Source organism: Azospirillum canadense, from assembly GCF_025961225.1.
Taxonomy (GTDB): Bacteria; Pseudomonadota; Alphaproteobacteria; order Azospirillales; family Azospirillaceae; genus Azospirillum; species Azospirillum canadense.
Genome location: NZ_JAOQNG010000004.1, coordinates 155,001 through 264,427, shown reverse-complemented (window position 1 = coordinate 264,427; position 109,427 = coordinate 155,001). Strand labels below are relative to the sequence as shown.

General features: G+C 69.0%; 113 protein-coding genes (2 of these 113 cut by a window edge). 67 read left to right on the top strand and 46 right to left on the bottom strand.

Annotated features, from left to right (window positions below):
- On the top strand, positions 1 to 505 hold the 3' portion of the coding sequence (locus tag M2351_RS22745; protein ID WP_264658333.1) for a biotin transporter BioY. 50 nt of this gene lie to the left of the window's left edge; only the last 505 of its 555 coding nucleotides appear in the window; the start codon falls outside the window, past its left edge; its stop codon occupies positions 503 to 505.
- 23 nt (positions 506 to 528) lie between these two features.
- On the opposite strand, the gene M2351_RS22740 is transcribed toward M2351_RS22745, so the two are convergent.
- From M2351_RS22740 to M2351_RS22730, 3 genes are all read right to left on the bottom strand, one after another.
- The gene (locus M2351_RS22740; RefSeq protein WP_264658332.1) at positions 529 to 828 is read right to left on the bottom strand and encodes a hypothetical protein; all 300 of its coding nucleotides are present in this window, start codon (positions 826 to 828) and stop codon (positions 529 to 531) included.
- A 162-nt stretch (positions 829 to 990) separates the two neighbouring features.
- Positions 991 to 2,172: an HPP family protein gene (locus M2351_RS22735; RefSeq protein ID WP_264658331.1), complete on the bottom strand. Its 1,182-nt coding sequence runs from the start codon at positions 2,170 to 2,172 to the stop codon at positions 991 to 993.
- 174 nt (positions 2,173 to 2,346) lie between these two features.
- Positions 2,347 to 3,402: a YeiH family protein gene (locus M2351_RS22730; RefSeq protein ID WP_264658330.1), complete on the bottom strand. Its 1,056-nt coding sequence runs from the start codon at positions 3,400 to 3,402 to the stop codon at positions 2,347 to 2,349.
- Between the two features lie 120 nt (positions 3,403 to 3,522).
- On the opposite strand from M2351_RS22730, the gene M2351_RS22725 reads away from it, so the two are divergent.
- Complete coding sequence (locus M2351_RS22725) at positions 3,523 to 4,410, top strand: LysR substrate-binding domain-containing protein (RefSeq protein WP_264658329.1); 888 nt, start codon at positions 3,523 to 3,525, stop codon at positions 4,408 to 4,410.
- Positions 4,411 to 4,420: 10 nt separating this feature from the next.
- Here M2351_RS22725 and M2351_RS22720 read toward each other — a convergent pair whose 3' ends face one another.
- On the bottom strand, positions 4,421 to 4,645 hold the full coding sequence (locus M2351_RS22720; protein ID WP_264658328.1) for a hypothetical protein: 225 nt from the start codon (positions 4,643 to 4,645) through the stop codon (positions 4,421 to 4,423).
- Positions 4,646 to 4,817: 172 nt separating this feature from the next.
- Here M2351_RS22720 and M2351_RS22715 point away from each other — a divergent pair, with 172 nt between their 5' ends.
- Both M2351_RS22715 and M2351_RS22710 read left to right on the top strand, forming a co-directional pair.
- The gene (locus M2351_RS22715; protein WP_264658327.1) at positions 4,818 to 5,840 is read left to right on the top strand and encodes an AAA family ATPase; all 1,023 of its coding nucleotides are present in this window, start codon (positions 4,818 to 4,820) and stop codon (positions 5,838 to 5,840) included.
- Positions 5,830 to 6,687: a ParB/RepB/Spo0J family partition protein gene (locus M2351_RS22710; protein ID WP_264658326.1), complete on the top strand. Its 858-nt coding sequence runs from the start codon at positions 5,830 to 5,832 to the stop codon at positions 6,685 to 6,687. Before M2351_RS22715 ends, M2351_RS22710 begins: the two co-directional genes overlap by 11 nt.
- Positions 6,688 to 6,832: 145 nt before the next feature.
- Here the strand turns inward: M2351_RS22710 and M2351_RS22705 are convergent, their stop codons facing one another.
- Complete coding sequence (locus tag M2351_RS22705) at positions 6,833 to 7,558, bottom strand: endonuclease/exonuclease/phosphatase family protein (protein WP_264658325.1); 726 nt, start codon at positions 7,556 to 7,558, stop codon at positions 6,833 to 6,835.
- A gap of 129 nt (positions 7,559 to 7,687) precedes the next feature.
- Between M2351_RS22705 and M2351_RS22700 the strand changes: the two genes are divergently transcribed.
- Entirely contained in the window at positions 7,688 to 8,266 is a 579-nt protein-coding gene (locus tag M2351_RS22700; protein WP_264658324.1) for a hypothetical protein, read from the top strand.
- A gap of 21 nt (positions 8,267 to 8,287) precedes the next feature.
- Here M2351_RS22700 and M2351_RS22695 read toward each other — a convergent pair whose 3' ends face one another.
- The 9 genes from M2351_RS22695 to M2351_RS22655 form a co-directional block, all read right to left on the bottom strand.
- Positions 8,288 to 8,812, bottom strand: a complete 525-nt coding sequence (locus tag M2351_RS22695) for a flagellar protein FlgN (protein ID WP_264658323.1) — start codon at positions 8,810 to 8,812, stop codon at positions 8,288 to 8,290.
- Positions 8,809 to 9,126, bottom strand: coding sequence for a rod-binding protein (locus tag M2351_RS22690; RefSeq protein ID WP_264658322.1), 318 nt, complete (start codon positions 9,124 to 9,126; stop codon positions 8,809 to 8,811). The genes M2351_RS22695 and M2351_RS22690 overlap by 4 nt, the downstream gene beginning before the upstream one ends.
- 18 nt (positions 9,127 to 9,144) lie before the next feature.
- Complete coding sequence (locus M2351_RS22685) at positions 9,145 to 10,239, bottom strand: flagellar basal body P-ring protein FlgI (RefSeq protein WP_264658321.1); 1,095 nt, start codon at positions 10,237 to 10,239, stop codon at positions 9,145 to 9,147.
- A 65-nt stretch (positions 10,240 to 10,304) separates the two neighbouring features.
- Positions 10,305 to 11,408: a flagellin gene (locus M2351_RS22680; protein ID WP_264658320.1), complete on the bottom strand. Its 1,104-nt coding sequence runs from the start codon at positions 11,406 to 11,408 to the stop codon at positions 10,305 to 10,307.
- A gap of 4 nt (positions 11,409 to 11,412) precedes the next feature.
- Positions 11,413 to 12,810, bottom strand: coding sequence for a flagellar hook-associated protein FlgK (gene flgK / locus M2351_RS22675; RefSeq protein WP_264658319.1), 1,398 nt, complete (start codon positions 12,808 to 12,810; stop codon positions 11,413 to 11,415).
- Positions 12,811 to 12,835: 25 nt separating this feature from the next.
- Entirely contained in the window at positions 12,836 to 14,068 is a 1,233-nt protein-coding gene (locus tag M2351_RS22670; RefSeq protein ID WP_264658318.1) for a flagellar hook protein FlgE, read from the bottom strand.
- 201 nt (positions 14,069 to 14,269) lie between these two features.
- A complete protein-coding gene (locus tag M2351_RS22665; RefSeq protein ID WP_264658317.1) occupies positions 14,270 to 15,217 on the bottom strand; it encodes a flagellar motor protein MotB in 948 nt (315 codons plus the stop codon).
- 10 nt (positions 15,218 to 15,227) lie between these two features.
- Positions 15,228 to 16,115: a flagellar motor stator protein MotA gene (gene motA, locus M2351_RS22660; RefSeq protein ID WP_264658316.1), complete on the bottom strand. Its 888-nt coding sequence runs from the start codon at positions 16,113 to 16,115 to the stop codon at positions 15,228 to 15,230.
- Between the two features lie 57 nt (positions 16,116 to 16,172).
- On the bottom strand, positions 16,173 to 18,467 hold the full coding sequence (locus M2351_RS22655) for a hypothetical protein (protein ID WP_264658315.1): 2,295 nt from the start codon (positions 18,465 to 18,467) through the stop codon (positions 16,173 to 16,175).
- Between the two features lie 170 nt (positions 18,468 to 18,637).
- On the opposite strand from M2351_RS22655, the gene flgF reads away from it, so the two are divergent.
- The 11 genes from flgF to M2351_RS22600 all read left to right on the top strand — a co-directional run bounded on the left by flgF (position 18,638) and on the right by M2351_RS22600 (position 27,708).
- A complete protein-coding gene (gene flgF, locus M2351_RS22650; RefSeq protein ID WP_264658314.1) occupies positions 18,638 to 19,369 on the top strand; it encodes a flagellar basal-body rod protein FlgF in 732 nt (243 codons plus the stop codon).
- Between the two features lie 15 nt (positions 19,370 to 19,384).
- On the top strand, positions 19,385 to 20,170 hold the full coding sequence (flgG, locus tag M2351_RS22645) for a flagellar basal-body rod protein FlgG (RefSeq protein ID WP_209770712.1): 786 nt from the start codon (positions 19,385 to 19,387) through the stop codon (positions 20,168 to 20,170).
- Positions 20,171 to 20,175: 5 nt separating this feature from the next.
- Positions 20,176 to 20,889: a flagellar basal body P-ring formation chaperone FlgA gene (gene flgA / locus M2351_RS22640; RefSeq protein ID WP_264658313.1), complete on the top strand. Its 714-nt coding sequence runs from the start codon at positions 20,176 to 20,178 to the stop codon at positions 20,887 to 20,889.
- A 14-nt stretch (positions 20,890 to 20,903) separates the two neighbouring features.
- Positions 20,904 to 21,623, top strand: coding sequence for a flagellar basal body L-ring protein FlgH (flgH, locus tag M2351_RS22635; protein ID WP_264658312.1), 720 nt, complete (start codon positions 20,904 to 20,906; stop codon positions 21,621 to 21,623).
- A gap of 13 nt (positions 21,624 to 21,636) precedes the next feature.
- Positions 21,637 to 22,140 (top strand): hypothetical protein, encoded by a 504-nt coding sequence (locus M2351_RS22630; protein WP_264658311.1) that lies wholly within the window; start codon positions 21,637 to 21,639, stop codon positions 22,138 to 22,140.
- A gap of 270 nt (positions 22,141 to 22,410) precedes the next feature.
- Positions 22,411 to 22,581 carry a periplasmic nitrate reductase, NapE protein gene (locus M2351_RS22625; RefSeq protein WP_264658310.1) on the top strand — a complete coding sequence of 57 codons (171 nt, stop codon included), beginning with the start codon at positions 22,411 to 22,413 and terminating at the stop codon, positions 22,579 to 22,581.
- Positions 22,581 to 22,871 carry a chaperone NapD gene (locus M2351_RS22620; protein ID WP_264658309.1) on the top strand — a complete coding sequence of 97 codons (291 nt, stop codon included), beginning with the start codon at positions 22,581 to 22,583 and terminating at the stop codon, positions 22,869 to 22,871. The genes M2351_RS22625 and M2351_RS22620 overlap by 1 nt, the downstream gene beginning before the upstream one ends.
- A 58-nt stretch (positions 22,872 to 22,929) precedes the next feature.
- Positions 22,930 to 25,425 (top strand): nitrate reductase catalytic subunit NapA, encoded by a 2,496-nt coding sequence (napA, locus tag M2351_RS22615; RefSeq protein ID WP_264658308.1) that lies wholly within the window; start codon positions 22,930 to 22,932, stop codon positions 25,423 to 25,425.
- Between the two features lie 11 nt (positions 25,426 to 25,436).
- Positions 25,437 to 25,910 carry a nitrate reductase cytochrome c-type subunit gene (locus M2351_RS22610; protein WP_264658307.1) on the top strand — a complete coding sequence of 158 codons (474 nt, stop codon included), beginning with the start codon at positions 25,437 to 25,439 and terminating at the stop codon, positions 25,908 to 25,910.
- Positions 25,907 to 26,530 (top strand): NapC/NirT family cytochrome c, encoded by a 624-nt coding sequence (locus tag M2351_RS22605; protein WP_264658306.1) that lies wholly within the window; start codon positions 25,907 to 25,909, stop codon positions 26,528 to 26,530. The genes M2351_RS22610 and M2351_RS22605 overlap by 4 nt, the downstream gene beginning before the upstream one ends.
- 377 nt (positions 26,531 to 26,907) lie before the next feature.
- On the top strand, positions 26,908 to 27,708 hold the full coding sequence (locus M2351_RS22600) for a GH12 family glycosyl hydrolase domain-containing protein (RefSeq protein WP_264658305.1): 801 nt from the start codon (positions 26,908 to 26,910) through the stop codon (positions 27,706 to 27,708).
- Positions 27,709 to 27,716: 8 nt separating this feature from the next.
- Here M2351_RS22600 and M2351_RS22595 read toward each other — a convergent pair whose 3' ends face one another.
- Genes M2351_RS22595 through M2351_RS22570 form a run of 6 tightly spaced genes read right to left on the bottom strand, consistent with a single transcriptional unit; the run spans position 27,717 to position 32,680 of the window.
- The gene (locus M2351_RS22595; RefSeq protein ID WP_264658304.1) at positions 27,717 to 28,439 is read right to left on the bottom strand and encodes a flagellar hook assembly protein FlgD; all 723 of its coding nucleotides are present in this window, start codon (positions 28,437 to 28,439) and stop codon (positions 27,717 to 27,719) included.
- A 20-nt stretch (positions 28,440 to 28,459) separates the two neighbouring features.
- Positions 28,460 to 29,740: a flagellar hook-length control protein FliK gene (locus M2351_RS22590; protein WP_264658303.1), complete on the bottom strand. Its 1,281-nt coding sequence runs from the start codon at positions 29,738 to 29,740 to the stop codon at positions 28,460 to 28,462.
- A 4-nt stretch (positions 29,741 to 29,744) separates the two neighbouring features.
- A complete protein-coding gene (locus M2351_RS22585; protein ID WP_264658302.1) occupies positions 29,745 to 30,488 on the bottom strand; it encodes a MotE family protein in 744 nt (247 codons plus the stop codon).
- Between the two features lie 3 nt (positions 30,489 to 30,491).
- A complete protein-coding gene (locus M2351_RS22580; RefSeq protein WP_264658301.1) occupies positions 30,492 to 31,106 on the bottom strand; it encodes a DUF6468 domain-containing protein in 615 nt (204 codons plus the stop codon).
- Positions 31,087 to 32,142 carry a flagellar motor switch protein FliM gene (gene fliM, locus M2351_RS22575; protein ID WP_264658300.1) on the bottom strand — a complete coding sequence of 352 codons (1,056 nt, stop codon included), beginning with the start codon at positions 32,140 to 32,142 and terminating at the stop codon, positions 31,087 to 31,089. The genes M2351_RS22580 and fliM overlap by 20 nt, the downstream gene beginning before the upstream one ends.
- A 28-nt stretch (positions 32,143 to 32,170) precedes the next feature.
- On the bottom strand, positions 32,171 to 32,680 hold the full coding sequence (locus M2351_RS22570; RefSeq protein ID WP_264658694.1) for a flagellar basal body-associated FliL family protein: 510 nt from the start codon (positions 32,678 to 32,680) through the stop codon (positions 32,171 to 32,173).
- Positions 32,681 to 32,868: 188 nt separating this feature from the next.
- Here M2351_RS22570 and fliF point away from each other — a divergent pair, with 188 nt between their 5' ends.
- Genes fliF through M2351_RS22535 form a run of 7 tightly spaced genes read left to right on the top strand, consistent with a single transcriptional unit; the run spans position 32,869 to position 38,312 of the window.
- Positions 32,869 to 34,575 (top strand): flagellar basal-body MS-ring/collar protein FliF, encoded by a 1,707-nt coding sequence (fliF, locus tag M2351_RS22565; RefSeq protein ID WP_264658299.1) that lies wholly within the window; start codon positions 32,869 to 32,871, stop codon positions 34,573 to 34,575.
- Positions 34,575 to 35,291: a FliH/SctL family protein gene (locus tag M2351_RS22560; protein WP_264658298.1), complete on the top strand. Its 717-nt coding sequence runs from the start codon at positions 34,575 to 34,577 to the stop codon at positions 35,289 to 35,291. Before fliF ends, M2351_RS22560 begins: the two co-directional genes overlap by 1 nt.
- Positions 35,288 to 35,626 (top strand): flagellar motor switch protein FliN, encoded by a 339-nt coding sequence (gene fliN, locus M2351_RS22555; protein WP_264658297.1) that lies wholly within the window; start codon positions 35,288 to 35,290, stop codon positions 35,624 to 35,626. Before M2351_RS22560 ends, fliN begins: the two co-directional genes overlap by 4 nt.
- A gap of 11 nt (positions 35,627 to 35,637) precedes the next feature.
- Complete coding sequence (fliP, locus tag M2351_RS22550; RefSeq protein ID WP_264658296.1) at positions 35,638 to 36,402, top strand: flagellar type III secretion system pore protein FliP; 765 nt, start codon at positions 35,638 to 35,640, stop codon at positions 36,400 to 36,402.
- A gap of 2 nt (positions 36,403 to 36,404) precedes the next feature.
- Positions 36,405 to 36,656, top strand: coding sequence for a hypothetical protein (locus tag M2351_RS22545; protein WP_264658295.1), 252 nt, complete (start codon positions 36,405 to 36,407; stop codon positions 36,654 to 36,656).
- Positions 36,657 to 36,666: 10 nt separating this feature from the next.
- Complete coding sequence (locus M2351_RS22540; protein WP_264658294.1) at positions 36,667 to 37,695, top strand: flagellar motor switch protein FliG; 1,029 nt, start codon at positions 36,667 to 36,669, stop codon at positions 37,693 to 37,695.
- Entirely contained in the window at positions 37,695 to 38,312 is a 618-nt protein-coding gene (locus tag M2351_RS22535; RefSeq protein ID WP_264658293.1) for a hypothetical protein, read from the top strand. Before M2351_RS22540 ends, M2351_RS22535 begins: the two co-directional genes overlap by 1 nt.
- A 6-nt stretch (positions 38,313 to 38,318) precedes the next feature.
- Here M2351_RS22535 and M2351_RS22530 read toward each other — a convergent pair whose 3' ends face one another.
- The 3 genes from M2351_RS22530 to M2351_RS22520 form a co-directional block, all read right to left on the bottom strand.
- The gene (locus M2351_RS22530; protein ID WP_264658292.1) at positions 38,319 to 38,768 is read right to left on the bottom strand and encodes an EVE domain-containing protein; all 450 of its coding nucleotides are present in this window, start codon (positions 38,766 to 38,768) and stop codon (positions 38,319 to 38,321) included.
- A gap of 14 nt (positions 38,769 to 38,782) precedes the next feature.
- Positions 38,783 to 39,154 carry a VOC family protein gene (locus M2351_RS22525; protein ID WP_264658291.1) on the bottom strand — a complete coding sequence of 124 codons (372 nt, stop codon included), beginning with the start codon at positions 39,152 to 39,154 and terminating at the stop codon, positions 38,783 to 38,785.
- Between the two features lie 144 nt (positions 39,155 to 39,298).
- Positions 39,299 to 40,081, bottom strand: coding sequence for a response regulator transcription factor (locus M2351_RS22520; protein WP_264658290.1), 783 nt, complete (start codon positions 40,079 to 40,081; stop codon positions 39,299 to 39,301).
- Positions 40,082 to 40,445: 364 nt separating this feature from the next.
- On the opposite strand from M2351_RS22520, the gene M2351_RS22515 reads away from it, so the two are divergent.
- The gene (locus M2351_RS22515) at positions 40,446 to 41,282 is read left to right on the top strand and encodes a coiled-coil domain-containing protein (protein WP_264658289.1); all 837 of its coding nucleotides are present in this window, start codon (positions 40,446 to 40,448) and stop codon (positions 41,280 to 41,282) included.
- Between the two features lie 13 nt (positions 41,283 to 41,295).
- On the opposite strand, the gene M2351_RS22510 is transcribed toward M2351_RS22515, so the two are convergent.
- Positions 41,296 to 41,505 carry a hypothetical protein gene (locus M2351_RS22510; protein WP_264658288.1) on the bottom strand — a complete coding sequence of 70 codons (210 nt, stop codon included), beginning with the start codon at positions 41,503 to 41,505 and terminating at the stop codon, positions 41,296 to 41,298.
- Positions 41,506 to 41,701: 196 nt separating this feature from the next.
- Here M2351_RS22510 and M2351_RS22505 point away from each other — a divergent pair, with 196 nt between their 5' ends.
- A complete protein-coding gene (locus tag M2351_RS22505; RefSeq protein ID WP_264658287.1) occupies positions 41,702 to 42,718 on the top strand; it encodes an alpha/beta hydrolase family protein in 1,017 nt (338 codons plus the stop codon).
- Positions 42,719 to 42,740: 22 nt separating this feature from the next.
- On the opposite strand, the gene M2351_RS22500 is transcribed toward M2351_RS22505, so the two are convergent.
- The 4 genes from M2351_RS22500 to M2351_RS22485 form a co-directional block, all read right to left on the bottom strand.
- On the bottom strand, positions 42,741 to 44,381 hold the full coding sequence (locus tag M2351_RS22500) for an acyl-CoA dehydrogenase family protein (protein ID WP_264658286.1): 1,641 nt from the start codon (positions 44,379 to 44,381) through the stop codon (positions 42,741 to 42,743).
- Positions 44,382 to 44,383: 2 nt separating this feature from the next.
- A complete protein-coding gene (locus M2351_RS22495) occupies positions 44,384 to 45,601 on the bottom strand; it encodes a CoA transferase (protein WP_264658285.1) in 1,218 nt (405 codons plus the stop codon).
- 159 nt (positions 45,602 to 45,760) lie between these two features.
- Positions 45,761 to 46,759, bottom strand: coding sequence for a TRAP transporter substrate-binding protein (locus M2351_RS22490; RefSeq protein WP_264658284.1), 999 nt, complete (start codon positions 46,757 to 46,759; stop codon positions 45,761 to 45,763).
- Positions 46,760 to 46,790: 31 nt separating this feature from the next.
- Complete coding sequence (locus tag M2351_RS22485) at positions 46,791 to 47,768, bottom strand: LysR family transcriptional regulator (RefSeq protein ID WP_264658283.1); 978 nt, start codon at positions 47,766 to 47,768, stop codon at positions 46,791 to 46,793.
- 132 nt (positions 47,769 to 47,900) lie between these two features.
- On the opposite strand from M2351_RS22485, the gene M2351_RS22480 reads away from it, so the two are divergent.
- The 6 genes from M2351_RS22480 to M2351_RS22455 all read left to right on the top strand — a co-directional run bounded on the left by M2351_RS22480 (position 47,901) and on the right by M2351_RS22455 (position 53,515).
- A complete protein-coding gene (locus M2351_RS22480; RefSeq protein WP_264658282.1) occupies positions 47,901 to 49,070 on the top strand; it encodes an acyl-CoA dehydrogenase family protein in 1,170 nt (389 codons plus the stop codon).
- A 3-nt stretch (positions 49,071 to 49,073) separates the two neighbouring features.
- Positions 49,074 to 50,201, top strand: coding sequence for a CaiB/BaiF CoA transferase family protein (locus M2351_RS22475; RefSeq protein WP_264658281.1), 1,128 nt, complete (start codon positions 49,074 to 49,076; stop codon positions 50,199 to 50,201).
- Positions 50,198 to 51,034, top strand: a complete 837-nt coding sequence (locus M2351_RS22470) for an FAS1-like dehydratase domain-containing protein (RefSeq protein WP_264658280.1) — start codon at positions 50,198 to 50,200, stop codon at positions 51,032 to 51,034. Before M2351_RS22475 ends, M2351_RS22470 begins: the two co-directional genes overlap by 4 nt.
- Positions 51,034 to 51,729, top strand: a complete 696-nt coding sequence (locus tag M2351_RS22465; protein ID WP_264658279.1) for a class I SAM-dependent methyltransferase — start codon at positions 51,034 to 51,036, stop codon at positions 51,727 to 51,729. Before M2351_RS22470 ends, M2351_RS22465 begins: the two co-directional genes overlap by 1 nt.
- Positions 51,726 to 52,556: an itaconate degradation C-C-lyase RipC gene (ripC, locus tag M2351_RS22460; protein WP_264658278.1), complete on the top strand. Its 831-nt coding sequence runs from the start codon at positions 51,726 to 51,728 to the stop codon at positions 52,554 to 52,556. Before M2351_RS22465 ends, ripC begins: the two co-directional genes overlap by 4 nt.
- A 302-nt stretch (positions 52,557 to 52,858) precedes the next feature.
- A complete protein-coding gene (locus M2351_RS22455; RefSeq protein WP_264658277.1) occupies positions 52,859 to 53,515 on the top strand; it encodes a MarC family protein in 657 nt (218 codons plus the stop codon).
- A 7-nt stretch (positions 53,516 to 53,522) separates the two neighbouring features.
- Here the strand turns inward: M2351_RS22455 and M2351_RS22450 are convergent, their stop codons facing one another.
- On the bottom strand, positions 53,523 to 53,951 hold the full coding sequence (locus M2351_RS22450) for a hypothetical protein (protein WP_264658276.1): 429 nt from the start codon (positions 53,949 to 53,951) through the stop codon (positions 53,523 to 53,525).
- Positions 53,952 to 54,326: 375 nt separating this feature from the next.
- On the opposite strand from M2351_RS22450, the gene M2351_RS22445 reads away from it, so the two are divergent.
- From M2351_RS22445 to M2351_RS22430, 4 genes are all read left to right on the top strand, one after another.
- Positions 54,327 to 55,616, top strand: a complete 1,290-nt coding sequence (locus tag M2351_RS22445) for a PQQ-dependent sugar dehydrogenase (RefSeq protein ID WP_264658275.1) — start codon at positions 54,327 to 54,329, stop codon at positions 55,614 to 55,616.
- A gap of 16 nt (positions 55,617 to 55,632) precedes the next feature.
- Positions 55,633 to 55,968, top strand: a complete 336-nt coding sequence (locus M2351_RS22440) for a c-type cytochrome (RefSeq protein ID WP_264658274.1) — start codon at positions 55,633 to 55,635, stop codon at positions 55,966 to 55,968.
- Between the two features lie 39 nt (positions 55,969 to 56,007).
- Positions 56,008 to 56,088, top strand: coding sequence for a pyrroloquinoline quinone precursor peptide PqqA (pqqA, locus tag M2351_RS22435; protein ID WP_319801922.1), 81 nt, complete (start codon positions 56,008 to 56,010; stop codon positions 56,086 to 56,088).
- A gap of 137 nt (positions 56,089 to 56,225) precedes the next feature.
- Entirely contained in the window at positions 56,226 to 56,657 is a 432-nt protein-coding gene (locus M2351_RS22430; RefSeq protein ID WP_264658272.1) for a hypothetical protein, read from the top strand.
- Here the strand turns inward: M2351_RS22430 and M2351_RS22425 are convergent.
- Positions 56,632 to 58,314 carry a methyl-accepting chemotaxis protein gene (locus M2351_RS22425; RefSeq protein ID WP_264658271.1) on the bottom strand — a complete coding sequence of 561 codons (1,683 nt, stop codon included), beginning with the start codon at positions 58,312 to 58,314 and terminating at the stop codon, positions 56,632 to 56,634. The two genes, M2351_RS22430 and M2351_RS22425, sit on opposite strands and share 26 nt — an antisense overlap.
- 261 nt (positions 58,315 to 58,575) lie before the next feature.
- Between M2351_RS22425 and M2351_RS22420 the strand changes: the two genes are divergently transcribed.
- Positions 58,576 to 59,346: an MBL fold metallo-hydrolase gene (locus tag M2351_RS22420; RefSeq protein ID WP_264658270.1), complete on the top strand. Its 771-nt coding sequence runs from the start codon at positions 58,576 to 58,578 to the stop codon at positions 59,344 to 59,346.
- Between the two features lie 103 nt (positions 59,347 to 59,449).
- Here M2351_RS22420 and M2351_RS22415 read toward each other — a convergent pair whose 3' ends face one another.
- Complete coding sequence (locus tag M2351_RS22415) at positions 59,450 to 60,508, bottom strand: Glu/Leu/Phe/Val dehydrogenase dimerization domain-containing protein (RefSeq protein WP_264658269.1); 1,059 nt, start codon at positions 60,506 to 60,508, stop codon at positions 59,450 to 59,452.
- Between the two features lie 463 nt (positions 60,509 to 60,971).
- On the bottom strand, positions 60,972 to 61,565 hold the full coding sequence (locus M2351_RS22410) for a DUF2076 domain-containing protein (protein ID WP_264658268.1): 594 nt from the start codon (positions 61,563 to 61,565) through the stop codon (positions 60,972 to 60,974).
- A gap of 473 nt (positions 61,566 to 62,038) precedes the next feature.
- On the opposite strand from M2351_RS22410, the gene M2351_RS22405 reads away from it, so the two are divergent.
- A complete protein-coding gene (locus M2351_RS22405; protein ID WP_264658267.1) occupies positions 62,039 to 62,947 on the top strand; it encodes an alpha/beta fold hydrolase in 909 nt (302 codons plus the stop codon).
- On the opposite strand, the gene M2351_RS22400 is transcribed toward M2351_RS22405, so the two are convergent.
- Positions 62,948 to 63,931, bottom strand: a complete 984-nt coding sequence (locus M2351_RS22400; RefSeq protein ID WP_264658266.1) for a replication initiator protein A — start codon at positions 63,929 to 63,931, stop codon at positions 62,948 to 62,950.
- Positions 63,932 to 64,914: 983 nt separating this feature from the next.
- Between M2351_RS22400 and M2351_RS22395 the strand changes: the two genes are divergently transcribed.
- The 3 genes from M2351_RS22395 to M2351_RS22385 all read left to right on the top strand — a co-directional run bounded on the left by M2351_RS22395 (position 64,915) and on the right by M2351_RS22385 (position 68,005).
- Positions 64,915 to 65,763 (top strand): hypothetical protein, encoded by an 849-nt coding sequence (locus tag M2351_RS22395; RefSeq protein WP_264658265.1) that lies wholly within the window; start codon positions 64,915 to 64,917, stop codon positions 65,761 to 65,763.
- A 639-nt stretch (positions 65,764 to 66,402) separates the two neighbouring features.
- Positions 66,403 to 67,293, top strand: a complete 891-nt coding sequence (locus tag M2351_RS22390) for an AEC family transporter (RefSeq protein ID WP_264658264.1) — start codon at positions 66,403 to 66,405, stop codon at positions 67,291 to 67,293.
- Positions 67,294 to 67,393: 100 nt separating this feature from the next.
- On the top strand, positions 67,394 to 68,005 hold the full coding sequence (locus M2351_RS22385; protein WP_264658263.1) for a hypothetical protein: 612 nt from the start codon (positions 67,394 to 67,396) through the stop codon (positions 68,003 to 68,005).
- Between the two features lie 24 nt (positions 68,006 to 68,029).
- Here M2351_RS22385 and M2351_RS22380 read toward each other — a convergent pair whose 3' ends face one another.
- The 3 genes from M2351_RS22380 to M2351_RS22370 are packed head-to-tail and all read right to left on the bottom strand — an operon-like array spanning position 68,030 to position 73,101.
- Complete coding sequence (locus M2351_RS22380; RefSeq protein WP_264658262.1) at positions 68,030 to 71,107, bottom strand: MexW/MexI family multidrug efflux RND transporter permease subunit; 3,078 nt, start codon at positions 71,105 to 71,107, stop codon at positions 68,030 to 68,032.
- 13 nt (positions 71,108 to 71,120) lie between these two features.
- Positions 71,121 to 72,365, bottom strand: coding sequence for an efflux RND transporter periplasmic adaptor subunit (locus M2351_RS22375; RefSeq protein WP_264658261.1), 1,245 nt, complete (start codon positions 72,363 to 72,365; stop codon positions 71,121 to 71,123).
- Entirely contained in the window at positions 72,355 to 73,101 is a 747-nt protein-coding gene (locus M2351_RS22370) for a TetR/AcrR family transcriptional regulator (RefSeq protein ID WP_264658260.1), read from the bottom strand. The genes M2351_RS22375 and M2351_RS22370 overlap by 11 nt, the downstream gene beginning before the upstream one ends.
- A 479-nt stretch (positions 73,102 to 73,580) precedes the next feature.
- Between M2351_RS22370 and M2351_RS22365 the strand changes: the two genes are divergently transcribed.
- The 3 genes from M2351_RS22365 (at position 73,581) to M2351_RS22355 (ending at position 77,105) form a co-directional block, all read left to right on the top strand.
- Entirely contained in the window at positions 73,581 to 74,666 is a 1,086-nt protein-coding gene (locus M2351_RS22365) for a cytochrome-c peroxidase (RefSeq protein WP_264658259.1), read from the top strand.
- 47 nt (positions 74,667 to 74,713) lie between these two features.
- Positions 74,714 to 75,052: a cupredoxin domain-containing protein gene (locus M2351_RS22360; RefSeq protein ID WP_264658258.1), complete on the top strand. Its 339-nt coding sequence runs from the start codon at positions 74,714 to 74,716 to the stop codon at positions 75,050 to 75,052.
- Positions 75,053 to 75,113: 61 nt separating this feature from the next.
- Positions 75,114 to 77,105, top strand: a complete 1,992-nt coding sequence (locus M2351_RS22355; protein WP_264658257.1) for a methyl-accepting chemotaxis protein — start codon at positions 75,114 to 75,116, stop codon at positions 77,103 to 77,105.
- A gap of 6 nt (positions 77,106 to 77,111) precedes the next feature.
- Here the strand turns inward: M2351_RS22355 and M2351_RS22350 are convergent, their stop codons facing one another.
- On the bottom strand, positions 77,112 to 78,044 hold the full coding sequence (locus tag M2351_RS22350) for a LysR family transcriptional regulator (RefSeq protein ID WP_264658256.1): 933 nt from the start codon (positions 78,042 to 78,044) through the stop codon (positions 77,112 to 77,114).
- 308 nt (positions 78,045 to 78,352) lie between these two features.
- Between M2351_RS22350 and M2351_RS22345 the strand changes: the two genes are divergently transcribed.
- The 4 genes from M2351_RS22345 to M2351_RS22330 all read left to right on the top strand — a co-directional run bounded on the left by M2351_RS22345 (position 78,353) and on the right by M2351_RS22330 (position 84,403).
- Positions 78,353 to 79,063, top strand: coding sequence for a hypothetical protein (locus M2351_RS22345; RefSeq protein WP_264658255.1), 711 nt, complete (start codon positions 78,353 to 78,355; stop codon positions 79,061 to 79,063).
- 331 nt (positions 79,064 to 79,394) lie between these two features.
- Positions 79,395 to 79,718, top strand: a complete 324-nt coding sequence (locus M2351_RS22340; RefSeq protein ID WP_264658254.1) for a hypothetical protein — start codon at positions 79,395 to 79,397, stop codon at positions 79,716 to 79,718.
- Between the two features lie 302 nt (positions 79,719 to 80,020).
- Positions 80,021 to 81,208, top strand: a complete 1,188-nt coding sequence (locus M2351_RS22335; RefSeq protein ID WP_264658253.1) for an efflux RND transporter periplasmic adaptor subunit — start codon at positions 80,021 to 80,023, stop codon at positions 81,206 to 81,208.
- Between the two features lie 12 nt (positions 81,209 to 81,220).
- Positions 81,221 to 84,403 (top strand): efflux RND transporter permease subunit, encoded by a 3,183-nt coding sequence (locus tag M2351_RS22330; protein ID WP_264658252.1) that lies wholly within the window; start codon positions 81,221 to 81,223, stop codon positions 84,401 to 84,403.
- Between the two features lie 414 nt (positions 84,404 to 84,817).
- Here M2351_RS22330 and M2351_RS22325 read toward each other — a convergent pair whose 3' ends face one another.
- Together M2351_RS22325 and M2351_RS22320 are read right to left on the bottom strand one after the other, a co-directional pair.
- Positions 84,818 to 85,858: a hypothetical protein gene (locus M2351_RS22325; RefSeq protein WP_264658251.1), complete on the bottom strand. Its 1,041-nt coding sequence runs from the start codon at positions 85,856 to 85,858 to the stop codon at positions 84,818 to 84,820.
- 103 nt (positions 85,859 to 85,961) lie between these two features.
- Positions 85,962 to 86,441: a tetratricopeptide repeat protein gene (locus M2351_RS22320; protein WP_264658250.1), complete on the bottom strand. Its 480-nt coding sequence runs from the start codon at positions 86,439 to 86,441 to the stop codon at positions 85,962 to 85,964.
- 368 nt (positions 86,442 to 86,809) lie between these two features.
- Between M2351_RS22320 and M2351_RS22315 the strand changes: the two genes are divergently transcribed.
- The 6 genes from M2351_RS22315 to M2351_RS22285 all read left to right on the top strand — a co-directional run bounded on the left by M2351_RS22315 (position 86,810) and on the right by M2351_RS22285 (position 91,130).
- Positions 86,810 to 87,586 (top strand): response regulator transcription factor, encoded by a 777-nt coding sequence (locus M2351_RS22315; RefSeq protein WP_264658249.1) that lies wholly within the window; start codon positions 86,810 to 86,812, stop codon positions 87,584 to 87,586.
- A gap of 225 nt (positions 87,587 to 87,811) precedes the next feature.
- The gene (locus tag M2351_RS44985; protein WP_319801913.1) at positions 87,812 to 89,056 is read left to right on the top strand and encodes a flagellin N-terminal helical domain-containing protein; all 1,245 of its coding nucleotides are present in this window, start codon (positions 87,812 to 87,814) and stop codon (positions 89,054 to 89,056) included.
- Positions 89,057 to 89,155: 99 nt separating this feature from the next.
- Positions 89,156 to 89,545, top strand: coding sequence for a flagellar biosynthesis regulator FlaF (locus M2351_RS22300; protein WP_264658248.1), 390 nt, complete (start codon positions 89,156 to 89,158; stop codon positions 89,543 to 89,545).
- The gene (locus M2351_RS22295) at positions 89,535 to 89,963 is read left to right on the top strand and encodes a flagellar biosynthesis repressor FlbT (RefSeq protein WP_264658247.1); all 429 of its coding nucleotides are present in this window, start codon (positions 89,535 to 89,537) and stop codon (positions 89,961 to 89,963) included. Before M2351_RS22300 ends, M2351_RS22295 begins: the two co-directional genes overlap by 11 nt.
- 4 nt (positions 89,964 to 89,967) lie before the next feature.
- Entirely contained in the window at positions 89,968 to 90,333 is a 366-nt protein-coding gene (locus tag M2351_RS22290; RefSeq protein WP_264658246.1) for a hypothetical protein, read from the top strand.
- Entirely contained in the window at positions 90,330 to 91,130 is an 801-nt protein-coding gene (locus tag M2351_RS22285) for a DUF1217 domain-containing protein (RefSeq protein ID WP_264658245.1), read from the top strand. The genes M2351_RS22290 and M2351_RS22285 overlap by 4 nt, the downstream gene beginning before the upstream one ends.
- Positions 91,131 to 91,136: 6 nt before the next feature.
- On the opposite strand, the gene M2351_RS22280 is transcribed toward M2351_RS22285, so the two are convergent.
- Positions 91,137 to 91,709 carry a GNAT family N-acetyltransferase gene (locus tag M2351_RS22280; RefSeq protein ID WP_264658244.1) on the bottom strand — a complete coding sequence of 191 codons (573 nt, stop codon included), beginning with the start codon at positions 91,707 to 91,709 and terminating at the stop codon, positions 91,137 to 91,139.
- A 113-nt stretch (positions 91,710 to 91,822) separates the two neighbouring features.
- Here M2351_RS22280 and M2351_RS22275 point away from each other — a divergent pair, with 113 nt between their 5' ends.
- Positions 91,823 to 92,719, top strand: a complete 897-nt coding sequence (locus M2351_RS22275; protein ID WP_264658243.1) for a LysR family transcriptional regulator — start codon at positions 91,823 to 91,825, stop codon at positions 92,717 to 92,719.
- A gap of 10 nt (positions 92,720 to 92,729) precedes the next feature.
- On the opposite strand, the gene M2351_RS22270 is transcribed toward M2351_RS22275, so the two are convergent.
- The 3 genes from M2351_RS22270 to M2351_RS45225 all read right to left on the bottom strand — a co-directional run bounded on the left by M2351_RS22270 (position 92,730) and on the right by M2351_RS45225 (position 95,196).
- On the bottom strand, positions 92,730 to 93,317 hold the full coding sequence (locus tag M2351_RS22270; protein WP_264658242.1) for a hypothetical protein: 588 nt from the start codon (positions 93,315 to 93,317) through the stop codon (positions 92,730 to 92,732).
- On the bottom strand, positions 93,314 to 94,651 hold the full coding sequence (fliI, locus tag M2351_RS22265; protein ID WP_264658241.1) for a flagellar protein export ATPase FliI: 1,338 nt from the start codon (positions 94,649 to 94,651) through the stop codon (positions 93,314 to 93,316). Before fliI ends, M2351_RS22270 begins: the two co-directional genes overlap by 4 nt.
- Before the next feature lie 329 nt (positions 94,652 to 94,980).
- Positions 94,981 to 95,196 carry a hypothetical protein gene (locus M2351_RS45225; protein ID WP_406567427.1) on the bottom strand — a complete coding sequence of 72 codons (216 nt, stop codon included), beginning with the start codon at positions 95,194 to 95,196 and terminating at the stop codon, positions 94,981 to 94,983.
- On the opposite strand from M2351_RS45225, the gene flgC reads away from it, so the two are divergent.
- The 10 genes from flgC to M2351_RS22210 all read left to right on the top strand — a co-directional run bounded on the left by flgC (position 95,195) and on the right by M2351_RS22210 (position 105,336).
- A complete protein-coding gene (gene flgC, locus M2351_RS22255) occupies positions 95,195 to 95,626 on the top strand; it encodes a flagellar basal body rod protein FlgC (protein WP_209773769.1) in 432 nt (143 codons plus the stop codon). The genes M2351_RS45225 and flgC overlap by 2 nt on opposite strands.
- An 11-nt stretch (positions 95,627 to 95,637) precedes the next feature.
- Positions 95,638 to 95,988: a flagellar hook-basal body complex protein FliE gene (locus tag M2351_RS22250; protein ID WP_264658240.1), complete on the top strand. Its 351-nt coding sequence runs from the start codon at positions 95,638 to 95,640 to the stop codon at positions 95,986 to 95,988.
- A 197-nt stretch (positions 95,989 to 96,185) separates the two neighbouring features.
- Entirely contained in the window at positions 96,186 to 96,452 is a 267-nt protein-coding gene (gene fliQ, locus M2351_RS22245; protein WP_264658239.1) for a flagellar biosynthesis protein FliQ, read from the top strand.
- A gap of 5 nt (positions 96,453 to 96,457) precedes the next feature.
- The gene (locus M2351_RS22240; protein ID WP_264658238.1) at positions 96,458 to 97,219 is read left to right on the top strand and encodes a lysozyme family protein; all 762 of its coding nucleotides are present in this window, start codon (positions 96,458 to 96,460) and stop codon (positions 97,217 to 97,219) included.
- Positions 97,220 to 97,291: 72 nt separating this feature from the next.
- Complete coding sequence (flhA, locus tag M2351_RS22235) at positions 97,292 to 99,385, top strand: flagellar biosynthesis protein FlhA (RefSeq protein WP_264658237.1); 2,094 nt, start codon at positions 97,292 to 97,294, stop codon at positions 99,383 to 99,385.
- A gap of 2 nt (positions 99,386 to 99,387) precedes the next feature.
- Positions 99,388 to 100,146 (top strand): flagellar biosynthetic protein FliR, encoded by a 759-nt coding sequence (locus tag M2351_RS22230; protein WP_264658236.1) that lies wholly within the window; start codon positions 99,388 to 99,390, stop codon positions 100,144 to 100,146.
- Positions 100,147 to 100,307: 161 nt separating this feature from the next.
- Positions 100,308 to 101,393, top strand: a complete 1,086-nt coding sequence (gene flhB / locus M2351_RS22225) for a flagellar biosynthesis protein FlhB (protein ID WP_264658235.1) — start codon at positions 100,308 to 100,310, stop codon at positions 101,391 to 101,393.
- Between the two features lie 116 nt (positions 101,394 to 101,509).
- Positions 101,510 to 102,049, top strand: coding sequence for a hypothetical protein (locus M2351_RS22220; RefSeq protein ID WP_264658234.1), 540 nt, complete (start codon positions 101,510 to 101,512; stop codon positions 102,047 to 102,049).
- A 140-nt stretch (positions 102,050 to 102,189) separates the two neighbouring features.
- Positions 102,190 to 103,272, top strand: a complete 1,083-nt coding sequence (locus M2351_RS22215) for a TRAP transporter substrate-binding protein (RefSeq protein WP_264658233.1) — start codon at positions 102,190 to 102,192, stop codon at positions 103,270 to 103,272.
- Between the two features lie 3 nt (positions 103,273 to 103,275).
- The gene (locus tag M2351_RS22210) at positions 103,276 to 105,336 is read left to right on the top strand and encodes an ATP-binding protein (protein WP_264658232.1); all 2,061 of its coding nucleotides are present in this window, start codon (positions 103,276 to 103,278) and stop codon (positions 105,334 to 105,336) included.
- A gap of 200 nt (positions 105,337 to 105,536) precedes the next feature.
- Here the strand turns inward: M2351_RS22210 and M2351_RS22205 are convergent, their stop codons facing one another.
- Together M2351_RS22205 and M2351_RS22200 are read right to left on the bottom strand one after the other, a co-directional pair.
- Positions 105,537 to 105,878 carry a hypothetical protein gene (locus M2351_RS22205; protein WP_264658231.1) on the bottom strand — a complete coding sequence of 114 codons (342 nt, stop codon included), beginning with the start codon at positions 105,876 to 105,878 and terminating at the stop codon, positions 105,537 to 105,539.
- Between the two features lie 110 nt (positions 105,879 to 105,988).
- Positions 105,989 to 106,462 (bottom strand): MarR family winged helix-turn-helix transcriptional regulator, encoded by a 474-nt coding sequence (locus M2351_RS22200; protein WP_264658230.1) that lies wholly within the window; start codon positions 106,460 to 106,462, stop codon positions 105,989 to 105,991.
- Between the two features lie 246 nt (positions 106,463 to 106,708).
- Between M2351_RS22200 and M2351_RS22195 the strand changes: the two genes are divergently transcribed.
- Positions 106,709 to 107,086 carry a hypothetical protein gene (locus tag M2351_RS22195; protein WP_264658229.1) on the top strand — a complete coding sequence of 126 codons (378 nt, stop codon included), beginning with the start codon at positions 106,709 to 106,711 and terminating at the stop codon, positions 107,084 to 107,086.
- An 81-nt stretch (positions 107,087 to 107,167) separates the two neighbouring features.
- On the opposite strand, the gene M2351_RS22190 is transcribed toward M2351_RS22195, so the two are convergent.
- Positions 107,168 to 108,055 (bottom strand): transglycosylase SLT domain-containing protein, encoded by an 888-nt coding sequence (locus tag M2351_RS22190; protein ID WP_264658228.1) that lies wholly within the window; start codon positions 108,053 to 108,055, stop codon positions 107,168 to 107,170.
- 466 nt (positions 108,056 to 108,521) lie between these two features.
- Between M2351_RS22190 and M2351_RS22185 the strand changes: the two genes are divergently transcribed.
- Complete coding sequence (locus M2351_RS22185; protein ID WP_264658227.1) at positions 108,522 to 108,749, top strand: hypothetical protein; 228 nt, start codon at positions 108,522 to 108,524, stop codon at positions 108,747 to 108,749.
- Between the two features lie 144 nt (positions 108,750 to 108,893).
- A protein-coding gene (locus tag M2351_RS22180) for a proteasome-type protease (RefSeq protein ID WP_264658226.1) crosses the window boundary here: on the top strand, positions 108,894 to 109,427 show its 5' portion. The gene runs 201 nt beyond the window's last position; the window shows 534 of its 735 coding nt (coding positions 1-534); the start codon lies at positions 108,894 to 108,896; its stop codon lies off the right edge, out of view.

Genomic DNA, 109,427 nt, shown 5'->3' with positions numbered 1-109,427 from the left:
CATCGTCGCGGTGCTCGGCCTCGTGCCGCCGATCCCGGTGGGCTTCCTGCCCGTGCCGATCACGGCGCAGCTGATGGGCGTCATGCTGGCCGGCGCGGTGCTGGGCGCCCGGCTGGGCGGGCTGGCGCTTGTGCTGTTCCTGCTGCTGGTCGCGGCCGGGCTGCCGCTGCTGTCCGGTGGGCGCGGCGGCTTCGGCGTCTTTCTGGGGCCGACCGGCGGCTTCGCCATCGGCTTCGCGCTGGCGGCCTTCGTCGTCGGCTGGCTGGCGGAGCGTCTGCCGCGCCGGGGCAGCCTGCCGTCGCTGTTCGTCGCCTGCGCGCTGGGCGGGATCGGCGCCGACTACGCGCTGGGCATCCCCTGGCTGTCGGTGGTCAGCGGCCTGCCGCTGGAGAAGGCGGCGCTGGGATCGCTGACCTTCATTCCCGGCGACCTGATCAAGGCGGGCGTCGCCGCCTTCGCCGCCGCCACCGTGAAGCGCGCCTACCCGCTGGCCACCGCACACTGACGGCGCGTCCTGACGGCGCGCGGTCACGGCACGCCGCCCCGCCCTCCCGGCTTGCCTGGGTTCGGCCGCGCCGGCGCCTGCGCGGGCGGTTTCTGGGGCGGTGTCTGGGGCGGCGTCTGCGGCGTTGATGGCCTCGACAAAGCGTCCAGCCGGCGCCGCGCCTGTTCCGCCTCGTCACGGATCCGCCGCGCGCGGGCGCTGGCGGCATCCGCGGCGTCGGACAGGGCGGCGATCCGGTCCTTCCGTTGCCGGCTGATCGCGTCCAGATAGAGACGCCACGCCGACAGCTTCCTCACCAGATCCTCGGGTGATTCCGTTGTCATGCGACGTCCAACAGGTCAGGCGACCCTTGTTGCACGCGCGATTTGGCGGTGGCCCATTGCGGGCTTGAAGCCAAAAAAATACGGGCCCATCATGCGGATGGGCCCGGTTTCCCGCGGAATGGGCGGCCCCTCAGCGATAGGGACGCCCCTCCCGGAAGCGTATCAGCGGTTCGGTATCATCGACAGGGCGGCACCCTTCTGCGCCTCTTCCGACCGGGCTAGGGCAGCGCGCGCCAGGACCATCAGCAGGTCGGTCTGCGTGACGACGCCCAGCAGCGTGCCGTTGCGGTCGACGATCATCACCTCGTGGGTGCGCCCGTCCGACAGCGGGCCGAGCAGGCGGAAGGCTGGCGTTTCCGGCCGTTCGAAGACCGCCGGTTCCATGACGTCGGCGACGCGCGCGCCCGGCTTGACGAGCTGCTCGTGCCCGACCGCGCCGACCACCGTGCCGCGCGCGTCCACGACCGGCAGCGTGCGGATGGCGTGCTCGACCAGCTTGGCGCGGGCGACGTCCGGGCGGGCGTCGGCGGACACGGTGATCACGTCCCGCGACATCACCTCCGAACAGGCGATGTGGGCGTTCAGCCGTTCCAGCGCGACGCGCTCGGCCTTCAGCAGCAGGTCCTTCAGGTCGTCCGGGTTGACGTCGAACGCCTCGCCGAAGCCCTGGATCGCCTCCTCCACGTCGGTCGGCGTCACCCCACCGCGCGCCGGTGCCGGCACGTCGTTCGTCCGATGCACGTTGGTGGGCTTGGCGGCCGGGCGGTGCGGGTAGGAATGGCCGGAGAAGCGGTGGAACACCCAGCCGGCCGTGACCAGCAGGATTGAGTTGACCGCCACCGGGAACAGGGCGAAGCCCAACCCGGCCGACGCCACCGCCGGCCCGCCGAGCACCGCGGTCAGGGCAGCGGCCCCGCCGGGCGGGTGCAGGCAGCGCGTCATGGACATGGTCGCGATCGCCAGTGCGACGGCGAGCGCGCCGGCCAGCATCGGGTCAGGCACCAGCGCCGACACCAGGATGCCGACGATGGCCGACAGCGTGTTGCCGCCGATGATCGGCCAGGGCTGCGCCAGCGGGCTGGTGGGCACCGCGAACAGCAGGACCGCCGAGGCCCCCATCGGCGCGATCAGCACCGGCACGCTGACCGAGCTGCTGAGCGCGAAATGGCAGAGAAGCCCGGTGGCCGCGATGCCCAGCAGGGCGCCGCAGCAGGCGATGATCCGGTCCCGCAGGTTGGCGCCGGGAAGGATCGGGTTGAACAGGGCGATGCGACGGCGATTGCGGTGCTTTTTTGATAGGACGACCACCAGGCTGCGCAGGATCGACCGCTTTTCTTTGGGCATTCGTCTCGCTCTCCCAGGACATTCCGCCAGATCTCGGCGATCAACGGGCGCGAAGCTAAAACCTCAACCTAAGTTGAGGTCAAGGCATAAAATGTATTCTATGCACATTTTTTGCCCAATTCACACATTTAATGAGCAAAATAAGCGCCCTTCCCTGCCCCTTCAGCCGCCTCATCAACCGATATTCAACAGATCGATCAGGCCGACGCCGATCGCGCCGAGGGCGAGCAGCGACAGGACGACCGCCGCCGTGACCCGCAGCCCGGCCCGCGCCACCATGCGGACGTCCACCCCCAGCCCCAGCGCCGCCATCGACAGCACGGTCAGCACGCCCGATGCCGCTGCCATGGGGGCCAGCAGCGCCTGCGGCACCAGCCCCGCCGCCCGCAGGCCGGCCAGCCCCAGGAAGCCCAGGATGAACCAGGGAACGAGGTGATGGGCCCGCAGGCGGTTCCCCGCCCCCTCGCCCGCCTTCCGCTCCCCCTGCGGCCGGCGGGCGGCGAGCAGCGCCAGGGTGAAGACGACCGGCCCCAGCATCAGCACGCGCACCAGCTTGACCAGCGTCCCCACCTGCACGCTGACCGCGGCGACCGGCGCCGTGGCCGCCAGCACCTGCGGCACCGCGTAGACCGTCAGCCCGGCCAGCACCCCATACTCCATCGGGTTGAGCCCGAGCAGCGGGACGAGCAGCGGCAGCCCCAGCACCACCAGCACGCCCAGCACCGCCGTGAAGGCGATGGACGCTGCGACGTCGTCGCTGTGCGCGCCGATCACCGGCGCGGTGGCCGCGATGGCCGAGTTGCCGCAGATCGAGTTCCCGCAGGCGACCAGCACCGCCATCCGCTTCGGCAGGCCGAGCAGCCGCCCGATCCCGTAGCTTGCGGTTAGCGCGGCGGCGACCACCCCGCCGATCCCCAGAAGCAGCCCCGGCCCGGCCGCCAGGATGGTCTTCGGGTCGATGGAGGCCCCCAGCAGCATGACCGCCACCTCCAGCAGGGTCTTGGCGCTGGTGTGAATGCCGGGCGTCCAGCGTGGGCCGGGCCGCCAAGCGGTGCGCAGCGCCGTGCCGATCAGGATGGCGAGCACCAGCGGCTCCAGCCACGCCTGCCCGAACAGCCGGATCTCAACGCCCGCCGCCATCGTCGCCAGCAGGGAGACGGCCCCGCACAGCGCCACGCCGGGCAGCAGCGGGCGAAGGATGGCGGGAACGCGTGCAAGGGCGGGGTACATCGTGGACCTCCGGTTCGGATGTCTACGAATCTGTTCTCCGCCGACCGATCGATCCAACGCATTGTGCTGCTCGAATCGTTCGCTAAAATCGAACGATTGGTAGAGCCGGGGAAGCGGTCCATGACGCTGGAGCAGTTGCGCATCTTTGTGGCGGTGGCGGAGCAGCAGCACGTGACGCGCGCTGCCGGCGTGCTGCACCTGACGCAGTCGGCGGTCAGCGCCGCCATCGCCAACCTGGAGGCCCGGCACGCCGTCCAGCTGTTCAACCGGGTGGGGCGCCGGATCGAACTGACCGAGGCCGGAACCCTGTTCCTGGACGAGGCGAGGGCGGTGCTGGCCCGCGCGGAGGCGGCGGAGCGCCTGCTGGCCGACCTGTCGGCGCTGCGCCGCGGCCGGGTCACGGTGCACGCCAGCCAGACCATCATCGGCTATTGGCTGCCGGAACGGCTGGTCGCCTTCCGCGCCCGCCACCCGGACGTGGACGTCGGTGTTGCGGCCGGAAATACGGCGCAGGTCGCCCAGGCCGTCCTGGACGGCGCCGCCGACCTCGGTTTGGTGGAAGGGGAGGTGGACGACCCGCTGCTGGCTCAAGTCCCCCTGCCCGGCGACCGGATGGCCCTGGTGGTGGCGGACGGGCATCCCTGGCACGGCCGCGCGCGGTTGGAGGCCGAGGAACTGCCCGCCTCCCCCTGGGTCCTGCGGGAGGTCGGGTCCGGCACGCGCTCCGCCTTCGAGGAGGCGTTGCGCCGGCAGGGCGTTTCCCCGGACCGGCTTCCCGTCGTGCTGGAACTGCCGTCGAACGAGGCGGTGCTGTCCGCGGTGACGGCGGGGGCGGGGGCGACGGTGATCTCCGAACTGGTGGCGGCCAGCGCGCTGGCATCCGGGCGCCTGCACCGCATCGCCTTCCCGCTGCCCGACCGCCCCTTCCACCTGCTCCACCACAAGCAAAGGCATATGAGCCACGCGGCGCGCGCCTTCTGCGAACGGCTGCGGCCGCCCTGCCCCTAAAAATTCTGAATCAGAACATTGTCAGCTGCACGGTCCCGTCGGCGCGGGCGTGACGGTCGGCGGCGTGCAGCGCCGCGTCCTGCGCGCCGTCCTGGGAGTTCGCCACGCCGACCACGATGCGCTCGCCGGCCACCGACACGGCCCAGGTCCAACGGGCGTCAGCGCGCCACGTCACGACCAGCTCACAACCATGGGCTTGGCACACCAGCTGCCGCACCGACCAGTTCGCCGCCATCGTCGCATTCCTCGCCTGCCCCGCCCCCTGTTATGCACCCGACCGGCCCTGCCCCGCCAGTCCCCGATAAAGAAGCGGGCATTTTTCACCAAGGCGCGCGGTAGTCACCCGTTGCGGTGGTTGGGACGACTTGATAGCTTCCGCGACGACTCATGAAGTCGACGAGGGGGCAATGACCGGCGAAGATTTGAAGGCGTTGCGTGAGAAGCGCGGACTCACGCAGACGCAGATGGCCGCGTTCGTCAACGAACTGACCGGGCGCAAATACGACAAGCAGCGGCTGAGCAAGTGGGAGACGGGCAAGGAGGCCCTGCCCCGCGACGTGCTGGGCCGCCTGCTGCTGCTGTCGCTGGAACAGCCCCCGACGGAACCGCCGCGGCGCGGCACGGTGATCGCCGTCGGCCTGCAGAAGGGCGGCACGGCGAAGACCGCCACCTCCATCAACGTCGCCTTCATGCTGGCCCGATCGGGCAACCGCGTGCTGCTGGTGGACGCCGACCCGCAGGGCAACGCCACGGTGCATGTCGGCGTGCCGCAGGCCGACGTGGTGACGCTGACCGAGGCGGGCCGCGTGCTCTACCACGCGCTGATGGGCAAGGCGAAGCTGGCCGACGTCATCCGCCCGACGGGCGTGGAGGGGTTGGACGTCGTGCCCTCCAGCATCGCGCTGGCCAGCGCCGACACGGAGCTGCCGGGCAACCTGACCAACGCGCAGACCGCGATGGCGGAGATGCTGGACACGGTGCGCGGCGGTTACGACTTCATCCTGATCGACTGCGCGCCGAACCTGGGGGCGGTGACCATCAACGCCCTGACCGCCGCCGACTACGTCCTGATCCCCTGCCAGGCGGAGCCGCACGCCATCCTGGGCGTGAACGCCTTCCTGGACACGGTTGCGCGCATCCAGCGCCGGCTGAACCCGGGGCTCCAGGTGCTGGGCGTGCTGCCCACCATGCTGAACCCGCGCCAGACGCAGGACCGTTCCTCGCTGGAGGACATCGGGCGGCTGTGGGGCACCGACTACCGGGTGTTCCCGCCGGTGCCGCGCGCGACGATTTACGCGCAGGCCGCCGGGGCCAACGTTATCACGCTGGACGCCGACATCGGCGCGCCGGGCGTGGAAAGCTACGCCGCCATCGCCGGTGCGCTGCTGAAGGCGGCCGGCCGCATCCGGGAGGCCGCCGATGCCGCCTAAGAAGCTGACGCGCCAGACCGCCGCCGCCGTGTTGCAGGTGAAGAACGCCGCCCCGGCGCTGGAGACCGACCGCATGTTCGGCCTGACGGGCACCCTGCCCCGCCTGATCGAGGCCGACGTCGCCAACATCCGCACCAACCCGGACCAGCCGCGCACCGTCTTCGACGAGGCCGCACTCGCCTCGCTGGCCGAGTCCATCGAGCGCCACGGGCTCCAGCAGCCGGTGCTGGTCCAGGAGACGGCGGAGAAGGGCGTCTACCGGCTGGTCGCCGGCGAACGGCGCCTGCGCGCCCACCAGAGGCTCGGCCGCCCGACCATCGCCGCGATCATCACCAAGGGGAAGGCGGAGGAGATCGCGCTGATCGAGAACGTCCAGCGCGTGGACCTGGACGCCATCGATCTCGCCCGCGGCCTGTCCCAGCTGATCGACGCCCACGGCTACGCCCAGGCCGAGGTCGCCGCCGCCATTGGCGTGTCGGAGGCTGAGGTGTCGAAGCGGCTGAAGGTGCTGGACCTGCCCGGCGACATCCTGACCGAATACCGGGAGAACCCCGACGCCGTGTCCCGCTCCGCCCTGGTGGAGCTGGCCTTCGTCGGCGACGAAGCGGAGGTGCGTCGCCTGTGGAAGTCGGCCCGCACCGGCGGCCTGACGGTGCAGTCGGTCCGTGCCGCGCGGGCGAGCAAGGACCCGGCCTCCCCGGAGCCGCTGCGCGTGCTCGGCAAGGCGATCAACCGCATCGACAAGGACCTGAGCGCCATCGGATCGGTCAGCGGCGCCCTGCAAAAGGAACACCGCGACCTGCTCCGCGACCTGCGCGGCCGCATCGACGCCCTGCTGGGCGAGTGACTTTGGTCGACTGCCTCTGGTCGATTGACTTGGGCTTTCGATCTCGAAAGCGCGCTTAGGTTTCAGGAATTCTCACCTCCAGCAACCAAGGCGCGCTTTCGAAGTCGAAACCAAAACACCCCTGCCCGCCCTGCGACCCTGCTCGTCAGAAGCCCGGAATGGCCACGTCGGCCATGATCGCGTAATGGGCGTCGCTGACATAGTTCCCGATCAGGGGAGGTTCCACGGCTGCCACCGTCCGGTTGGTCAGGATGAAGTCGACATTGTTGTAGACGGCGTCCCATCGTGGGAAGCGCGAGGCTGCCAACGCCGCCGCCTTGACGTTGAAGTCGCCGGCGATCACCGAATCCGCGGCCAGCGGGACATAGGTGTTGTGAAGGCCGACGATCGCCGGATCGGCCCAGGCGCCGGTCTCGTTGTGCCAATCGGCGAAATTGAACTGCACCGTCGGGTCCCCTGTGCGCTGGAAAACGCAGCCGACCGGGGGACGCCCTTGGCTCTGTCCCTCCGTAATCTTGAAATTCGCCGCATTGATGAAGGGCATGTCTCCACGTGCGGCGATGCCGACCGGGGCAACGCGGGTCGGGTTGTAGAGCACGGCGTAGCCGTCGCCCAGCTTGTTCGTCGCGGGCGCCAGGCCCGGCGGGTAGGCCGGATACTCGCCGGCGGCCCGCAGATAATTGTAGCCGGTTCCGTTCACCACGTTTGGCAGGTTCCCCATCATCGCAATGGGAACTTCCTGAAAGGAGATGATGTCCACGCGCGGGGCGAGGCCCCAGCAATAGGCCGCGAAATTCGTCATCCGGGTCTGCGGCTGCACGCCGTTGATGGCCCCGTGGTAGACGTTCCAGCTTGCGACACGCAATGCCATGGTTCGAATCCTTCGTGCTGATTGAGTGTTCATCGGCCGGTCGCGCCGGGCAAAGCGCGGCCGATGCGGAGCAGGGGCACTCGCTCCGGCCGCCTCGCCAGCGTCATTTCCAGCGCTTTCAAAGACCGCTTGGAAACACCCGTTTCCACATCGATCCCAATCCACGGCGTTTTTGGTGGATCTTATTCCACCAGAACGCCGCCGATCGCAAATGATAACAAGACAAAACCTGCGAACGCCTCGAATATAAGTGGAGTCATCGCACGCGCTCAGGCGTATTTACTTGACCAACCCTTTGACACATTGAAGCAAACGGCCACACCGATTGTTGGCAGGACCGCAACGGCGCTGAGGCGGATGCCGGTCACCAAATACGTTTCCTCGGCCGAAAGCCGTACCTCGATGTGGAAAAATCGGAACGCAGACGGAGCTGTTGCTGCCGTGCATCACTGCCTGAAATTTCGCGCCGACGCTGTCGCGATCACAAGCCAAACAACCGTCCAGTACGTATCTTATATGCACCGCAGCAAGCGCGTTGGCGCAGCAAAGGCGTTCGGACTGTTCGGGCCTGGAGGGGATATGAAGTCGCTCTTTTCCTCGATTCAGCGCGACTGGGCTTCGTGGAGCCCGGCCGAACGCGTGGCCGCAGTCGGCATCCTCACACTGGCTCCGATCGCCGCCGCATTGGCGCTGTTCCTGGCGCGCTGACGCCCGCCGAACCTTAGGCCGTCACAGCTCCGCGTTCAGCCCCGCGGCCGACAGCTCGACCGGCCGCACCGCCTGTCCGGTCGGTGCATAGAGCCCGTCGCTCGCCGCCTTCTCCAGCGCGGACAGCAGGCTGCGGTTGATCGCCAGCACCGCCCGGCGCATCGCCACCAGCCCGGCGGCGTTGGCGTTGATGGCGCGGTCCAGCCGCTCCACCCGGTCCAGGATCATCGCGCGCAGGTCGTCGGTCAGGCGCAAGGGGGCCGCGTTCGCCTCGGCCATGATGCCGTCCAGCCGGTCGGCCATGGCCTGCTTGCGCCGGGCAAAGCCCTCCAGCCCGTCCAGCGCGCCGGCAGCGATGGCCGCCGTCTCTTCCTCCAGCAGCGCGGTCAGCTCGGCCACCGCGTCCAGGAAGGCGGTCATGACCACGGCGGTCGGGCCGTCGGCGAGCGTGGGCGCTTCCGGTTCCGCCACGACGTCCGGCACAGGTGCTTCCGGCTTGGCGTCCGGGGCGAACTCGCGGATCAGGTCCTTGAAACGGCGGCTCATGCCCCGGCACCCTCGTTCTGTTGCGCGTAGAGCCGCGCCACGTCGGCCTGCACCATGCGGCCAATGCCCAGCGTGCCGGCCTCAGCAATCGCCTTGCCGTATTCCTGGAGCATGAAGCTGCGCCACGTCCGCTCGCCCTGGCCACCGCCGAAGGCGCTGCCTGCGTCGACGCCCGCGAACATGGACTCCAGCATCTGGCCGACCATCATCGCCTCGAAATCCTTGGCAGCGCGCTGCGCCGGGTCGGGTGTCTTGCCGGTGCCTGCGGTCCGCACTGAAGCGGGAGCAGGGGAGGGGAGGGCGGTCACGTCCATGGCGCTGTTGTCCTGTCCTCAGATGATTTCCAGATCGGCGTGCAGGGCGCCCGCCGCCTTGATGGCCTGGAGGATGGCGACCATGTCGCGCGGCCCCACGCCCAGCGCGTTCAGCCCGTTGACAAGCTGCTGGAGGCTGACGTTGCCGCCGATGGTGACGAACTGGCGGCCGTTGCCCTCCTGCACCTGCACGTCGGTGCGCGGCACGACGACGGTCTGCCCGTCGGAGAAGGGCTGCGGCTGCGAAACCTGCGGCGTCTCCACCACGCGGACGGTCAGGTTGCCCTGGGTGATGGCGACCTTGCTGATGCGCACATCGTCGCCAATGACGACCGTGCCGCTGCGCTCGTCCACCACAACGCGGGCGACGCCATCCGGGCGGACGGTCAGCAGCTCGATGTCGCCGATCAACCGGGCGACAGCGCCCGTGTAGCGTGGCGGGATGCGCACGTCCACGGTGGTGGCGTCCAGCACGCGGGCGTTGCCGTTGCCCAGCCGGACGTTCACCGCGTCGGCGATGCGGTTGGCGGTGGTGAAGTCCGGGTTGCGCAGCGCCATGCGCACGCCGGCGACCTCGTCCAGCGCGAACTTCAGCTCCCGCTCCACGATCGCGCCATTGGCGACGCGGGCGCTGGTCGGCACACCCTTGGTCACGTTGGCCGCACTCCCGCCGACCGAGAAGCCGCTGACCGACAGCGCCCCTTGCGCCACGGCGTAGGCCTGCCCGTCCGCACCCAGCAGCGGCGTGACCAGCAACGTGCCGCCCAGCAGGCTGGTGGCGTCGCCCAGCGCCGACACGGTGATGTCGATGGTCGTCCCCTGGCGCGCGAAGGGGGGCAGGGAGGCGGTGACCATCACCGCCGCGGCGTTGCGGGTGCGCAGAACCTCGTCGCGGGTGTTGATGCCCAGCCGCTCCAGCATGCCCTTCAGGCTCTGCTCCGTGAAGGGCGTGTTGATCAGCCGGTCGCCCGTGCCGTTCAGCCCGACCACGAGGCCATAGCCGATCAGCTGGTTGCGGCGCACGCCGTCGAAGGCCACGAGGTCCTTCACCCGCGTCTGCGCCGCCGCAGGCAGGGCAGGGCCCAGAACGGCAAGCGCAAGGCCAGCGGCCATCAGGACGGCACGGGTCGTACAGCGTAGGGGCGAGCGGTCAATCGGCACGGGCGTTCTGCCTTGGCCTAGAGGTAATTGGACAGGTGCATCCGGGAAATGCGGGCGGTCGCGGCGGAGGTCGCCTCGATCTGCGCCTCCAGCTGGTTCAGCCGGACGCTGCTCTCCGCCGGGTCCACGCCTTCCAGGGCGTCGATCTGGTCGTTCAGGATCTTCAGCTGGGCCGCGTGACGTTCGGCGATCTCGTCGACCTGCTGGCGCTGGCTGCCCAGCTGCGCGGTGGCGTTGCGCACCCCGTCCAGCCCGGCGGAGACCTTGCCGACCGCCGCCTGCATGTAGGGCTGGTAGGCGTCCTGCGGCAGCTTGCTGGTGTCGACGCTGGTCAGCATGTACAGCCCCTGCAACAGGTCGCGCATGGCCGGGTCGTTGGCCTGGACGCCGTAGGGAATGTCGGTCGTGCGGTCCGGCCGGCCCGACAAACGCGGCGTCGCCGCTCCGCCCGGCTGCATCGCCGTTGCCCCCACGTAGAAGCCGCCCTCGAAACCCTGCGTCAGCGGCGGGGGAGGGGGCAGGGCGGGGTCGCGCACCGCGAACAGGTCGCCCAGCGTCGCCACCACCGCGGCCGTATCAGCCGCCGTCTGGGGCGCGCTGGCCCCGCCGCTCGCCGCGCTGATGGCGTCCTGCACGATGCTCATCGGCGCCGGCAGGCCGGAGGCGTCGCCCTGCACCGCGCGCATCGGCGGGGTCTTCACCTCCACGCCGCCGAACAGGTAGCCGTTGCCGGAGGAGGCGTTCAGCATGCCGACCACCTGGTCCAGCACCCCGCGCGCCCGCACCTGCAACGACGTGCCGGTCGGCGACGGCTGGCCCAGCCCGGTGGAGGCGGCGGCCAGCACGTCCTGCCCGGCGGCCAGGATGTTGGTCAGCGCGCTGTCCATCGTCGTCATGCGCCCTTGCAGCAGGGCGGCCGACTTCTGGAACTGGTCGGTCTCGTCGTACAGGTTGCGCAGCGCGATGTCGTGGCCGGTCCGGGCGCCCAGCGCCTGGGCGACGTCGAAATGCTTGCCGCTGGCGATCTCGTCGTTGTTGCGCAGCTGCTCCAATTGCAGCGCGGTCGCCGCGGTCTGGAGGCGGAGGCTGAGGCCGACGGTGGAAACGCTGTTGTAGATCATGGGATCAGTTCCGCAGCTGGAGCAGCGTGTCGAGCATCCGCCCGGCGACCTGGATCACCTGGGCGCTGGCGCCATAGCTCTGCTCGATCAGCAGAAGCTTCTGCATCTCGTCGTCGACGTTGACGCCGTCGCGGTTGATGCGGGCGTTGTTCAGCGCGTCGGCGCTGATCTTGCGCGTCGTCAGGTCGGATTCCGCGGTGGTGCGGTAGCCCTGCTGGGTGGACACCAGGCTGGTGGCAAACTCGCCCAGCGTCGCGCTGACCGGCAGGTCCGGCGCCGCGAAGGCGCGGGTCGCGGTGAAAGCGCCCAGGTAGCGGTCGATCTGCGTCTGGTCGCCGGGGGCGAGCGGGGCGGTGGCCTGCACGCCGCTCTGCACCTTCCAGGTCGCGGTGCGGACGGCGTCGTTCACTGTGATGCGCCCGGCCAACCCGGCGGTAGAACCGTAAGCGGCACCGGCGTCGGTGAACAGGCCGGGCTGCGTCGGGTCAGCCTCCGCCCCCTGGAACTGCTGGACGAGGCCGGCGGCCAACTGATCCAGCTGCGCCAGCGCCCGCGGCATGTCCTGGAAGGCGGCCTGGGCGTAGCCCATGATGCGGCCGCTCTGGATGTCCTGGTCCGGGTTGCCGGAGATCACCTTGCCGCCGGCCATCAGGTCGTTGCCCACCAGTTGCAACGGCTGCGCGCCGGCCGGCAGTTCGCGGTCCAGCAGCGTCTGGCCGTTGCGGGTCATCACCACCACCTCGCCGGTGTCGCGGGTGTAGGTGCGGATGCCGATCTCCTCCGACACCTGGTCGAGCAGCCGGTCGCGCTGGTCGCGCAGATCGCTGGTGTCAGCGCCCTGCGCGGTCTGGCGAGCGATGGCGCCGTTCAGCTCCCCGACGCGGACCAGGGCGGTGTTGACCTGATCGACGGAGGATTGCAGGCGTCCCTTCGCGTCGGCCTGCGCGGCGGTCGCCGCGGCGGCGGTGTCGTGCAGGCGGCGGACCAGCGCGTCGGCCTTGTCCACCACCGCGGCCTGGGCGGCCTCGTTGTCGGACTGGTCGCGCAACGTGGAGAAGGCTTGCTGGAGCTTCGCCAGCGCCGTGGACACCGACCGCTCGTCCTGCGGCTGGCCCAGCACGTTGGCGTAGTCGGCTAGAGCGGAGGCCCGCGCCTCCTGCGCGGTGTAGCGGCTCTGCTCGAACCGCGCGTCGCGGATCAGCAGCTCGTCCACCCGGCGGGCCACGCCGTCCACGCGGACACCTTGACCCAGCCCGCCAGTGACGGCAGTGGACAGGTCCAGCTCCTTGCGGACAAAGCCGGGGGTGGTGGCGTTGCTGATGTTGTGCGAGACGAGCGCAGCCTGCTGCTGGGTCGCGCGCAGACCGGACAGGGCGGCGGTCAGGGCCGTCTGAAGGCTCATGGCAGGGTCTCCCGATCCGGTGGCGTCAGCGCTTCAGGCGGTTGGTTTCGTCGACCATCTCGTCGGCGGTGCGGACGATGGTCGCGTTGGAGGAATAGGCGCGCTGCGTCTCGATCAGCGACACCAGCTCGTCCGCGATGTCGACGTTCGACTGCTCCAGAGCGTAGCCGGCCACCGCCCCCGTCTTGCCGCTGTTCCCGGCGCCGAGCGTCAGCGCGCCGCTGTCGGCGCCCAGCGTGAAGCTGTTGCCGTCCTGAACGGTCAGCCCGTCCGGGTTCACCACGTTGGCGATGGGCACTTGGTAGAGCGCCTGGCGCGCGCCGTTGTCGTAGATGGCCCACAGCTTTCCGCCCTTGTCGACCTCGACCGAGCTGACCTGTCCGGCTTTGGCGCCGTCGCCGACCAGCTGCGGGACATAGTCGCCGTTCAGCTGCGTGACGTTGCCGAGGCTGAGCGTCACCGTGTCGGAACTGGGTGACGCCGGGGAGGTCAGGGTGATGGGCGGAATCGCCGCGGACGGCAGCCCGGCGTTCGGCCCCGTGGCGTCGAAGGTCACCGTGCTGCTCGCCGGGGACACGGTGTAGCCGGTCGGCCCCGCGACGGCGACCGTCCATTCGTTGGGGTTGGCGGTCTTCGTCCAGGTCAGCGTGACGTCGCGCGGGGTGCCGATGCCATCATACAGGCTGGTGGAGGTGTCGAAGCGGGTGCCCGTCGCGGCCTGGGCCGGCAGGTTGCCGGAGAAATTCATCGCCGTCGTCTTCGCCCCGCCATAGGCGAGTCCGGCGACGGACACGGCCTGCAAGCCGTCGAAGCTGGTCTTGCTGACCGAGGGCAGGGAACCGTCTGGGTTCAGCTTCCAGGCCTGGAGATACTGGCCGGCGCTGTTGCGCAGGTATCCCTGGTCGTCCGGCTGAAAGCTGCCGGCGCGGGTCAGCGCGTAGCTCGGTGCCCCGTCGGCAGCGTTGGCGTGGTTGGCGATGACGAAGAACCCGCCGCCGTCGATGGCCATGTCGGTGGCCGACTGGGTGCCCTGGAGCGTCCCGTCCTTGGTCACCTGATAATGGATGTTCGAGCGCACGCCGCCGGCCGAATAGCTCGTGTCCGACCCGGACGAGGTCACCAGCGTCGAGAAATCGACCGCCGCCCGCTTGTAGCCGATGGTGGCCGAATTGCTGATGTTGTCCGAAATGGCGGCCATCCGCGAGCTTTGCGCGGACATGCCGCTGACGCCGGACCGCATGGCGCTGAACAGGCTCATCGAGGGATCCTCTTGTCAAGACTGCCGAAGCAAGGGGAAGTCCCGGGATTCTCCACGATGGACTTACCAACGCAGAGTACAGAGACGGTTTTAAAGGCGCTTTAAAGGAGGTGGAAAGGGCATTTACTTAAAATTTGGTGCTCTTCTTTCCTCTCAAGGAAGTCTCCCTCTCCCCCTTGGGGAGAGGGGACCCGAAGCGCTTCACTCCCCACCCCGCAGCAACGTGATGCTGATGCGGCGGTTGCGCGGGGCGAGTGGGTTGGCGCTGTCCAGGTGGTCCAGGTCGGCGCGGCCTTCCACGCGGACGATGCGGGCCGGCGGGATGCCGGCGGCGATCAGTTCGCGGCGGGCGGCGTTGGCGCGGTCGCTGGACAGCTCCCAGTTCCCGTACTTCGCCCCGTCGGCGTAGCCCAGCGCGTCGGTGTGGCCGCTGATGCTCAGCCGGTTGGGCGCTGCCGCCACGGCCGTGGCGACCAGCCGCATCAGGCGGCGGCCCTGGTCGTTCATCTGGGCGGAGCCGACGTTGAACATCGACGCCTTCGCCTGGTCGGTCAGCTGCACGCGCAGGCCCTGCGGCGTCTGCTGGATCAGCACACCGTCGGCCAGCACGCCGAGGTCCGGCGTCGTTGCGATGCGGCGGCGCAGGTCGCGCTCCGCCTCGTCCAGCGCCCGCTGCTCGGTCAAGGCGGCGGCCTGCCGGTCGAGCATCGCCTCCAGCTCCGCCCGTGCATTGCGATCGGACGCCGTCTTCCCGCCCGGCGGGTGCGGCATGGGGTCCTTGCGCCCCGCAGGCTGGCGGTCGCTGTCGCCCAGCGAGGCGACGACCGGCGGGGCGGCCACCGGCACGCTGTGCTCGCCGGGGGCGTTGGGGGTGCTCAGCGCCCCGGTCTTGTCCACCGACCGGCCGGCCAGCATGCCGTCGGCGCCCGAATTGGCCTGCGACAGGGCGACGGGGTTGAAATAGTCGGCGATGCCCTTGCGCTGCTCCACCGTGGTGACGTTCATCAGCCACATGATCAGGAAGAAGGTCATCATCGCCGTCACGAAGTCGGCGTAGGCCAGCTTCCAGGCGCTGTTGTGCTCCTCCCCCTCGTCCTCGTAGCGGCGCTTGACGATGACGGTCGGCTGGATGCGCTTGCTGCGGGGCATGGCGGCGGCCTCAGGCGGGCTGGCTCGCCTCGCGGGCCTTCGCCTGCGAGGACAGGGTGGTGGCGACCTCGACCTCGGCCAGGCTCGGCTGCGTGTCGGCGAACAGCACCTTGCGGGCGAACTCCGCGCAGACCTGCGGAGGGCTGCCGCGGAGATAGGCGCCGATGCCGGCCCGGACGCAGATGAACAGGGTCAGCTCCGCCTCGCGCCGGTGCCGTGCCGCCGCCGCGATCGGCCCGACGAGGCCGTAGGACAGCAGCACGCCCAGGAAGGTGCCGGTCAGCGCGCCGCCGATCATGTGGCCCAGCACCTCCGGCGGCTCGCTGATCGCGCTCATGGCGTTGATGACGCCCAGCACGGCGGCGACGATGCCCAGCGCCGGCAGCGCGTCGGCGAGGTTCTGCAACGCCTTGGGCACCTGGTTCAGCTCCCGCGCGATGGTGTCGATCTCCTCGGTCATCAGCGCTTCCAGGTCGTGCGGGTTGTCCTGGCCCAGCGCGATCAGGCGCAGGTAGTCGCACAGGAAGGCGACGCAGCGCGGCTGGCGGAACACCGACGGGTGCTGGGCGAAGATCGGGCTGTCCTCGGGCTTGTCGATGTCGCCCTCGATGTGCGACATGCCCTTGGACTTGGCCTGGCGCAGCAGGGCGTAGAGCAGGGCGATCAGCTCCAGATACTCGTCCTTGCTGGTGCGCCGGCCGCGCGCCACGGCGCCGATGGTGCGCAGCGTCCCGCGCAGCACCGGCGGGGCGTTGGCGATGACGTAGCCGCCGATGCCGGCGCCGATGATGATGACGATCTCCACGGGCTGCCACAGCACCCCCAGCCGCCCGCCCATGGCGACGAAGCCGCCGAGCACGCTGAGGAAGACCGCGACGATACCGAACAGCAAACGCATGATGGACTCCTTCGGCTCGGCCGAATTAGGGGGCGGGCATCGGTGCGGCAACCAAACTCACGGCGACGCCCGCCAGCGGCGCACGACGTCGCTGAGCGCGCCGGCGGAGGCCAGTTGGGCGGTGATGGCGGCGGTGGACAGCGGCTTGGCGCGCGGCTCCGCCGGGACGGCCAGCGCGTCGAGCAGCCCGGCCCAGCGCGTGCCGGCCAGCCGCTTGCCGTGCTTCGCCGCCGCGGCCCCCACCGCCTCGGCGTCGCCGGCGCGGAAGGCGGCCAGCGCGTATTGCGCGACGTCGTCCGGGTCGGGAGCGTCAGCCTTGTCGAGCAGTTCGGCGTAGGCGGCGCGCGACGCGGCCCACTCGCCGGCCTGGAACAGGCTCTGCGCCCGGATGCGCGCCGCGGCGGGGCCGGACAGGCCGCGCAGGGCGTCGAAGGCGCGCATCGCCTCGCCCTCCGCCGCAAAGGACTCCGCGCGCAGAAGGGCGCGCCGCTCCGCCAGGGCGGGATCGGCGGCGCTCCCGCCGGTGTGGTCGAGCACAGCCAGCGCCTCCCCACTGCGCCCGGCGTCCAGCAGCACGCGCGCCAACTCCAGCCCGATCTCCGCCCGGCGCGGGCCGCGCGCGTCCTCGGCCAGCCCGTGCAGCAGCTTCGCCGCTTCCAGCGTGAAGCCATCGCGCGCCAGACGCCGCGCCAGCCGGCGCCGTTGCGTCCCGGCCTCATCGTCCATCAGCGCCACGACCCGCCCGTGCCGGACCTGCAACGCCAGCGCGTCGAGCGTGCTGCCGGAGGTTTCCTCCAGCCGGCCCACCACGGCGGTCAGCAGCGTCCGCCCGGTGGTCAGCGCCGCGCGCCCGCGTGCCGTCGCCCCGAACCGCCGCCCGAGCAGGCCGAAGATGTCCAGCGCCGCGTCCGTCCGCCCGACCCGCGCGTAGGCGGCGCCCAGCACGGCCAGCGCGTCCGTCTCCACATCGTCGCCGCGCCAAGCGTACCGCAACGTCTCCAGCTCCGCGATGGCGCGGGCGTCGTCCAGGGCGCCGCCGGCCAGCCGCAACTCGATGGAGCGCACCTGCGCCCGGTGGCCGTACAGCCCCGGCGCCGCGGCGGCGTTGCCGTAGTGGCGTAGCGCGTCGGCGGCGCTGTCCTGCAACTCCGCCAGCCGCCCGCGGAAATAGTCGAGCCGCCCGTCACCGGCCCCGACGCCGTCCAGCGTTATCATCGCCATCACGATCAGGTTCAGCGACGCCGCGTCGCTTTCCCCGGCAGCGTCGGCCAGCAGGGTCAGCAGACGGCCGCGCAGGTCGGCCGGGTAGGACAGCAGCCGCTTCAGCACGATGGGCAGGCCCGGCTTCGCCGCACCCCAGCGCGTCGGGGCCAGGGTGGCGGCGCGCCAGACGTGGTGGTCGGCGGACTGGCCCGGCGGCGTGCGCACGAAGACGCTGTCGTCCGGGTCGGCGGTGCCGTCCAGCGCGCGGAAGGCGTCGCGCAGCAGGCGCAGTTCATACCGCTGGTCGGGCGCCGGGCGCTGGCTATCCGCCGCGTCGATCGCCGCGCGCCCTTCCTCCGGCATGGCGCGGGCCAACGTGAAGCGCGCCATGGCGATCAGCGCGTCCACCCGCGCGCGGCCCTGGGTCTCCACGATGGCCTGCTCCAGCGCCCGCTTGCGAACCGGGAAATCGTCGCCCGCCCAGGCGTCCAGGTCGAAGGCCCGGATCGGCGGGTCGGCAGGGGAGGGGGGAGGGGCTGCGGCGGTCACCGCCGGCGGGGGAGGGGAGGGCGGGGGAGGGGAGGGCGGTGCCGCCACCGGCGTAACGGGAGGCGGCACAGCGGGTGCCGGAGTGACAGTGGCCGTTGGCCGGATCGGGATCGGGATCGGCTGCGCCTGCGCGCTGCTCACCGGGCTCAACCCGTCGAAGAAGGACGGCGGCGGTGCCTCCACCATCGGCGCGTCCGTCGCCTCCGGCTCCACCGCCGGGGCGCCCGGCTTGCGGCCGGGGACCGGCGGCTCGGCCACATCCACGAAGGTCACCTTCTTTTCCTGCCGGACCGCGACGCGCGCCCCGCAGGGCCATTGCAGCGTCAGGCTGCGCCCGCCGTCGGCCACCCGGAAGTCGGTCAGGCGCCGGGAATAGGCGGCGCCCAGCGCCTCCAGCGGCCAAGCCGCCCGGCTCGGCAGGGTGATGCGCCCGCCGCAGCTCTCCACCGCCACCTCCGGCGCGCCTTGCGGGCTGACCAGGGCGAGGCGCGAGAAGTCGGCGTGGTCGCCGGCCTGCACCTTCACCCTCGTGGCGGCCAGCGCGGGAAGCGCCGTGAAGGCGGTGCTCGCCAGCAGCAGGGCCATGCTGAACCCGGTCAAACCGGTGGGAGTCTTCCAGGGATGCATCGCAGCCGTCGCAAATTTTATCTAAATCGGATTCAAACCTTGCAAGACACCGATCAGTCTCCGTCGCGGCGCCTCAGGTTGAAACCCGGCTTTAAACTGCATCACCTAGGTTAAACCCGCGTTCAAACTGCGGATGGTCGGCGATGGAGAATCCCCTTTACATCGGATTGTCGCGGCAAGTGGCGCTGCGCCGGCAGCTGGAGGTGGTCGCCAACAACGTCGCCAACATGAACACTGCCGGTTTCCGGGCGGAGCGGATGCTGTTCGAAGCGGCCATGGAGCCGGGCGGCACAAAGCCAAATGACCGCATCGCCTTCACCATCGACCGCGCGACCTACACCGACCACCGCGCCGGCGGTCTGTCGCCGACCGACAACCCCTACGACGTGGCGCTGGACGGCGACGGCTGGCTCCAGGTCCGCACGCCGGACGGGGTGCGCTACACCCGTGACGGCCGCATGCGCCGCGACGTGGACGGGCAGCTGGTGAACGCCAGCGGTTTCCCGTACCTGGACGACAACCAGCAGCCGATCGTCATCCCCTCGGACCGCAGCCGCCTGTCGGTCGGTACGGACGGCCTCGTCTCCGCCGACAACGACATGCTGGCCCGCCTGCGCGTCGTGCGCTTCGACCGGCCGCAGGCCCTGCGCCAGACCGGCGACGTGCTGTTCGACGTGGAGCCCGGCACCGACCCGCAGCCCGCCCCCGACACCCGCCTGATCCAGGGCAAGGTGGAGCAGTCCAACGTCCAGGGCATCGGCGAGGTGACCCGCATGATGGAGCTGTCCCGCGACTACCAGGCGGTCACCCGCATGATGGACGAGGGGCAGGACCTGCTGCGCTCCGCCATCAACCGCCTCGGCAAAGCATCCTAACCGGAGTCATTTCCCATGCGCGTGCTCAGCATCGCCTCGACCGGCATGATGGCCCAGCAGCTGAACGTCGAGGTCATCTCCAACAACATCGCCAACATCAACACGACCGCCTACAAGCGCGGCCGGGCCGAGTTCCAGGACCTGATGTACCAGTCCGAACGGCGCCAGGGCAGCCAGTCCACCGACGCCGGCACGCTGATCCCCACGGGCATCGAGGTGGGGCTGGGCGTCCGCCCGGCCTCGGTCAACCGCATCAACACGACGGGCAACCTGACCTCCACCGGGAACGAGCTGGACCTCGCCATCGAGGGGCGCGGCTACTTCAACGTCCGCATGCCGGGCGGGGAGACGGCCTACACCCGCTCCGGCAATTTCAAGCTGTCGCCGGAGGGCACCGTCGTCACCGGCGACGGCCACCCGGTTATGCCGGACATCACCGTCCCCCAGGGCACGCGCGAGATCGCGGTGAACAGCTCCGGCGAGGTGCAGGCCTATGTGGACGGTCAGACCAAGCCGCGCACGCTGGGCCAGCTGGTCATGACAGTCTTCGTCAACGAATCGGGGCTGGAGGCGATGGGCAACAACCTGTTCCGCTCCACCCCTGCGTCGGGCGAGCCGCAGGACGGCACCGGCGGGCAGGCCGGCTTCGGCACGATCCGGCAGAAGTACCTGGAATCCTCCAACGTCAACGTCGTCCAGGAAATCACCGAGCTGATCTCCGCCCAGCGCGCCTACGAGATGAACGCGAAGGTGGTCGAGGCCGGCGACCAGATGGCCTCCACCCTCTCCAACATGCGGTGACCATCATGGCGCGCGGCACCCGCAAGCTGGCCTTCGCCCTGGCGCTGCACCTTCTGTGCGGCGGGGCAGCGGAGGCCGCTTTTCTCTCGACCGCCGAAGGACCCGTGGAATCGCTGCTGGCGCACGAGCTGGCGGCGTCGCTGGGCAACGCCGTGCCGGCCGAGGCGCGCGTCTCGCTGGTGCTGACCGCCCCCTTCGCCGGCCCGGTGGAGGCGGTGCGCGACCTGTCCTACGACCCGCGCAGCGGCAACGTCCGCGCGCTGGTCAGCAGCGAGGGCCGCATCGTGGAGGTCCGCGCCAAGGCCGACATCCTGGTGGAGGTGCCGGTGCCGACCCGCCGCATCCTGCCGGGGGAGATCATCGCCGACGGCGACCTGACCTTCATCCAGATGCCGATGGACCGACTGAACGACACGGTCGTCAGCTCCCGCGACGCGCTGGTCGGCATGGCCAGCCGCCGGCAGCTGTCCGCTGGGCGGCTGATCCAGGCCAGCGCGGTGGGCACGCCCGTGGTGGTCCAGCGCAACAAGCCGGTCAGCCTGCTGTACGAGGACGGCCCGCTCCAGCTGATGGCGCGCGGCCGCGCGCTCCAGGACGGCGGAGTGGGCGACTCCGTGCGGGTCATGAACATCGCCAGCAACATCGTCGTCACCGGAACGATCACCGGGCCACAGACGGTCTCCGTCGCCGGGCCGCCCGCGATCGCCGCCCGCCCCTGAGAGAGGACAGTCCCATGCGCCGCGAGTCCATCCCGCTTGTTCTCATCCTCTGCGCGCTGGGCGGCTGCGCCCGGCTGGCCGACATCGGGCAGGCTCCGCGCCTGTCGGAGATCTCCAACCCGGCCATGGCGCCGGAGGCGCGCGTCGTCTCCATGCCCATGCCCCGCGCGCTGCCGAACGAACAGGTGCCGAGTTCCCTCTGGCGCACCGGCTCGCGCGACTTCTTCCGCGACCCGCGGGCCAAGCAGACCGGCGACCTGCTGACCGTCATCATCAACATCGCCGACCAGGCGCAGATGCAGAACCAGACGCAGCGTCAGCGCTCCAACGCGGAGAAGGCCGGCGTCCCCAACTTCTTCGGGCTGGAAAGCCAAGTGCCCAGCTCCGTCGACCCGTCCAATCTCGTGACCATGGACAGCAGCAGCAACTCCTCCGGCACCGGGACCATCCAGCGCAACGAGCGCATCGCCATGCGCGTCGCCGCCGTGGTGACGGAGGTGCTGCCCAACGGCAACTTCGTCATCGCCGGCCGGCAGGAGGTGCGCGTGAACTACGAACTGCGCGAGATGCGCATCGCCGGCGTCATCCGGCCGGAGGACATCACCAACGTGAACACCATCGACTACGACAAGGTCGCAGAGGCGCGCGTCACCTACGGCGGCCGCGGCCAGATGACCGACGTGCAGCAGCCGCGCTACGGCCAGCAGCTGTTCGACATCATCATGCCCTTCTGACGGGACGGGGCCGATGGTACGCGGGAAAGAACGCCGGAGGCCGACGGGCCTCGCCATCTTCGTGCTCTGCGCGGCCCTCGCGGCGGCCGGCGGCTATGGCCTCGGCCGCCTGCAACGCGCGGAGGCCGCGACGACCGCCGCCCCCGGCGCCACGGCGGACAAATCCGCCGACAAGCCGGAGGAGGCGGGCGGCCCCTTCTATGTCGACGTCGGACAGCTGATGGTGCCGGTGCTGGCGGATGGCCGGACCGCCGCCTTCATCCTCATCCAGATCACGCTCCAGACCGGCAGCGCCGACCAAGCGAACCTGATCCGCCGCCGCCTGCCGCACGCCCGCAACGCGCTGTTGCAGGCCCTGTTCGGCTTGGCCGGCTCCGGCGCCTTCGACGGCCCCTCGGTCGACCCCGCCGCGGTCGCCCACTCCCTGAAGCAGGCGGCCGGCGACCAGCTCGGCCCCGGCCTCGTCCGCGCGGTCCTGATCGACCGCCTGATGCGCCAGGAAAACACGCGGCTTTGAAAAACACCCTCTCCCGCCTCCGGCTCTCAGCGAATGCCGAAGGCATTCGCCTGACGCCGTCAGCACAAGCTCTGCTTGCGCGAGAGGCGGGCGAGGGGACAGCACGCGCTCCGTCCTGCGACAAATCGACCGAACACCCGTAAGTACCGGCACCTAAGGACCGTAACCGGTCCGACTCTTGACCAAGGTCAAGCCATTCCCGCCCCGGACGAACGAAGCTCGGACGCGACCAAAGCAGGCTCGCTGTTCCGATCATTCCACGGGTATGCCATGACCGCGCCCTATTTCCGCACCGCCGACACCCCGACCCGACGCTTCGAAGGGCTGGTCTTCCTCGCCCTGTCCGTCCTCATCTGGCCGGTGCTGGCCATCGGCGTGGTCGGGGCCTACGGCTTCTCCGTCTGGATGTACCAGCTGCTGTCCCACGGCGGGGGCCTGTGATGGCCGAGGTTCACATCTCCAGCCTGGTCATCCAGCACGCGCCGGACCGTACTGCCGCCCTGAAGGACGCCGTGACGGCGCTCGCCGGGGTCGAATGGCACGTGGCGGACAAGGGCAAGGCCGTCGTCACCGTGGTGACCGCGACGGAAGGCCAGGTACTGGACCGCATCGACGCGATCAACGCCATGCCCGGCGTCCACGCCACCACGATGGTCTACCACCATTACGAGGACGAGGCGGCTTGCGACGAGCTGATGCCCGCGGACGCCGAACTCCTCCCGGCCCCTTGATAAACCCTACCCGATAAAAACCCGCCCAAGAATCCCCGCCTTTAGGAGGCACCTCCCCATGTCCCTGACCCGCCGTGATTATCTGAAGGTCCAAGCCGCGGTGACCGCGGCGGCGGCGGCCGGTGTGAGCCTGCCGGCGAACGCCGGCATCCTGCCGACCGGCGACGACGCCAAGCTGAAATGGTCCAAGGCGCCGTGCCGCTTCTGCGGCACCGGCTGCGGCGTCATGGTGGGCGTGAAGGACGGGCGCATCGTCGCCACCCACGGCGACGTGAAGGCGGAGGTAAACCGCGGCCTGAACTGCGTGAAGGGCTATTTCCTGTCCAAGATCATGTACGGCGACGACCGGCTGACCCAGCCGCTGCTGCGCATGAAGGACGGGAAGTTCCACAAGGAAGGCGAGTTCACGCCCATCACCTGGGACCAGGCCTTCGACATCATGGCCGCGAAGTGGAAGGAGACCCTGAAGAAGAAGGGGCCGACCGCCGTGGGCATGTTCGGCTCCGGCCAGTGGACGATCTACGAAGGCTACGCCGCGTCGAAGTTCATGAAGGCCGGCCTGCGCTCCAACAACCTGGACCCGAACGCCCGCCACTGCATGGCCTCGGCGGTCGCCGGCTTCATGCGCACCTTCGGCATGGACGAGCCGATGGGCTGCTACGACGACATGGAGCAGGCGGACGCCTTTGTCCTCTGGGGCTCCAACATGGCGGAGATGCACCCCATCCTGTGGACGCGCATCACCGACCGCCGCCTCAGCCACCAGGGCGCCAAGGTGGCCGTGCTGTCGACCTACGAGCACCGCAGCTTCGACCTCGCCGACATCGGCATGGTGTTCACGCCGGGCTCGGATCTGGCGATCCTGAACTACATCGCCAACCACATCATCAAGACCGGCCGGGTGAACAAGGAGTTCATCGAGAAGCACTGCAACTTCAAGCGCGGCCGCGACGACATCGGCTATGGCCTGCGCCCCGAACATCCGCTGGAGAAGAAGGCGAAGAACGCCGGCAACGCCAACGACAGCGACCCGATCTCCTTCGAGGAGTTCGCCAAGTTCGTCGAACCCTACACGCTGGACAAGGCGCACGAGCTGTCGGGCGTGCCGAAGAACCGGCTGGAGGCGCTGGCGGAGCTGTACGCCGACCCGAAGGTGAAGGTCATGTCCCTGTGGACCATGGGCTTCAACCAGCATGTCCGCGGCGTCTGGGCGAACAACCTCTGCTACAACATCCACCTGCTGACCGGGAAGATCAGCCAGCCGGGCTGCGGCCCCTTCTCGCTGACCGGACAGCCATCGGCCTGCGGCACGGCGCGCGAGGTCGGCACGTTCTCGCACCGGCTGCCCGCCGATATGGTGGTGACCAACCCGCAGCACCGCCAGCACGCGGAGGAGATCTGGAAGCTGCCGGAAGGCACGATCCCCGACAAGATCGGCTACCACGCGGTCCAGCAGGACCGGATGCTGAAGGACGGGAAGATCAACGCCTACTGGGTCCAGTGCAACAACAACATGCAGACGGCGCCGAACACGGCGAACGAGACCTACCAGGGCTACCGCAACCCGGACAACTTCATCGTCGTGTCCGACGCCTACCCGACGGTGACGGCGCTGGCCGCCGACCTGATCCTGCCGACCGCCATGTGGGTGGAGAAGGAAGGCGGCTACGGCAACGCGGAACGTCGCACGCAGCTGTGGCGCCAGCTGGTGAACGCGCCGGGCGAGGCGCGCTCCGACCTCTGGCAGCTCATGGAGTTCTCCAAGCGCTTCGCGGTCGAGGAAGTCTGGCCGGAAGAGCTGATCGCCAAGAAGCCGGACGTGCGCGGCAAGACGCTGTTCGACATCCTCTACTGCAACGGCCAGGTCAACGCCTTCCCGGTGTCGGACTGCGACCCGTCCTACGAGAATCGCGAAGCGAATTACTTCGGCTTCTACGTCCAAAAGGGCCTGTTCGAGGAATACGCCTCCTTCGGCCGTGGCCACGGCCATGACTTGGCGCCCTTCGACCAGTACCACCAGGAGCGCGGCCTGCGCTGGCCGGTGGTGAACGGCACGGAGACGAAGTGGCGCTACCGCGAGGGTTTCGACCCCTACGTCAAGGCCGGCGAGGGCGTGAAGTTCTACGGCAACAAGGATGGCAAGGCGAACGTCTTCGCGCTGCCCTACGAGCCGCCGGCCGAGGCGCCGGACGCCGAATTCCCCTTCTGGCTGTCGACCGGCCGCGTGATCGAGCACTGGCACAGCGGATCCATGACGTTGCGCGTGCCGGAGCTGCGCAAGGCCTTCCCCAGCGCGGTGGTCTTCATGCACCCCGACGACGCCAAGACGCTGAACGTCCGGCGCGGGCAGGAGGTGCGCGTGGTCTCCCGCCGCGGCGAGGTGCGCGTCCGTGTCGAAACGCGGGGCCGCAACAAGCCGCCGCAGGGCCTCGTCTTCGTACCGTTCTTCGACCACACCGTGCTCATCAACAAGGTGACGCTGGACGCCACCGACCCGATCAGCAAGCAGACCGACTTCAAGAAGTGCGCGGTCAAGATCGTCCCCGTCGCGTGAGGAGCCCGACCATGAAGATCCGTCTTACGTTTGGCGCCCTCGCGCTCGCCGCCGTCCTTCCCGTGCTCGCGTCGGGCGTGTTCGCCGCCGATGCGCCCAAGGTCCCGTCGGGCCCGCACCCGATCACCCAGGACATCCCGGCCGAACCCATGGGCCGCGAGGTGACCGACGACGTCAAGCGCGTGCGCAACTACGCCGACCAGCCGCCGCTGATCCCGCACGCCGTCCGCGACTACCAGATCGACCTGAACATCAACAAGTGCCTGACCTGCCACGACCGCAAGAACACCGAGGGCTCGCAGGCCCCGATGATCTCGGTCACGCACTTCCAGGACCGCGACGGCCAGACGCTGGGCACCGTATCCCCTCGCCGCTACTTCTGCATCCAGTGCCACGTCCCGCAGACCGATGCCAAGCCGATCGTCGGCAACAGCTTCGTCGACATCGACAAGGTGCTGGGCGGCGGGAAGGAAGGCGCCAAATGATCTCCTGCCTTCTCAATCTGGCGACGCGCGTCTGGCGCGTCTTCTCGCGCCCCTCCGTGCATTTCAGCCTGGGGTTCCTGACGCTGGGCGGCTTCCTGGCGGGCGTGCTGTTCTGGGGCGGCTTCAACACCGCGCTGGAGACCACCAACAAGGAAGCCTTCTGCATCTCCTGCCACGAGATGAAGAACAACCCGTATGAAGAGCTGAAGCAGACCATCCACTTCACGAACCGCTCCGGCGTGCGGGCGACCTGCCCGGACTGCCACGTCCCGCACGAATGGACCAGCAAGATCGCCCGCAAGATGCAGGCCTCGAAAGAGGTCTGGGGCAAGATCTTCGGCACCATCGACACGCGCGAGAAGTTCCTGGACAAGCGGCTGGAGCTGGCGAACCACGAGTGGAGCCGCCTGAAGGCCAACAACTCCCTGGAATGCCGCAACTGCCACAGTTCGGAATCCATGGACATCACCCGCCAGAACCCGCGGGCGGCCAAGATGCACGAAACCTACCTGTTTACCGGCGAGCGGACCTGCATCGACTGCCACAAGGGCATCGCCCACCGCCTGCCCGACATGAACGGCGTCCAACCGGGCTGGACCGGCACCGTCTCCGCCAAGTAAAAGCCAAGTCAAAAATCCCTCCCCGGCCAGCCTGGGGAGGGATTTTTGATTCCCGGGGCGTTTCTGCCCCATGGGTGCCTCCCTATGGCTTTCGGCGTGGTCGCGCCAAATCGCACATTCTGACGGACATCCCCTCCCATCTCCCGCCTTCGCACCCGCAGCGCACCACGAACTCAGGCTTACCAAGGCTTTGGCCCCGATCCGGGCGTCCCGCTCATGGCGGGGTGGCACGAACCGGGGGAGTACCCCATGCCCCATAAACCGCCCCGATGATCCCTCATCCTTGAGGTTAGACCACCACCGGTGCGACCGGGATCGTCGTCGCCCCAACCTGTAAGACTTCGGCCGATACGCATTTCGTTGCTGAAGGAACAAGAATGGCCAAGACCATCACGGGAAACGACGACGAGATCCGCATGGACGGTTTCGTTGCGCACAACAATGTGTGGAACGCCTGGGCCGTCCCGGACGGGCAGCATTACAGCCAGTCGATCACCGTGCCTGACACGCACGATCCCGCCGGCACCACGATCAAGTGGAGCGCTCCGGACGGCAACCCGTCCGAGGACCGCTGGTGGGAAGCCCCGTGGGACAAATACCCCGTGCTGTCCTACCCGACGCTCACCGCCGGGCGCGATACCTGGGAAGACTACGCCACCACGAACAAGGAATTTCCGGTCCAGGTGAAGGACGTGAAGTCCCTGAACGTCGACTTCGACTACGACCTCGGCAAGAACCCGGAGGGGCACAACGTCGCCTTCTCGCTTTGGACCAAGCCGGACCCGAACGCGGTCGGCCAGAACATCCAGGACGAGGTGATGGTCTGGGTCCACACGGGCTGGTTCAGCCCGGACGGCAAGGACACCGGCACCTTCAGCGACGGCATGGGGTCCGCACACATCTTCCACGAACCGGAAGGCGACAATTCCGTCGGACGCACCTGGGACTACACCGCCGTCCAGTACGACAAGGACATCCAGTCCGGCAAGCTGGACCTCGGCGGCATCATCGACACGCTGGAAAAGACCGGCGTGCTGAAGGGCGACGATTGGATCTCCGGCGTCCAGCTCGGGGCGGAGATCACCAACGGGTCCAGTTCGCTGACCGTCAACAACCTCGACGTAAACCTGACCACCTACGGCCTGTCCAACCCGCCGCCCAACACGTGGACTTGGTAGGCGGGCGCCTACGACGCCGACAGGATGTCCGTGCCGCTGACCGTGGCGCCGCCCTTCAACACGAACTTGGTGGCGCCGTCGGCGGTGCGGACTTCCTTCACCGTGTCGGTCACGACGGTGGCGGCCTTCAGCGCGGCGCCGGTCTTGTCCTTGGCCGTGACGCGCACGTGGTAGACGCCGTCCGGCGCGGTGCTGCCATCGGTGCGCTTGCCGTCCCAGGCGAAGGTCTGGCGGCCGGTCTGGGGCGAGCCCGCGGTGCTGTAGATCGCCTGGCCCGCGTCGTTCAGCACCTCGATCTTCACCGAGGCGGCGGCGCCCTCCACCGCGTAGGCCATTTGCGCCTTGCCGCCGGACAGGCTCAGCTGGTCGGTGGAGACCTCCACGCTGCGGCCGAGATAGGCCATGTCCATCCGCATGCCGCTGTTCTTCAGCGTGTCGAGCACCTGGGTCAGCGTGTCGTTGGTCCGCACCCCCTGCTCGACGGTGGAAAGCTGGGCGAGCTGCGTCATGAACTGCGACGCGTCCATGGGCGCCAGCGGGTCCTGGTTGCGCAGCTGCGCGGTCAGCAGCTTCAGGAAAGATTCGTAGTCGACCGTCGGCTTGTTGGCGTTGGCGCTGGCATCGGTGCCAGTCGCCCCGGCGGTGCCGAGCTTCTGGGTCGTCGCCTGATTGATGGCGTCCTTGGCCGCTTTGCTGGTCGAAGTGCCGGTCGTGGTCGGAGTGGTCGTCATGGCAAGTCCTTGGAAAGCGCCTAAACGCTGATGTCGACAAGGCCGTCGCGCAGGACGGCGCCGCGTTCGGCCGGCACCGCCGGCACGGCGTCCTCCCGCCACGCCGCGCGCGGGCCGCCCTGGCCCCCGCTTTCCTGCCGGGAGGAGGTGAAGCCCCGCGGCTGGTCGTCGCCGCGCAGGGAGAATTGCAGGGTACCGCCGTCCAGCTCGAAGCCGGCATCGTTCAGCGCGCGCTCCAGATGGTGGATGTCGCGGCGGAGCATGGACAGCGTGTCGGCGTGCTCCGCCTGGATGGTCAGCGCCACCCGGCCGGCGTGCAGCTCCGCCACCACGCGCACGGGGCCGAGATCGTCTGGGGCAAGGTCGATGCGGAACTCCCCACCGCCGGCCTCGACCACCCGGACGAGCGGCTGCGCCAGCTGCGCCGCCGGCACGCGCGGGGCCTGAGTCCCCTCAACCGGGCTGGCGGCGTAATGCGCCACTGCGTGTGCCGGCACCGTGGCGACGGTCGCCGGCGATACGGCGTCGGCGTGGGCCTGCGCGGCCAGCGCCACCTCCGGAGCGGGGGAGGGGCGCTGGCCGCCCGCGTTCGCTCCCGCACCATTGCCGTTGTTCCCGGAATTGCCGGCACCCGGCGCCGCGGAAACCGCCGCCTGCGCCGTCGCATCCGGCGCTCCGGCATCGGGCGCAGCGGCGGCCGGCATCGCGTCCGCAGGTTTCGGCACGGGCTTGTCGGTCGGCTTGGCCGGAGCACTCGACGCCGTCGGGACGGACAGCGCAGCCGTCGGAATCGCGTTATCGGGTGGTGCGGCGGCTACCAGATCAGGCGTCGGCACGGCCACGGGAATGGCTGCGCCCGGCGGTTCCGCCGCGGCCAGAGGAATCGCCGCTGCCGTCGGGATAGCGTCGCCCCCCTTCGGCGCGGCGTTGCCGATGGTGGCTTCCGCTTTAGCAGCGGATGCCAGCGCCGCCAAGGCTGCGGCTTCATCGACGGGCACCGCGGCTCCGTCACCCTGCGCCGCCATCATGGCCGGCCCGGCAGCCGCCGCGGCCGGAGCCTGTGGCGGCGGGGGCGCCAGGAAGGGCAGCAGCGCGGCGAGTGCCGCGTCCGCATTGGCCGGCGCGCCGCCTTTCGGCGGCTTCGCCTCGTCGTCGGCATCGCCGTCCACCGGATCCGCGTCCTCAAGCAAGTCCGCGAAGGGCGTGCCGGACGGGTCCTCCTCTCCGCGCGGGGAGGGCGTTTCCGCCGGGCGGACCGGCCGGGGCGGCGGCGGAGCGATGGCGTCGGGTAGGGCGGGCATGGCGTCAGTTCGCCGACAGGGAGGCGGCGGGGAAGGACACCGCCGGCTGCACGCGTGTCGCCGCCTGGGGCGCCGGGCGGTCGCCGGGCAGGGCGCGCCGTTGCAGGACCAGCCGCGTGACCTCGCGCGCCTTGGCGTCCTCCAGCTCCGCGATGATGGGGGCGGAGCGGCGCTCCGGCATGCGGTCCAGCACGTCGATGATGATGTCCGTCTCCAGGTCGTTGAAGATGCGCGCGGCGTCGCGCGGCTTCATGGTCTCGTAGATCGACACCATCCGCTTCAGGTCCTCCTGCTGGAGGGTGGAGCGCTGCTGCATCAGCGCCTCCACGTCGCGCTTCATCTCGCCCAGCCGCTGGATCTGCGCGGTGGCCCGCGTCTCCGCCGCGGCCAGCACGGCCTCGGCCTCCGTCAAATGACGGGTGCGGGCGGCGACGTCGGCCTTCTGCTCCGTGATGGCGGCGCGCAGAGCCGGGTCGGTGCAGTTGGGCGTCGCCAGCGCGACTTCGGTCGAAACAACGGGGGTCGGAACCGGCGTGGGCGGCACGATGGACACCGGCGGCGGTACGGCGTCCTTGGCGGGCTCGGCCGTGCCGTCGCCCTTCAGGTCGGTCGCCCAGGGGCGGTCGTGCTTGCCGAACTCGCGGTCGAACTGCTGGGCGATGACCGGGAAGCCGTCCATCAGGGCGCCGAGCTTCAGCGGCAGCACCATCAGGATCGCGACCAGCGTGATGGGAAGGACGCGCAGCATGGCTCAGCGCTCCGTCCCGACGGTGCGCAGGCGCGCGTAGAAGGCGCTGGCCGCGGCCTGCCGCGCGCCGTCGCTGTCCGCGGGAGACTCCAACCGGGGCTCCGCCCGCAACTCCGCCAGTTCCGCCTGCGTCCGCGCCAGCGCGGAGGCCAGCATCGGCCGGAAGTCGTCGCGCTCCTCGGCGACGGCAACCGGCTCCGCATCCTCCTTCTCCATCACCGTCTCCACGACGGGCGCCACCGGCACCGGCCGTGGCCGCGGGCGGACCACGGGGCCATCCTCCAGCCGGCGCACCAGCGCGCGGGCCTCCTGCACCGATTTCTCGATGCGCTTGGACGCGCGCTCGCAGGAGCCGAGGATCAGCCCGACCTCCTCGGTCACGCCCTTCGCGCGCTCCAGACCGTCGGACAGCTTGGCCGATGCCTCGGTCGCCGCGGCGACGAGGCGCTGGACGGAGGCCTCCGTCTCGTCGATCGTCTTGGAGAAGGTGGTGATCAGCGCGCCGATCTCCCCCTGGCTCGCCCGCATCACCTTCAGGCGCTTGTTGACGATCACCAGGAAGACCGTGGCGGTGACCAACATCACCGCCAGCACGGCGTCAATGAGAAAAGAGACCATCGATCAGCTCCTGCTTGGTCTCCAGGTCGGTGTCGATCTTGACGGAGATGTTGCCGTTGCGCTGGCCCATGTGGCCGGCGAAGAGGGGGGTGGTCTTGCTTTGCAGCATCACCGGCGCGTCGGGGTCGATGCGCAGCTTCAGCGACGTGCCCTTTTCCCAGTTCAGCACCTCGCCCAGCGGCACCTGCGTCTGCTGAAGCACGGCGACGAGGTCCAGCTTGGCGCGCATCAGCTCCGCCTTCAGGTGGCTTTCCCACACCGTGTCGTGGCCGAACTTCTCGCCCATGAAGGTCTGCACCAGCTTGCCGCGCACCGGTTCCAGCGTGGCGTAGGGGATGACCACCTCGGCGTGGCCGACGCGGCGTTCCACCTCCACCGCGATGCGCACGCGGATGACGGCGTTGGTCGCGCGGGTGATGGTGGCGAACTGCGGGTTGGTCTCCAGCCGGTCGAAGGTGAAGTCCACCTGAGCGATTGGGTCGAAGGACTGGCTGAGGTCCTGGAGAATGACCTTGACCAGCCGTTCCGTGATCTTGCGTTCGATGGAGGTGTAGCTGCGGCCGTCGATGCGCCGGGCGCGGCTGCGCCGGCCGCCCAGCAGCACGTCCATCATGCAGTAGATCAGCGCGCTGTCGACCGACACGACCAGCTGGTTGTCCCACTGCTCCGCGCGCGCCACGCCGACCAGGGCCGGCAGCTCGATGGTATCCAAGAACTCGTTGTAGCGCAGCCAGTCGATGCGCAGCAGGCTGGCCTCCACGCTGGTGGAGGAGAACTGGCGCAGCGAGGTGTTCAGCAGCCGGACCATGCGGTCGAAGACCACGTCCAGCATCGGCAGCCGGTCCTTGTTGACCGTGGTGGAGCTGACCAGCCGCTCGATGGCGCCGGGCTGGCCGGGCGTTTCGGCCGGGGCGGCGGCGAAGTCCAGCAGCCGGTCGATCTCCTCCTGGCTCAGCGCCTTCGCCTCGCCCGCCCCGCCGTCCAGGACGCTGTCGAAGCCAGTGAGGTCGGTATCATGGTCGGTTGGGTTGCTCATCGACGTCCTCTGGGAATTCCCGGAACCGCTATTGCGTGAGAAGGCTGCGCAGCAGGACGTCGGCGACGGCGTCCCGGCCCAGGGTCAGGTTGAAGCGGCGGCGCAGCTCGCCGCGCAGGCGCAGCAGCCCGGCGGAGCCCTGCAGGTCGTGCTGGTCGAGGTTGCGCAGGAACTCCTGCTCCACGTTCACGAACTGCGGCATCGCCTGCTCCACGGCGGCGCGATCCTTCGGGGCGACGGCCAGCGTGATGCCGAGCTTCAGGAAGCGCGACGGCGTCTCCGGCCGCAGGTTCACCACCAGCTCCGGCAGGTCGAGCGTGATTTGCGACCGCTCCACGATTGGCGTGTCGGCGAACAGCCGGGCGACGCCGTCGGTGCCGACTGCCGCCCAGTAGCCGCCCAGGCCCGCCGCCGCGACGCCGCAGAGCGACGCCGCCCCCAGCGCCAGACGGGCCAGCGGCAGCACGACGACGTACATCCGCTGCCGGCCCGGCAGGCGGGAAAACACCGTCTGCGCCTTTCCAGCGTCTGTATTCATCGCCACCGGCACCTCCAAACTACCGAAAATTTGAGCGAGTATTTTAAACGATCAAGTTTTACGGACTTCCTTCACGTTCCACGTTTCCAGCTTTTACTCCGCTTAAAAGCGGAACCGGTACCGTGGTCCGGTGCCTGGAGCGAAGATTACGGGCCCCGCTTTTCGGAAACTTTAAAGGTGCGGATGTCGTGACCGGTCTGATCGACAATCTGCGGACGCTGGGCCGCGGGCGCCTGCTGGTGCTGGGCGGCACCGGCGTCGGCATCGTCCTAGCGGTCGCCACCATGGCGGTGCTGCTGTCCCGCCCGCACATGACGCCACTCTACACCGGGCTGGAGCCGGCCGACGCCGGCCGCATCGTCAAGGCGGTGGAGGCCATGGGCGTGCCGGTCGCCGCCGCCTTCGACGGCACGGCGGTGGAGGTGCCGGACTCCGACGTGGCGCGCCTGCGCATGCTGCTCGCCGAAAAGGGCCTGCCGTCGCGCGGTGGCATCGGCTACGAGCTGTTCGACAGCGACAAGCCGCTGGGCATCACCAGCTTCATGCAGCGCATGAACCGCCTGCGCGCCATGGAAGGGGAGCTTGCCCGCACCATCGAGACGCTGTCGGGGGTGGAGGCCGCGCGCGTCCACATCGTCCTGCCCGACCGGGAGGAGTTCTCGCGCACCGCCCCCAAGCCCACCGCCTCCGTCGTGGTGCGCATGCGCGGCCGCGCGCCGATGGAACGGCGCCAAGCGCTGGCCATCCGCCACCTCGTCTCCGCCGCCGTGCCGAACCTGAAGGCCGGCGCGGTCACCGTGCTCGACGCCTCGGGCGAGGTGCAGCTGACCGAGGACGACGGTGATGCCGTCACCGCCGCCAAGGCCGACGGGCTGCGCGTCGGGCACGAATCCCGCATCGCCCGCGCCATCGAGCAGATGCTCGTCGCCCGCCTCGGCCAAGGCAATGTTCGCGTTCAGGTTGCTGTCGACGTCGAAACCAAGCGCGAGGTCGTGCGCAGCCAGAGCTTCGATCCCGCAAGCCAAGTCGTCCGCTCCACCCAGACCGTGCAGGAGCAGGACCGCAGCCTCGACACCTCCGGCGAACCCCCGGTGACGGCGGAGCAGAACCTGCCGCAGCGCGAGGTGAAGGCGCAGGCGCAGGCGCAGAACAACCGCTCCTCCCAGGACTCCAAGCGGCAGGAGGAGACGGTCAACTACGAGATCTCCAACGTCGCGCGCGAAACGGTGATCGAGCCCGGCGACATCCGCCGCGTCAGCGTCGCGGTGCTGGTCAACGGCACCTGGAAGTCTGGCGCCGATGGCGCGCGCAGCTACGAGCCGCGCTCGGCCGAGGAGATCCAGCGCATCACCGAACTGGTCCGCTCCGCCATGGGCTACGACCAGGCGCGCGGCGACCGGGTCACCGTCGACAACCTGGAGTTTGTGGAGCTGGCGCCGGAGATCCCGCCGCGCGCCGCCATGGACGAGATCGCCGACACGCTCAGCCGCAACGTCATGACGCTGATCCAGTGGGTGATCCTGCTGGTGCTGTGCGGGCTGCTGATCGTTCTGGGGCTGCGCCCGCTGATCCGCCGCGTCTTCCCGGCCCCGCCGCCCGCCGCGGCGGAAACCCCCGCGCCCGCCCTGGCCGGCCCCGCCGTCCTGCCGCAGCTCGCCGCCCCGGCCACGGGTGCCGAAGGCACGGCGCAGGCGCCGCAGATGGGGGAGGCGGGCGAGCCCGCCATGGCCGCGCTGCCGAACATCGAGGAGACCATGGACCAGCTGATCGAGCTGCGCACGGTGGAAGGCCGGGTCCGTGCCTCATCCATCCGCCGGCTGGGCGACATCGTCGACCAATACCCGGATGAAGCGATCGACATCCTTCGCTCCTGGCTCTACGAGGAGGCGGTCTGATGGACTACCCGCGCTACCGCTTCGACCAGCGCTTCGACAGCACCGCCCAGGCCGCGAGCGAGGCCGCCGCCCTGGAACAGGTGCCGGAACCGGAGGCGGTCGATCCGCTCGATCTCCCCGCCCATTCCGAACGCGCCCTTCAGGGCGCCATCGCCGCCGCCGAGCTGCGCGCCTTCGCCGACGGGCTGGAGCAGGGCCGCCAGGAAGGGGAGGCGGAGGCCAACGCCCGCATTGAGGTGCTGCTGGCCCTGTCGCTCCATCGCCTGGAAGAACAGCTCGCCAGCCTGGACGACCGTTTCGCCGACACCCTGCGCGGGATCGAGGCGGACGGGGCGGCGGTGCTGGTGGCGCTGGTCCGCCGCATCGCCCCGGCCCTGCTGGACCGGATCGGCCCGGCCGAGGCCGAAGGGCTGGCCCACGACGCCCTGCGGCTGGCCGGCAAGTCGCCCCTGCTGCGCGTCCGCGTCCACCCGGACGTCGCCGAACCGCTCCGCGCCCGCCTGACCACCACCGAGGACCACAGCTTCCGCGGCACGCTCGACATTGTCGCCGACCGGACCATTCCGCCCGGCGGCATCGACGCCGCCTGGGAAGCCGGCGGCCTGCGCCACGACCCCGAAGCGGTGGAACGCGCCGTCGCCGACCTCTGCGACCGCTCGCTGGCCGCTCTCTTGGACACACATACGGCCCCCCTTACGGAAGAATCCGCATCATGAGCCCACTGAACCTCGACGTCCTCGACGAAGACCCCAAGCCCGGCGAAAAGGCCACCCCCGATCAAAATGGTGGCCAAGCCGGCGGCACCATGAGCGCCATCTACAACGTCCCCGTCGACGTGCAGGTCGTGCTCGGCCGCACCAGCATGCTTGTCGCCCAGCTCCTGAAGCTCGGCCGCGGCGCCGTGGTGGAGCTGGAGCGCAAGGTGGACGAGCCGGTGGAGGTGCTGGTCAACCACCGCCTCGTCGCCCGCGGCGAGGTGGTCATCGTGGAGGATCAGCGCCTGGGCGTCACGCTGACGGAAATCGTGCGCACCGACCTCGGCCTCGATTGAGCCATCCCGCCATGAGCCTCCGCCCGTTCCCTGCCGTCCTTCTAACGATGCTCCCCGTGCTGCTGCTGTTGCCGACGGCGGCCGGGGCGCAGGCGCTCAACCTCGACCTGAACGCGCTGGGCGACGGGGCGTCGCTGTCCGGCCGGGTCGTCCAGGGCATCGTTCTGCTGACGGTGCTCAGCGTGGCGCCGGGGCTGCTGATCATGGCGACCTCCTTCACGCGCATCATCGTAGTGCTGTCGCTGCTGCGCTCCGCCCTCGGGCTCCAGCAGTCGCCGCCGAACATGGTGCTGCTCAGTCTGGCGATGTTCCTGACCTTCCACATCATGGGGCCGGTTTTCGACACGGCGTGGCAGGACGGCCTGCGCCCGCTGCTGAACGAGCAGGTGACGCAGGAGCAGGGGCTGGAACGCATGGTCGAGCCCTTCCGCGCCTTCATGGTCTCCCAGGTGCGCGACAAGGACCTGACCGCCTTCGCCGGCTTCTCCGGAAAGGCGGAAATGGAAAAACCGAAAAGCGCCGAGAACGCCGACCTGCGCGTCCTGGTGCCGGCCTTCCTGCTGTCGGAACTGCGGCGCGCCTTCGAAATCGGGTTCCTGGTCTTCCTGCCCTTCCTGGTCATCGACATGGTGGTGGCGGCCGTGCTGATGGCGATGGGCATGATGATGCTGCCGCCGGTGATGATCGCGCTGCCCTTCAAGATCATCTTCTTCGTGCTGACCGACGGCTGGTTTCTGATCGCCAACAGCCTGATCCGCTCCTACGGGGTGACCTGACCATGGCCCCGCATCCAACCTCTAACGGTGTCGCCGACAGCCTGACCGCCATCGCGCGACGGCGCGGCGTCCCGGTGGACGACGACACCACCATCCTGGCGCTGCTGGCGGCGCTGGCACCCAACCCTCTGGTGCCGCACCGCATGGTGCTGGTCGCCGGCAGCGTGCTGGCCGGCGCCTTCCGCCACGACCGAACCCTGGCCGAGCCGGACCCCGACCCCGCCGGCCACCCCGCCGCCGACCGTTCCTTCTGAGGGGACCGACATGGGCATGCCGATCAAGATCCGCGACAACTACAAAAGCCTCAGCGGGACGGAGAAGACCGCCGTCATCTTCCTGGCGCTGGGCGAGGAGCGCGGCTCCCGCCTGATGGAGCGGCTGGACGACGACGAGATCCGCATGGTCAGCCGCGCCATGGCCGGGCTCGGCAACGTCACCTCCAACCTCGTGGAAGCGCTGCTGCGCACCTTCACGGAGCGCTTCGCGAACACCGGCTCCGTCGTCGGCTCCTACGACAGCACGGAGCGCATGCTCTCCCGCTTCCTGCCCGACGACCGCGTGTCGGAGATCATGGGCGAGATCCGCGGCCCCGCCGGCCGCACCATGTGGGAGAAGATGTCAAACGTGAACGAGGGCGTGCTGGCCACCTACCTGTCGGGCGAATACCCGCAGACGGCCGCCGTCATCCTGTCGCGCATGCGCAGCGACCACGCGGCGAAGGTGCTGCCGCTGCTGCCCGCGGCGCTGCGGCTGGAGGTGATCGAGCGCATGATCCAGATCGAATCCGTGCAGCGCGAGGTGCTGCTGGACATCGAATCCATCCTGCACAACGAGTTCATGGCGAACTACGCCCGCACCCACGGCTCCGACACGCACGAGCGGATGGCCGACATCTTCAACCGCATCGACCGCGACACGATGGGCGAGATCTTCGCCGACCTGGACGTCGTGCTCCCGGAATCGACCCAGCGCATCCGCCAGCTGATGTTCACCTTCGAGGATCTGCTGCGGCTGGACCGCGTCTCGCTGCAAACGGTGATCCGCCGTTGCGACACCGGCCAACTCGCCATCGCGCTGAAGGGCGCGGAGGCGCAGCAGCGCGACCACTTCCTGTCCGTCATGTCCGAACGCGCCCGCATGATTCTGCAGGACGAGATCGAGAACATGGGGCCGGTCCGCATGCGTGACGTCCACGACGCCCAGGCGGAAATCGTCCAGGTCGCCAAGGCTCTGTCCGACGACGGCGCCATCGTCATCCCACAGTCCGGCGAAGCCGACGCGGTGGTCTACTGATGAATGGCGCGGTCGTCCAAATCCCCCGCCTTCTCGCCGTGCTGGACGCGCTGGACTCCCCGGCGGCGCAGGAGCTGCGCGGCGGGCTGCCGCACTGCGATTCCACCTTCGGCCTCGGGCTTGCCGTCTTCCTGTGCGCCACGACCGATGGAGCCCGCGACTGGATCGGCCCAGACGGCGCGCGGGCGCTCGACGCCCTGGACGGCGGCGCCCTGCTCGACGAACTGGACGAGGCGCTGGCGCCCCGCCACCGCCGGACATCCGACGGGCGCGCCTGGCGCGTGCTCAGCGTGCCGGTGATGGACGGATCCCCCGCCCGCGGCCTGCTGTGCGCCATCGCCGACGGGGAGGGGCTTCAGACCGGCAGCGGATTCGTGCTGCAAATCCACCTGGGGCAGGTGGGGGCCGTCCAACTCGTCGCGGCGGGGGAGGGGAGGACGCTCGACGTGACGCTCCAGACCGCGGGCGGCCTGTCCTCGGCCATGCTGGCCGACATGCAGGAGAGCTTCGCGTCGTCCCTCGCCGACGCCGGCCTGAAGGGAACCCTGACCGTGGGGCCCGTGGCCGGCGCTTGGCTGGACTTCGACGGCCGCCTCAGCGCCGACTCCGTGGTGTGAGGCCCCTCAGACCGGCAGCGCCGCCTTCATGGCCCCGGCGATGCGGTCCAGGTCGTGGCCGCTGACCTCGAACAGGCCGAAGCGCAGCTGATAGCCCCAGTTCCGCGTGCCGCCGGTGAAGTCCAGCACGTCGAGCAGCGGCTGGATCGGCGCCTCTTCCGCCTTCAGCCAGTCGACGTCGCGCCGGAAGGGCACGAAGCCGCCGCCCATGTCGAACTGGTAGGGCACGCCCTCGCGCACCGTGCCGACGGCGGTGAAGTGTTGCAGCTTGTCCTTGCCCCGGAACACCTCCGACGGGGAGTAGTAGGCGACGCGGTCGCCCGGCTTGATCCGGCGCAGCGGCGCCGCCTTGCCGTGGCACACCTGCATGAAGCCCCCGGCGCGGCCGATGCGCACATGCTCGGCGGACGCCACGGCGATCCAGTTGCGGCTGTTGCCCATGCTCTGGTTTCCCATGGTCCGGCCCTCGCTCACTGGGGACCGGGGACGAAGACGCGCAGGCGGTTGCCGTCCGGGTCCAGCGCGACGAAGGTGAAGCCGAAATCCATGGCCGTCGGCTCTTGCGCGATGGGCAGGCCGCGGCGGCTCCAGTCCTCGTGGGTGGCGCGCACCGCGTCGGCGTCCGGCACCACGAAGGCGATCTCGCCGCAGCCCGTCGGGGCGGTGGCCGCCGGGGCCACGGTGTTGCGCGACCACAGGCCGAGCATCAGGCCGGATTCCATGGCGAACATCGTGAAAGTCGGGGAGGCCTCGACCGGCGGGCGGCCCAGCAGGTCGGCATAGAAGGCGGCGCTGGTGGTCGGGTTGGCGACGTAGAGCAGGACGAAATCGACGTTCAGCATGGCAGCGGTTCCCTTCAGCGTTTCTGTGGATCGGAGCGGCGGGCTGTTGGTTCGTTCCCGCCCGGTGAAACCGATCCTAGACGGCCATGCTGTCAGTTTTTGTCAGCATGCTGCCGCCAACGCTGCTGGAAGCTCCCCCGCCTGTCACCCCACCGCGGCGATCGGGGCCGACGGCGGCCGCACCAATCCCTTGAAGGGCGTCACGGCGCGCAGCAGGCGGGGCGGCGTGTCGGGTTCCTCATGCTCGGGCGGGGCTTCGAACTTGTAGCCGCGGCCGTAGACGGTCTCGATGTAGCGGGCGCCGCCGGTCGCCTCGGCGATCTTCTTGCGCAGCTTGCAGATGTAGACGTCGATGACCTTGTCCAGCGGGTCGGCGCCGGACAGGCCGTAGACCTCGTCGTAGATGTGCTCCTTGGAGACCACGCGGCGGTGGTGCGCGGCCAGCACGCCGAGGATGGCGTGCTCGCGCTGGCTCAGCCGCAGCCGCTCGCCGCCGACATTCGGGTCGCGGCCGTCGAGGAAGACGGTCAGGCGGCCCACCCGCACGGCGTTGCTGACCAGGCCGCGGGCGCGGCGGCGGGCGACCTCGATGCGGGCGCGCACCTCGGCGCTGACCACCGGCTTGACCAGCACGTCGTCGGCGCCGGCGTGCAGCAGCGCCACGGTGGCGGCGACATCGCGCCGTTCCAGCAGGCAGAGCACCGCGGCGGTGACGCGCTGGGCGCGCAAGGACGCCACCGCGGCGGCCGGGTCGGGCAAGCCACCGAGCACGATGGCGTCGAAGCCCAGCGCCTCGCCGCCCTGCTCGGCCAGCAGTTCTTCCAGTTCCGGCCAGTCCAGCCGGTCGTAGCGGATCTTGCCCATGCCGAGCTGCCGGCCGAGCGCCTCGGCGATCAGCGGGTTCGGTTCCACCAGAACAGCGCGCATGGGATTCTCCACATCGTCCACAGTCTTCGAGAGATCAACTTGCTTTTTAACGAAAAGCCTTTTGATCCGGCCTTTGGTCTTCCCTGAGAAAACCGATCGAAACCCGTACTGTCAATCATTGGTGTTACTACGAACGGAAAAGCATAGGCCCGGCGTTAAACCCGCTTTAAACCGGATTAACAGTCAGCTCTTTTGCCGATTTGCCCGAAAACTCGCCCGAAAATTGAGGCAAAAGCCCGCAACCGGAATAGGGGCAAGCCGCCGTGGCAGCCTGCGCGCTTCCACCTTCAAAAAAGGTTCCTGTGCGGACGCCGCGCGACGCGCTATTCTAACGTGTTAGGCAGGCTTACCGGGGTGCGCCGTGATGACCGACATGATGACCACGCCCAATGGCCCTGGGATCAATGGCGAGGAACCGTCGCGCCGTCCCGTGGCCTCGGCGGTGCCGCCGCCCGCGCCTCGCACGCGGGCCAAGGCGCCGGCCACCAACACGGCGCAGCTGCTCCGGTCCCATGGGGAGCAGATCGCCACGCTGGGCGAGCAGCTGGCCAAGGCCGAGTCGGCGGCGGAGAGCGAGCGGGCGGAACGGCTGCGCGTCGTCGCCGAGCACGCCGCCGACCGGGAGCGCTGGCGCGAGACCATCACCCAGGCCGAGCATGCCCGCGAGGCCGAGGTCGTGCGCTTGCACGAGGGCCACGCGGCGGACCGCGAGCGCGTCACCGCCCTGGTTGAGCAGCTGATCGCCGAGACCGCAACGCGCGAGCAGGACCTGAGCCACGCCCTTCAGGACGCCGAACAGCGCCTGTCGGACACCACGGCGGAGATTGCCGCCCTGCGCACCGCCCACGCGGTGGCGCTCGACCGGCTCCAGGCCGACCGCGAGGCGGAGCGCCAGCGGATCGGCGACCTCGTGGCCCAGCTGATCGCCGACACCGAAGCCCGGGAGCAGGTCTTCACCCAACGACTTGCCGACGCGGAGAACGAGCGCGATGAGGCCCGGGAGGCGGAAGGCCGCGAACGGCAGCGCGCGTCGGAGCTGGCCGGGAAGGTCGAACGCCTGATGGGCACGCTCGACGGGCTGCGCCAGGACCGCGAGGCGGAGGTCGCCGCCTATGAGACCATGCGCGACCAGTGCCGCATCCTGGCGGCCGAGCTGCAACGGCTCCGCCGCCCCTGGTGGCGGCGCCTCTTCACGCGCTGACGCTCGCGCACCGTCACTCCGCCGGCTTGGAGTCCTTCTCATCGTCCCCGCCGCGGAAGGGCGAGGTCGCCACATGGGCGGTCGCCGAGACGACGTCGCCCGCGACGCTGACGGCCGACCCCGCCACGCTGGCCGCGGTGTCGACCGTGGCGACCACGACCCCACAGCCGGACAGTACCATCGCGACGGCGAACAGGGCGGCGGGAAGGGAAAGGCGCAACATATCGTGTCCTTGGCGTGATAGGTCAGGCCATGATGCCTCGAACCGCCGAGGCGCGGCGGTGACCAAACGGTGAAGCTTGTGGTTCCCGGCGCATCTTGCCATTGCCGGGCGCTTGTCCATCTTCAGAGGTTCAGCGTTGGGCATCAAGCATAGCCTGAAAACAGCGTAGCCTAAAACGGCACGGGGAGTCGGATTGATGCGGCGGTTCTGGTGGTTCCTGGCAATCGCGCTGATCGGCGCCCCGTCGCTGGCAAAAGCCGAAACGCCGGCTCAGTTCCGCGCGGCGGCGGCGCAGGTCGTGTATCCCGACCCGGCGACCGGGACGCAGGTGCCCGTCTTCCTGGCCTATCCCACCCGCGATCCCGTCCAGCCGATCCGCCGCGGCCCATACCACATCAACGTGGCACCGGAAGGCGCGCCGGCGCTGACCACCATGCCGCTGGTGCTGATCACCCAGGGGCCGTCGCGCAACAGCTTCGCCATGGTCGACATCGCGCTGTTCCTGGCGCGCCGCGGCATGATCACCGCGACCGTGGCCCACATCGGCGGCGGGGACCCGAACGCGTCCGGCGGCGACGTGCGGATCGGCACCCGGCCCCTGTGGGCGGAGCTTCCCGACCAGCTCCGCGCGGCGCTGGACGCCGTGCTGGACTCCTCCCCCATCGGCTGGCGGGCGGACCGGGCGCGCATCGGCGTGGTCGGCTTCGGCCCCGGCGGCTACGCCGCGCTGGTCGCCGGCGGTGCGGTCGCCGACCTCGGCCGCGTTGCCAAGCTCTGCGGGCCGGACGCGGAGCGCAACACCCTGTGCCCGTCCGGTGCCAAGCCCGTCGTCGCCTCCACGCCCTCACCGACGAAGGCCGCCGACCCGCGCATCCGCTCGCTGGTGCTGATGGACCCGGTCGGCACGCTGTTCGGCGACGGAGCGCTCGCCGGCGTGACTCTGCCGGTCCGCCTCTACCGGGCCGAGAAGGGCGACGACGCCGGCATGATGGAGATCGACCGCCTCGCCGCCCAACTGCCGGGAGCCCCGGAGGTGCAGGTCGTGCCCGGCGCCGGCCACTACGCCTTCATGACCCCGGTCCCGGCCAGCGCCGCCGCCCGCATCGGCCCCCCCGCCCAGGACCCGCCCGGCTTCGACCGCGGCGCTTTCCACGACCGCCTGAACGACGAAATCCTCGACTTCTTCCGCCGCACCCTGCCACCGACGCGGTGAGTCCCCCAACGGGAGCCGTCGGTCAATTCCTCCCGGTCAGCAAACCGCGGGCGATCACCTGGGCCTGGATCTCGGCCGCCCCTTCGAAGATCGACAGGATGCGCGCGTCGCACAGGACGCGGCTGATCGGGTATTCCAGGGCGTAGCCGTTGCCGCCGTGGATTTGCAGGGCGGCGTCGGCATTGCTCCAGGCGACGCGGGCGGCCAGCAGCTTGGCCATGCCGGCCTCCACGTCGCAGCGCCGGCCGCTGTCCTTCTCGCGCGCCGCGAAGTAGGCGAGCTGGCGGGCCATCATCGTCTCCGCCGCCATCCAGGCGATCTTGGCGTGCACGCGCGGGAAGGCGAGGATCGGCTTGCTGAACTGGCTGCGCTGGTGCGCGTAGGCGGTGCCCAGCTCCAGCGCGTTCTGCGCCACGCCCAGCGCGCGGGCGGCGGTCTGGATGCGGGCGCTCTCGAAGGTCTCCATCAGCTGCTTGAAGCCCTGGCCCTCCACCCCGCCGAGCAGCGCGTCGGCCGGCACTTCGAAGCCGTCGAAGGCGATCTCGTACTCCTTCATGCCGCGATAGCCCAGCACCGGGATCTCCGTGCCGCTCATGCCCGCGGCCGGGAAGGGGTCGTCCTCCGTCCCGCGCGGCTTCTCGGCCAGCAGCATGGACAGTCCGGCGTAGCCGTCCGTGCCCGGGTCGGTGCGCACCAGCAGCGTCATCAGGTCGGACCGCGCGCCGTGGGTGATCCAGGTCTTGGCCCCGAACACGCGGTAGACGTCCCCGTCGCGCACCGCCCGCGTGCGCAAGCTGCCAAGGTCGGATCCCGTGTTGGGCTCCGTGAACACCGCGGTCGGCAGGATCTCGCCGGACGCGATGCGCGGCAGCCAGCGTTCCTTCTGCGCCGCCGTGCCGCCCAGCCGGATCAGCTCCGCCGCGATCTCCGCCCGCGTGCCGAGCGAGCCGACGCCGAGGTAGGCGCGGCTCAGCACCTCCGACACCAGGCACATGGCGATCTTGCCGAGGCCCAGGCCGCCATGCTCCTCCGGCACCGTCAGGCCGAAGACGCCCAGGGCGGCCATCTTCTCCACAAGCTCCAGCGGGATCAGCACGTCGCGCCGGTGGATGTCCTGGGCCAGCGGCGCCACCTCCGCGTCGGCGAAGCGGGTGAACTGGCCGTGCATCATCTCCAGCGTCTCGTCGCCGAGCGCCAGCGCGCCGTATCGCCCTTCCTCCGCCGCATGGCCGAGCAGCCGCCGCGCGCCCTCCAGCGCCGCCGGTTCGGCGAGCCCCGCCAGACCGGACTCCGCGACGAAGCGGGCCACGGCGTCGGCCGGGATGCCCAGGTCCGACGGGCGGACGACCTCCACCTGGCTCATGGGGATGCCGCCGGCCAGCTGGCCCAGATACTCGGCGAAGCCCAGCCGCAGGATGGCGGCCTCCGCGTCGCCAAGCGCCCCTTCCTTCGCCAACCCCTCCGCCCAGGCGAGCGTCTGGCGGAGCGCGGCGACGTAGGTCGCCTGCCACGCCAACCCATGGGCGGCGAACTGGTGGGTTTCCAGCTTGCGGGCGTCCGGGCGCCTGTCGGTCGTCACCAGCGCGGCGACGGCGCGCCGCCCTTCCGTCCCCAGCGTTTCGGCGGCGGCCAGCGCGGCGCGGCAGGCGTTCAGCAGATCCATGATCACTCCTCCACCGCGCCGGCAACGACGCCGGTGTCGTGCAAGCGGCCGATCTCGGCCGCGGACAGGCCCAGCAGATCGGCCAGGACCGCGTCCGTGTGCTCGCCCAGCCGTGGGGCCGGGCGCACGTCGCCGCGCGGCACCGCGCCGAAGGCCAGCGGCGATCCCGGCATCAGGTGGCGCCCGACGCCGGGCTGCTCCACCTCCTGGAACAGCGGGTTGGCGGTGGAGCAGCGTGGGTCCTCCGCCACTAGCTGGCCGAAGTCCTGGTAAGGCCCCCACAGCACGCCCGTGCCCTCGAACGCCGCGCGGATCTCCTCCAGCCGGCGCGCGGCGAACCAGGGGGCGAGCACGGCGGCGATGGCGTCGCGCGCCTGGAACCGCCCGCCCTCGTCGTCCATGTCCACGCCCATCAGCGGGCCGATCATGGCGAGCTTCTCGGCCAGCCCCGTCGCCTTGCCCAGCGCCCGCCACTGCCGGTTGGAGATGGCGACGACCATCGCCCGCCGCCCGTCGCCGGTCGCGAAGTCGCGCCCATAGGCGCCGTACAGGTCGTTGCCCATGGGCGGGCGCACGGCCCCGTTCACCTGGACGTCGCCGACGTAGCCCAGGTTGCCAACCGTCGCCAGCATGACGTCGGCCAGCGACAGCGTCACCTCCTGCCCCCGCCCGGTCAGGCGCCTCTGCCGCTCGGCCGCCAGCAGCCCGGTGGCGAGGTAGAGGCCGGCCGCCACGTCCCAGGCCGGCAGCACGTGATTGACGGGGCCATCCCCGCGCCCGGTCGCCATGGGGAAGCCGCTGGCGCAGTTCACCGTGTAGTCCACGGCCGACGACCCGTCCGGGTTGCCGGTCAGCCGCAGCATGATCAGGTCCGGCCGCGCCTGCGACAGCGCCTCATAGCTCATCCAACCGCTGGCCGGCAGGTTGGTCAGCAGGAATCCGGCGTTCTCGCCCTGCGCCGTGATAATCGCCCGCGCGATCTCCTTCCCCTCCGGCTTGTCGAGTGCCAGCGCGACCGACCGTTTGGCCTTGTTCAGGCCCGTCCAGTAGAGGCTGGAGCCCTGCTGGCTGAGCGGCCAGCGCCGGTAATCGATGTTGCCCCCGATGGGGTCGATGCGGATCACATCCGCGCCAAGCTGCGCCAACGTCATGCCGCCGAGCGGCGCCGCGATGAAGGCCGTTACCTCGACCACGCGCAAACCGGAGAGAAGGGGTGTCATGGGGATCATTTCTCCCTCTCCCCTCTGGGGAGAGGGGCGGGGTGAGGGGGTTGCAGGGAGACTGGAAAGTTCGGCAAATGCTGGACCCCCTCACCCTAACCCTCTCCCCAGAGGGGAGAGGGAATTGAAGGGCGGGAGAGGGGATTGAGGGAATCAGGCTCACTGCCCCGCCACGTTCGTCTCCTTGTAGATCGCGTCGATCAGGTCCTTGCCGACGCGCGATTCCATCTCCTTGTGGACGGGCAGAAGGGCGGTGCGCAGGGCCTTCTTCTGCTCGGGCGTCGGGGTAATGATCTCCGACTTGCCGCTGGCCTTGATGGCGGCCAACGCGTCGTCGTTCTCCTTCTGGGCGATGTCGTTGGCGAGCTTGGTCGACTCCTTCATCGCGCGCTCAAGCTGCGTGCGGATGTCGGCGGGCAGGCCTTCCCAGAACTTCTTGTTGGTGATGACCGCGTAGCCGATGTAGCCGTGGTTGGTCACCGTCACGTATTTCTGCACCTCGTGCATCTTCTGGGTGTAGACGTTGGACGGCGTGTTCTCGTTGCCGTCCACGACGCCGGTCTGCATGGCCTGATAGACCTCCGAGAAGGCCATGACCTGCGGCAGGGCGCCCAGCGCCCGCATCTGCGATTCCAGCACCTTCGACGACTGGATACGCAGCTTCACGCCCTTGTAGTCGTCGGGCTTCACCAGCGGCTTGTTGGCGGTCATCACCTTGAAGCCGTTGTCCCAATAGGCCAGCCCCTTGATGCCCTTGCTTTCCAGCTTCTGGAACAGCTTCTGGCCGACCGGGCCGTCCTCGACCCGCTGAAGCGCCGCTTGGTCCGGGAAGATGTAGGGCAGGTCGAAGGCTTCGAACTCCTTCACGCCCAGCGGGCCGAACTTGGCCAGCGACGGGGCGAGCATCTGCACGGCGCCCAGCTGCAACGCCTCCAGCTCCTCCTTGTCCTTGTAGAGCTGGCTGTTGGGGTAGACCTCCACCTTCACCTTGCCGTCGGTGTACTTCTCGGCCAGTTCCTTGAACTTGTCCGCACCCTTGCCCTTCGGCGTGTCGGGCGTCACCACATGGCTGAACTTGATGACGATCGGGTCCGCGAACGCCGAGGTTGCGGCGAGCGCCAGGGCGGCGCCCAGGGTCAAAGCAGCAAGAGTCCGCATCGTTTCCTCCTGAATTTCTCGTTGGATTGGGTCAGGCCGCCGTGCTCCCCGATTCTTCGACGTCGGGTGAGGTCACAGCAGTTCTCGGAACTGTCCAGCGCAACGTCGCCGCCTGCGCCTGGATGAAGGCCAGCACCGCGCGCTCCAGCGCTTCGGACGCCGGGGTCGGGATGCGGTCGGGCGGGCGGGCCAGCACCAGCGAGCGGCGGATGGCCGGGACGACGGCGGCCGCACTCAGCCGCCCCTCCTCCATCAACGCCGACACGCAGGAGAAGGGCAGCAGCGTGCAGCCCTCGCCCATGCGCACCAGCTCGATCAGGGCCGGCAGGGCGTCCACCTCCAGGATCGGCTCGCTGGCGAGGTCGCGCTCCGCGAAGGCTTGGTCGACCAGCAGGCGCAGCCGGTGCGGCCGGGCGGGCAGGATCAGGCCCAGCCCCGCCACCTCCGCCAAATCCAGCTCCGCCAAGCCCACCTCCGATCCCGGGCCGAACCGCCCCGCGGGCCCCAGCAGCACCATGGATTCCTCCAGCAACGGCGTGGTCGCGAGGCTGCCCATGGTCTTGGTCTCGTACAGCACGGCGAGGTCCAGCCGGCCCGACAGCACCCATTCGTGGATCGACGCGCTGAAGCCCTCCACCAGATGCAGCCGCACCTTCGGCGCCTGCCGGCGGAAGCGCGCCGCCAGCCCCGGCAGCATCACGGACCCCAGCGAGGTCGGCGTGCCGAAGGTGACGGTGCCCGACGGTTCCATCTGGTAGGCCTGCACGGCGTCGCGCGCCGCCCCGACCTCCTTCAGCACGCGGCGGGCGTGCTCCATCAGCACCCGGCCGGCGGGCGTGGGGGTGACGCCCCAGCCATGCCGTTGCAACAGCTGGACGCCCAGTTCCTCCTCAAGCGACTTGATCTGGCGGGACAGGGCGGGCTGGGCGACCCGCAACACGGACGCGGCGCGCGACAGGCTTTGCAATTCCGCCACATGCAGGAAGTTGCCGAGCTGCCGAAAATCCATGCCGCAAACCTTCCGTTTGTCCCCATATCATACCGGAATAACCGTTATAAGATTTATTCCGTTGACGCATACCTTAACCGATCCCTACCATCCTGGAAAGCCCGAATTAGGACTGTTTCAGGAGGAAGAGACATGACCGTCCCTACCGCTGGGGATGAGACGTTCCCGGACATCCGTGACGCGGTGCGCAAGCTGTGCGCGCGCTTTCCCGGTGAATACTGGCGCAAGCTCGATGCGGACCGCGCCTACCCGACGGAGTTCGTGCGCGCGCTGACCGAAAGCGGCTTCCTGTCGGTGCTGATCCCGGAGGAATACGGCGGCTCCGGCCTTGGCCTGGGGGCGGCGACGGCGATCCTGGAGGAAATCCACCGCTCGGGCTGCAACGGCGGCGCCTGCCACGCGCAGATGTACACGATGGGCACCATCCTGCGGCACGGCAGCCCGGCGCAGAAGCAGGCCTACCTGCCGGGCATCGCGGAGGGCACGCTGCGCCTCCAGGCCTTCGGCGTGACGGAGCCGACCAGCGGCACCGACACCACCCGCATCCGCACCTTCGCCAAGCGCGAGGGCGACAAGTACATCGTCAACGGCCAGAAGGTCTGGATCTCGCGCGCCGAGCACAGCGACCTCATGCTCCTGCTCTGCCGCACCACGCCCCGTGACGAGGCCGCCAAGCCGACGGAGGGGATGAGCGTCCTGCTGGTGGACCTGCGCCAGGCGGTCGGCAATGGCCTGACCATCCGGCCGATCCGCACCATGATCAACCACGCCACCACCGAGCTGTTCTTCGACAACCTGGAGGTCCCGGCGGAAAACCTGATCGGGCAGGAGGGCAAGGGCTTCCGCTACATCCTGGACGGCATGAACGCGGAACGCATCCTGATCGCCTCGGAATGCATCGGCGACGCCCGCTTCTTCATCGACCGCGCCAGCGCCTACGCGCGGGAACGGGAGGTGTTCGGCCGGCCCATCGGCGCCAACCAGGGCATCCAGTTCCCCATCGCCCGCAACTACGTCGAAACCGAAGCGGCCAACCTGATGGTGCAGAAGGCGGCCAGCCTGTTCGACGCCGGCCAGCCTTGCGGCACCGAGGCCAACATGGGCAAGATGCTGGCGTCGGAGGCCTCCTGGCACGCCGCGGACACCTGTTTGCAGACGCACGGCGGCTTCGGCTTCGCCGAGGAATACGACATCGAGCGCAAGTTCCGCGAAACGCGCCTCTACCAAGTCGCCCCGATTTCGACAAACCTGATCCTCTCCCACGTGGGCACGCACGTGCTCCAGATGCCGAAGTCCTTCTGAGCCATGAGCAACCTTCCCCTGGACGGAGTCCTGGTCGTCGCGCTGGAACAGGCAGTGGCGGCCCCCTACTGCACCTCGCGCCTCGCCGACGCCGGCGCCCGCGTCATCAAAATCGAGCGGCCGGAGGGCGACTTCGCCCGCCACTACGACCACGTCGCCCACGGGGAAAGCGCCTATTTCGTCTGGCTCAACCGCGGCAAGGAATCGATCGTCCTCGACATCAAGGATGATGGGGACGTCGCCTTCCTGCACCGCGTTCTGGAGAAGGCCGACGTCTTCGTCCAGAACCTCGCGCCCGGTGCGGCGGAGCGTGCCGGATTCGGCTCCGCCACGCTGCGCGAGCGTCACCCGCGCCTGATCACCGTGGACATCAGCGGCTATGGCGAGGATGGCCCCTACCGCGACATGAAGGCCTACGACCTGCTGGTGCAGAGCGAGACGGGGCTGGCCGCCATCACCGGTGCGCCGGAGGCGCCGGGCCGTGTCGGCGTGTCGGTCGCCGACATCGCCTGCGGCATGTACGCCCACACCGCCGTGCTCCAGGCCCTGTTCGAGCGGGAACGGACGGGGAAGGGGCGCGGCATCGCCGTGTCGCTCTTCGACTCCATCGCCGACTGGATGACCGTGCCGCTGCTGCACCAGGACTATGGCGGGAAGGCGCCGCAGCGCGTCGGGCTGAACCACCCCTCCATCGCCCCCTACGGCGCTTTCGCCCTGTCGGACGGCCACACGGTGGTCATCTCCATCCAGAACGAGCGGGAGTGGAAGACCTTCTGTGCGGAGGTGCTGGAACAGCCGGACCTCGCCACCGACCCGCGCTTCGTCTCCAACACGCTGCGCGTCGCCAACCGGCCGGAGTTGGACGCCACGGTCGGCGCCTTCTTCGCGAAACTGGACCGCGCCCAGGCGACGGAGCGGCTGCGCCGGGCGCGCATCGCCTTCGGCTCGCTTAACAGCGTGGCCGACCTGTCGGCGCACAGCCAGCTGCGCCGCATCGAGGTCGACACCCCCACCGGACCGGTCAGCGCCGTCGCCCCGCCGCAGCGCTGGAACGGCGAGACCTTCCACCCCCGCCCGGTGCCCGCCATCGGCCAGCACACAGAAACTCTGCGCAAGGAGTTCGCCCCATGACTTTTGAAAGCCTGAAGGACTGGATCGGCCGCGAGGAAGAGCATCTGGACGTGGCCGCGGCGGCCCCGCTCGCCGGGCTGGCGGCGACGCTCGACCACCTCGACCCGCCCTGGCACGCGGGGGAGGTCCCGCCGCTCGGCCACTGGCTCTACTTCCTGCCCAAGGCGCCGCAGCGCGACATTTCGGAAGACGGCCACCCCAAGCGCGGCGGCTTCCTGCCGCCGGTACCGCTGCCGCGCCGCATGTGGGCCGGCAGCCAACTGGAGTTCGTCGCCCCGATCCGCACGGGAGAGGCGCTGCGCCGCCGCTCCACCATCGGCGACGTCCAGCACAAGAGCGGCCGGTCGGGCGAGATGGTCTTCGTGAAGGTCCTGCACGAGGTCTCCACCGAGGCCGGCCTCGCCATCCGCGAGGTGCACGACATCGTCTACCGAGAGGCCCCCAAGCCGGGCGAGGCTCCCCCGCCCTCCGAACCGTCCCCCGACGCCGTCTGGCGGCGTCCGATGGTGCCGGACCCGGTGCTGCTGTTCCGCTACTCCGCCATCACCTTCAATGGCCACCGCATCCACTACGACCGCAAGTATTGCGAGGAGGTGGAGGGCTACCCGGGCCTGATCGTCCATGGACCGCTGACCGCCACCCTGCTGGTCGACCTGTTCCTGCGCGAGAATCCGGGCGCACGGGTCACCGCCTTCCGCTTCCGCGCGCGCCGGCCGCTGTTCGACGTGCACCCCTTCACGCTCTGCGGCTCGCCGCGGGTCGGCGGGGCAACGCTCTGGGCGCTCGACCACACCGGCCAGGTCGCCATGAGCGCCGAGCTGGAGGCCGCCTGATGCGCCGCATGACACTGAAGGAAGCGCTGGTCGAGGTTCTGGATCCCAAGGGGCGGACGGTGGTGGACGTCGGCTGCGGCGACGGCTCCCTGACCCGCCACTTCGCCGGCGAGGGCGCCCAGGCCATCGGCATCGAGATCAGCGAGGACCAGCTGGCCCGCGCCCGCAAGGCCGACGCCGTCCTTGGCCCCGTCCCCGGCGCCAGCTACCGCGTCGGCCGGGGGGAGGCGCTGCCGCTGGACGACGCGTCGGTGGACGCCCTGGTCTTCTCCAACAGCTTCCACCACCTGCCGCTGCCGGTGATGTCCGACGCGCTCGCCGAGGCCGCGCGGGTGCTGAAGCCCCACGGCACGCTCGTGGTCGTGGAACCGATTGCAGACGGTCCCTACTTCGAGGCAGTGCGCCCCATCGAGGACGAGACGGAAGTTCGCGCCGCCGCCTATGACACGCTGAAGCACCCGCCGCTCCCCCTCGAACAGACGGACGAGACCGTCTACACGACGGTGGTGCGCCACGCCGACGCCGACCGTTTCATCACCCACGTCGTCGCCGTCGACCCCACCCGGCGCGACCGCCTGCCGGCGGTGGAGGCGGAGATGCGCCGCCGCTTCGCCGCGACCGGCCGGACCGAGCCGGACGGTGCGACCGCGTTCGACCAGCCCATGCGCCGCATGGTTTTCCGGAGGCTCCCATGAACCCGGCCCCCACCCGCCGCCGCAGCTGGCTGTTCACCCCGGCTACGAAACCCGACCGCTTCGACCGCGCGGCGGAGGCCGGGGCCGACGCTCTGATCGTGGACCTGGAGGACGCCGTCGCCCCCGCCGACAAGGCGGCGGCACGTCAAACGGCGCTCGACTGGATGGCGACGCCCCACGACGGCCGCATCGTCCGCGTCCTGCGAATCAACGCCCCCAACACCGCCTTCGGGCTGGAGGATCTGCTGGCGCTGGTCCGCTCCCCGGCCGAGCCCGACCTGATCCTGGTGCCGAAGACCGACTCGGCCGACACGCTGCGCCTGATCGACGGCCTGCTGACCGAATCCCGCAAGGCGACCCGCCTCGTAGCCCTGATCGAAAGCGCGCGCGGCGTCGCCCTGGCGGAATCCATCGCCCAGTCCACCCCCCGCCTCGACGCCCTGTTTTTCGGCGCCGCCGACCTCGCGGCGGATTTGGGTGCCGAGGTCGCGTGGGAACCGCTGCTGTCCGCCCGCTCCCGCGTGGTCAACGCCGCCGCGCTGGCCGGGATCGCCGCCATCGACTCCCCCTTCTTCGCCCTGGCCGACGAGGCCGGGCTTCGCGCGGAGGTCGCGGCGGCGGTCCGCATGGGCTTCACCGCCAAGGCGGCCATCCACCCCCGCCAGATCGCCCCCATCAACGAAGCCCTGACCCCGACACCGGAGCAGGTGGCCGAAGCCCGCCTGATCCTGGAGGAGAACGCCAAAGGCGTCGGCGTCATCGCCGGCCGCATGATCGACGAGGCCGTGGCGAGGAAGGCAAGGCGGGTTCTGGCCGCGGCGGGGTAAAAGCCCTCGCCCCTCTGGGGCGCAGAGCCGGCGGCTGAAGGCCGATTGAGCGCCGAAGGCGATCAAAGGCGGAGCGAGGTCGCGAGACTTGCGAGCGACCGGTTGGGTGAGGGGGCGCTCGAAGGGCGTCCAAGCGCTGCAATGAGCCTTGGTTGTCGGCCTGCGGCCGCCCCCTCATCCTAACCTTCTCCCCGGAGGGGAGAAGGAACAAGCCCCCCACCTAAAACCAAGCGGTGGCTTGCCAACACGCACACACCCCATGTACCACGGCGGACCACCTCTCCGCCGGACGACCCGCCCGCATGTTCGAAAGCTTCCTGCTCGCCTTTCCCGCCCTGTTCTCGATCGTAAACCCGATCGCCATGGCGCTGATCTTCAGCCAGGTCACGGCGGGGCGGAGCCCGCGGGAGCACATGCAGTTGGCGACGCTGGTCAGCGTCTATTCGGCCATCGTCATGCTGGTGGCGCTGTGGGCGGGAGCCTACGTGCTGAACTTCTTCGGCATCTCGCTGGCCGCGCTCCGCATCGCCGGCGGCTTCGTGGTGGCGGAACGCGCCTGGGCGCTGCTCTCCGCACCGGAGGAGCACGAGGCGCGCAAGCAGGAACAGGCCGCTCCGGCCGGCGCGGTGGAGGAGTCGGCCTTCTTCCCGCTGACCATCCCCTTCACCACGGGGCCGGGCACCATCTCCGTCTGCATCGCGCTGGGCGCCAACCGGCCGGCCGATCCGGCGGGGCTGCCCAGCTTCTTCTTCGGCGTGTCGGCGGCGGCGCTAGCGATCGCGGTGCTGATCTGGCTGTCCTACCGCTCCGCCGACCGGCTGGTCGCGCTGCTCGGGCCGACGCGCGCCCGCGTGCTGACGCGGCTGTTCGCTTTCCTGCTGTTCTGCGTCGGCGTCCAGATCCTGCTGAACGGCGCCAACGACGCGCTCGGCCCCCTGCTGGCGCAGCGCCCGCACTGACCCCCGCTCAGCCGGCGCGCTCGCCGTAGCAGTAGGTCGACCAGTCCACCTCCCGCTGGGCGAAGGGGACCGGGTCGATGCCCTCGCCCCCAGGCCCCGTCTCGTCCAGCCGGCCGTCGCGGTCGGCGTCGAAATAGTAGCGCTGCGTCCCGAAGTCGAAGATCAGGAAGGGCCGGCTCTCCAGCTGGTGCTCACAGGCGTTGTAGAAGGCGACCAGTTCGTTCGGCCCCTCCGGTTCCGTGACGTAGTAGAGGCCCTTGATGATCCGGCCATGGCCCTGCACCTGGGGGTCGGTCCGCGTGGACAGCCCGCTCAGGTCCGGCATGCCGCGGGTCTTTTCGAACGCCGCATAGCTGGCGTCGCCCGGACCCGGCCACAGAATGGGAAGCGTGGCCAGCGCGGACAGGCAGAACAGGATCGGGGGCGTCGGTGTCATACTGGGGGTCTCCACGGGAACGAGCATCGCGGCGCAATCCCTCCTTCCAACACCGGCGGCGGAAGGCCGGTTGCGCGGGCAAAAGGTCGGGCAACGCAAAAAAGCGGTGCCGGAACCCGATGGGGTCGACTCTTGCCGCCGTCCCCTTGATCAACAGTGGTATTGAGTTGCTGCGACATCTTGCAGCATTATTCTTGAACTGGAAGAAACGACGCGCCGAGCGCCTCGCACCTTTTGCCTACGCTTGTGAAGCCTTGCCACCCGGTCCCAGCGGCATCGGGGAAGGAGGCGTGCGCGCGCCGATCCAAAAAGTCCGTTGATCCAAACTAACAAAGCAAGCCCAACCAACAAGACGAGCGACGGGAGGAAATTGGAATGACGGTGAAGCATCGCATCTCAACTCTGCTCTGCGCGACGGCCTTAACCACGGCCATGACCGTGGCCTTGGCGGCGGGCGCGTCCGCGCAGTCCACCAACCAGCCCAGCAACCTGAACAAGCTGCAGGACTTCAAGACCACCGGCGCGCCGCTGCGCATCCAGACGGTGGAGCAGGGCGGCGCCCGCGCCGCGGCGATCCGCGAGAACCTGAAGCAGGTGAAGCTGCCGCCGGGCTTCAAGATCGACCTCTACGCCATCGTGCCCGACGCCCGCCACATGGCGGTCGGCACCAACGTGGGCGTGGTCTTCGTCGGCACGCGCAAGGCCGACGTCTGGGCGGTGACCGACCGCGCCAAGGCCCGCGTGGCCGACGAGGTGAAGCGCTTCGCCCCCTCCATCGACTTCAAGGTGCCGAACGGCGTCTGCTTCAGCAAGGACGGCTTCCTCTTCATCGCGGAGCACAACCGCGTCCTGGTCTTCCCCGCCGCCGAGTTCTTCTATGAAAGCCCGGACGTCGCGGTCGGCGTGGTCGCGGAAAAGCTGATCCCGACGGAGGAGGAATCCTTCAACCACGGGGCGCGCGTCTGCCGCATCGGCCCCGACGACAAGCTCTACGTGGCGCTCGGCCAGCCCTACAACGTGCCGCCACCGGAGAAGGCGAAGCTCTACAACGAGCAGGGCATCGGCGGCATCATCCGCATGGACCGCGACGGCAAGAACCGCGAGGTCTACGCCCGCGGCATCCGCAATTCGGTCGGCATGGACTTCAACCCGGCCAACGGCGAGCTGTGGTTCACCGACAACCAAGTGGACGGCATGGGCGACGACCAGCCGCCGGGCGAGCTGAACCGCGCCACCAAGATGGGCCAGCATTTCGGCTTCCCCTGGTACGGCGGCGGCATGGTCCGCACCGTGGAGTACAAGACCACCGAGCCGCCGAAGGACGCGGTCCCGCCGGTGGTGGAGATGGCCCCCCACGCCGCCGATCTCGGCATGACCTTCTACAGCGGCTCCATGTTCCCGGCGAAGTACAAGGGCGGCATCTTCGACGCCGAGCATGGTTCCTGGAACCGCACCAAGCCGGTCGGCGCGCGCATCATGTTCACCGAGGTGAAGCCCGACGGCACCAACGGCAAGACCGAGGTCTTCGCCGAGGGCTGGCTGAACGACAAGACCGGCGAGTATCTCGGGCGGCCGGTGGACGTCGTGCAGTATCTGGACGGTTCGCTGCTGGTGTCCGACGACCTGGCCGGCGCCGTCTACCGCATTTCCTACACCGGGCAGTGAGGTGAGGACGGTGCGGATGCGCAGTGCTTCAGCCTTTTGGGGTGCATTCGGCCTTGCGTTGACCCTTCTCGGTGCGGCCCCGGCCGGGGCTGCCGGCGACCGCGAGGCCGGGTCGGCCAAGGCGACGCAGTGCCAGACCTGCCACGGCCGCCAGGGCATGGCGACGATGCCCGGCGTGCCGAACCTCGCGGGGCAGAGCGACGTCTACCTGACGGCCCAGCTCAAGGCCTTCCGCGAGGGCGTTCGCAACAACGAGCAGATGTCCATCATCGCGAAAAGCCTGTCGGACGCCGACATCGAGAACCTCGCCGCCTATTTCTCGCAGATCAAGGTGACCGTCGGCTCCGATTGAGCGTTGACCATTCCGTTCATGACCCAGAGGAGGATGACCATGAAAGCGTGGCGCAAACCGAAGATCGTCGAAATCGCCGTCGGCACGGAGATCAACGCCTACGCCTGCGCGCGCCTTTAAAACGGCGCTTTCCGGGCTTCCTTGCGGGCGGGCGGCACGGCGTCCTGCCGGCCGTCTGCCCGCAAGGACTTCCCAATCCGGTGCAACGAGTTTCACTTCCGGCTGTTGCCGAACGGAATACGTTCCGGAGGGTAGCGATGCCGGCCCATACCCCTTGCGCGCCAGCGCCCGTCGTGACTCACCGCACCTGGTCAGGAAATTCCGGGTCGGGCCAGGAGCAGGGCCAAGGATCGGGCCAGGGCGGCGCCGAGTCCTGGACCTACACCATCGGCTTCGATCTGGCAGGAGACCCGGTGCGCTTCGACATCGCGCGGCCGGAGGAGAACGCCGCGCCCGGAGAGGGGCCGGAGGAAGGGCTCCGGCCCCTGGTCCAGGGCTGGCGGACGGCTGGCGGGGAGTGGTACGGGCGCTACCGCTGCGCCACCGGCTGCGCCACGGCCCGCCTCTCGCCGCTGGAGGTCGAGTCGATCGAGACCGCCGCCAAGATGGCCCTGGTGGCCGGCAGCCTCGAACACCACCCGCCTGAACACCAGATTGGGGACGTCACCCCACCCGAACCTGGGCAATGAAGCGGTCGACCTCGTCCGACAGGACGGTCGCCTGCTCAGCCAGCCCGTCGGCCGCGTCGGACAGCTCGGACGCGGCCCGGCCGGTGCCCTGCGCCGCCTGCTCCACGCCGGAGATGTTGGACGACACCTCCTCCGTGCCGTGCGCCGCCTGCTGAACGTTGCGGGCGATCTCCTTGGTGGCGGCGTCCTGCTCCTCCATGGCCGCGGCGATCGTCGTGGCGATCTCGTTGATCTGGGTGATCGTGTCGGAGATTTCGGCGATTGCCTGCACCGCCTCCCCGGTCGCCTGCTGCATGCCGCCGATCTGGGCGGCGATCTCGTCGGTGGCCTTGGCGGTCTGGTTGGCCAGGTTCTTCACCTCCGACGCCACCACGGCGAAACCCTTGCCGGCCTCGCCCGCGCGCGCCGCCTCGATGGTCGCGTTCAGCGCCAAAAGGTTCGTCTGGCTGGCGATGTCGGTGATCAGCTTGACCACGTCGCCGATGGCGCCGGCCTGGGCGGCCAGGGCCTGGATGCTCTGGTTGGTGCCCTGCGCCCGGCCGACCGCGTGGCCGGCGACCTCGGCGGAGCGGTTCACCTGGCGGCTGATCTCGGCGATGGTGCTGGACATCTCCTCCGCCGCGGTGGCGACGGTCTGCACGTTGGCCGACGCCTGCTGGGTCGCCGCGGCCACCGCGACCGCCTGGGCCTTGCTCTGGTCGGCCATGGCGGACAGCTCCCGCGCGTTGCCCTGGACCTGGGTCACGGCGCTGGACACCTGGGCGACGACGGTCTTGACCGACGCCTCGAACTGTTCGGCCATGCCGTTCATCAGCGCGTGGCGCTCCGCCTCCGCGCGGGCCTTCTGCTCCGCCTGTTCGGCCTCCATGCGCCGCTTGGCGGCGGCGTTCTCCTTGAACACCAGAACCGTCCGCGCCATCGGCCCGATCTCGTCCTTGCGGTCGTGGCCCAGCACCTCGACCGCCTCGTCGCCGGCGGCCAGCCGCTCCATCGCCGCGGACAGGGCGCGGATCGGCCGGGCAATGCCATAACGCGCGACGGCCAGCGCCAGCCCGAGGCACAGCGCGATGCCGACCAGCGCGATGGTCAGCGTCACCGTGTGAATGTGGTTGGCGTAGGCGGTCGCCTCGTCCGACGCCTCGTCCAGCCGCTTGATCAACTGGTTGGTCAGAGTGACCAAGTCGGCGCTCAGCTTCAGCGACGCCGGCCCGAAGGACTCGTCCATCAATGTGTTGGCCTGCGCGTCGTTCTGGGCGACGGCGGCCTTCTGCACCTCGGCCACCATGGTCATCAGGCGGCGGAACTCGGCCTGGAGCCGCTCGACCTCGTCGCGCACGCCCGGCAGCGCCATAGCCTCGTTCGTCCGCTTCAGGAACATCGTCGCCTCCTCGTCGACGCGCCCCGACAGGCGGCGGGTCTGGCCCTCCTCGTCCTCGGCGATCATCTTGTAGAGAAGCCGCCCGATTTCCGACAAGGAGCGGTTGGAACGGGGCAGGGCGACGGCCGCCTTGGCTTCCTGGTCGATCAGCTCGGAATACTCGCCGCTGATCTTCGACATCGACGACAGCGCGTTCAGGTTCGTGCCAAGCGTCAATGCAGCCATGAGGAGAAGTGCTGCGACAATCTTCGTGGTGATGGTCAGGTTTTGCAGTTTCACGATCGGCCCGGCAGCGTGTTGGTGGTTGAGTGTCAAAGATGTCAAGACACTCAACCGCTAAAGAGATAATCATAAAAATACGTAAATATGCTGCCAAGCTTTCGAATGTTTGCGGGTCGCCGCGCTCCTCTGCGCCTCTCCTCAAAAGATAGCGCTACCAATCCCTTAGGCGCTAAGGCAAACCAATGAACGGGCGGATGCACAACGCTCGCACAGCTGCTATTTTTGGTACGTACCGCCCGCATCAGGAACCGCCGCCCCATGCCCGTCCAGATCGCCGAACACTGGTTCGAGACCCGCCGCATCGACGATGACATCACCTTGCTGTGGGAACCGCACGTGGTCCCGCTGCTCCGCTGCAACATCTGGCACATCCGCGGGCGCGACCGCGACCTGCTGGTCGACACCGGCATGGGCATCTGCAGCCTGCGCGAGGCCGCCCGCCACCTGATCGACAAGCCGGTGATCGCTGCCGCGACCCACACCCACACCGACCATGTCGGCGGTCACCACGAGTTCGACACCTGCCTCGTCCATCGGCTGGAAGCCGACCGCCTGCGCCAGCCGCGCGGCCGCTCAGCCCTGCACACGCGGGACTCCAGCGCGGAGGAGCTGCAAAAGCTCCGCGACGCCGGCTACGAGGTGGGGGAGGAGCTGATCACGGCGCTGCCGCACGCCGGCTATGACCTGGACGACTACCAGGTCCGTCCGGCCAACGCGGCCATCGTGGTGGAGGAAGGAGACGTGGTGGACCTCGGCGACCGCCGCTTCGAGATCCTGCACCTGCCCGGCCACTCGCCGGGCGGCATCGGCCTGTGGGAGGCGTCGACGGGGACGCTCTTCTCCGGCGACTCCATCTACGACGGCCCGCTGCTGGACGACATCCCCGGCGCCAACGTTGAGGACTATGTCCGCACCATGGAACGGCTGCGCGACCTTCCCGTCACCGTGGTTCACGCCGGCCACGACCCCAGCTTCGGCCGCGACCGGCTGGTGGACCTGACCACGGCGTATCTGAAGCGGCGGGGATGAGGGGCAAACGCCACCACAGAGGCACGGAGACACAGAGAAACCGCGCCTTCTGTGTCTCCGTGCCTCTGTGGTAAATCCCCGTCCGCGTTCTTCATTCCGGTCTTTACCGCGCCCGCCCCACCTTCTGCCGCGCCATGCCGTCCGCGACCGCCGCGGTCGGCCGGCGCTCGGCATCCGCGCGGGCGAAAATCTCGGTCAGCGTGTCGGCGATGCTCTCCACATGGCGCATGACGCGCTCGTGGTCGTAGCCGGCGCGCTCGTAGTAAACATCGATCACGCCGCCGGCGTTGATGACGTAGTCGGGCGCGTAGAGGATGCCGCGGTCGGACAGCATCTGGCCGTGCCGCTCCTCGGCCAGCTGGTTGTTGGCCGCCCCGGCGACGACCGGGCTGGTCAGCCGCGCGATGGTGTCGTCGTTCAGCACCGCGCCCAGCGCGCAGGGGGCGAAGACGTCCACGTCCAGGTCGAAGATCGCGTCGGGGGCGACCGCCGTCGCACCGACGGATTCCGCCACCCGCCGCGCCTGCTCCGCGTTGATGTCCGTGACCCACAGGGTCGCCCCGGCGTCGCGCAGGAAATGGGCCAGATGCCCGCCGACACTGCCCACGCCCTGGATCGCCACGGTCAGCCCTTCCAGATCCGTCCGGTTCAGCCGGTGCCGCACGGCGGCCTTCAGCCCGACGAACACGCCATAGGCGGTGGAGGGCGACGGGTCGCCGCTGCGCGTGCCGCCGGTCCCCGTGGTCTTTTCCACCACGCCGGACACATGCGTGGTCTCCTGCGCCATGGTCTTGATGTCCGGCACGCCGGTGCCGGAATCCTCTGCGACGATGTAGCGCCCGCCCAGCCGTTCGACATTCCGCCCCATGGCCCGCAGCAACGCCTCGGTCTTGTCGGTGCGCGGGTTGCCGATGATCACCGACTTGCCGCCGCCCAGCGGCAGCCCGGCGAGTGCCGACTTGTAGGTCATGCCGCGCGACAGGCGCAGCACGTCGCGCAGGGCCTCTGCGTCGCTGGCGTAGGGCCACATGCGGCAGCCGCCGAGCGAGGGGCCGAGCATCGTGTCGTGCACGGCGATGATGGCGCGCAGGCCGGACTCCGGGTCGGCGCAGAACACGACCTGCTCGTGGCCGTCGAAGTCGGGATGGTCGAACAGATGCACGGTTTCCTCCTTATCGTTCTTTTGATCGGGAAACCCGGCCTTGCCGAAGCGCGAGCGTCACCATTGCGCACAGGACAGTCCCATGCGCCGGCATCACGGCCTGCGGTTCCGGTTTTCCTTGTCCTGTGCTTCCCGTCGTCTTGTGCAGTGCGGGATCATACGGACTCTTCTCTTACAGAGAAGCTAGATACGATTGAAAATGCTGGCAAGGCTGACCATCCAAGACTTTGAAAAAAGCAAGGACGTGAGCGGCGCACAGCCTCCAGCATGAGGAAAGTGTCCCCGGATCCGGCGCGCAAGATAATTTCCGTTCCGGTCGCGAACGGAGCCGGCTGCAAGGCGCAGGAATATCCCCTCTCCCCCTGGGGAGAGGGTTAGGGTGAGGGGGTTGCAGGTGTGCCGGGCGTACCAAAGTTGCGAGCCCCCGACGGGGCTTGCGCCCCGCCGGTTGCCCCTCGGACGATCAGAGTTCTTCCTCATCCCCGAAGCCGGAGTCGTCCCAGGCGGCCTCATCCGGGACCTGCTCGGCGACTTGGTTGACCGCATCCTGGGCCATGGCCTCGCCGCCGGAGAACATGTTGGACAGGGCGCTGCCGATCAGCATGCCGCCCGCGACGCCCATGGCGGTCTGCATGGCGCCGGCCATGAAGCCGCCGCCCGCGCGCTGCTGCGGGTTGGCGTAGGCGGCCACGCGCGGGTCGCCGTAGGCGGGCGTTTGCGGCTGGCCCCACGGGGAGTTGGCCGGGGCGTTCATCGTGCGCTGCGGCGCGGGGGCGGGCTTGGCGCCGCCGCCGAACAGGCCGCCGAAGATGCCGCCGCTGTTGGCCGGGCGCTCGCGGAGTTGCTGCTCCAGCTCCTCGTTGCGCGCCTGGGAGGCGGCGAGCGCCTGCTCCATCATCACCATGGCCTGCGCCATCAGGTAGGGCGCGGCGGGCTGGCGGGCGACAAGGTCGCGGATGTGGGCTTCGGCCTGCGGGTCGCGCGGGCCGGACTGGGCCTCGGCCTGACGCAGCTTGGCGAACAGGTCGTCAATGATCTGGCGTTCGGTCTGGTCCATGGCTGTGCTCATGCTTTCGGTGGTTGAGGGAAATGCGGACGCGCGAGGGCACGGCGCCGGAACGGCGCCGTGTGCGGTCCGCAAGGTGCGGAGGGTCGTCAGAGGGAGTGTGGAGAGAGTGGAGGCTTGGGAGTCTCGGGTCCAAGGGGGCATCGGTCCCTCCAAGTGCGGTCACGCCCGTCGGCGCAAGAGCAGGTGAAGAGATCCGACATCGCGACCACGTCTAAGTCGCCAGAGGGGCCCGGATCCAAGTGACGCACACGTGGCCCGGCGCTGGGGACCTGTCAAGGGAGGGGGAAGTGCTTTTTGACGCCACGCGGGTTCACGCGGCGGGTCGCATGGAAATTGACCTTACCGTCGATAAGGATTATTTTTCGGCCAGAACGAAACGCTACGCTCGCGCTCCGGTTGCTTTCGCCTAAGGTGGGGCGTTGGCGGGCCGCGACCGCCCCGACCGAGAGGACCACCCCCGCATGACTTTCGCCCCCCTCCGCTTCGTCCTCCGCCTTGCCGCCCTCCTCGCCGTCGCGCCGGCCGCTTGGGCAGCCGAACCGCCGCAGTACGCCGTCACGCCGCCGTCTGTGTCGCCGGCCGGCACGACCATCGTCGGCCACGGCACGGTGGGCACGGGGCCGGAGGCGATCCTGGTCATGCACGAATGGATGGGCGACCACAGCAACTACGCCGGCCTGCTGCCCTTCCTGAACGGGAAGGACTTCACCTACGTCTTCGCCGACCTGCGCGGCTACGGCTGGTCCCGGGAGTTGGCCGGCGCCTACACCGCCGACGAGGCCGCCGCGGACATGTTCGCCCTGATGGACCGGCTCGGCCACCAGCGGTTCCACGTGGTCGGCCATTCCATGTCCGGGCTGATCGCCCAGGCCATGGCGGCGAAGGGCCGGGACCGGCTGAAGAGCCTGGTCGCCGTGACGCCCGTCCCGGCCTCCGGCTTCAAGACCGACGAGGCCGGCCTCCAGAAGCTGGCGGCCATCGTCGACGCCGACGACGCCATGCGCGGGGCCATCAAGGCGCGCGTCGCCCAGCGCTACACCGACGGCTGGGTGGACTACAAGCTGGCCATCGCCCGCAACGCCACCGGGCGCGAGGCGATGCTGGGCTATCTGAAGATGTTCACTGGCACCGACGTCAGCGCGGAGGTCGCCGGGCTCGACCTGCCGGTCCTGCTCATCACCGGGGCGGACGACATCCCCTTCTACCAGGAGGCGGCGGAGCGCCCGAAGTTCGAGCAGGCCTACCGGAATCTGACCGTCGAGCGGATCGAGAACGCCGGCCACTACCCGATGCTTCAGACTCCGCCGCTGCTGCTCGCCAAGATCGAGGCCTTCGTGGCCGCCAATGCGAAGACCAAACCGGGGAATTGATCAGACCACCTCGTCGTACTCGACCTTCGGCACATCGATCCAGGAGGACGGCTCCCCCCGGTCCTTGCGCCAGAACACCACGGGCAGGTCGGCGTTCAGCACGCGCGCGGTGGAGGCGCCGCGCCCCGTCATGATCTCCTTGTACTCCGCCGCCTCCACGATGCGGACGCCGTAGCCCGGGATGCGGTCGGCCTGGAGGACGGGGCCCAGCGCGTTCTTGAACTTGCGCAGGTCGTTGTCGGAGCCGACCCGCTTGCGCAGCGGCTCCAGCGCCATCCAGAAGGCGTTGCCGTGCCCCAGATGGGCGCGGGCGATCTCGTAGAGCCGCTTCTCGATCGGCTTCAGCGCGAAATAGTCCTCGGAATAGGTCAGCAGGTTGTTGCCGAGCGCCGCGCGCACCACCCAGTTGGACAGCACCAGCGTCAGGCCGCGGACCTGCCGCTCCCCGTCCTTCTTGCCGCGGCGGTACAGCAGCTTGTAGTCGGAAATCCAGGAGAAGGCGCCGGTCTCGCCCTCGCCGCCGGTTTCCAGGTTCGTCTTGATCTGCGTGCCCTGAAGCCGCTCCAGCGCGCCCTCGATCTTGTCGTAAGCGCTGCCGCCGGCCGTCTTGCCGACGATCCGCTGGAGGTCGCTGGTGGTGAAGTGCAGCTTGCCGACCTCCGGCCCCATCTTGCCCTCGGCCATCTTCTCGCGCAGCAGGGAGACGGCGTAGATCAGCACCGACTTGTCCCAGATCGTCGCAACGCCGACATCGCGCGGCGCCCGCACCTCGATCTTGACCTTGCCGTCGTCGAAGGTGGGCAGGCTCTCCACCTTGTCCTTCGACAGGCCGAACAGCGAATAGGCCATCAGCGCCCGGTCGTTGTTCACGTCCCCGCGCAACGGCGAGTCCAGGCGGAGCGCCAGCTGGACCGGCCGGTCCAGCAGTTCCTCCGCGTTGTTCTTGTCGTTCTTCCGGTCGTCCATGCCGTTCCCGCGTTCCATCGCCCGGCCGCCACAGCCACATCTCAGGCAGGGCGGTTCCGATCATGATTCCCGATGCGCCGCCCATGATCCACGGCGCAGGTGCAAACGTCGCCATTCTGCCGAAAGATTCCCGGGCGCCGGTTGGAGCTTCCCTGTGACCGGCCCAGCACCTGTCGGCGAATGTCGCCGTTCTGCCAGTTCCGCCCGTGGCTACCCGGTGGGGGTGAGTCCACCGGCGCCCAAACGTCCGCGTTCTGACGGTCGGCCCGGCCAAGCGGCCGCGGGGAGTCCGTCAAGCTGTTGGATTCCCTGGGGATTCGCGGACTCGCGGGGGCCTTGGACGGCCTGTGTGACCGCAAGAGAACCGGCACATTGGCAGAACGGCGACACTCGCCGGAGTCCGGTTTGCCCCGATTCTCAGGCCTTTTGCGGAGTCACCGCGAGACCACAGGTCAAGTTTTTCGGCAGAACGGCGACATTTCCCGGAGTCCGGCGCTTTCCGCTCCCAGGAATCTTTCGGCAGAACAACGACGTTGAAGGGCCGGTTTCTCGGCAGAACGGCGACGCTCAGACGCCGCCAACGTCACAACGACGACATCCAAGACGTTGATTCCGCTGACTCCTTGTTCTCCCTACCGGCCGGCTCGGGAGCCCGGAACGCGCCCGTTTGAATCGTGGACAGCCCCTGGAGGCCGCGACAACATTGTCCGTGACGGGCAAACCATGCCCGAACCGATTGCCATGCCGGCCAGACACGAGCGTTTCAGGAGGTGATGATGACGTAGCGGAGGAGACGACCTCCGGAATCACAAAGGGCCCAAGCCTTGCGGCCTGGACCCCTGTGAAAACCGATGGAGACCGGCAGAACCGGACCCCGCATCAGCAGTTTGGCGACTCCATGATGCCAGGGTGGATCCGGAAAACCAAGCGGAATCGCGGATTCCGCTGACGCTCCTGCTTTGTCTTCGCGGTGCCCGACCTGCTGGATCATGGGATTTTCAATGAAGCCGTACACGACCCTGTACCGGCACTGGATTGCTGTGTCTGGAGTGGGAACCGCGGAGATCGCGGTCCTGTCCGGCCTTTACGCGCGTGCAGGCGCCGACGGCGTCTGCACCGACCTCGTGCAGGACGACCTCGCCGCCGAACTGGGCAAGAGCCGTCCGTGGCTCAGCGCCGTGCTGACGAAGCTCCAGGCCCCCGAGATGGCGCTGGTGGAGGCCCGCCGCAAGCGCGGGTTCCGCGGGATGGTCTATGCCCTGGCCGGCGCCGCGGACTCCTGCGGTCAGCGGGACGACGCGACCGGTCAGCCGGCTGACGGACTCCTGGAATCGGAGAATCCCTTAGCTTCTCAAAACTCCTCCTCCCGCCGGGCGGGGGGAGGGAGGGAGCGGATCCGGGCAAATGGGACGCCGGTTGCCGAACCGCTGGCCGCCAACTGGCAACCGACCGCCGACGACCTGATCTGGGCCGCCGAGATCCGGCCGGATGTCGATCCCACCGCGGTGACCGCCAAGTTCGTCGCCTGGTGCCGCAAGGCCAACGCCCGCAACGGCTACAGCCCGGCCGATCCCAGCACCGCCTGGCGCCGCTGGGTCGCCCGCGAACTGGTTGCCCCGGTGGAAACGCCCACCGATGCCCAGGGCGCACCCGCCGTTCGCCCTCACGCCGCCCACCCTCACGCTGCTGCCCGCCGTCCGACCAACCGGAGCGACCAGAATGACCGCCGCCCTGCTTCCCTTCCCCAACAGCCCGGACACGGGCTGGCTTCCCGAAGCGCCGGCCGAAACGCCAGCCGAAACGCTGATGTCCTCGCTGCCCTCCGCGATCGTCTCGCTCGCCCGGCTTGACCGGGCCGACCTGCGGTTCGAACTCGGCGAGCGCTCGCCGGAGGAGATCGGCGCCCTGGCGGAACGGGTCGAAGCCTCGTTGTCGGAGGCCGCCCCCGCCATCGGTGTGGACAACGTCCTGACCGGCATCGAAAAGCTGGCGGCCCGCTTCGGCCTGGACCTGCCGGACGCCGACGTTCTGGAGGCGGACATAGTGGAGATGGCGTCCTGGCCGGCCGAACTGTGGATCGCCGGGTTCCAGGGGGTCTGGGCCTCCTTCCGCTCGGGGTTCCGGCGCTTTCCGACGGTCGGCGACTTCCGGAGTGCCGCCGGTCAGGGCGACGGTGTGCGGCGGGTGGCGGCGCTGCGCCGCCTTGCCACGACGCTGCGGCAGGAGCAGGCGTTCCGCGCCCGCGAGATCGCCTTCCGCCGCCGCCAAAAGGAGCGGGAGGCGGAGCTTGCCCAGCGGCAACAGGCGGCGGCCCTGCCGGCGCCCGCCGAACGCGCACAGGAAATCGTGCGCCGGGCTGACATTCCCGCAACGCCGCAGTTTTCCGTTGAAGCACGACGCGTTCCTGCCTGTACTGGGGCTCTGCCGGGGAAGGGATCGTCCTTTCCCCTTTCCATTGCCCCCGCGCGGGTTCCGGACGCCTCCCGATCATGGACTTTCTTGCCCCGTTATCCGGCATCGCCGCCGTCGTGGTGCCGGTCTTCCTCATCGCCGCCCTTGGTTACGGCTGGAAGCGCGCCAAGCTTCCCTACGACAGTGCCTTCATCACCACCTTCGCGATCAACGTCTCGACGCCCTGCCTCGTCTTCTCCTCGCTGGTGCGGCTGACGCTGGGCGGGGAAGAACTGCTGACCATGGCCGCGGCCTCGGTCGGCTGCATGCTCCTGGCGGGGCTGCTCGCCACGCCGCTGCTGTTGGCCTTCCGGCTGCCGCTGCGCGTGTACCTGCCGGCGCTGTCCTTCCCGAACGGCGGCAACATGGGGATCCCCGTGTGCCTGTTCGCCTTCGGCGAAACCGGGCTGGGGCTGGCGGTGCTGTTCTTCGCGGCGCTCGCGGTGCTGCAATTCACCATCGGGCCGGCACTGGCCGCCGGGCGGACGGACGCGGGCCAAGTCCTGCGCACGCCGGTGATCTACGCCGTCGCCGTGGCGGTGGTCGTCCTGCTGACCGGCATCCAGCCGCCGCAGTGGGTGACCAACACCACGACCCTGCTGGGCAACTGCGCCGTGCCGCTGATGCTGTTCTCGCTGGGCGTGGCGCTGGCCGGCCTGCGGATGCAGGGGATTCTGCGCTCACTGGGCATGTCGGCGCTACGGATCGTGCTGGGCTTCCTGTCCGGGCTGGCTGTCGCTCATCTTCTGGGATTGCAGGGCACCATCCGTGGGGTGGTCCTGCTGCAAAGCACCATGCCGGTGGCGGTCTTCAACTATCTGTGGGCGCTGCGCTACAACAACGCGCCGGAGGAGGTCGCGGGCATGGTGCTGGGCTCCACCGCCATGGCCTTCCTGGCGCTGCCGCTGCTGTTGCTGGCCGTGATGTGATCACGGCGCTGAAGCCCGGTTTTTGCCCCTGGCCGCCCGGCGGTCCGGTTCCGTAGATTTGCGGCCGAGATCCAGGCGGTGGACGGGGCGGGAGACGGATATGAATTGGAACAAGGGGTTGCTGCGGGTCTGGCTCGTGGCCGCGGTGCTGTGGGCGGCCGCCGTCGGCGGCTATGGCGCCGTGGCGCTGGGCGGGCGGCCCGCTGCCTCCGGCCTCTACGCCTACTCCGCCGCTGCGGAGGGGTTTGTTTCCCAGCAGCTTGCCGTCACCGATGGGGTGCTGGAGGACGGCGTGGCGCGCGGCGTCATCGCCCGGATCGATCTCGACGACCGCACCACGCTGTTCGCCCCGCGCGACCTTGGGGAGGAGCGGCTTCGGGAGATTACCCGGCGCTTCCAGGACGAGCACGCTCCGGCCGGGGCGCGGGCCCTGCTTCCCTGGGCGCTGGGCGCGCTGCTGCCGCCGGTCGGGATCCTGCTGGCAGGACTGCTGCTGTCCTGGATCCTGCGCGGCTTCCGGACGGCCGCGGTCGCCGCTCCCATCGCGGAGGACGCCGCCCCCGTGGAAGATCCGGCCAAGCCGGCCGACGAGGCGGGGACAGCGGGCTGGACCTCGTCCAGCTCCAGCCTGCCGCCCTTCATCCGGACGCTGGGTCCGGTCCAGCGGCGCGGCCGTCCGCCAGCGCGGGTGCTGGGGCAGACCGGGCGCTGAGGCCCGGCTGCCAACGCAACGGCCTCACCGCGACATTGCCGCGATCTCCTGCGCACGCCGCGACGTTGCGGCGGCGTGGTGGTCCTTCGCCAGAACGGTGTAGACCGCCGGCAGGACGAACAGCGTGAACAGCGTGCCGATCAGCATGCCGGACACGATCACCAGGCCGATGGAGAAGCGGCTGGCCGCGCCCGCCCCGGCGGCGGTCAGCAGGGGCAGCAGGCCCACCACCATGGCCGCCGTGGTCATCAGGATCGGGCGCAGGCGGACTCGGGCCGCGTGCTCGATGGCCGTGCGGCGGTCCACCCGCTCGTTGATCTGCATCTCGCGGGCGAACTCCACCATCAGGATGCCGTGCTTGCTGATCAGGCCGATCAGCGTCACCAGACCCACCTGCGTGTAGATGTTCATGGTCGACAGGCCGAAGAACAGCGGCAGCAGCGCGCCGCAGATCGACATCGGCACGGAGATCAGGATCACCAGCGGATCGCGCAGGCTCTCGAACTGCGCTGCCAGCACCAGATAGATGACCACCAGCGCGAAGACGAAGGTGATCATCAGCTGGTTGCCTTCGGTCACGTACTGCCGCGATTCCGACAGGTAGTCGTGGCCGAAGCCCGCCGGCAGGATCTCGCGGGCCTTCTGCTCCAGGAAGTCCACGGCCTGGCCCATCGTCACGCCGGGCATCGGCACGGCGGAGAAGGTGGCGGAGGGAAGCTGGTTGTACTTGGTCAGCGCGTTCGGCTCCGTCGCCGTTTCGATGGAGACGACGGTGGACAGCGGGATCTGCGCGCCGTTGGACGCGGTGACGTAATATTGCGTCAGCGCCTCCGGCGTCAGGCGCTTGTCGCGCGGGACCTGCGGGATGACCTCGTAGGAGCGGCCGTTCAGGTTGAAGCGGTTGACGTAGTTGCCGCCAACCAGCACGGCCAGCGTGTCGCCGACAGCAGCCATGGACAGGCCGAGGTCGGCCGCCTTCGACCGGTCAACCTTCAGCCGGATCACCGGGCTGTTGAACTGCAGGTCGCTGTCGCTGACGATGAACATGCCGCTGTCGCGCGCCGCGGCCTTGATGCGCTCCATCGCGTCGTAGATGGTCTTGTAGTCGCCGGGGCTGTTGATGACCAGCTGCACCGGCAGACCGCCGGTGGAGCCCGGCAGGGCCGGCGGCGACACCAGGAAGATCTGCGTGCCGCTGACGTTGCCAAGCTCCGCCTGGACCAGCGGCTGGAGCTGCTTGGCGCTGCGCGTGCGCTCGTCCCACGGCTTCAGGATCATGCCGGCGAAGCCCTGGGTCAGGGTCGGCATGCCGTTCAGCACGAAGCGGGTGTCGGTCTCCGGGTAGTGGGTGAAGACCTCGTCCAGCTGGCGCCCATAGGTGTCGATGTAGTCCAGGTTGGCGTATTGCGGCGCCTTGGTGATGCCGAACAAGATGCCCTGGTCCTCCTCCGGCGCCAGCTCCGCCATGGTGTTGGCGAACAGGAAGCCGACGCTGGCGAGCACGCCGACACCGAACAGCAGCGTCGCCGCCCGGTAGTCGAGCGAGCCGGCCAGACGGCGCCCGTACCAGCCCGTGATCCTCTCGAAGGTGTGGTCGACGAAGCGGGCGAAGCGGCCCTCGCTCATCTCCCGCGTCAGCAGGAGGGAGCACATCATCGGCGTGAGCGTCAGCGCCACGATGCCGGAGATGATCACCGACCCAGCCAGCGTGAAGGCGAATTCGCGGAACAGGGCGCCGGTCAGCCCGCCGAGGAAGCCGATGGGCGCATAGACCGCGGCCAGCGTGATGGTCATGGAGATGACCGGCCCGACGATCTCCCGCGCGCCGATCAGGGCCGACTGGACCGGCGACTTGCCCTCCTCCAGGTGGCGGTGGACGTTCTCCACCACCACGATGGCGTCGTCGACCACGAGGCCGATGGCCAGCACCATGGCGAGCAGGGTCAGCAGGTTCAGGCTGAAGCCCATGGCCAGCATGATCGTCGCCGCACCCACGATGGACAGCGGGATCGTCACGATGGGAATCAGCACCGACCGGAAGCTTCCCAGGAACAGGAAGATCACCACGATGACGATGCCCACCGCCTCGATCAGCGTCTTCTGCACCTCGTCGATGGAGGCCTGGATGAAGCGCGTCGAGTCGTAGACGATCTCCATCTTCAGGGACGGCGGCAGGTTGCGCTGCAGCTCCGGCACCAGCTTGCGGATGTCGGCGACGATGTTCAGCGGGTTGCCGGTGGGGGTGGAGTTCACGCCGATGAAGATGGCCTGCTGGCCGTTCATCGACACGCTGGCGTCGGTGCTCTGCGCGCCCAGCTCGACCTGGGCGATGTCCTTCATGCGGACCAGCGCGCCGTCCTTGGACTTCACCACCATCTGCCGGAACTGGTCCACGTCGGTCAGGCCGGTGTTGGTGGTGACGTTGCTGACGACGAAGACGCCCTTGGTCTGGCCGGGGGCGGACTGGAAGTTGTTGGCCTGGATGGCCGCCCGCACGTCGGCGGCCGAGATGTTGCGCGCCGCCATCCGTTCCGGATCCAGCCAGACGCGCATGGCAAAGGTCTGGCCGCCCAGGATCTTGGCCTCCGCCACGCCGGACACGGTCGACAGCAGCGGCTGCACCACGCGCGTCAGGTAGTCGGAGATCGCCGCCCCCGACAGCTCGGGGCTGGAGAAGCCCATGTAGAGGATCGAAGTCGTCTCGCCGGTGGACTTCAGGATCACCGGGTCGTTGGCCTCGCGCGGCAGCTGGTACTTCACCTGCTGCACCTTCGACATGACGTCGGTCATCGCGACGTTGGGGTCGAAGTTCAGCCGGATGTAGGCGGTGACCACGCTCGTCCCCTGGGTGGAGGAGGAGGTGATGTAGTCGATGCCTTCCGCCGTCGCCACGGCCTGCTCGATGGGCGTGGTGATGAAGCCCTGCATCAGGTCGGGCGACGCGCCGGCGTAGACGGTCGAAATGGTGATGACGGTGTTCTTCAGCTCCGGATACTGGCGGATCGGCAGATCCGACAGCGAGCGGACGCCGATCAGCAGGATCAGCAGGCTGACGACCAGCGCCAGGATCGGGCGGCGGATGAAGATGTCGGTGAAGGACATGGCCCGTTCCCCGTTAGTTGCGCGGCAGCGTCTGCGGCGGCACCAGCGCGCTGGCCTCCGTCGGCACCACGGCGGCCCCGTTGTTCAGCTTCAGCTGGCCCGACGACACCACCCGGTCGCCGGCCTTCAGGCCAGACAGGATCTCCACGCCGTTCTCGAAGCGGTCGCCGGTCTTCACCGGAACGCGGTTGACGGTGTGGGTCTCCTTGCCCTCCGGGTCCTTGCCCTGTGTGACGACGAAGACGCTGTCGCCGTAGACGGTGTAGTCCACCGCCGTCTCCGGCACGACGATGCGGTCGGCGGCCGGCGGCTGCACCACGCGCACGTTGGCGAACATGCCCGGCAGAAGCTTGCGGTCCGGGTTGTCCAGCGTCGCCTGCACCTTGATGGCGCGGGTGTCGGCGCTGACCTGCGGCTCGATGGTGGTGATGACGGCGTTGAAGGTCTGGCCGGGGGCGGCGTCGGCGCCGACCAGCACGCCCTGGTTCACCCGGATCTGGCTCAGCGCCTGTTCCGGCAGGGTGAAGTCGACGTAGAGCTTCGACAGGTCGGTCAGCGTGACCACCGCCCCGCCGGCGTTGACATACTGGCCGACGTTGATCTGCCGGATGCCCAGGTCGCCGTCGAAGGGCGCGCGGATCAGCTTTTCCGCGATCAGCGATTCCGTCCGCTTGATGTTGGCGTTGGCTTCGTCCAGCTGAGCCTGGTTCTGGTCCACGGTGACCTGCGGGCCGGCCTGGTTGCGCAGCAGGTTGCGCGCGCGCTCCAGGTTGTTCTCGGCCAGCTTCGCCTGGGCGCGGTAGGCCAGCAGGTCGGCCTGCTCCGTCGCGTCGTTGAGCTGGACGAGCGGAGCCCCGGCCTTCACCCGCGCGCCCGATTCGAAGAAGATCTGGGTGACGCGGCCGACCACCTCCGGCGCCACGGTGACCTGCCGGCTGGCGGTCAGCGTGCCGATGGCGTTCAGGTACTTGGGCACCGACTGCGACTTGGCCTCGGCCACCGACACCGGGGTGGGCGGCGGCTTGTTGCTGGCGAAGAAGTCGGCGATGGCCTTCTGGCGGAAGCTGTTGAAGCCGTACAGCGCCCCGAAGAGGAGGGCCAGGATCACGGCCATGATGATGATCCGCACCGCCAGCCGCCCGCGGGTGACGGGGCGGCGCGCAACGGTCGCTTGGTGGGCGGTCGCTTGTTGGGCGGTTCCCTGGTGGGCGGCCCCTTGCTGCCGCGCGTCGGCGGCGTACTCGGACTCAGTGGTCACGATCGACCTCTCTCGAACAGGACGTTTCTCGATTGCCCGCAGTGTCGGCTGCTTCTACGTCAGCCATGGGTAGGGCGGATGAGGTGTGCGCGGCGATTACCTCGTCTTTCAGGCCGAGGCCGCGCAGAATGAAGGCGATGGTCTGGGCGGCCACCCGCTCGTTGTCGTGCAGCGACGGCAGCACCGGGCTTTCCGGCAGGCGGACGGTGGCCAGCATGGAGCCCAGCATTTCCGACAGCCAGAAGGCGTTTTCCGGCGCCGTGGCGGTCAGCGCCGTGGGCACGAGGTCACCCGCGGCCTGCGCGGCGCGCAACGACGCGACGAAGCAGGGGCAGAGGTGCTCCGACGCCCAATGGCCGGCCAGCCGGGCGAATTCCCCGTCCTCCAGCAGGCTCATGATGAACAGGCGCTTGCGCGGCAGTTCGCCGCCGCGGTTGGCGGGGACGTCCCACACGTAATGCCGGACCATCGCCTGGACATAGGCGACCAAGGCCGCCGTGCCGGGCTCCATGGCGAGAAGCCGCGCCAATTCCTCGTCACCGTCCACGCAGGACAGGAAGATCGCCTCGTACAGCGCCGCCTTGCTGGGGAAGTGCTTGAAGATCAGCGCTTCCGACACGCCGGCGGCCTGGGCGATCTCCTTCGTCGTGGTGCCCGCGAAGCCCTTGCGCGCGAATAGGGGAAGGACCGCGTCGATGATCGCCGCGCGCCGTTCCCGGTTGCCTAGACGTCCCAATCCAACCTCTGCCTTATCAGTGAGTGCTAACTCACTTCTGAGGCGCATCGCTATCACGGGTTGGACATCCTGTCCAGGCGTTCGCCACGGCCATGGGCGCCATTCGTGCACGGACTTTGCGTCGTATCCGGAATTGTGAAGAGAACAGAGAAGTTTATCCCCGTGAATATAAGTGCACAAACACTCTGTGCGACTTTCGGCCGCAATTGCGTATGTGTTTTCAGACGACGACTTCCGGTCGAGTCGATGTATATCAATGGAAATAGATCACGGGAAACGACGCCTTCTTAAGAAGCGTTCGTTTGTTTGCTGATGCCATAATTTGTAGACGGGTGAAGTTGCGGCCGGGGACTTCGGGCACGCTTCGGATGTCCAATGGAAAGCTTCGGGAATGGAACCGGGTTCGGGTGGACCGAACCGGGGCGAGCACCCATGGAGCCGCGGCGTGCCCCAGCGTCGGCAGCAGGACGGAGAAACTCATGCGATTCCTGTGGAACAGCGTCTTCGGACTCCTTCTGACGGCGGCCGTGGCCGTGGTCGCCGCCGCCCCGGCCCGGTCCGGCGAGGCGCCCGCGCCGGATGCTCCCAACTCCCTGGCCGACTCCCTGGCCAAGTCGCTGGAAGCGCTTAAAAAGGAGTATCGCCGGCCGGCCGCGGTTCCTTTCCCCGCCGACAACCCCTTCTCCGTGGAGAAGCTGCGGCTCGGCCAGCAGCTCTATTTCGATCCGCGCCTGTCCGGCAACAACACGCTGTCCTGCGCCACTTGCCACAACCCGGCGCTCTCCTGGGGCGACGGGCTGGGCAAGGGGCACGGCGCCGGCGGCACGCTGGGCCGGCGGACGCCGACCATCCTGAACCTCGCCTGGGCGGACCTGCTGATGTGGGACGGCCGCAAGACCAGCCTGGAGGACCAGGCGCTGGGTCCGGTCGAATCCGACATGGAGATGAACCAGAAGCTGGATGCCCTGGTGCCGAAGCTGGCGGCGATCGACGGCTACCGCACGGCCTTCGACATGGCCTACCCCGGGGAGGGCATCACGCTCGCCACCATCGCCAAGGCCATCGCGACCTACGAGCGGACCGTCGTCTCCGGCCCGGCTCCCTTCGACCGCTGGATCGCCGGCGATGAGTCGGCCATCGGCGATTCCGCCAAGCGTGGCTTTGCGCTGTTCAATGGCAAGGCTAACTGCCAGGCCTGCCACGGCGGCTGGAACTTCACCGACCACGGCTTCCACGACATCGGCCTGCCGGACGAGGACATCGGCCGCGGCCGGCAGCTGCCGCTGCCGTCCATGCAGCACGCCTTCAAGACGCCGACCCTGCGCGACGTGGCGCGCCGCGCGCCCTACATGCACGACGGCTCGCTCGCCGACCTGAAGGCGGTGGTGGAGCATTACGCGAAGGGCGGCACGCCGCGGCCGAGCCTGGCGGAGGAAATGAAGCCGCTGACCCTGACCGCGCAGGAGAAGGCCGACCTCGTCGCCTTCATGCTGACCCTGACCGGCGACGCGGAGCCCGTTCCGGTGCCGACGCTCGCCATGCCGGCGCAATCGCCGGGCCTTTGACCAATTCGGCCGCCCCGCCGGCCCCATCCATCGGAAAGCCCAAACCCATGCGCACGCTTACCCACGGAACCGCCACACTCCTCCTGGCGCTGGCCGTCCTGGCGGGCTCCGCCGCGCCCAGCCACGCCGAGACCGTCGTGGTCGAACAGGCCGGCAAGAAGTTCTCGACGCCGGAGCTGACCATCCGCAAGGGCGACACGGTCACCTTCGCGAACAAGGACCCGATCACCCACAACGTCTATTCGCAATCGTCGGGCAACGCCTTCGACGTGAAGACGCAGAAGCCGGGCGAATCCTCTGACGTGACGTTCTCGGCCCCCGGGGACGTGGACGTGCAGTGTGCCATCCATCCGGGCATGAAGCTGCGCATCCACGTCGGAAATTAAAAGCACGGTAATCAAAGATACGGGGACGGTCGTGAGCGGCGAGGGAACGTCGGGGGCGGGCATGTTCGCGCATCACAGCATCCGGGCGAAGCTGTACGGGGGATTCGCCGCCCTTCTCGGGCTGTCCGGCATCGCCGGCCTGTACGCGCTGTACAACGTCGTGACGACCGGCCAGCTGGCCGTCGTGATGTACGACAACGTGCTGCAGACCAGCGACGCCGCCCGCTCCGCGCAGAGCGATTTCAGCGACATGCAGCGGCTCGTCGCCCTGGCCATGGCCACCGACGGTGCGGTGACGGAGGAGGTGCGCACAGGCTACGACACCGCGCGCTCCACCCTGTCGGACGACCTGGGCATCGCGGCCAGCCGCGCGCCCACCGCCGCCATGCGGGCGGGGACGGACGGCGTGGTGGAACTGCTGAAGGGCTGGGACGCCCGCGTCGCCCCGCTGTTCGCACCCGCGTCGTCATCAATGGCGTCGTCGTCCAAGGCGCCGCGCCCGCGCAAGGCGGAGGTCGATGCCCTCGCCGCCGCCATCCGCGACAAGATCGACATCAGCGTGGAGGACGCCAAGGCCTACGGCTTCGAGTTCGTGGAGACGGGCCGGGCCCAGATCGCCATGGCCCGCACCCTGACCATGGCTGTCGGCTTCTGCGCCATTTTGCTGGGCATCACGCTGGCGGTGCTGCTGTCCCGCGACATCCTGCGCGCGCTGGGCGAGGCGGTGTCGCTCGCCCGCACCATCGCCGGCGGCGACCTGTCGCAGCGGAGCGTCAGCCGCCGGTCGGACGAGCTGGGCCACCTGCTCGGCTCGCTGGAACAGATGCGGCGCAGCCTGCTCGACCAGCGGGAGCGCGAGGCCACGCTGGCGCGCCGGGCGGAGGAGGAGCGGCAGAAAGCCCTGCGGGACATGGCGGAAACGGTGGAGCGCGAGACCACCCAGGCCGTGGCGCAGGTGGCCGCCCACACCGGCGCCATGCAGACGGACGCGGAGACCATGACCGGCTCCGCCACCCGTGTCAGCAGCAACGCGCAGAGCGTGGCCGCGGCGGCCGATCAGGCGCTGGCGAACGCCCAGACCGTTGCCGTCGCGACCGACCGGCTGGCCGCCTCCATCGGCGAGATCTCCGCCCAGGTCGGGCATTCCCGCGCGGTGACCCAGCGGGCGGTGGAAACCGGCGCCCGCGCGCGGGAGACCATTAAGTCGCTGTCCGAGTCGGTCGGCCGCATCGGCGAGGTGGTCACGCTGATCCAGTCCATCGCCGGCCAGACGAACCTGCTGGCCCTGAACGCGACGATCGAGGCCGCCAGGGCGGGGGAGGCCGGCAAGGGCTTCGCGGTCGTGGCGAGCGAGGTGAAGGGGCTCGCCAACCAGACGGCGCGGTCGACGGAGGAGATCTCCCGCCAGATCGCCGAGATCCAGAGCGCGACCGACGGCGCCGTCGCCTCGGTGGAGGAGATCGGCAACACCATCCTGGACATCGACCGCATCTCCAACACCATCGCCGCCGCGATGGAGGAGCAGGCGGCCGCGACCCAGGACATCAACCAGAGCGTCGCCGAAACCTCGCACGCGGCGCAGGAGGTCTCCACCCGCATCGCCGCCGTGTCCCAGGACGCCGACCTGACCGGCCAGCAGGCCGGCCACGTCCGCTCCGGATCGGCCGAGATGGCCAGCAGCATTGAGAACCTGCGCAACCTGCTCGTCCGCGTCGTCCGCACCTCCACCAGCGAGGCGAACCGCCGCAGCAAGCCGCGCTATCGGGTCGACGTGGCCTGCGCCGTGACCGCCAACGGACACCGCCAGGGCGCCACCGTGCGGAACCTGTCCGCCGGCGGCGCGATGGTCACGGGACTGACGGACTTGGCGGCCGGCGACGCCGGCAAGGTCGCGCTGGAGCGGCTGGGCGTCGAGTTGCCGTTCGTCGTGCGCAACGTCACCGACGATGCGGTCCACCTGAAGTTCGACGCCGGTGCGCCGACCATGTCGGCCTACATCACCGCGTTCGAGCGGCTGGTCGCGACCCTGGCGCCCATCGACCACGCGGCGTGAGGCGGATCAGCTACACTTTCCTTTGGCGTCCTGGCAGCAGCTATCGGTGCACAGCTCCCCCACCATAGCGCGAAACCAGTCGATGGCCGGGTGATTGCCGAGGCCGGCGTGCCAGATGATCTGCATCGGCGCCATCGGCACCGGCACCGGCAGCTCCTTCAGCACGAGGCCGTAGGTGTCCTGGTAGCGGCGCAGCATCGTGCCCGGTCCGGTCAGCAGCAGGTCGGCCTGACCGGCAATGCCGAAGGCGACCAGGAACTGGTTCACTGTGACGACGACGTTGCGGTGGCAGCCCACACGGTGCAGCGCGTCGTCGACCGGGGAATGGGTGTCGCCGGTCAGCGTGATCAGCATGTGCTCGGCCGCGCAGAAGGCTTCCAGCGTCAGCGGCTGGTCGGCCAGCGGGTGGTCGCGGCGCATGGCGACCAGGAAGCGGTCCTGGTAGAGTTGCTGGCGCCCGTAGGTCTCCTCCAGGTCCAGGCGGCCGGCGAAGACCACGTCCACGTCGCCGCTGTCCAGCCGCTCCGTCACGTTCAACCGCGTCAGCGGCAGGGTGTGCAACTTGGCGTTCGGCGCCTCCCGGCGCATCCGCTCAATGATTTTCTGCAGCATCAAGGCCGAGAAATGCTCGGCCATGCCGGCGCGGAAGACGCGCGCGGTCGTCGACGGGTTGAAATCCTGCGGATCGAGCGCCTGCTCCAGCCGTTGCAGGCTCTCCCGGATCGGCAGCGCCAGTTCCAGCGCGCGCGGGGTCGGGCGCATGCCGTCGGGGCCGCGCAGGAACAGTTCGTCCTTCACGGTCAGGCGCAGGCGGTTCAGCGCGTTGCTCACCGCCGGTTGGGTCATGCCCAGGCGGTTGGCGGCGCGGGTGACGTTGCGTTCCGTCATCACCGCGTCGAACACCAGCAGCAGGTTCAGGTCGACGCCAGCCAAATTCATGACGGAAATAATGCCAATACGATATATTGATTTCAACAATCCATTCGCGCGGCGTACGTTACACCCATCGCGGATGCTGCAGTGGTTCGACCCTGGGGCCCGCAACTCCCGAACAATCCTTCGATGCTTCTCCACTCCTCCGCCGCCGGACGCCCCCACCGGCGGCATTTTTCTGTGCGCACGAGGCTTCAGGGCAGCGTTCTGAACACATTCAGCGGGCGAATGAGCCGAATACGGCATATCAATTTCACATATGGCCCAACCCGCACTAAGTGTGTGGGCAGGATCAAGGACCGGAGGTGACCGACATGGCGCGCGGGGATCAGGAGCGGACGGTGCGGGAGGGCGCGGAATGCCCCTTTTCGGCAGGACCGACGCTCGGCCTTGGCCTGTGCTCCCCGAACGCGCCGGACGTGGCCCCGCTCGCCCGCCGCGCGGAGGAGGCCGGGTTCGGCGCCCTCTGGGTGCCGCCGGACGCATTGGCCTCGGTGGCGGAAGCCACCCGCGTGATCCCCGTCGTCGCCTGCGTCGAGGTCGGCTTCTCGCCGGACATCGACGTCGCCCTGCCGGAACCGGCCGGGCTGGCCGGCCGGATGATGGTCGCGGTGCGCTTCACCGAGCCACCGGAGTCGGTGCGGCTGACCTCGCGCGCCTGCCGGCGGATCGGGGCGGCAGTCATGCGCAAGGTGCACGCGGTCACCAGGAAGACGGACACGCCGGTGGTGATCCAGGGGTCCTGCCACGAAAGCCTGGAGTGGATCGCGGAACAGGCGGAAGCCTGGGCCTACGACCGCGCCCGGCTGGCCTGCGTCCCGACCCTGCTGACCGAATGGCGCCGGGTGGCCGGGGCCAAGCCCTTCATCCAGATGCTGCCGGACGGGCCGGGGCTGGAGGACCGCGTTGCCGCGCTGCTGCGGGACGGCGTGGACCATATCCTCGTCACGCTCGCCTCGGGCACCGGATCGGCGGCCTTGTGGGACCTGCCCGCCGCGCTGGATCTACGTTATTCAGCGTCGTGATATCGCCCATATAAACTATCAATTTCTCAAATTCATGCAGTCGGCGTAGGTTCTTTTCAGACGCACCGCCTCCAAACGCGAAGCCGACACGGCAGCGGCCCCGGCGGTGACCTTCGAGAATCCGGAGCACGCTATGAAGACCCGTATCGCGCTGGTCTTTACGGCCCTGTCTGCTGATGGCCCTGTGTGTTGCGGGGTGTGTTGCGCTGGAGGTTCCGCGGCCCGCTGAGCGGTGCGCCGCGCCCGGTGCGATCCACCATTGACGTTTTGAACAAACCCCGCCGCCTTCCGATCCCGCGAAGGCCGGCTGACGACCTTATAGGCATTGATCATGAACAAGGCTCTCGTGGCCGCCATCTTCGGCGGCATCGCCCTCATCCTGTCCGCCGCGGCCTCGTCGCAGACCACCTCGTCGCAGACGGCCACCCTCAGCCTCGACCAGGCCTTCCCGTCCCTGATGGAGGAGGCGCGCAACAAGGTGCCGTCCTCCACCGACCGCGGCATCGTCAACACCAGCTTGGCCTCGGCCGAATGGTACTGGGAGGCCGGCCAGCAGTCCAAGGCCCTCACCTACCTGAACTTCGCCCGTGGCCGCCTCGGCCTGAAGCTCGTGCCGGTCGACACGCCGACCCAGCAGGCGGAGCGCACGAAGTAACGGCGCCGCTCATCGAGGACGGCGTGTCGGCTGCGTTCGATGTCCCCTCTCCCCCCTGCTCACGCGCAAACGAAGTTTGCGCTGACGCGACAGGCGGACCTTTGGTCCGCCGAAAGCGGGGAGAGGGTTAGGGTGAGGGGGGTTGCGCTTTTGCCGGGCGTACCGGAACCGCGGGACCCCCTCACCGGCCCTTCGGGCCACCCTCTCCCCAGGGGGGAGAGGGTTAGACAGCCAGTCGCGCCGCCTTCCTTTCTGTTCACACGCCCCCCGCAACCCCGGATCCCAAGAGAGCGTCAGACATCATGCCTCTTTTCCGCACCAAGCTTGCCGTCCTCCTGGTGACCGGTGTCTCGGCGGTCGCCGTCGCCAGCGTCGCCCCCAGCTTCCAGGGCCACGCCGATGCCCCGGCCGCCGCGGCGGTTCCGCCGCCCCCGGAGGTGGACGTGGCACCGGTCGTCGCCCGTAAGGTGACCGACTGGCAGGGCTATTCCGGCCGCCTGGAGGCCGTCGACCGCGTCGACGTCCGCCCGCAGGTGTCCGGCTCCATCACCGCCGTGCATTTCCGCAACGGCGCGCTCGTGAAGAAGGGCGACGTCCTCTTCACCATCGACCCGCGTCCCTATCAGGCGGAGGTCGCCCGCGCCGACGCGCAGGTGGCCGCCGCGCAGGCGCGCGTGCGCTTCACCGCCGCCGACCTGGACCGCGCGCAGCGTCTGGTGAAGGACAGCACCATCTCCCGCCAGTCCATGGACCAGAAGGAAAACGACGCCCGCGAGGCCGCCGCCAACCTGAAGGTCGCGCAAGCGGCCCTGGACATGGCGCAGATCAACCTGGGCTACACGCAGGTCACCGCCCCGGTGGCCGGCCGCGTATCGCGGGCGGAGATCACCGTCGGCAACGTGGTCGCCGCGGGGGCCGCCTCCGCGCCGCTGACCACGCTGGTGTCAGTCTCCCCCATGTACGCCTCCTTCGACGTGGACGAGCAGACCTACCTGCGCCACATCGCCCCGGCGCGGGATTCCAACAACATCCCGGTCCAGCTCGGCCTCGCCAACGAGAGCGGCTATTCCCGCGACGGCACGATTGAGCATGTGGACAACCGGCTCGACGTCACCTCCGGCACCATCCGGGTGCGGGCGAAGTTCGACAACGCCGACGGCATGCTGGTCCCTGGCCTGTACGCCCGCGTGAAGGTCGGCAGCACCGTGCCGCGCGACGCGCTTCTGGTGGACGAGCGGGCCATCGGCACCGACCAGGACAAGAAGTTCGTGCTGGTCGTCAACGCGGAAAGCCGCGTGGAGTACCGCGAGGTCGGCCTCGGCCCCCTGCGCGAGGGCCTGCGCGTCGTCAACCGCGGCCTGTCGGCGGAAGACCGGGTCATCGTCAACGGCATCCAGCACGCCCGCCCCGGCACGCCGGTCCAGCTGCACATGGTCGCCATGGGCGACAATCCGGCGCCGCTCAAGGTCACGACGGCCTCGGCCCAATAAGGCCCCACCCCGATGAACATCTCCAAATTCTTCATCGACCGGCCGATCTTCGCCGGCGTTTTGTCGGTGATCCTGTTCCTGGCCGGCGCCATCTCGCTGTTCCAACTGCCGATCTCCGAATATCCGGAGGTCGTGCCGCCGTCTGTGGTGGTGCGCGCCCAGTATCCGGGCGCCAACCCCAAGGTCATCGCCGAGACCGTCGCCTCTCCCCTGGAGGAGCAGATCAACGGCGTCGAGGACATGCTGTACATGCAGTCCCAGGCGAACAGCGACGGCAACATGGCACTGACCGTTACCTTCCGGCTGGGCGTCGACCCGGACAAGGCGCAGCAGCTGGTGCAGAACCGCGTCGCGCAGGCGCTGCCCCGCCTGCCCGAGGACGTGCAGCGGCTGGGCGTCACCACGGTCAAAAGCTCCCCCACGCTGACCATGGTCGTGCATCTGCGCTCGCCCAACGACCGCTACGACATGACGTATCTGCGCAACTACGCGCTGCTGAACGTCAAGGACCGGCTGTCGCGCATCCAGGGCGTGGGCGAGGTGCAGCTGTGGGGTTCGGGCGACTACGCCATGCGCGTGTGGCTCGACCCGCAGCAGGTCGCCCAGCGCGGCCTGACCGCCGGCGACGTGGTCGCCGCCATCCGCGAACAGAACGTCCAGGTCGCCGCCGGCGTCATCGGCGCGTCGCCGACGCAGGCCAACGTGCCATTGCAGCTGTCGATCAACGCGCGCGGCCGGCTGAAGACGGTCGACGAGTTCGGCGACATCATCCTGAAGACCGGCGCGGACGGCGCCGTCACCCAACTGCGCGACGTGGCGCGGGTGGAGCTGGCCGCCGCCCAGTACGGCCTGCGCTCGCTGCTCGACAACCAGCCGGCGGTTGCGCTGGCCATCAACCAGTCGCCGGGCGCCAACGCGCTGAACATCGCCGACAACGTCCGCAAGACCATGGCCGAGCTGAAGGCCGACATGCCGGACGGCGTCGACTACTCCATCGTCTACGACCCGACGAAGTTCGTGCGCTCCAGCATCGAGGCGGTGATCCACACGCTGCTGGAGGCCATCGCGCTGGTCGTTCTGGTGGTCATCGTCTTCCTCCAGACCTGGCGCGCGTCGATCATCCCGTTGCTGGCCGTGCCGGTGTCCATCGTCGGCACCTTCTCCCTGCTGCTCGCCTTCGGCTTCTCGATCAACGCCTTGTCGCTGTTCGGCATGGTGCTGGCGATCGGCATCGTCGTGGACGACGCCATCGTCGTGGTGGAGAACGTGGAGCGCAACATCGAGGCCGGCCTGTCCGCCAAGGAGGCCACCTACAAGGCCATGCGGGAGGTCAGCGGCCCGATCATCGCCATCGCCTTGACCCTGGTCGCCGTCTTCGTCCCGCTGGCCTTCATGACCGGCCTGACCGGCGAGTTCTACAAGCAGTTCGCGATGACCATCGCGATCTCCACCGTCATCTCCGCCTTCAACTCGCTGACCCTCTCGCCGGCCCTGTCGGCGGTGCTGCTGCGCAGCCACCACCAGCCGCAGGACTGGCTGACCCGCGCGATGAACACGGTGTTCGGCGGCTTCTTCCGCGTCTTCAACCACGTCTTCCACCGCGGGTCGGAGAGCTACGGGCGCGGCGTCGGCGGCGTCATCCGCCACAAGGGCTCGATGATGATGCTGTACCTCGTGCTGATCGGGGCGACGGTGATGCTGGGCCGGACGGTTCCCGCGGGCTTCGTGCCGCCGCAGGACAAGGAGTATCTGGTCAGCTTCGCGCAGCTGCCCAACGGCGCCTCGCTCGACCGGACGGAGCAGGTGATCCGCGACATGACCGACATCGCGCTGAAGCGCCCGGGCGTGGAGAGCGCGGTGGCCTTCCCCGGCCTGTCGGTCAACGGCTTCACCAACAGCTCCAGCGCCGGCATCGTCTTCGTGACGCTGAAGCCCTTCGATGAGCGCAAGGACCCCAGCCTGTCGGCCAACGCCATCGCCGCCGACCTGCAGAAGCGCTACGCCGGCCTGAAGGAGGCCTTCGTGGCGATCTTCCCGCCGCCGCCGGTCATGGGCCTGGGCACGCTGGGCGGCTTCAAGATGCAGATCGAGGACCGCGGTTCGCTCGGCTACGAGGCGCTGAACAAGGCGGTGGGCGACTTCGTGAAGAAGGCGGCGCAGACGCCGGAGCTGGGGCCGAGCTTCTCTAGCTACCAGATCAACGTGCCGCAGCTCGACGTCGACCTCGACCGCGTGAAGGCCAAGCAGCTGGGCGTGCCGGTGCGCGACGTCTTCGACACCATGCAGATCTACCTCGGCTCGCTCTACGTGAACGACTTCAACACCTTCGGCCGCGTCTACCAGGTGCGGGTGCAGGCGGACGCCCCGTTCCGCGCCCAGGCCGACGACATCGGGTTGCTGAAGACGCGCAACAACCAGGGCGCCATGGTGCCGCTGTCCTCGCTGCTGACCGTCAGCCAGAGCTACGGGCCGGAGATGGTGGTGCGCTACAACGGCTACACCGCGGCCGACATCAACGGTGGGCCGGCGCCCGGCTTCTCGTCGGGCCAGGCCGAGGCGGCGGCGGAGCGCATCGCGGCGGAGACCCTGCCGCGCGGCATCAAGTTCGAGTGGACCGACCTGACCTACCAGAAGATCCTGGCGGCCAACGCGGGGCTGCTGGTCTTCCCGATCAGCGTGCTGCTGGTCTTCCTGGTGCTGGCCGCGCAGTACGAGAGCCTGACGCTGCCGCTGGCGATCCTGCTGATCGTGCCGATGAGCCTGATGTCCGCGCTGTTCGGCGTGTGGCTGACCGGCGGCGACAACAACATCTTCACGCAGATCGGCTTCATGGTTCTGGTCGGCCTGTCGGCGAAGAACGCGATCCTGATCGTGGAGTTCGCCCGCGAACTGGAACAGCAGGGCCGCACGGTCGTCCAGGCGGCCATCGAGGCGAGCCGGCTGCGCCTCCGCCCGATCCTGATGACGTCGATCGCCTTCATCATGGGCGTGGTGCCGCTGGTCACCTCCACCGGCGCCGGCGCGGAGATGCGGCACGCCATGGGTGTGGCGGTGTTTGCCGGAATGATCGGCGTGACCGTCTTCGGCCTGCTGCTGACCCCGGTCTTCTACGTCCTGCTCCGCCGCCTCGTCGGCGCCGGCAAGGAACCGGCCGCGCCGCGGGTGGAGGGCGACGCCGTGGCGGCGCACTCGTAAGGAACTGGATTTTCACCACCAAGGCACCAAGACACCAAGGCGCGGCGCGCCGGCCTGGAACGCAGACCGGAACCGATGAGAAAGCCGAAAGGAGCTTGGTGCCTTGGTGTCTTGGTGGTGAATTCCCAAGAACCCTTCGCCACAGAAGCGTTCGCCACACAGGCACGGAGGGCACGGGGAGCCTGACAGGGAAAGTCCACGACGTCCGGTGATGCGGGCCGGAATGCCGGGACCTCCTTGTCACACTCCCCGGGTCCTCCGGGCCTGTGTGGCGAATTTTCTTTTCTGATCGAGGGTCTTATACGGTCGGCGGATGATCACTTCCAGTGCCCGCCGACCGTCAAACCCGGCAGATCAATGCGTTAGCATTGATTGAGAGGGTGATACGGAGGACGCCTTCAGGCGCCGTCCGTATTACCCCTCGGCCACACTGCGGCAGCGCTGGTTCAGCAGGGCCATCGCCTGGTCCATCTGGTTCCCGTCGAGCGCGAAGGCGCGTTCGTCCAGCAGATGGCCATCGGCTCCGTAGGCGCGGACGAACAGGCCCTGCGGCGTGCGGGTCACCACCGTGTCCACCACCGCGTCGCTCGTCTCGTCGCTGGCGACGTCGATGAAGGAGGCCAGTTCGCCCAGGTCGCCCTCGTCCGCCCAGTCGGCCTCGGCGAGCAGGTCGAGCAGGTCGTTCAGGCCGCCGGCCGGTTCGCAGCGGCGGACGCGCGGGTCGGCGGTCCGCACCGCGTCGGTGAAGGACGCCAGCGCCTGACGGATGCGCTCCTCCTCCACGGGGTCGAGTTCTGGCTCGTCGTAGTCGCCGCCGACTAACTGGAGCGGGTCGGGCAGGGCCTCCTGGTCGAGGTCGTCGATCAGGCTCGCCTCTTCCTCCACCAAGCCGACAACGCTGACCAGCCGGATGCCCGCATCGGCCGGGTCGGCGAGCAGTTCCTCGTCCTTGGCGAAACGCAGGGCCTCGTCGTTCGACGTCAGCATGCGCTGGAGCAGGGCGCGCCGGTCGGCCGCCTCCAGATAGACCAGCGCCTCCGGATCCAGCCAGGCCGGCAGCAGTCGGGTGTCGGAGGCGTTCTCCAGCAGGCCCGACGAATCGAGCGCGCGTTCGATGACGTCCACCGACGGGGGCTGGGTCAGCTCGCCGGACACCTCCACCGCCAGCCAGAACAGCGTCGCGATGATGTCGTCGCCCTGGGCGTCGGTGCGGCGGACCGATTCGGCGATGGTCTCCACCTCGTCCAGGAACTCCGGACGCTCCTCCTCGTGCAGCTTGCCGAGCGCGGCCTCAAGGACCGCTTGGCGCCGCGAATCCAGGGTTTCGTCCAGCAACTCGTCGAACCGCTCGTCGTTGCTGCGCCACAGCCGGACCAAACGGTCCGCCGGCGTGCCTGTAAACCGGCTGGGCGCCGGCTTGCCCGTCCCGTCCCGTCCGTTGCCCGACTTTGTCATGATGCCTCCTGACCTCTCCCATGCCGGCCGTTGGAGCGGCCGGTTCCGTTGACGGCAGAGACCGTAGTGACCGGCGGGCGGGCTGGCAAGCGGCGGAGGCGGATCAGCCCCTTGTGAGCATTGAAATCGTGAGCATTGAAATCGTGAGCAAGGAAACAGGCCGTTCGGCGGAGCGGGCCGCAGCCGAGGAGGGTGGGCGCAGCAGCGGCACGGGCGGGGCCAGCCCGGCCAGCCCTTGCAGGGCGTAGGCACGCTGTTCCGCGTAGTCGGGTTCGGGGAAGCGTTGCAGGACCTGCTCGTAGGCGGCGCGGGCGACCGTGGGGCAGCCGAGCAGCCGGAACGTCTCCCCCTGGCGCAGCAGCGCCTCCGCCTCCGACGAGCGGTGATAGTAGGCGAGGCTCGCCGCCGTCGCGTACCAGCTGTTGTAGGCCGACCACAGCGCGTCCACGGTAGGGCCGTCGCATCGCCCCGCCTCGATGGCCGTCTCCAGCGCCCGCTGGTACGCCGTGTCGGGCGGCACCGGCGAGGCGCAGCCCGCCATAATCAGCGCGGCCCCCACCGTGGCCTTCAAGCTGCGTGTCATCCTGCGGTCCACCCCATGCGCGACCCGTCCAACTCCGCCCAGTGAAATACAGCCGGGTTAAAGCACGGTTCAAGGTGCGCAATTTCTCCCCCTCTCCCGCCGGAGGCGGGAGAGGAGCCTGAAGAATCCTCGCGGAGAATACCTTTAAATTCGAAGCAAAACGGCGGCTCTTCTCCACCTTAACGGGAGTTAAGGCAGCACTAAAGGAAATAGCCGTTGTCACCGACCGAGGTAATGCAAACGGTTGACGAACGACATGGATCGGCATTTTCTGTCCTTGTGAAAAATTAAAGGTCGCGAAGTTGAGCAAAATTTTATGCGCTCTTCAGGTTGACTCGTCTCGCTGAACTCTAAATGTGGAGAATCCCATGCGCGCTGTTCTGGTGGAACCGAACCCGCTGATCGCCGAGGCGCTCGGCCGGCAGCTCGGCATGGGCAAGATCCGCTACGACCGGCTGGACTGGCCGGACCTGGAGGAACTGCTGGCCGAGCAAGGGGGCGAGGCGCTGGGCTTCGACGCCATCGTGCTCGGCGGGCTGGCCGACCCGGCCGCCGCGGTGGCGGCCCTGCGCGCCCAGCGCGTCACCGCTGCGGTGCTCTGCCTGCTGGAACGGCGCGACGTCGCCGCCACCGTGGCGCTGCTGCACGCCGGCGCCGACGACGTGCTGGTCAAGCCGGTGGTCAGCGCCGAGGTGCGCGCCCGCATCGAGGTCGCCCGCCGCCGCGCCCGCGGCCTGGTCAGCAACGCCGTGCGGGTGGGCCGCCTGACCGTCTTCCTCGACGGCCGCGACCCGAATGTCGGCAGCGAGCGGCTGCGGCTGAGCCAGCGCGAGCACGCCATCCTCGGCGTGCTGGCCGCGCACCACCGCCGCGTGGTCTCCAAGGAGCACATCTACGACGAGGTCTACGGCCTGTCCGGCGCCGACCCGCTGGACAAGGTCATCGACGTCTACATCTGCAAGCTGCGCAAGAAGATCGCCGAGGCGACCGGCGGCGCCCGCTACATCGAGACCGTCTACGGCCGCGGCTACAAGTTCGAGGCCCCGCCCGAGCATGAGGAGCCCGACACGGCGCCGCGGCGGTTCGAGCCGGCCCGCTTCGTCCCGGTACGCCGCCCGGCGGAATGCCTGATCGGCGCGGAATAACATGGCGGCATTTCCCTAAAATTCAAAATTACTTTAAGTGAAAAAAAATAAATTCAGAGAAGTTCGGCCAAAGGTCAAAGGAAAGGGCGATTTTTACTCCGGTTTAAACGCGATGATGCACAGTCACAACGTCGATTGCGCGCCCGTACCAACCAAGCGGGAAGGCCCGCGCAGTCCGGCCCCGGCGTCAGAAAGGCGCTCTGCATCTCGCGAATGGAGATACACATGGCCTCGATCATGACCAACACGTCCGCGATGACCGCGCTGCAGACCCTGCGCCGCGTGACGGACGACCTGGCGACCACCCAGGACCGCATCTCGACCGGCCTGAAGGTCAACAACGCCAAGGACAACGCGGCCTACTGGTCGATTGCCACCACCATGCGGGCGGATGTCGCCGGCTTCAAGGCGGTCAAGGAATCGCTGGAGCTGGGTTCCGGCACCACCAACACCGCGTCGGTGGCGTCCAAGAACATCGTGGAGAACCTGCAGACGCTGAAGGCCCGCGTCATCGCCGGCCAGACCAACGGCGTCGACAAGTCGCTGATCCAGAACGACATCGACCAGCTGGTGAAGCTGGTGAAGGGCGCCGCCGCCGACGCTTCCTTCAACGGCGACAACCTGCTGCGCATCGCCTATTCGAACGACGGCACGGCCAAGGACCAGAACGTCGACATCCTGGCCTCGCTGAGCCGCAGCGCCGGCACGGTCGACCCGAGCTACATCAGCTTCCAGCGCCAGGACATGCAGGTCACCTCGATCGTCGGCAAGGCGAAGATCGAGCAGCAGGTCGACTCGACCAACGACCTGAAGGCGTCTGTCGGCATCACGCTGGGCGCCCCGGGCACCACCTTCATCGACGGCCAGAACCTGGGCCTCGGCAACCTGACGCTGAACGTCACCAACGAGGCGGGCGCGAAGACCGCCGTGACGGTCGACCTGTCCGCCATCGCCTACACCACCGACGTCGCGACGACGCAGGGCCTGATCGAAACCGCGGTCAACGCGCAGCTGACGGCCGCCGGCGCCGATTTCCAGGCGGCCTTCAACGGCGACAGCCTGGAGTTCACCGACCAGGACAAGAACGCCGACGGCAACTTCACCGCCAAGGTTGACAGCCTGTGGGTCGGTTCGAAGGAGAGCGACGCCTTCGGCGGCCTGGCCGACCTGACGCAGATCGACGTCACCTCCAACGCCACCAAGTCGCTGGAGGTCATCAACGGCCTGCTCGACAAGGCGATCGGCAAGGCCGCGGTCATCGGCTCCATCGAGAACCGCGTGTCGGTGCAGAACGACTTCGTGTCGAAGCTGACCGACTCCATGAACAAGGGCATCGGCTCGCTCGTCGACGCCGACATGAACGAGGAATCGAGCCGCCTGCAGGCCCTCCAGGTCCAGCAGCAGCTCGCCACCCAGGCGCTGTCCATCGCCAACCAGGGTCCGCAGAACATCCTGTCGCTGTTCCGCTAAACCTTGGCAAAGGGCCGGCGCGCGTCCCCCGCCGGGCGCCGGCCCTTCCCATCCCGCCTTTCCCATCCGCCCGCCGCGCGCATTGCATAGGGTGCGACCATGAGCATCGCCGCCTACCAGCAGACGATGGCCGAGTGCGAAGACCCGCGCCGCATCGAGTATCTGGTCTTCCTCCGCATCACCCTCGACCTGGAAGCGCACCGCGAGGCCGGCTGGCGTTCGGGGCCGCTGAAGGACGCGCTGTGGCGCAACCTGGAACTCTGGAACACGCTGCGCGCCGACCTGCTGGAGGAGGGCAACGCCCTTCCTGAGGCGTTGCGCGCCGGGCTGGTCTCGCTGTCCTTCACGGTGGAGCGCCAGACCCGCGCGGTGCTGCGCGGGGAGGCCGACGCCGGCCTGCTGGTGGACGTCAACCGCTCCGTCATGAAGGGCCTGCAAGGTGCCGCGCAGGCGGAGCCTCCGGTTCTGGAGGTGGTTCATGGCGCTTAAGCTCCGCCTCAAGCCCTGCGAGCGCGTGGTCATCAACGGCTGCGTCGTGCAGAACGAGAACCGCCGCTACACCCTGACCGTCAGCAACTTCGCCCAGATCATCCGCGGCAGCGACATCATGCAGGAGGACGAGGCCGACACGCCCGTCCGGCGTGCCTACTTCCTGATCCAGAACATGCTGCTCGACCCCCGCGCGGCGGAGGAGCAGGGCGGCACCGTTGCCGGCATGATGGCGAAGCTCTACACCGCCTTCCTGCGCCCCGACATGCAGGACCGCATCATGCAGGCCATGCGCAACGTCAGCGAGCGGGACTACTACAAGGCACTGGCCTGCCTGCGGCCGGTGATGGCCTACGAGGACGGGCTGCTGCACCGCCCCGCCGTCACCTCGTCTCCCGAAGCGCGCGCCGAGGGGTGACGCCATGGCCGATCCCGTCAAGGCCCTGACCAGCGTCGGCAACGAGCGCACCGCCCCCGGCGCCGACCTGCTGGCCGAGGCGCGCCAGCGCCAGGCCGACCGCTTGCGCGCCGCCCAGGCCGAGTCCAACAACCCGACCGAGGTGGTCGAACCGGCGGCGGCCGGCGCCGGTGCCGAGAGCGAACCGCAACGCGCGGCGATCCCGCCTTACCGCGTCCAGCTCGACCCCGACACGCTGCGCCTGTCCACCGAGGTGCTGGACACCGCGACCGGCGAGGTCATCCTGCGCATCCCGCCGACCTACGTCGATCCCCAGGACGCGCTCGACGTGGCGCCGGACCCGGCCAGCCAGCGGGAGGTCGAGGCGTGAGCACGCTCCAGGACTATCGCCAGATCTCCCGCAACCAGGACCGCTTCGACGGCATGATCCGGGCGCGCCCGGACGTGAAGCGCAACATCGAGTATTTCCAGGCCAACATCGGCAAGGTCACGTCGGTGGACGACCTGATGAAGGACGACAAGCTCTATCGCTTCGTCATGGAGGCCTTCGACCTCGGCAGCCAGATCTTCGCGCGCGGCCTGATCCGCAAGGTGCTGGAACAGGGCGTCACCGACGACACCGCGCTGGCCAACCGCATGAGCGACACTAAGTTCAAGGAGATGGCGACCGTCCTCAGCCTCAATGAGACCGGCGGCGCCACCCTGCGCGAGCCGAAGATCGTCCAGGCCATCGTCGATCGCTACGCCGAGGTGAAGCTGGAGGTCTCCGCCGAAGACCAGAACCCGGCGGTGCGCCTCGCCCTCTACTTCCAGCGCAAGGCGCCGACCATCAACAACTGGTACCAGGTGCTGGCCGACCGCGCGCTTCAGAAGGTGGTCTTCACCGCGCTGGACATCCCCGACCAGGCGGCGCTGGGCGACCTCGACCGGCTGGTGGACAAGCTGAAGAAGCGGTTCGACATCGCCGACTTCAAGGATCCGGCCAAGACGCAGAAGTTTCTCGACCGTTTCTCCGCCATGTACGACATGCTGAACGGCGATCCGTTGGGGGCCGGGTCGGGGGCGAGCATTCCGTACATGGAGCCGGTGCGCGCGGGGCGGCGACCCTCGGTCATCTCCATCGACCCGTCCGTGACCCTGTCGTTGCTGCGTTTCCCGAAATTCTGATGGACATCACGGGCCGGTCAGCGGGGCGTCGCCGCTCCCCAACGGCCGCTGCATCAGGACCGTGTCGATCCATCGGCCGAACTTGAAGCCGACGGAGGTCAGGGTGCCGGCCGTCTGGAATCCGAACCGGCGATGCAGCGCGAGCGAACCGGCGTTGCCGCTGTCGCCGATGTTGGCGACCATTTGCCTCCAGGGTCCGGCCTCGCAGCGGTCGATCAGCGCGCGGAGCAGCGCGCTGCCGACGCCCCGTCCGCCGAGATCGGGCGCGACATAGACGGAATCCTCGACCGTGTGCCGATAGGCCGACCGCGTCCGGTAGAGCGTCGCGTAGGCGTAGCCGACCACGCCGCCGTCGATTTCGGCCACCAGATAGGGCAGCCCCAGCCCGACCACCGACGCCCGGCGCGCGCGCAGCTCCTCCACCGAGGGTGGAACCTCCTCGAACGACGCCAGCCCATGCAGCACATGGTGCGCGTAAATGGCCTGGACGCTGGGTATGTCCTGGTCCGTCGCGTCGCGGACGAGAACCGTGGGCGCGCTCCTTGCCGCCGTATCCTGGGCCGCGGCCTTGCTGATCATGGCTCAACTCATTGTTGGGAAGAGAAAAATCCCGATTGGCGCGCCCATTGTGCCAAGCTGTGATGCATAAAAGAAGATTTGGATCGTAATGCAGAGTATGAGATTTTCTTTGGATGCAGAGCCTCAACCTAGACCAGTTGCGCACCTTCGTGACGGTGATCGACTGCGGCAGCTTCTCCGCCGCCGCCGTCCGGCTCGGCCTGACGCAACCGGCGGTCAGCCTGCAGGTGCGCCAGCTTGAGCAGCGGCTTGGCAGCCGGCTGATCGAGCGGGTCGGGCGCAAGGCGCGGACGACGGCGGCCGGTGCCGAATTGCTCGTCCATGCCGGCCGGATCGACGCGGCCGTCACCTCGGCGCTGGAGGCGGTGGCGCGCCACGCCAGCGGGGCCATGGGCCGCGTCAGGCTCGGCACCGGCGCGACCGCCTGCATCTTCCTGCTGCCGCCGATCCTCGGGGAATTGCGGCGGACCTACCCGAACCTCGACATCACCGTCAGCACGGGTAACACCGCGGACATCGTCAAGGCGGTGGACGAAAACCTCATCGACATCGGCCTCGTGACCATGCCGGCGTCCGGACGCATGCTGGACATCACCCCAGTCCTGGACGACGAGTTCGTGGTCGTGGCACCACCCGGCATGACGCTGCCGCCACGCGTCACGGCGACGGCCCTGTCGCAGCTTCCCGTGCTGCTGTTCGAACCGGGCGGGAACACGCGGCGGATCGCCGACGAATGGCTTGCGCACAGCGGCGTGGAACTGAAGCCCATCATGTCGCTGGGCAGCGTCGAGGCGATCAAGGAGATGGTCGGCGCCGGGCTTGGCTGCGCGGTCCTGCCGGGCATGGCGATCCGGCGGGACCGCGATCACGGCTTCCAGGTCCGTTCCCTCTCGCCGCCGCTGCATCGTCGGCTGGCTGTCGTGATCCGCCGCGACAAGCGGCTTCACCACGGGCTCAAGGACATCTTTCTCGCCCTTAAACGCCTTGCGGAGCGGAATCCCGCCGTCTGAGTCCGCGTCCTCACAGGTGGATGGAGCGCGTTCCCGCCGGCTGGGTGGCCTGCATCTCGTAGAGCTTGGCGAGCAGTTGCGGCGCCGGCTGTTCCTTGGCTGGGGCCGCCGCCGCGGTGTCGGCGGTCGGTGCCGTTGCGTCGTGGGACAGCGCCGCGACCAACGCCGCCTTGGAGGGGAGGGTGGGCGTTGGGGATGCGTCGCCCGGCACTTTCATCCAGGGATGCGGCTGCGCAGTGGGCGTTCCGGTGGAGGCGACCGCGTCCGTCCCATCCCCCTCGACCAGCGACGCGATGTGGCCGAGCGGGCTGTCGCCGGTGATCGCCTCGAACATCGCCATGGCGGCCCCGCCGGCCAGCCCGATCGGCCCGCCGTAGAGGAAGTCTCCGGCCAGCCGGGCGGCCAGCCCGATGTGGTCCCCGGTCGCCTGCCGGTAGACCGCCGAGACGCCGGGCAGGTGCTGCAGCGGGTTCAGCGCGTCCACGACGTCGTCGAAGTCCAGCGACAGGTCCACGCCCGCCTCCTTGGCCGGCTTCGGCGTCGGCTTCGGGGTCGTCGGGGCGAGCGCCTGGGTGGCGAGGCGGCTGGTGTCCGTCATGCCGGGTCTCCGGTCAGGGTGAGGGCGTGGTCGAGGCGGCGGAAGGCCTCAAGCGATGGGGTGGCGTCGTCCTTGCCCTGGCGCAGGAAATCCTCCAGCGCCGGATGCAGGGCGACGGCGGCGTCGACCTCCGGGTCGGTGCCGGCCTTGTAGGCGCCGATGCGCACCAGTTCCCGCATGTTGTCGTAGGTGGCGGCTAAGCGGCGGGCTTGGCCCAGCAGGTGGTTTTCCTCCGGCCGGTGGCAGCCGGGCAGCAGGCGCGAGACGCTGCGCAGGATGTTGACCGCCGGGTAGCGCCCCTGCTCCGCGATGCGGCGGTCGAGCACCACATGGCCATCCAGGATGCCGCGCACCGCGTCGGCGATGGGCTCGTCGTGGTCGTCGCCGTCCACCAGCACGGTGAAGATGCCGGTGATGTCGCCTTGGCCGTTGCTTCCCGGGCCGGCGCGCTCCAGCAGCTTCGGCAGTTCGGCGAAGACGCTCGGCGGGTAGCTCTTGGCGGTCGGCGGCTCCCCGGCGGCCAAGCCAATCTCACGCTGGGCCATGGCGAAGCGGGTGACGCTGTCGATCAGGCACAGCACATGAAGGCCGCGGTCGCGCAGTTCCTCCGCCACGGTCATGCAGAGATGGGCGGCCTGCCGGCGCATCAGCGGCGGCTCGTCGGAGGTGGCGACCACGACGACGGAGCGGGCCAGCCCGTCGGCGCCCAGGTCGTCCTGGATGAACTCCTGCACCTCGCGCCCGCGCTCGCCGACCAGCCCTATGACGATGGCGTCGGCGCCGGCGTGGCGGGCGAACATGGACAGCAGCGTGGACTTGCCGACGCCGGACCCGGCGAAGACGCCCATGCGCTGGCCGCGGCAGATCGGGGTGAAGACGTCGATGGCGCGCACGCCCGTGTCCATCTTGGCCCCCACGCGGCGCCGCGCGTAGGCTGGCGGCGGGCCGGCGCGTAGAGGGCGTGCGTGGTCGCCGTTGGCGAGCGGCCCCCGGCCGTCCATCGGCTGCCCCAGCGCGTTGACCACCCGGCCGAGCCAGCCGGGGCCGGGGCGCAGCGTGAAGGCGGTGTCGTCGGTGACCGCCGCGCAGCCCTCCGCCACCCCGTCCAGATGGTCGAAGGCCATCAGCAGTGAGCGGCCGTTGCGGAAGCCGATGGTTTCGCACAGCAGGCGCCGGCCGCGCGTGGTCTCCGCCCAGCACTTGTCGCCCACCGCCAGCACGCGTTGCAGGCCGTCCACCTCCAGCGTCATGCCGGCGGCGCTGCGGATCTCCCCGCGCCAGGAGCGCGTCGGCAACCGCTCAATGTCGGCCAGAAGGTTCGAGAGGACGCGCATGCCCCGGGCATCTCCACCGCGTTGGAACGGGCGGAGAATAGCCCGTGGAATTTAAATCCGGTTTTAAACCGCGAGGATCATCTTCCGCTTGTCTCTGGTGAGGGGCAATGGAATGGATTTTAGTAATATTTCGGTGTTTCGGTTGGCCGGCGCGCGCCTCGATTACTTGGCGGAGCGGCAAAAGCTGATCGCCGCCAACGTCGTCAACGCCAACACGCCGGACTACCGGACCAAGGACCTGAAACCCTTCGACGAGCTGATGCGCGGCCAACAGGCTGGGGTGCAGTCGGTGACGCCGGCGCGCACCTCGTCCATGCACCTCGCCGGCTTCACCACGGGCGGGTCGTCGGTGCAGGAGGCGCGCAAGCCCGACCAGTGGGAAACGACGCCGGACGGCAACTCCGTCTCGCTGGAGCAGGAGATGAACAAGGGCAGCGAGACGCGCGACGCCTTCGCCCTGACTGCCGGCGTCTTCCAGCGCAACCTGCAAATGCTGCGCGCCGCCTGGCGCGTCGGTAACGGCTGACCGGGAAGGGCGTTTCCATGACCATTCTGTCCCAGACCGATCCCCTGGCCGCGACGGTGCGCATCGCCAGCTCCGGCCTTCAGGCGCAGGGCACGCGGCTGCGCGTCATCGCAGAGAACATCGCCAACGCCGACAGCACCGCCGCCACCGCGGGTGGCGATCCCTACCGGCGCAAGACCATCTCCTTCGACACCGCCATGGACCGCGCCAGCGGGTCGGAGGTGGTGAAGGTGAAGCAGATCGGCCGCGACCGCAGCGACTTCCAGCTGGTCTTCGACCCCTCGCACCCGGCGGCCGACGACAAGGGCTACGTCAAGCGCCCGAACGTCCAGCCGCTGATCGAGATGATGGACATGCGCGAGGCCAGCCGGTCCTTCGAGGCCAGCGTCAACGTGATCGAACAGAGCCGCAGCATGATGGGCCGCATGATCGACCTGCTGCGCGGCTGAGGAGGACCGCCATGATCGAACCCATCGGCCGCGCCGCCGCGGCCTACGCCGCCCACCGCGCGCCGCTCGCCTCGCCCACGCCGGCCGCGTCCGCGGCGGCGCCCGTGGGGGAGAGCACCGCAGCGGCGTCGGCCCAGGCCACGGAGTCCAGCTTCGGCGCCTTCCTCGACCGGCAGGCGTCCCAGGCCATGGACACGCTGAAGGAGGGGGAGCGCGTCTCCCTTGCTGCCGTGGCCGGCAAGGCCAGCGCGCACGAGGTCGTGCGCTCCGTGCTCGCCGCGGAGATGACCGTGCAGACGGTCGTCTCCATCCGCGACCGCATGGTGCAGGCGTACCAGGACGTCATGCGCATGGCGGTGTGAGTGCCAGTTTCGCCAACCGTTGCCCCCTCCCTAACCCTCCCCCGCTTCGCGGTGGAGGGGACTGTCTCCCTCTCCCGCGCAGCTCACGCGCAAGCGAAGCTTGCGCTGACGCGGCAGGCGGACCTTTGGTCCGCCGAGAGCGGGGGAGGGAAGGGGCCCACGAAGTGGGAAGGGTGGGGGCACCGCCGGAGCATCCCATGAACGAAGCCGACGTCCTGGAAGTCCTGCGCAGCGGCATCTGGACGATGCTGCTGGTCGCCGCCCCGCCGCTGGCGGTGGCCGTGCTGGTCGGCGTCACCATCTCGCTGGTGCAGGCGCTGACCCAGGTGCAGGAGATGACGCTGACCTTCGTGCCGAAGATCGTCGCCATCCTGGTCACCACCGTGCTGGCGCTGCCCTTCATGTACGGCGCGCTGACCACCTACGCCGACCGGCTGAGCAGCCTGATCGTCTCGGTGCGATGATCAAGATGCGCGTCTCCGTTGGGCTCTGCGCGCTGCTGCTCGCCGACGGAGCGGTGGCGGGGGAGGCACGGCCCTCCGCGCAGATTGGCGCGTGGTCGACGGCGCTCTACGTCCCCGCGCCGCGGCCCTTGCAGACTCTGCCGCCGGAGGCCGCCTGCATCGGCGCCATCCTGGACGCGGAGCGCGAGGCCGGGGTCGCCGACCACCAGCTGCTCGCCATGGGCTTCACGGAAGCCGGGCGGATGACCGCCGACCGCCTGTTCACCGTGTGGCCCTGGACCGTCAACACGGAGGGCGTATCGCGCTACTTTCCGACACGCGACGACGCCATCGCCTTCGTGCGGGAGGTGCAGGCGCGCGGCGTGCGCTCCATCGACGTGGGCTGCCTCCAGGTGAACCTGAAATGGCACCCGGACGCCTTCCCCGACCTCGCCACCGCCTTCGAGCCGCGGACCAACGCGCGCTACGCCGCCCGTTTCCTGGGAGAATTGCAGCGCGCCCACGGCACGCTGGACGACGCCATCGCCCGCTACCACTCCGCCCAGTCGGAACGCGGCGCCGCCTACCGCCAACGCGTGGCCGGGAACATGCGCTGGGTGTCCGGCGCGCTCGACTACCTGAAGGCGCTGGCCGCCGGCCCGCAGGCGCCAACGCCGGTGGGTATGGCGGCGGTGTGGGGCCGGGCGGAGCTGGGGCGCCTGTCCTTCCTGTCCAGCCTCTACGCCAACGCCGAGGTGCGGCCGCTGCTGCCCTCCACCGCTCCTTAAAAGCGGGTTTTACCGCGGCGCGCTAGCCTTCGTGGACGCACGCACCCAGCCCGCCTTCGGAGCCTCGAATCCATGAGTTTCACCGGCACCTTCCGGACCCGGATGACCAGCCTCGGCGACGTGGGCATGGCGAACCGCGACGTGCTGTTCGCGCTGGCCATCGTGCTGGTGCTGGGCGTGCTGTTCCTGCCGGTGCCGACCTGGCTGCTCGACCTTGGCCTTGCGCTGTCGCTGTCGGTCAGCGTGTTGATCCTGATGGTCTCGCTGTGGATCAGCCGGCCGCTGGACTTCTCTGCCTTTCCCACGGTGCTGCTGGTCGTCACGGTTCTGCGGCTGGCGCTGAACATCGCCTCCACCCGGCTGATCCTCAGCCACGGGCACACCGGCCCGTCCGCCGCCGGCCATGTGATCGAGGGCTTCAGCCAGTTCATCATGGGCGGCAACTTCGTGATCGGGGTGGTGATCTTCGCCATCCTGGTCGTCATCAACTTCGTGGTCATCACCAAGGGCGCCACCCGCATCGCCGAGGTCGGCGCCCGCTTCACGCTGGACGCCATCCCCGGCAAGCAGATGGCCATCGACGCCGACCTGTCCGCCGGCATGATCGACGAGGTGGAGGCGCGCCGCCGCCGCAAGGAGCTGGAGGACGAAAGCACCTTCTTCGGCGCCATGGATGGCGCGTCGAAGTTCGTGCGCGGCGACGCGGTGGCGGGGCTGGTCATCACTGGCATCAACGTGCTGGGCGGCATGGCCATCGGCATCGCGCAGCAGCGCATGTCCTTCGAGAACGCCGCGTCGGTCTACACCATCCTGACGGTGGGCGACGGGCTGGCGACGCAGATCCCGGCGCTGGTCGTCTCGCTGGCCGCCGGCCTGCTGGTGACCAAGGGCGGCAACGTCGGGTCGGTGGACAAGGCGGTGCTGACGCAGCTCGGCGGCTATCCCAAGGCGCTGATGGTGGCGGGCGGGCTGCTCGGCACGCTGGCGCTGACGCCGGGCCTGCCGCTGGGGCCCTTCCTGCTGCTGGGCGGCGGCTTCGGAGCGGCGGGCTGGTACGCCATGCGCGGGCAGGCGCGGCGCGCCGCGCTCGCCAAGCTGGAGGAGGGCCGCAAGACCGCCGCCGCCCCGGCGGAGGAGTCGGTGGAGGACATGCTGAAGGTGGACGAGGTGAAGGTGGAGGTCGGCAACCACCTCGTGCCCCTGATCCTCAACAAGAACGGCCCGCTGACCGGCAAGGTGAAGACGCTGCGCAAGCGCTTCGCCAAGGAGTTCGGCTTCATCCTGCCGTCGGTGCGCATCAAGGACAGCAGCTTCCTGCCGCCCAAGGGCTACGTCATCAGCGTCATGGGCGTGGAGGTGGCGAGCGGGGAGGTGCGGCCCAAGCAGATGCTCGCCATCGACCCCACCGGCGGCGCTGCCCCCGACCTGCCGGGCGAGGCGACGCGGGAGCCGACCTTCAACCTCCAGGCCCGCTGGATCGACCCGTCGCGGCACGAGGAGGCGATCGCCAAGGGCTACACCGTGGTGGACCCGGAAAGCGTCATCACCACCCACCTGACGGAGGTCATCAAGGACCACCTGCCCGCGCTGCTGACCTACGCCGCCATGCAGAAGCTGCTGGACGGGCTGGGGCGGGAGTACCAGAAGCTGATTTCCGACATGGTCCCCAGCCGCATCACGCTGGTGGTCGTGCAGCGCGTGCTCCAGGCCCTGCTGGCGGAGCGCGTCTCCATCCGCAACCTGCCGGCCATCGTGGAGGCGATCGCGGAGGCGGTGAACTGGACCCGCAACATCACGCTGGTGACTGAGCATGTGCGGGCGCGGCTGGGGCAGCAGATCTGCCAGTCGCTGACCGCATCCGACGGCTTCGTGCCCGTCATCGTGCTGACCCCGCGGTGGGAGCAGGCGCTGGCCGCCGGCATCGTCATGGACGGGGAGGACCGCCGCTTCGCCCTGCCGCCGACCCAGGTGCAGGAGTTCCTGACCGCGCTGCGCATCACCATCCAGAAGCACGCCACGCCGCAGGTCTGGCCGGCGCTGCTGGTGGGGGCGGAGGTTCGGCCCTTCGTGCGCTCCCTGCTGGAGCGGGTCAGCCCCATGACCCCGGTCATCAGCCATGCTGAGCTGCACCGCAAGGTCGCCGTGAAGACCGTGGACCAGGTGTAACCATGGACGCGCTCGCCCAGCTGCTCAGCCTGGAGGTCTACCGCGCCTTCCTGGTCTTCGCGCGGGTCGCCGCGGCGCTCGGCTTTCTTCCGGGCTTCGGGGAGTTCGCGATCCCGCCGCGGGTGCGGCTGTGCATCGCTCTGCCGGTGGCGCTGGCGCTGTCCCCCACCGTGCCCGGCCTGCCGGACCGCCTGCCGTCTGATGCCGCGGTGATGCTGGAGCAACTGTTCGCGGAGACGGTGGTGGGGGCGTTCCTCGGGCTGGGGGCCAAGCTGTTCCTGGCCGCCTTGCAGGTGACGGGCGGCATCGCCGCCCAGGCGGTGGGGCTCAGCAGTCCCTTCTCCTCGGAGGCCACGGGCTTCGAAGGCGGGACGATCCTGTCCAACACGCTGGGAATCGCCGGTCTGGCCGCGCTGTTCGCCACCGACCTGCATTACCTGATCATCGACGCGCTGGTGCGCTCCTACGGCAACTGGCCGGCGGCAACTCTGCCGGACACCGGGATGATCGCCGGGCGCTTCGCACAGCTGGTCGCGCAGACCTTCCGGCTGGGGGTGGAGCTGGCGACGCCCTTCCTGGTCTTTGGGATGATCGCCAACCTCGCGCTGGCGCTGGTCAACCGCGTGATGCCGGCCATGCCCGTCTATTTCGTCGCCACCCCGGCCATGCTGGGAGCGGGGATGGTCGTCTTCCTGGTGTCGGCCGGCGCCATGCTGGCGGCGTGCCTGGCCGCACTCGGCGGCTGGTTGGGGGGATCGTGATGGGTGAAAAGGTTCTGGCGCTGGGCCCCCCTCCCAACCTCCCCCCACTTCGCGGGGGGAGGGGCTTTGGTCGCGGAGCGGCGGCCGTCCCCTCCCTCGCCGAAGGTGGGGGAGGGTCAGGGTGGGGGCCCAGTGCAACCACTCCCCTCTAGGAGCCCACCATGGCCGACGGACCGGACGACGAACAGAAGACCGAGGAGCCGACCGAGAAGCGCCTGCGCGAGGCGATGGAGCGGGGCGACGTGCCGCGGGCGCGCGACGTCGGGCTGTTCGCCACCATGGCCGCCGCCTGGCTGATCGCTGCGGCGGCGGCTCCGCGCGCCGCCACGGGCATCGCCGGGGTGCTGCTGCCGCTGATTGAGAATCCGGACGATATCCGGCTCGACGGCAGCCCCTACGACGTGCTGCACAGCCTGCGCTGGCTGATCGGTGGGGTGGCGGCGGCGCTGCTGCCGGTGGTCGGGCTGCTGGTGGCGGGCGCGGTGGCGTCGGCGCTAGGCCAGGGGCCGTTCGTGGCGGCCAGCGAGCGCATCCGACCGAAGCTGTCGAACCTGTCACCGGCTAGCGGGTGGAAGCGCCTGTTCGGGCGCCACGCCTTGGTCGAATTCCTGAAGAGCCTTGTGAAACTGGCGGTCATCGCCGGCGCCGTCTGGTTCGCGGTGGCGCCCTACATCAGCTGGACGGAGGGGATCGTGGGCATGGACGTCGCGGCGCTGCCCAACCTGCTGCGGGACCTGACGCTCCGCCTGTTGCTGGCCGTCCTGCTGGCGACGGTGGTCATGGCCGCGGTGGACGTGCTGTGGAACCGGCTGGAATGGCGCAAGCGCCTGCGCATGAGCTTCCAGGAGCTGAAGGACGAGTTCAAGCAGACGGAGGGCGACCCCCACCTGAAGGCCCGCCTGCGCGACATCCGGCGGGAGCGGTCGAAGCGCCGCATGATGGCCAACGTGCCGCGGGCGACCGTGGTCATCGCCAACCCGACCCACTTTGCGGTGGCGCTGGAATACGACCGCGCCCGCATGCCCGCCCCCGTCTGCCTTGCCAGGGGGGCCGACCTTGTGGCGCTGCGCATCCGCGCGGTGGCGGAGGAGAACGGCGTGCCGGTGGTGGAGAACCCGCCGCTCGCCCGCGCGCTTTACGCCTCGGCCGAGGTGGACGGGGTGATCCCGCTCCAGCACTACCAAGCGGTGGCGGAGGTGATGATGTACGTGCTGCGGCTGAAGGGAGGAACCGCGCAAAAGGCGTGAGGCGCATTGTTGGAAAATGCGCTTAATGTCTTTTCAATGGGTTTGGCTGTAGACGAAAGGTCGAGGCCCTGAGGGAAACCCGATGAGCTGTGAAACCCGAAGAGTTGCAGCGGGCGATGACCGATCCCGACGACCTGTTCGAGATGTACCGCTCCGACCGCGGTGGTGCTGCGGCTCTGAAGGGCGACGCGCTGGCGAACGCGCTCGCCGACAACGTCCGCCGGACCTTCGCGGCCATCGACCGGCTGATCGCGGAGGTCGCCCAGGCGCTGTCCCAGGCGCGCTACACGATCCGGTTCGCCCCGTCGGTGGTCGACCGCGGCAGCTACGTCCAGCTCGACCGCGCCTCGGAAGGTTTCCGTGATTATCTCCGGCTGTGGAGTCACCAGCGCGCCGAAAACCGCGGCGGCGGGATGCATTGGGAAGCCAGGATCCTCGTTGCCGACGGCCGCCGCCAGTCGGCGGAGATCGGCCTGGGCGTCACCATAGAATGGCCGGCGGGCGTACCGGACGCGAATTTCGCCTTCGTCGAGTTCTGGACGACGGGGCAGGGCGTCTCCCTACCGTCGGAGGACCGCGCCTTCCAGCGCGCGCTGGTCGCCTGCATCCTCCGCCTGGAGGAGGCGGGGGCGCTGACCTCCGCCGCCAAGCGTTAGGCCCGACCGCCACCGTTCCCGTTACGCCCGTGTGCAAATCCTGCCACGGCGTAAAGGAAAAGTTTACCATGCCGGGGTGCCAATAGGGTCGGCTCAGCGGGTTTGCTCCGTGGGGGAGGCTTCGTGCGGAATGGGGCGTGATGCGGCGGTTGCGGTTCGATCTCTTGGCGCTTTGCACGGTCCTGGCCGTCTTCGGCCCGGTGGTCGTCGGCACGGCAGCGGCCCGGTCGGACGAGAGCGCCGCGCCACCGGAAACCCATCTGCGGATCGTCGGCGGGCTGGCCGGGATCACCCAGTACACCCGCTATGAAGCGCCCTTCTGGACCCGGCGCCTGAAGGAGAGGTCCGGCGGGCGCGTCACTGCGGAGGTCGCCCCTTTCGACCAGAGCGGCATCCAGGGGCGTGAGATGCTGCGGCTCCTCAACCTGGGCGTCATTTCCTTTGGGACGGTGCTGCCCAGCGCGGCCACCGAGGACCCGGAGCTGGCCGCGCTGGACCTGCCGCTGGTCAGCCCCGACTTCGCCACCTTGCGCCGGGTCGTTGCCGCCTACCGTCCGCAGGTGCAGCGTTTCCTGCGCGAGCGGTACGGGTTGGAGCTGCTGGCGGTCTACACCTACCCGGCGCAGGTGCTCTATTGCCGCCAGCCCTTCCGGAGCCTGGGCGACCTGAAGGGGCGGCGCGTCCGCACCTCCGGCGTGTCGCAGGCGGAACTGGTAGAGGCGCTCGGCGGCATTCCGGTCGTCACCCCCTTCGCGGACATCGTGTCGGCGGTCCGGCGCAACGTCGTCGACTGCGCCATCACCGGCACCCTGTCCGGCAACAGCATCGGCCTGCACGAGGTGACCAGCCACGTGCACGACATGGCGATCAGCTGGGGAATTTCCCTGTTCGCGGCGAACGGCGACGCGTGGCGGGCTCTGCCGCCGGGCGTGCGGGAGCTGCTGCAGCGCGAGGTGGGCGGCCTGGAATCCGAGATCTGGCGCGGTGCCGAACAGGAAACCGCGGAGGGCCAGGCCTGCAACGCCGGAATGGTCCCCTGCACCGCCGGACGCCCGGGCCGGATGACGCGCGTTCCGCTGTCGTCGGAAGACATCGGCCGACGGTCGGAGCTGATCGCCACGGCGGTCCTGCCGGGCTGGCTCGCACGCTGCGGCGACGCCTGCGCGGACGCGTGGAACCGCTCCGTCGGCCCGCTCCTCTCCATTCCCGCGCCGCGCGAGTAGACGATGAAGCCGCCGCGCTCGCTGCTCGTCATCACGGTCACCGCCGTCTGCCTGCTCGCGTCGCAGGGGGCGGCCACCTGGCTGCTTGTCGAGCAGTCGCGGACCGCGGCGCTGGCGACGGCTGGCCAGACGGTGAAGCGCACCCTGGGGACGGCCGCCGCCAACATCAACCGCGGCTTCCTCCAGGTGGACGCGCTGCTGTCCGGCTTGGAAAGCCTCGTGGCCCCGTCGGAAAGCGCCGACCCCGCGGTGCCGAACCGCAAGCTGCGCAACCTCTCCGACCAGAATTTCCTGGTCCGCGAGCTGATGATCGTCGGGGTCGACGGCCGGGTCGTCGCGTCCGGGCTGGAGGCGACGCGACGGCACCCTCCGGCCCTCAAGAACAGCTTGTTGGCCGACGATGCGCCGCCCCACAGCGGGCTAATCGTCGGCGACCCGCTTCGCAACCGGCTCACCGGGGAATGGTCGCTCTATGTCGGGCGCGCCGGGCGCTGGCTGGACGAGCCTGTGGTCGTGGTTGCGGAAATCCCGCTGTCCAACATCGCGCAGGTGGCGCTGCCCGAGACGACGACGGCCGGCCTGCGGGTGTCGCTGGAGCGCACGAACGGGCAACTGCTGATGAGCAACCCGCACGACGCGCGGAACACCGGCCAGATCCTGGGACCGGTGTCCGACCGGCTCACGCCCGGTGGGCCCTGGGCGCCCATCGAGGGCCGGGTCAGCGGCCGCCGCGTGATCGCCGCCGCCACGCCCACCCTGCACGAAGGCCTCGTTCTGGTCGTGCAGCTCACCGAGGATGAGGCGCTGGCCAACTGGCGGGAGACCCGCCGGGTTGTGCTGATCGCCTCCGCGGCGCTGGCCGCCGTGGTGGTCCTGCTCGCCGTGGGGGCGGTGCTTTACCTGCGGGCGCGCGACCGTGCGGCGGCGAGCCTGCGCTGGTCCAAGCGCCTGCTCGACCAGGCGCTGGACGCGATGAGCGAGGGGCTGGCCGTCTACGACGCCAACTGGACCCTGGTGCTGACCAATCGCCGCTATGTGGAGATTTTCCCGCACCTGCGCGACGTCGCCGTCCCCGGCATGCCCTTCGAGCGCCTGGCGCGGCAGGCTGCGGCGGTCGTCCTGCCGGAGGGCACCGAAGCCGAGCGGGAGACCTGGGCCGAGTGGCGCCGGCGCGCCCACGAGGGGTCGGGGTCGTTCGAGCAGACCTTCCCGTCGGGCCTCACCGTCCAAAGCACGCAGGCCGAAATGCCCGACGGCGGCGTCGTCAGCGTGCACCGCGACGTCACCGCGGCCAAGCGGGCGGAGGAGCATCTGCGCGCCGCCCGCGACACGGCGGAGCGCGCCAACCGGATGAAGTCCGAGTTCCTGTCGAACATGAGCCACGAGCTGCGCACGCCGCTCAACGCCATCATCGGCTTCGCCGAGGTGCTGGAACGCAACGGCGCCGTGCCCGAGCCGGTTCGCATCGACTACGCCCGCGACATCCGCCTGAGCGGGGAGCATCTGCTGGCGATCATCAACGACGTGCTGGACATGTCGAAGCTCGACGCCGGCGCCATGATCCTGCACGAGAGCGTGTGCGACCTGAGGCGGCTGGTCGGCGCGGCCGGGAACATGCTGCGGGAGCAGGCGCGGGCGGCCGGCGTGACCCTGCGCGTCATGGTGCCGGAAGAGCCTTTGCCGGTGCTCGGCGACGAGCGGCTGCTCCGCCAAGTGGTGCTGAACCTCGTCTCCAACGCCATCAAGTTCACGGGCTGCGGCGGCACGGTGGACGTGGCCGTGGTCCGCGCCGAGGCCGGCGGGTTGCAGGTGACCGTCATCGACAACGGTGTCGGCATCGCACCGGAGCACCTGCCGAACATCTTCCAGCCCTTCTACCAGGTGGACGGGACCGCATCCCGCCAGCGCGGCGGGACCGGGCTGGGCCTGCCGATCAGCCGCGCGATCATGAGGATGCACGACGGGCAGCTGGAGATCACCAGCGCCCCCGGCGTCGGGACGATCGCGGTGGTCATCCTGCCGGCGGCCCGCTGTGCGGCCAACCGCGCCGATGAAGTGGCCTGATACCGAAGGCGTTTGACGGCTTCCATCAAACGCCTCCGCCTTCCCCGCCGCCAACCGGCTCGCCCAGCAGCGACCCGCCGCCGATCCCGAAGGTCGCGATCAGCAGCGGGACCATGGTGTCGTCGCCGACCTGGACGTTCGTGCTGCCCGCGGCGATCGGCCCGGTGCCGCAGGTCGCCGGCGCCGGGGGCTCGAACGCATCAGCCAGGGATCACTTCCCAACCGGTGGTGGAGAGATAGATGATCGCGCCGACGGTTTCCTTGACGGTCACCACCGGGAACTCCACCGAGAACTCCACCGGGAACTCGATGTGGCCGTTGTGGGGAATCTTGTAGCCGGAGATAACGCAGCTCTGGCCGGTCGTCAGGGACACCGCGGAGAAATACACCCAAAGGTTGCTGCGGTCCTCCCCGCCGGCGTAGGTCGCGGTGCCGGCGATGCCCAGTTGGTTGCCCTCGGTATCGTTGATCGAGACGTTCCAGATGCAGGCCGGGCTGGTGTACAGGCCATTGTGCTTCGCCATGTCATACGGCCGGCGCATGAACAGTTCCATGATCGGCCGGCCATATGACCCTTTCGCACATGGTGCAGCCATGTGCTGTCGGGTTTGAACCGAAGGCGTTTGATGGAAGCCATCAAACGCCTTCGGTATCATTCGACCGGGACGGAGCGCAGTCCCAGCCGCCGGACGATGCCCTTCATGGCCTCCTCGATCACCACGCGTTCGCCGGGGTCGAGGTGGCCGAAGAACTCCGCATCGTTGCGGTCGGCCAGCGCCGACAGCTCGGGTACCAGCGCCCGGCCGTCCAGGGTGAGCGCCAGGGTCTGGTAGCGCCGGTCGTGAGGCAGACGGGCCGGGTCGGGACCCTGCGTGATCAGCTCCTTGGTCGCGAGCCGGTCGGCCAGCTTCGAAATGGCCCCCCGCGTCATGCCGAGCCGTTCGGCCAGCGCGCTCGGCGCCACCGCGTCCCGCTCGAACAACTCGCGCAGCACGACCCATTCGGCGACGGTGACGCCGCGCGCCGCGAGCTTTGTCGCGAAGGCGTGCGACACCTGGTTCGAGACGAAGCGCAGCCAATAGCCGAGATGCCCGTCGAGCGGGGTGACCCCGTTGCCGTCCGTCATTGTGGCCCCCCTGAGTGGTTGACAAGGAAACTATCGCGCCTTGGTTTCCTAGTCAACTGCTTGGGAGGGCCGCACCCCGTTCCTGTCCCGACGGGAAACCGCCGTCGGGCCGGGGAGCGTTGCGCTCCGCCGGCTGTTTCCTATCCCTCGGCCGATTTGTATACCGAAGCCGCGTGCAAGAGCATTTTGCCTCTGGTTCCGTTGGCGCTCTCCCTATACGCTGGTAGGCAAATCGGAGCGTAGAACATGGAAAACGTCTCAGTGCCGCCGCATTCGGCCGCGTCGAACGGTGGTCAAGCCGCGGAGACCGGAGTGAAGCCGTTTGTGGACTTCGACCTGAACGGGGTTCGTATCGTCGCGTTCCTGGACAGTGACCAGCCGTCCCAGCCCGGCGGCAACCGCTGGCCGCAGGTTGCCGAAGCCTATGCGGCGGACCACGGGATCAGCCTCAGCGACGCGCGCTGGTACAGCGTGCAGCCCTACCGCTTCGCCAACGGGCGGCCGAACATCAACGAATTCCGGCCGAGCAACCAGTCCTGGAAATACGAGACGAACCTGAGCACGGGGTCCGAAATCCTCCGCCGCCTCGGGCTCGACCTCGACAGCCTTCCGCTGGACATCTGACCTTCCCAAAAGCGGCTCGGCCGAAATGCCGGCAGGCCGAAACGCGGGACAGGGCACCGTCCCACACCGGTCATGCGCTCATCATGCGCCCGGCGGCACCACGAAGCAGGCCATGCCCTGGCCGCTCAGGCTCGCGCAGCTCTGCGCCGCGTCCTGCTGCGACAGGCCGGTCAGGCGCGCGCGGTACAGCGGGCCGTTCTGGGTGTCGACCGCCTGCACCACGCGCTCCGTGCGGGTGAGCGTGGCCGGGGACGCCCGGCGTGCCTTCTCGATGATCCGGTTGCTGTCGGAGGGGGACCGGAAGGCGCCCAGCTGGACGGTCCAGCCGCCGCCCATGGACGCCCGCGCAACCGTGACCGGCGCCTGGAGAACGGGGGCGGGCAGGGGCGTGGCGATGGGTGCCGGAGAAGCGGGCGCGGTCGGCAGCGGCACCGGAATCGGCGCGGAGGTGACGATCGGAGCCGGCGCGATGACCGGCGTCGGGGTGGGGGGCTGGGCGACCGGCAGTTCCTCCGGCAGGGCGGCGACCTCCACCGCACCCGGCCCGCTGCCACCCTCCAGCCGCGGCCCGATGGAGGCGATGTAGCGCTTCGTCTCCCCCGGCAGCCGGCGGTTTCCCGACAGGTAGTCGGCGTAGCAGCCCGGCCCGCAGTTGTAGGCGCCGAGGAAGCCCGGCGACCCGAACAGGTCGTACATCTCGCGCAGATACGCGGTGCCGGCCAGGATGTTGTCGCGCGGGTTGTAGGGGTCGGGGCCGAGCCCGTGCTTGCGCCGCATCTCCGAATAGGTCACGGGCATCACCTGCATCAGGCCCATGGCGCCGGCGTGGCTGATGATCGGCTTGCCGTTCAGCATCGTGCGCCCGCCGCTCTCCTGGCGAATGACCTCGCGGATCCACTGCTCCGGCATGCCGAAGCGGCGCGAGGCCTCGGCGATGTGGGCGTCAATGTTCGGATCGCGCGAGGACAAGGAGGAATCGCTGGCGCACGCGGCGAGGAGACCGGACAGGATGACCGCAGCCGCAAACGATTTTCTGCAACGCACAGTGCTGCCCACTTTCGATGACGATCCGTCGGATAACGAGAACGGCAAGATTGCACATTCCGACGGATTCCTGAATGGGCGAGTCTGTGACCAATGCCTCTCGGGCGCGGAAAGTGACCGCGGCGCGTTTCACCCGATTCGGCGTGTGGTTTCTACAAGGCAAGTAAAATGTCCGGCTCATTGAAGAAAATCGCTCGTGCAGGGCCTTGCGCGGCCAAATACGGTGCCGCGCCCACAGGTCGTGGACAGTCGGTACCTTTCTCCTTCTCCGCAAAATGGGGGTGCGAGCCTATTGGATTATATGCAAACAGTCCGCATGCCGTACTATCGCTGCGTTCGGCACGTGGTGCCCTCTTCGGACTCCGCGGCCAACCTTGTGGAGGAATTTGCAATGGCTGACGACCGGAACCAGAACCAAATGGGGAGCCAGGACGATCAGAAGCACGGGCAGCAGGCCCAGCAGAACCCTCAGACACGCCAGCAGGGTCAGACCGATCAGAACCTCGGCCAACAGTCTCAGCAGACCGACGCCAATCGCGCGCAGCAGGGCCAGCGACGGCAGAACCAGGACATGAACGCCGACGACGATCAGGATCAGCAGAACAAGCAGAATCGTTGACGGTCCCCCGCGGGTCGGAGGCGCGGCGTTCGTCGCGCCCCCGACCGCAAGCAGCCTGAGGCGGTCCTTCGGCCGCCTCTTCTGCATGGAAAAACCGCGTGGGGACCAGCCCGGGATCCAGCCTGGGATTCAGGATGAACGGCCATGACGTACTGCGTCGCCCTGTATCTGAAAGATGGGCTGGTGATGCTGTCGGATATGCGCACCAACGCCGGCGTCGACCATATCTCCACGTTCGGCAAGATGCATGTGTTCGGCGAACCGGGCGAACGCATGGTCGCCCTCCTCACCGCCGGCAACCTGGCGCTGACGCAGTCGGTGGTGGCCTTGGCCCAGGAAGGGGTGGAGGTCGACGGCGAAACCCTCACCATCCTGACGGTCTCCAGCATGTTCCAGGCGGCACAACTCGTCGGCGCCGCCGTTCGGAAGGTGTGGAAGCGGGACGGCGCGGCGCTGAAGGAGCAGCGCGTGGACTTCGACCTGTCGATCCTGCTCGGCGGACAGATCCGGGGGCGGCGGATGCGCCTGTTCCACGTCTACTCGGCGGGAAACTTCATCGAAGCCACGCCCGACACAGCCTTCTTCCAGATCGGCGAGCACAAATACGGCAAGCCCATCCTCGATCGTGCCCTGACGTTCGACACCGGGATCTGGGATGGGGTGAAGCTCGTCCTGATC

Excerpts from the sequence above, each read along its gene's own strand:
- M2351_RS22740 (WP_264658332.1), bottom strand. The coding sequence starts at position 828 with ATGACAACGGAATCACCCGAGGATCTGGTGAGGAAGCTGTCGGCGTGG.
- M2351_RS22735 (WP_264658331.1), bottom strand. The coding sequence starts at position 2,172 with ATGCCCAAAGAAAAGCGGTCGATCCTGCGCAGCCTGGTGGTCGTCCTA.
- M2351_RS22730 (WP_264658330.1), bottom strand. The coding sequence starts at position 3,402 with ATGTACCCCGCCCTTGCACGCGTTCCCGCCATCCTTCGCCCGCTGCTG.
- M2351_RS22725 (WP_264658329.1), top strand. The coding sequence starts at position 3,523 with ATGACGCTGGAGCAGTTGCGCATCTTTGTGGCGGTGGCGGAGCAGCAG.
- M2351_RS22720 (WP_264658328.1), bottom strand. The coding sequence starts at position 4,645 with ATGGCGGCGAACTGGTCGGTGCGGCAGCTGGTGTGCCAAGCCCATGGT.
- M2351_RS22715 (WP_264658327.1), top strand. The coding sequence starts at position 4,818 with ATGACCGGCGAAGATTTGAAGGCGTTGCGTGAGAAGCGCGGACTCACG.
- M2351_RS22710 (WP_264658326.1), top strand. The coding sequence starts at position 5,830 with ATGCCGCCTAAGAAGCTGACGCGCCAGACCGCCGCCGCCGTGTTGCAG.
- M2351_RS22705 (WP_264658325.1), bottom strand. The coding sequence starts at position 7,558 with ATGGCATTGCGTGTCGCAAGCTGGAACGTCTACCACGGGGCCATCAAC.
- M2351_RS22695 (WP_264658323.1), bottom strand. The coding sequence starts at position 8,812 with ATGAGCCGCCGTTTCAAGGACCTGATCCGCGAGTTCGCCCCGGACGCC.
- M2351_RS22690 (WP_264658322.1), bottom strand. The coding sequence starts at position 9,126 with ATGGACGTGACCGCCCTCCCCTCCCCTGCTCCCGCTTCAGTGCGGACC.
- M2351_RS22685 (WP_264658321.1), bottom strand. The coding sequence starts at position 10,239 with ATGGCCGCTGGCCTTGCGCTTGCCGTTCTGGGCCCTGCCCTGCCTGCG.
- M2351_RS22680 (WP_264658320.1), bottom strand. The coding sequence starts at position 11,408 with ATGATCTACAACAGCGTTTCCACCGTCGGCCTCAGCCTCCGCCTCCAG.
- flgK (WP_264658319.1), bottom strand. The coding sequence starts at position 12,810 with ATGAGCCTTCAGACGGCCCTGACCGCCGCCCTGTCCGGTCTGCGCGCG.
- M2351_RS22670 (WP_264658318.1), bottom strand. The coding sequence starts at position 14,068 with ATGAGCCTGTTCAGCGCCATGCGGTCCGGCGTCAGCGGCATGTCCGCG.
- M2351_RS22665 (WP_264658317.1), bottom strand. The coding sequence starts at position 15,217 with ATGCCCCGCAGCAAGCGCATCCAGCCGACCGTCATCGTCAAGCGCCGC.
- motA (WP_264658316.1), bottom strand. The coding sequence starts at position 16,115 with ATGCGTTTGCTGTTCGGTATCGTCGCGGTCTTCCTCAGCGTGCTCGGC.
- flgF (WP_264658314.1), top strand. The coding sequence starts at position 18,638 with ATGGAGAATCCCCTTTACATCGGATTGTCGCGGCAAGTGGCGCTGCGC.
- flgG (WP_209770712.1), top strand. The coding sequence starts at position 19,385 with ATGCGCGTGCTCAGCATCGCCTCGACCGGCATGATGGCCCAGCAGCTG.
- flgA (WP_264658313.1), top strand. The coding sequence starts at position 20,176 with ATGGCGCGCGGCACCCGCAAGCTGGCCTTCGCCCTGGCGCTGCACCTT.
- flgH (WP_264658312.1), top strand. The coding sequence starts at position 20,904 with ATGCGCCGCGAGTCCATCCCGCTTGTTCTCATCCTCTGCGCGCTGGGC.
- M2351_RS22630 (WP_264658311.1), top strand. The coding sequence starts at position 21,637 with ATGGTACGCGGGAAAGAACGCCGGAGGCCGACGGGCCTCGCCATCTTC.
- M2351_RS22625 (WP_264658310.1), top strand. The coding sequence starts at position 22,411 with ATGACCGCGCCCTATTTCCGCACCGCCGACACCCCGACCCGACGCTTC.
- M2351_RS22620 (WP_264658309.1), top strand. The coding sequence starts at position 22,581 with ATGGCCGAGGTTCACATCTCCAGCCTGGTCATCCAGCACGCGCCGGAC.
- napA (WP_264658308.1), top strand. The coding sequence starts at position 22,930 with ATGTCCCTGACCCGCCGTGATTATCTGAAGGTCCAAGCCGCGGTGACC.
- M2351_RS22610 (WP_264658307.1), top strand. The coding sequence starts at position 25,437 with ATGAAGATCCGTCTTACGTTTGGCGCCCTCGCGCTCGCCGCCGTCCTT.
- M2351_RS22605 (WP_264658306.1), top strand. The coding sequence starts at position 25,907 with ATGATCTCCTGCCTTCTCAATCTGGCGACGCGCGTCTGGCGCGTCTTC.
- M2351_RS22600 (WP_264658305.1), top strand. The coding sequence starts at position 26,908 with ATGGCCAAGACCATCACGGGAAACGACGACGAGATCCGCATGGACGGT.
- M2351_RS22595 (WP_264658304.1), bottom strand. The coding sequence starts at position 28,439 with ATGACGACCACTCCGACCACGACCGGCACTTCGACCAGCAAAGCGGCC.
- M2351_RS22590 (WP_264658303.1), bottom strand. The coding sequence starts at position 29,740 with ATGCCCGCCCTACCCGACGCCATCGCTCCGCCGCCGCCCCGGCCGGTC.
- M2351_RS22585 (WP_264658302.1), bottom strand. The coding sequence starts at position 30,488 with ATGCTGCGCGTCCTTCCCATCACGCTGGTCGCGATCCTGATGGTGCTG.
- M2351_RS22580 (WP_264658301.1), bottom strand. The coding sequence starts at position 31,106 with ATGGTCTCTTTTCTCATTGACGCCGTGCTGGCGGTGATGTTGGTCACC.
- fliM (WP_264658300.1), bottom strand. The coding sequence starts at position 32,142 with ATGAGCAACCCAACCGACCATGATACCGACCTCACTGGCTTCGACAGC.
- M2351_RS22570 (WP_264658694.1), bottom strand. The coding sequence starts at position 32,680 with ATGAATACAGACGCTGGAAAGGCGCAGACGGTGTTTTCCCGCCTGCCG.
- M2351_RS22560 (WP_264658298.1), top strand. The coding sequence starts at position 34,575 with ATGGACTACCCGCGCTACCGCTTCGACCAGCGCTTCGACAGCACCGCC.
- fliN (WP_264658297.1), top strand. The coding sequence starts at position 35,288 with ATGAGCCCACTGAACCTCGACGTCCTCGACGAAGACCCCAAGCCCGGC.
- fliP (WP_264658296.1), top strand. The coding sequence starts at position 35,638 with ATGAGCCTCCGCCCGTTCCCTGCCGTCCTTCTAACGATGCTCCCCGTG.
- M2351_RS22545 (WP_264658295.1), top strand. The coding sequence starts at position 36,405 with ATGGCCCCGCATCCAACCTCTAACGGTGTCGCCGACAGCCTGACCGCC.
- M2351_RS22540 (WP_264658294.1), top strand. The coding sequence starts at position 36,667 with ATGGGCATGCCGATCAAGATCCGCGACAACTACAAAAGCCTCAGCGGG.
- M2351_RS22535 (WP_264658293.1), top strand. The coding sequence starts at position 37,695 with ATGAATGGCGCGGTCGTCCAAATCCCCCGCCTTCTCGCCGTGCTGGAC.
- M2351_RS22530 (WP_264658292.1), bottom strand. The coding sequence starts at position 38,768 with ATGGGAAACCAGAGCATGGGCAACAGCCGCAACTGGATCGCCGTGGCG.
- M2351_RS22525 (WP_264658291.1), bottom strand. The coding sequence starts at position 39,154 with ATGCTGAACGTCGATTTCGTCCTGCTCTACGTCGCCAACCCGACCACC.
- M2351_RS22520 (WP_264658290.1), bottom strand. The coding sequence starts at position 40,081 with ATGCGCGCTGTTCTGGTGGAACCGAACCCGCTGATCGCCGAGGCGCTC.
- M2351_RS22515 (WP_264658289.1), top strand. The coding sequence starts at position 40,446 with ATGACCGACATGATGACCACGCCCAATGGCCCTGGGATCAATGGCGAG.
- M2351_RS22510 (WP_264658288.1), bottom strand. The coding sequence starts at position 41,505 with ATGTTGCGCCTTTCCCTTCCCGCCGCCCTGTTCGCCGTCGCGATGGTA.
- M2351_RS22505 (WP_264658287.1), top strand. The coding sequence starts at position 41,702 with ATGCGGCGGTTCTGGTGGTTCCTGGCAATCGCGCTGATCGGCGCCCCG.
- M2351_RS22500 (WP_264658286.1), bottom strand. The coding sequence starts at position 44,381 with ATGGATCTGCTGAACGCCTGCCGCGCCGCGCTGGCCGCCGCCGAAACG.
- M2351_RS22495 (WP_264658285.1), bottom strand. The coding sequence starts at position 45,601 with ATGACACCCCTTCTCTCCGGTTTGCGCGTGGTCGAGGTAACGGCCTTC.
- M2351_RS22490 (WP_264658284.1), bottom strand. The coding sequence starts at position 46,759 with ATGCGGACTCTTGCTGCTTTGACCCTGGGCGCCGCCCTGGCGCTCGCC.
- M2351_RS22485 (WP_264658283.1), bottom strand. The coding sequence starts at position 47,768 with ATGGATTTTCGGCAGCTCGGCAACTTCCTGCATGTGGCGGAATTGCAA.
- M2351_RS22480 (WP_264658282.1), top strand. The coding sequence starts at position 47,901 with ATGACCGTCCCTACCGCTGGGGATGAGACGTTCCCGGACATCCGTGAC.
- M2351_RS22475 (WP_264658281.1), top strand. The coding sequence starts at position 49,074 with ATGAGCAACCTTCCCCTGGACGGAGTCCTGGTCGTCGCGCTGGAACAG.
- M2351_RS22470 (WP_264658280.1), top strand. The coding sequence starts at position 50,198 with ATGACTTTTGAAAGCCTGAAGGACTGGATCGGCCGCGAGGAAGAGCAT.
- M2351_RS22465 (WP_264658279.1), top strand. The coding sequence starts at position 51,034 with ATGCGCCGCATGACACTGAAGGAAGCGCTGGTCGAGGTTCTGGATCCC.
- ripC (WP_264658278.1), top strand. The coding sequence starts at position 51,726 with ATGAACCCGGCCCCCACCCGCCGCCGCAGCTGGCTGTTCACCCCGGCT.
- M2351_RS22455 (WP_264658277.1), top strand. The coding sequence starts at position 52,859 with ATGTTCGAAAGCTTCCTGCTCGCCTTTCCCGCCCTGTTCTCGATCGTA.
- M2351_RS22450 (WP_264658276.1), bottom strand. The coding sequence starts at position 53,951 with ATGACACCGACGCCCCCGATCCTGTTCTGCCTGTCCGCGCTGGCCACG.
- M2351_RS22445 (WP_264658275.1), top strand. The coding sequence starts at position 54,327 with ATGACGGTGAAGCATCGCATCTCAACTCTGCTCTGCGCGACGGCCTTA.
- M2351_RS22440 (WP_264658274.1), top strand. The coding sequence starts at position 55,633 with ATGCGCAGTGCTTCAGCCTTTTGGGGTGCATTCGGCCTTGCGTTGACC.
- pqqA (WP_319801922.1), top strand. The coding sequence starts at position 56,008 with ATGAAAGCGTGGCGCAAACCGAAGATCGTCGAAATCGCCGTCGGCACG.
- M2351_RS22430 (WP_264658272.1), top strand. The coding sequence starts at position 56,226 with ATGCCGGCCCATACCCCTTGCGCGCCAGCGCCCGTCGTGACTCACCGC.
- M2351_RS22420 (WP_264658270.1), top strand. The coding sequence starts at position 58,576 with ATGCCCGTCCAGATCGCCGAACACTGGTTCGAGACCCGCCGCATCGAC.
- M2351_RS22410 (WP_264658268.1), bottom strand. The coding sequence starts at position 61,565 with ATGGACCAGACCGAACGCCAGATCATTGACGACCTGTTCGCCAAGCTG.
- M2351_RS22405 (WP_264658267.1), top strand. The coding sequence starts at position 62,039 with ATGACTTTCGCCCCCCTCCGCTTCGTCCTCCGCCTTGCCGCCCTCCTC.
- M2351_RS22400 (WP_264658266.1), bottom strand. The coding sequence starts at position 63,931 with ATGGAACGCGGGAACGGCATGGACGACCGGAAGAACGACAAGAACAAC.
- M2351_RS22395 (WP_264658265.1), top strand. The coding sequence starts at position 64,915 with ATGAAGCCGTACACGACCCTGTACCGGCACTGGATTGCTGTGTCTGGA.
- M2351_RS22390 (WP_264658264.1), top strand. The coding sequence starts at position 66,403 with ATGGACTTTCTTGCCCCGTTATCCGGCATCGCCGCCGTCGTGGTGCCG.
- M2351_RS22385 (WP_264658263.1), top strand. The coding sequence starts at position 67,394 with ATGAATTGGAACAAGGGGTTGCTGCGGGTCTGGCTCGTGGCCGCGGTG.
- M2351_RS22380 (WP_264658262.1), bottom strand. The coding sequence starts at position 71,107 with ATGTCCTTCACCGACATCTTCATCCGCCGCCCGATCCTGGCGCTGGTC.
- M2351_RS22365 (WP_264658259.1), top strand. The coding sequence starts at position 73,581 with ATGCGATTCCTGTGGAACAGCGTCTTCGGACTCCTTCTGACGGCGGCC.
- M2351_RS22360 (WP_264658258.1), top strand. The coding sequence starts at position 74,714 with ATGCGCACGCTTACCCACGGAACCGCCACACTCCTCCTGGCGCTGGCC.
- M2351_RS22355 (WP_264658257.1), top strand. The coding sequence starts at position 75,114 with ATGTTCGCGCATCACAGCATCCGGGCGAAGCTGTACGGGGGATTCGCC.
- M2351_RS22350 (WP_264658256.1), bottom strand. The coding sequence starts at position 78,044 with ATGAATTTGGCTGGCGTCGACCTGAACCTGCTGCTGGTGTTCGACGCG.
- M2351_RS22345 (WP_264658255.1), top strand. The coding sequence starts at position 78,353 with ATGGCGCGCGGGGATCAGGAGCGGACGGTGCGGGAGGGCGCGGAATGC.
- M2351_RS22340 (WP_264658254.1), top strand. The coding sequence starts at position 79,395 with ATGAACAAGGCTCTCGTGGCCGCCATCTTCGGCGGCATCGCCCTCATC.
- M2351_RS22335 (WP_264658253.1), top strand. The coding sequence starts at position 80,021 with ATGCCTCTTTTCCGCACCAAGCTTGCCGTCCTCCTGGTGACCGGTGTC.
- M2351_RS22330 (WP_264658252.1), top strand. The coding sequence starts at position 81,221 with ATGAACATCTCCAAATTCTTCATCGACCGGCCGATCTTCGCCGGCGTT.
- M2351_RS22325 (WP_264658251.1), bottom strand. The coding sequence starts at position 85,858 with ATGACAAAGTCGGGCAACGGACGGGACGGGACGGGCAAGCCGGCGCCC.
- M2351_RS22320 (WP_264658250.1), bottom strand. The coding sequence starts at position 86,441 with ATGACACGCAGCTTGAAGGCCACGGTGGGGGCCGCGCTGATTATGGCG.
- M2351_RS22315 (WP_264658249.1), top strand. The coding sequence starts at position 86,810 with ATGCGCGCTGTTCTGGTGGAACCGAACCCGCTGATCGCCGAGGCGCTC.
- M2351_RS44985 (WP_319801913.1), top strand. The coding sequence starts at position 87,812 with ATGGCCTCGATCATGACCAACACGTCCGCGATGACCGCGCTGCAGACC.
- M2351_RS22300 (WP_264658248.1), top strand. The coding sequence starts at position 89,156 with ATGAGCATCGCCGCCTACCAGCAGACGATGGCCGAGTGCGAAGACCCG.
- M2351_RS22295 (WP_264658247.1), top strand. The coding sequence starts at position 89,535 with ATGGCGCTTAAGCTCCGCCTCAAGCCCTGCGAGCGCGTGGTCATCAAC.
- M2351_RS22290 (WP_264658246.1), top strand. The coding sequence starts at position 89,968 with ATGGCCGATCCCGTCAAGGCCCTGACCAGCGTCGGCAACGAGCGCACC.
- M2351_RS22280 (WP_264658244.1), bottom strand. The coding sequence starts at position 91,709 with ATGATCAGCAAGGCCGCGGCCCAGGATACGGCGGCAAGGAGCGCGCCC.
- M2351_RS22275 (WP_264658243.1), top strand. The coding sequence starts at position 91,823 with ATGCAGAGCCTCAACCTAGACCAGTTGCGCACCTTCGTGACGGTGATC.
- M2351_RS22270 (WP_264658242.1), bottom strand. The coding sequence starts at position 93,317 with ATGACGGACACCAGCCGCCTCGCCACCCAGGCGCTCGCCCCGACGACC.
- fliI (WP_264658241.1), bottom strand. The coding sequence starts at position 94,651 with ATGCGCGTCCTCTCGAACCTTCTGGCCGACATTGAGCGGTTGCCGACG.
- flgC (WP_209773769.1), top strand. The coding sequence starts at position 95,195 with ATGACCATTCTGTCCCAGACCGATCCCCTGGCCGCGACGGTGCGCATC.
- M2351_RS45225 (WP_406567427.1), bottom strand. The coding sequence starts at position 95,196 with ATGGAAACGCCCTTCCCGGTCAGCCGTTACCGACGCGCCAGGCGGCGC.
- M2351_RS22250 (WP_264658240.1), top strand. The coding sequence starts at position 95,638 with ATGATCGAACCCATCGGCCGCGCCGCCGCGGCCTACGCCGCCCACCGC.
- fliQ (WP_264658239.1), top strand. The coding sequence starts at position 96,186 with ATGAACGAAGCCGACGTCCTGGAAGTCCTGCGCAGCGGCATCTGGACG.
- M2351_RS22240 (WP_264658238.1), top strand. The coding sequence starts at position 96,458 with ATGCGCGTCTCCGTTGGGCTCTGCGCGCTGCTGCTCGCCGACGGAGCG.
- flhA (WP_264658237.1), top strand. The coding sequence starts at position 97,292 with ATGAGTTTCACCGGCACCTTCCGGACCCGGATGACCAGCCTCGGCGAC.
- M2351_RS22230 (WP_264658236.1), top strand. The coding sequence starts at position 99,388 with ATGGACGCGCTCGCCCAGCTGCTCAGCCTGGAGGTCTACCGCGCCTTC.
- flhB (WP_264658235.1), top strand. The coding sequence starts at position 100,308 with ATGGCCGACGGACCGGACGACGAACAGAAGACCGAGGAGCCGACCGAG.
- M2351_RS22220 (WP_264658234.1), top strand. The coding sequence starts at position 101,510 with ATGACCGATCCCGACGACCTGTTCGAGATGTACCGCTCCGACCGCGGT.
- M2351_RS22215 (WP_264658233.1), top strand. The coding sequence starts at position 102,190 with ATGCGGCGGTTGCGGTTCGATCTCTTGGCGCTTTGCACGGTCCTGGCC.
- M2351_RS22210 (WP_264658232.1), top strand. The coding sequence starts at position 103,276 with ATGAAGCCGCCGCGCTCGCTGCTCGTCATCACGGTCACCGCCGTCTGC.
- M2351_RS22205 (WP_264658231.1), bottom strand. The coding sequence starts at position 105,878 with ATGCGCCGGCCGTATGACATGGCGAAGCACAATGGCCTGTACACCAGC.
- M2351_RS22200 (WP_264658230.1), bottom strand. The coding sequence starts at position 106,462 with ATGACGGACGGCAACGGGGTCACCCCGCTCGACGGGCATCTCGGCTAT.
- M2351_RS22195 (WP_264658229.1), top strand. The coding sequence starts at position 106,709 with ATGGAAAACGTCTCAGTGCCGCCGCATTCGGCCGCGTCGAACGGTGGT.
- M2351_RS22185 (WP_264658227.1), top strand. The coding sequence starts at position 108,522 with ATGGCTGACGACCGGAACCAGAACCAAATGGGGAGCCAGGACGATCAG.